The 92,624-nt window shown below is 46.3% G+C and carries 74 protein-coding genes, 2 pseudogenes and 1 CRISPR repeat array; of the genes and pseudogenes, 66 read left to right on the top strand and 10 right to left on the bottom strand.

Going from position 1 to position 92,624, the window contains the following annotated elements; all coding sequences use genetic code 11:
• From ACSR9A_RS19695 to ACSR9A_RS19625, 15 genes and pseudogenes are all read left to right on the top strand, one after another.
• The coding region (locus ACSR9A_RS19695) for an S-layer homology domain-containing protein (protein ID WP_473759046.1) at positions 1-2,455 on the top strand (2,455 nt) is incomplete at its 5' end.
• 272 nt (positions 2,456-2,727) lie between these two features.
• Entirely contained in the window at positions 2,728-3,693 is a 966-nt protein-coding gene (locus tag ACSR9A_RS19690; RefSeq protein ID WP_473759045.1) for a helix-turn-helix transcriptional regulator, read from the top strand.
• Positions 3,694-3,807: 114 nt separating this feature from the next.
• Positions 3,808-4,434, top strand: a complete 627-nt coding sequence (locus tag ACSR9A_RS19685) for a type 1 glutamine amidotransferase family protein (RefSeq protein ID WP_473759044.1) — start codon at positions 3,808-3,810, stop codon at positions 4,432-4,434.
• A 4-nt stretch (positions 4,435-4,438) separates the two neighbouring features.
• Positions 4,439-4,843 carry a DUF3224 domain-containing protein gene (locus tag ACSR9A_RS19680; RefSeq protein ID WP_473759043.1) on the top strand — a complete coding sequence of 135 codons (405 nt, stop codon included), beginning with the start codon at positions 4,439-4,441 and terminating at the stop codon, positions 4,841-4,843.
• 108 nt (positions 4,844-4,951) lie between these two features.
• The gene (locus ACSR9A_RS19675; RefSeq protein ID WP_473759042.1) at positions 4,952-5,707 is read left to right on the top strand and encodes a DUF7832 domain-containing protein; all 756 of its coding nucleotides are present in this window, start codon (positions 4,952-4,954) and stop codon (positions 5,705-5,707) included.
• 336 nt (positions 5,708-6,043) lie between these two features.
• Entirely contained in the window at positions 6,044-6,685 is a 642-nt protein-coding gene (locus ACSR9A_RS19670) for a glycoside hydrolase family 11 protein (protein WP_473759041.1), read from the top strand.
• A 193-nt stretch (positions 6,686-6,878) separates the two neighbouring features.
• Positions 6,879-7,796 carry a formylglycine-generating enzyme family protein gene (locus tag ACSR9A_RS19665; protein WP_473759040.1) on the top strand — a complete coding sequence of 306 codons (918 nt, stop codon included), beginning with the start codon at positions 6,879-6,881 and terminating at the stop codon, positions 7,794-7,796.
• 320 nt (positions 7,797-8,116) lie between these two features.
• On the top strand, positions 8,117-9,004 hold the full coding sequence (locus ACSR9A_RS19660) for a carbohydrate ABC transporter permease (RefSeq protein WP_473759039.1): 888 nt from the start codon (positions 8,117-8,119) through the stop codon (positions 9,002-9,004).
• Positions 9,005-9,019: 15 nt separating this feature from the next.
• Positions 9,020-9,853, top strand: coding sequence for a carbohydrate ABC transporter permease (locus ACSR9A_RS19655; protein WP_473759038.1), 834 nt, complete (start codon positions 9,020-9,022; stop codon positions 9,851-9,853).
• Between the two features lie 6 nt (positions 9,854-9,859).
• Positions 9,860-11,635 (top strand): cache domain-containing sensor histidine kinase, encoded by a 1,776-nt coding sequence (locus tag ACSR9A_RS19650; RefSeq protein WP_473759036.1) that lies wholly within the window; start codon positions 9,860-9,862, stop codon positions 11,633-11,635.
• Positions 11,632-13,248, top strand: a complete 1,617-nt coding sequence (locus tag ACSR9A_RS19645; RefSeq protein WP_473759035.1) for a helix-turn-helix domain-containing protein — start codon at positions 11,632-11,634, stop codon at positions 13,246-13,248. The genes ACSR9A_RS19650 and ACSR9A_RS19645 overlap by 4 nt, the downstream gene beginning before the upstream one ends.
• A 116-nt stretch (positions 13,249-13,364) precedes the next feature.
• The gene (locus ACSR9A_RS19640) at positions 13,365-14,786 is read left to right on the top strand and encodes an ABC transporter substrate-binding protein (RefSeq protein ID WP_473759033.1); all 1,422 of its coding nucleotides are present in this window, start codon (positions 13,365-13,367) and stop codon (positions 14,784-14,786) included.
• Between the two features lie 181 nt (positions 14,787-14,967).
• Positions 14,968-16,905 (top strand): alginate lyase family protein, encoded by a 1,938-nt coding sequence (locus ACSR9A_RS19635; protein WP_473759031.1) that lies wholly within the window; start codon positions 14,968-14,970, stop codon positions 16,903-16,905.
• Positions 16,906-17,077: 172 nt separating this feature from the next.
• Positions 17,078-17,326 (top strand): annotated as a pseudogene (locus ACSR9A_RS19630) (nuclease-related domain-containing protein); the annotation flags it as partial.
• Positions 17,327-17,686: 360 nt separating this feature from the next.
• A complete protein-coding gene (locus ACSR9A_RS19625; RefSeq protein ID WP_473759029.1) occupies positions 17,687-18,079 on the top strand; it encodes a hypothetical protein in 393 nt (130 codons plus the stop codon).
• A 137-nt stretch (positions 18,080-18,216) separates the two neighbouring features.
• Here the strand turns inward: ACSR9A_RS19625 and ACSR9A_RS19620 are convergent, their stop codons facing one another.
• Complete coding sequence (locus ACSR9A_RS19620; RefSeq protein WP_473759028.1) at positions 18,217-18,612, bottom strand: hypothetical protein; 396 nt, start codon at positions 18,610-18,612, stop codon at positions 18,217-18,219.
• Positions 18,613-18,655: 43 nt separating this feature from the next.
• Entirely contained in the window at positions 18,656-19,051 is a 396-nt protein-coding gene (locus ACSR9A_RS19615; protein WP_473759027.1) for a hypothetical protein, read from the bottom strand.
• Between the two features lie 279 nt (positions 19,052-19,330).
• Here ACSR9A_RS19615 and ACSR9A_RS19610 point away from each other — a divergent pair, with 279 nt between their 5' ends.
• From ACSR9A_RS19610 to ACSR9A_RS19550, 13 genes are all read left to right on the top strand, one after another.
• On the top strand, positions 19,331-20,491 hold the full coding sequence (locus ACSR9A_RS19610) for a leucine-rich repeat domain-containing protein (RefSeq protein WP_473759026.1): 1,161 nt from the start codon (positions 19,331-19,333) through the stop codon (positions 20,489-20,491).
• 278 nt (positions 20,492-20,769) lie between these two features.
• Positions 20,770-21,012, top strand: coding sequence for a hypothetical protein (locus ACSR9A_RS19605; protein WP_473759025.1), 243 nt, complete (start codon positions 20,770-20,772; stop codon positions 21,010-21,012).
• Between the two features lie 102 nt (positions 21,013-21,114).
• Positions 21,115-21,516 carry an IS200/IS605 family transposase gene (tnpA, locus tag ACSR9A_RS19600; protein ID WP_473759024.1) on the top strand — a complete coding sequence of 134 codons (402 nt, stop codon included), beginning with the start codon at positions 21,115-21,117 and terminating at the stop codon, positions 21,514-21,516.
• Positions 21,517-21,522: 6 nt separating this feature from the next.
• A complete protein-coding gene (tnpB, locus tag ACSR9A_RS19595) occupies positions 21,523-22,596 on the top strand; it encodes an IS200/IS605 family element RNA-guided endonuclease TnpB (RefSeq protein ID WP_473759023.1) in 1,074 nt (357 codons plus the stop codon).
• A gap of 112 nt (positions 22,597-22,708) precedes the next feature.
• Positions 22,709-23,842, top strand: coding sequence for a glycosyltransferase family 39 protein (locus ACSR9A_RS19590; protein WP_473759048.1), 1,134 nt, complete (start codon positions 22,709-22,711; stop codon positions 23,840-23,842).
• Positions 23,843-23,849: 7 nt separating this feature from the next.
• Positions 23,850-24,017, top strand: coding sequence for a hypothetical protein (locus ACSR9A_RS19585; RefSeq protein WP_341281169.1), 168 nt, complete (start codon positions 23,850-23,852; stop codon positions 24,015-24,017).
• A 519-nt stretch (positions 24,018-24,536) separates the two neighbouring features.
• On the top strand, positions 24,537-26,084 hold the full coding sequence (locus ACSR9A_RS19580; protein WP_473759021.1) for a response regulator transcription factor: 1,548 nt from the start codon (positions 24,537-24,539) through the stop codon (positions 26,082-26,084).
• Positions 26,085-26,103: 19 nt separating this feature from the next.
• A complete protein-coding gene (locus ACSR9A_RS19575) occupies positions 26,104-27,942 on the top strand; it encodes a cache domain-containing sensor histidine kinase (protein WP_473759020.1) in 1,839 nt (612 codons plus the stop codon).
• Entirely contained in the window at positions 27,932-29,473 is a 1,542-nt protein-coding gene (locus ACSR9A_RS19570) for a response regulator transcription factor (RefSeq protein WP_473759019.1), read from the top strand. The genes ACSR9A_RS19575 and ACSR9A_RS19570 overlap by 11 nt, the downstream gene beginning before the upstream one ends.
• 123 nt (positions 29,474-29,596) lie before the next feature.
• Positions 29,597-31,288, top strand: a complete 1,692-nt coding sequence (locus ACSR9A_RS19565; RefSeq protein WP_473759017.1) for an extracellular solute-binding protein — start codon at positions 29,597-29,599, stop codon at positions 31,286-31,288.
• Between the two features lie 90 nt (positions 31,289-31,378).
• The gene (locus ACSR9A_RS19560) at positions 31,379-32,344 is read left to right on the top strand and encodes an ABC transporter permease (RefSeq protein WP_341281175.1); all 966 of its coding nucleotides are present in this window, start codon (positions 31,379-31,381) and stop codon (positions 32,342-32,344) included.
• 2 nt (positions 32,345-32,346) lie between these two features.
• On the top strand, positions 32,347-33,303 hold the full coding sequence (locus ACSR9A_RS19555) for a carbohydrate ABC transporter permease (RefSeq protein WP_341281176.1): 957 nt from the start codon (positions 32,347-32,349) through the stop codon (positions 33,301-33,303).
• A 226-nt stretch (positions 33,304-33,529) separates the two neighbouring features.
• Complete coding sequence (locus ACSR9A_RS19550; protein WP_473759015.1) at positions 33,530-38,044, top strand: S-layer homology domain-containing protein; 4,515 nt, start codon at positions 33,530-33,532, stop codon at positions 38,042-38,044.
• Between the two features lie 153 nt (positions 38,045-38,197).
• On the opposite strand, the gene ACSR9A_RS19545 is transcribed toward ACSR9A_RS19550, so the two are convergent.
• The 3 genes from ACSR9A_RS19545 to ACSR9A_RS19535 form a co-directional block, all read right to left on the bottom strand.
• Complete coding sequence (locus ACSR9A_RS19545; protein ID WP_473759013.1) at positions 38,198-40,264, bottom strand: serine hydrolase domain-containing protein; 2,067 nt, start codon at positions 40,262-40,264, stop codon at positions 38,198-38,200.
• 141 nt (positions 40,265-40,405) lie between these two features.
• Positions 40,406-41,689, bottom strand: a complete 1,284-nt coding sequence (locus ACSR9A_RS19540) for a GHKL domain-containing protein (protein ID WP_341281179.1) — start codon at positions 41,687-41,689, stop codon at positions 40,406-40,408.
• Positions 41,676-42,431, bottom strand: a complete 756-nt coding sequence (locus ACSR9A_RS19535; protein WP_341281180.1) for a LytR/AlgR family response regulator transcription factor — start codon at positions 42,429-42,431, stop codon at positions 41,676-41,678. Before ACSR9A_RS19535 ends, ACSR9A_RS19540 begins: the two co-directional genes overlap by 14 nt.
• A 303-nt stretch (positions 42,432-42,734) precedes the next feature.
• Here ACSR9A_RS19535 and ACSR9A_RS19530 point away from each other — a divergent pair, with 303 nt between their 5' ends.
• The 8 genes from ACSR9A_RS19530 (at position 42,735) to ACSR9A_RS19495 (ending at position 52,178) form a co-directional block, all read left to right on the top strand.
• Positions 42,735-43,439: a response regulator transcription factor gene (locus ACSR9A_RS19530; protein WP_473759011.1), complete on the top strand. Its 705-nt coding sequence runs from the start codon at positions 42,735-42,737 to the stop codon at positions 43,437-43,439.
• The gene (locus ACSR9A_RS19525) at positions 43,436-44,797 is read left to right on the top strand and encodes a sensor histidine kinase (protein ID WP_473759009.1); all 1,362 of its coding nucleotides are present in this window, start codon (positions 43,436-43,438) and stop codon (positions 44,795-44,797) included. Before ACSR9A_RS19530 ends, ACSR9A_RS19525 begins: the two co-directional genes overlap by 4 nt.
• Positions 44,798-44,978: 181 nt before the next feature.
• Positions 44,979-46,043 carry a D-alanine--D-serine ligase VanG gene (gene vanG, locus ACSR9A_RS19520; RefSeq protein ID WP_473759007.1) on the top strand — a complete coding sequence of 355 codons (1,065 nt, stop codon included), beginning with the start codon at positions 44,979-44,981 and terminating at the stop codon, positions 46,041-46,043.
• Positions 46,040-46,906, top strand: coding sequence for a D-alanyl-D-alanine carboxypeptidase family protein (locus tag ACSR9A_RS19515; RefSeq protein ID WP_473759005.1), 867 nt, complete (start codon positions 46,040-46,042; stop codon positions 46,904-46,906). Before vanG ends, ACSR9A_RS19515 begins: the two co-directional genes overlap by 4 nt.
• Positions 46,899-48,146 carry a serine racemase VanT catalytic subunit gene (gene vanT / locus ACSR9A_RS19510; RefSeq protein WP_473759003.1) on the top strand — a complete coding sequence of 416 codons (1,248 nt, stop codon included), beginning with the start codon at positions 46,899-46,901 and terminating at the stop codon, positions 48,144-48,146. The genes ACSR9A_RS19515 and vanT overlap by 8 nt, the downstream gene beginning before the upstream one ends.
• 188 nt (positions 48,147-48,334) lie before the next feature.
• Positions 48,335-50,713: a GH36-type glycosyl hydrolase domain-containing protein gene (locus ACSR9A_RS19505; protein ID WP_473759001.1), complete on the top strand. Its 2,379-nt coding sequence runs from the start codon at positions 48,335-48,337 to the stop codon at positions 50,711-50,713.
• Between the two features lie 660 nt (positions 50,714-51,373).
• The gene (locus ACSR9A_RS19500) at positions 51,374-51,556 is read left to right on the top strand and encodes a DUF3934 family protein (protein ID WP_341281187.1); all 183 of its coding nucleotides are present in this window, start codon (positions 51,374-51,376) and stop codon (positions 51,554-51,556) included.
• Positions 51,557-51,887: 331 nt separating this feature from the next.
• On the top strand, positions 51,888-52,178 hold the full coding sequence (locus tag ACSR9A_RS19495; protein ID WP_341281188.1) for a hypothetical protein: 291 nt from the start codon (positions 51,888-51,890) through the stop codon (positions 52,176-52,178).
• 88 nt (positions 52,179-52,266) lie between these two features.
• Here the strand turns inward: ACSR9A_RS19495 and ACSR9A_RS19490 are convergent.
• Together ACSR9A_RS19490 and ACSR9A_RS19485 are read right to left on the bottom strand one after the other, a co-directional pair.
• Positions 52,267-52,402: pseudogene (locus ACSR9A_RS19490) on the bottom strand (formylglycine-generating enzyme family protein); the annotation flags it as partial.
• Positions 52,403-52,433: 31 nt separating this feature from the next.
• A complete protein-coding gene (locus tag ACSR9A_RS19485; RefSeq protein WP_473758999.1) occupies positions 52,434-53,192 on the bottom strand; it encodes a helix-turn-helix domain-containing protein in 759 nt (252 codons plus the stop codon).
• A gap of 249 nt (positions 53,193-53,441) precedes the next feature.
• On the opposite strand from ACSR9A_RS19485, the gene ACSR9A_RS19480 reads away from it, so the two are divergent.
• From ACSR9A_RS19480 to ACSR9A_RS19435, 10 genes are all read left to right on the top strand, one after another.
• Positions 53,442-54,566 (top strand): BMP family ABC transporter substrate-binding protein, encoded by a 1,125-nt coding sequence (locus ACSR9A_RS19480; protein WP_473758997.1) that lies wholly within the window; start codon positions 53,442-53,444, stop codon positions 54,564-54,566.
• A gap of 105 nt (positions 54,567-54,671) precedes the next feature.
• On the top strand, positions 54,672-56,228 hold the full coding sequence (locus ACSR9A_RS19475) for an ABC transporter ATP-binding protein (protein WP_473758995.1): 1,557 nt from the start codon (positions 54,672-54,674) through the stop codon (positions 56,226-56,228).
• The gene (locus ACSR9A_RS19470) at positions 56,225-57,271 is read left to right on the top strand and encodes an ABC transporter permease (RefSeq protein ID WP_473758994.1); all 1,047 of its coding nucleotides are present in this window, start codon (positions 56,225-56,227) and stop codon (positions 57,269-57,271) included. Before ACSR9A_RS19475 ends, ACSR9A_RS19470 begins: the two co-directional genes overlap by 4 nt.
• The gene (locus tag ACSR9A_RS19465) at positions 57,264-58,202 is read left to right on the top strand and encodes an ABC transporter permease (RefSeq protein ID WP_473758992.1); all 939 of its coding nucleotides are present in this window, start codon (positions 57,264-57,266) and stop codon (positions 58,200-58,202) included. The genes ACSR9A_RS19470 and ACSR9A_RS19465 overlap by 8 nt, the downstream gene beginning before the upstream one ends.
• Before the next feature lie 8 nt (positions 58,203-58,210).
• A complete protein-coding gene (locus ACSR9A_RS19460; RefSeq protein ID WP_473758990.1) occupies positions 58,211-59,167 on the top strand; it encodes a nucleoside hydrolase in 957 nt (318 codons plus the stop codon).
• Between the two features lie 2 nt (positions 59,168-59,169).
• Positions 59,170-60,564 carry an ADP-ribosylglycohydrolase family protein gene (locus tag ACSR9A_RS19455; RefSeq protein ID WP_473758988.1) on the top strand — a complete coding sequence of 465 codons (1,395 nt, stop codon included), beginning with the start codon at positions 59,170-59,172 and terminating at the stop codon, positions 60,562-60,564.
• A 266-nt stretch (positions 60,565-60,830) separates the two neighbouring features.
• Positions 60,831-61,862 (top strand): hypothetical protein, encoded by a 1,032-nt coding sequence (locus ACSR9A_RS19450; RefSeq protein WP_473758987.1) that lies wholly within the window; start codon positions 60,831-60,833, stop codon positions 61,860-61,862.
• Positions 61,863-61,923: 61 nt separating this feature from the next.
• Entirely contained in the window at positions 61,924-62,388 is a 465-nt protein-coding gene (locus ACSR9A_RS19445) for an OsmC family protein (RefSeq protein ID WP_473758985.1), read from the top strand.
• A 692-nt stretch (positions 62,389-63,080) separates the two neighbouring features.
• On the top strand, positions 63,081-63,470 hold the full coding sequence (locus tag ACSR9A_RS19440) for an iron chaperone (protein ID WP_473758983.1): 390 nt from the start codon (positions 63,081-63,083) through the stop codon (positions 63,468-63,470).
• Positions 63,471-63,507: 37 nt separating this feature from the next.
• The gene (locus tag ACSR9A_RS19435) at positions 63,508-63,987 is read left to right on the top strand and encodes an SMI1/KNR4 family protein (RefSeq protein ID WP_473758981.1); all 480 of its coding nucleotides are present in this window, start codon (positions 63,508-63,510) and stop codon (positions 63,985-63,987) included.
• Positions 63,988-64,129: 142 nt separating this feature from the next.
• Here the strand turns inward: ACSR9A_RS19435 and ACSR9A_RS19430 are convergent, their stop codons facing one another.
• A complete protein-coding gene (locus ACSR9A_RS19430; RefSeq protein ID WP_473758980.1) occupies positions 64,130-64,357 on the bottom strand; it encodes a helix-hairpin-helix domain-containing protein in 228 nt (75 codons plus the stop codon).
• A gap of 215 nt (positions 64,358-64,572) precedes the next feature.
• Between ACSR9A_RS19430 and ACSR9A_RS19425 the strand changes: the two genes are divergently transcribed.
• From ACSR9A_RS19425 to cas2, 12 genes are all read left to right on the top strand, one after another.
• On the top strand, positions 64,573-66,537 hold the full coding sequence (locus ACSR9A_RS19425; RefSeq protein WP_473758978.1) for an ABC transporter substrate-binding protein: 1,965 nt from the start codon (positions 64,573-64,575) through the stop codon (positions 66,535-66,537).
• Positions 66,538-66,619: 82 nt separating this feature from the next.
• Complete coding sequence (locus tag ACSR9A_RS19420; protein WP_473758976.1) at positions 66,620-67,630, top strand: FecCD family ABC transporter permease; 1,011 nt, start codon at positions 66,620-66,622, stop codon at positions 67,628-67,630.
• Positions 67,623-68,624: a FecCD family ABC transporter permease gene (locus ACSR9A_RS19415; RefSeq protein ID WP_473758975.1), complete on the top strand. Its 1,002-nt coding sequence runs from the start codon at positions 67,623-67,625 to the stop codon at positions 68,622-68,624. The genes ACSR9A_RS19420 and ACSR9A_RS19415 overlap by 8 nt, the downstream gene beginning before the upstream one ends.
• 373 nt (positions 68,625-68,997) lie before the next feature.
• A complete protein-coding gene (locus ACSR9A_RS19410; protein WP_473758974.1) occupies positions 68,998-69,522 on the top strand; it encodes a DUF6933 domain-containing protein in 525 nt (174 codons plus the stop codon).
• A gap of 218 nt (positions 69,523-69,740) precedes the next feature.
• Positions 69,741-70,466, top strand: coding sequence for a CRISPR-associated endonuclease Cas3'' (locus tag ACSR9A_RS19405; RefSeq protein ID WP_473758973.1), 726 nt, complete (start codon positions 69,741-69,743; stop codon positions 70,464-70,466).
• On the top strand, positions 70,466-72,214 hold the full coding sequence (cas3, locus tag ACSR9A_RS19400; protein ID WP_473758972.1) for a CRISPR-associated helicase Cas3': 1,749 nt from the start codon (positions 70,466-70,468) through the stop codon (positions 72,212-72,214). Before ACSR9A_RS19405 ends, cas3 begins: the two co-directional genes overlap by 1 nt.
• Positions 72,215-73,035: 821 nt before the next feature.
• Positions 73,036-73,758 carry a type I-C CRISPR-associated protein Cas5c gene (gene cas5c / locus ACSR9A_RS19395; protein ID WP_473758971.1) on the top strand — a complete coding sequence of 241 codons (723 nt, stop codon included), beginning with the start codon at positions 73,036-73,038 and terminating at the stop codon, positions 73,756-73,758.
• Positions 73,755-75,695, top strand: coding sequence for a type I-C CRISPR-associated protein Cas8c/Csd1 (gene cas8c, locus ACSR9A_RS19390; protein WP_473758970.1), 1,941 nt, complete (start codon positions 73,755-73,757; stop codon positions 75,693-75,695). The genes cas5c and cas8c overlap by 4 nt, the downstream gene beginning before the upstream one ends.
• Positions 75,696-75,749: 54 nt before the next feature.
• The gene (cas7c, locus tag ACSR9A_RS19385; protein ID WP_473758969.1) at positions 75,750-76,631 is read left to right on the top strand and encodes a type I-C CRISPR-associated protein Cas7/Csd2; all 882 of its coding nucleotides are present in this window, start codon (positions 75,750-75,752) and stop codon (positions 76,629-76,631) included.
• Positions 76,618-77,277, top strand: coding sequence for a CRISPR-associated protein Cas4 (gene cas4 / locus ACSR9A_RS19380; RefSeq protein WP_473758968.1), 660 nt, complete (start codon positions 76,618-76,620; stop codon positions 77,275-77,277). Before cas7c ends, cas4 begins: the two co-directional genes overlap by 14 nt.
• A complete protein-coding gene (gene cas1c / locus ACSR9A_RS19375) occupies positions 77,274-78,305 on the top strand; it encodes a type I-C CRISPR-associated endonuclease Cas1c (protein WP_473758967.1) in 1,032 nt (343 codons plus the stop codon). Before cas4 ends, cas1c begins: the two co-directional genes overlap by 4 nt.
• A gap of 8 nt (positions 78,306-78,313) precedes the next feature.
• Entirely contained in the window at positions 78,314-78,604 is a 291-nt protein-coding gene (gene cas2 / locus ACSR9A_RS19370) for a CRISPR-associated endonuclease Cas2 (protein WP_056034675.1), read from the top strand.
• Between the two features lie 206 nt (positions 78,605-78,810).
• A CRISPR array of direct repeats spans positions 78,811-82,000; the repeat unit is 33 nt; unit sequence GTCGCACTCCGTACGGAGTGCGTGGATTGAAAC.
• A 444-nt stretch (positions 82,001-82,444) separates the two neighbouring features.
• On the opposite strand, the gene ACSR9A_RS19365 is transcribed toward cas2, so the two are convergent.
• Positions 82,445-82,969, bottom strand: coding sequence for a DUF4825 domain-containing protein (locus ACSR9A_RS19365; RefSeq protein ID WP_473758966.1), 525 nt, complete (start codon positions 82,967-82,969; stop codon positions 82,445-82,447).
• A gap of 376 nt (positions 82,970-83,345) precedes the next feature.
• On the opposite strand from ACSR9A_RS19365, the gene ACSR9A_RS19360 reads away from it, so the two are divergent.
• The 5 genes from ACSR9A_RS19360 to ACSR9A_RS19340 all read left to right on the top strand — a co-directional run bounded on the left by ACSR9A_RS19360 (position 83,346) and on the right by ACSR9A_RS19340 (position 88,176).
• Positions 83,346-83,873 carry a hypothetical protein gene (locus ACSR9A_RS19360; RefSeq protein ID WP_473758965.1) on the top strand — a complete coding sequence of 176 codons (528 nt, stop codon included), beginning with the start codon at positions 83,346-83,348 and terminating at the stop codon, positions 83,871-83,873.
• Positions 83,874-83,973: 100 nt separating this feature from the next.
• A complete protein-coding gene (locus tag ACSR9A_RS19355) occupies positions 83,974-84,894 on the top strand; it encodes a hypothetical protein (protein WP_473758964.1) in 921 nt (306 codons plus the stop codon).
• 19 nt (positions 84,895-84,913) lie between these two features.
• Positions 84,914-85,534 (top strand): ATP-binding cassette domain-containing protein, encoded by a 621-nt coding sequence (locus ACSR9A_RS19350; RefSeq protein WP_473758963.1) that lies wholly within the window; start codon positions 84,914-84,916, stop codon positions 85,532-85,534.
• Positions 85,527-86,753, top strand: coding sequence for a hypothetical protein (locus ACSR9A_RS19345; RefSeq protein ID WP_473758962.1), 1,227 nt, complete (start codon positions 85,527-85,529; stop codon positions 86,751-86,753). Before ACSR9A_RS19350 ends, ACSR9A_RS19345 begins: the two co-directional genes overlap by 8 nt.
• A 25-nt stretch (positions 86,754-86,778) precedes the next feature.
• The gene (locus ACSR9A_RS19340; RefSeq protein ID WP_473758961.1) at positions 86,779-88,176 is read left to right on the top strand and encodes an ABC transporter substrate-binding protein; all 1,398 of its coding nucleotides are present in this window, start codon (positions 86,779-86,781) and stop codon (positions 88,174-88,176) included.
• Positions 88,177-88,534: 358 nt separating this feature from the next.
• Here ACSR9A_RS19340 and ACSR9A_RS19335 read toward each other — a convergent pair whose 3' ends face one another.
• Positions 88,535-88,786 carry a hypothetical protein gene (locus ACSR9A_RS19335; protein ID WP_473758959.1) on the bottom strand — a complete coding sequence of 84 codons (252 nt, stop codon included), beginning with the start codon at positions 88,784-88,786 and terminating at the stop codon, positions 88,535-88,537.
• 170 nt (positions 88,787-88,956) lie between these two features.
• On the opposite strand from ACSR9A_RS19335, the gene ACSR9A_RS19330 reads away from it, so the two are divergent.
• The 3 genes from ACSR9A_RS19330 to ACSR9A_RS19320 form a co-directional block, all read left to right on the top strand.
• Positions 88,957-89,706: a class I SAM-dependent methyltransferase gene (locus ACSR9A_RS19330; protein ID WP_473758957.1), complete on the top strand. Its 750-nt coding sequence runs from the start codon at positions 88,957-88,959 to the stop codon at positions 89,704-89,706.
• 17 nt (positions 89,707-89,723) lie between these two features.
• Positions 89,724-90,536 carry an AAC(3) family N-acetyltransferase gene (locus ACSR9A_RS19325; protein WP_473758955.1) on the top strand — a complete coding sequence of 271 codons (813 nt, stop codon included), beginning with the start codon at positions 89,724-89,726 and terminating at the stop codon, positions 90,534-90,536.
• Positions 90,537-91,369: 833 nt separating this feature from the next.
• Positions 91,370-92,624, top strand: a 1,255-nt coding sequence (locus tag ACSR9A_RS19320) for an MBG domain-containing protein (RefSeq protein ID WP_473758953.1), incomplete at its 3' end; no start/stop codon positions are given.

Below are 92,624 nucleotides of genomic sequence, written 5' to 3'. Positions count from 1 at the left end.
GATGGAGTACAAGAAGGCAACGGCTATTAATTGGACGGATGTGCCCGGTACGAGTGTAACGGGTCTGGCACCGGATACGTATTCCGTGCGGGTCAAAGCGACGTCTACGGCATTTGCGTCTGTTGCGCAGACGGTGACGATCGCTGCATTCATTGCGACGCCGGAAGCTACGCCGACGGCGGGAATCGATTACGCGGCGGAGCAACTGACGGGACTGGAGCCCGATGGCGCCTACGCCATCAACGGAACGGCGGTAACGGCGGAGGGCAATGGTAAGGTGGCGATCGACGGCAATTGGTTGGGCGCAACCGTGAACGTCGTGAAGAAGGGCAATGGCACGACAAAGACTGACAGCGCGGCGCAGACGTTGAGTCTGCCAGCCCGTCCGGCAGCTCCAGTCGATATAACCGTGACGGATATCACTTATAACGGAGCTAATGACGGTTCAATTCTCAACGTGAATGTTACGATGGATTTCAAAAAAGGAAATACGGAAATATGGACGAATATAACCGGGACGTCGGTTGCCGGGCTGGAACCGGGCATCTATTACGTGCGAGTAACCGCATCGGAATCGGCATTTGCTTCCATTCCAGCTCAAGTTACCATCCATGACTCGGATGCAACCATTCCAGCGGCACCGAATGTGAGTGCCGACGACTTGAACAACGTGATTATTGGTCTGGATACGACAATGGAATTCTCGGTTGACAGCGGAGCTTACTTCCGATACGACGGAACCAATATGCCGCAGTTGAGCGGTGAACACACGGTTCAGGTGCGGGTGGCGGCCAGCGGCTCCGTTCCGGCTGGACCGTCTGCAACGCTGATCTTCACGACGAATGCTTCCGTTCAGGCTGGAGGCTTGACGGTGATAGCAAGTGATCCGGCTGGCGCGGCGAACGACGGCAGAACTCAGATTACGGTAACGCCTGCCGCCGACGGCGATTACAGGCTGGTCTACTTCAACTTCGGTAGCGGCACTGTAGACGTACCGAATGTTGGCGACACGCTTACGGGATACCTAACCGTACCAGGCGACCGCATGATCCCTGCGGCGAACGGCGACAAGATCGGCGTAGCCGAGGTAGACGCGCAAGGTCAAGTCGTGAAGTTTGGCCAAACGGCGGCGATAGTGATTGCCGAGCAATCGCCTCCTCAACCTACGAACGGAGCATCGAGTGGAACGGTCAGTTCGAACGAAGAGTCGGTCGATGTACTTGTTAACGGCAAGATTGAAAATGCAGGAAAAGCGACAACGACTGATTCAGGCGGCGTTAAGATAACGACAGTCGTCATCGATCCGGTAAAGCTGCAGACGAAGCTGGATGCGGAGGGCGTGAATGCAGTCGTCACCATTCCGGTTAAGTCTGCGTCAAATGTCATTGTTGGTGAACTGAACGGTCAGATGGTTAAAAATATGGAGGACCTCTCAGCGACGCTCACTCTGCAGACGAACAGGGGAACCTATACGTTGCCGGCCAAGGAAATCAACATTGACGAATTAGCAGGGAAGCTCGGCACTAACGTGAAGCTGGAGGACATTCAGTTAAAAATTACGGTTGCGCAAACGCCGGACACGATGGGGAAGGTGCTCGAGAATGCGGCGGCGAAGGGCGAGTTCTCCGTTGTCGTGCCCGCGCTGGACTTCACGGTTACGGGCACCTATGGCGGGAAAACAGTGGAAGTCACGACATTCAACATCTATGTTGAACGCATAGTGGCTTTGCCGGATGGCATTGATCCGAACCGAATTACAACGGGGATCGTAGTTGATGCGGGCGGAACAGTGCGGCACGTACCGACTAAAATCGTAACGATCGATGGCAAGTCTTACGCTCAGATCAACAGTTTAACCAATAGTACGTACACGGTCGTCTGGCACCCGCTCGAATTCTCTGACGTCGCGGACCACTGGGCGAAGGATGCCGTTAACGACATGGGATCGCGGATGGTCATTGAGGGTACGGGCGGCGGACTGTTCAGTCCCGATCGCGATATTACCCGAGCTGAGTTTGCAGCCATTCTTGTACGCGGATTAGGGTTGAAACCGCAAAACGCGTCAACGGCTTTCGCTGACGTGAAGACGTCGGACTGGTACAACAGTGCGATCAGCACGGCATGGGCGTATCAACTGATTAGCGGGTTTGGGGACGGCACGTTCCGACCGAACGACAAGATTACTCGAGAACAAGCGATGACTATTCTCTCAAGAGCGATGACGATTACCGGACTGACGACCAAGCTGTTCGCTCAATCAGAAGAGGTAACACTCCGTCCGTTTGAAGATGCGTCAACCGTATCCGGTTGGGCGTACGGCAGCGTTGCAGATAGCTTTCAGGCTGGCCTAGTATCTGGACGAAGCGCCACGGTGCTTGCACCGAAGGCGTCTATTACAAGGGCTGAGGTTGCAACTCTTATTCAAAGACTTTTGCAAACATCTGACCTGATTTAAGCAGCACGTAAGAGATGATTCCTGTATTGCACGAGGCCACTGAAAAAGTCCCCTAACTGAAGAAGGTACTGTTCCTCTATTTAGGAAGCAGTACCTTCTTTGCTGTATAATTAAAATATTACAGTGAAAGGCGGGAAGTTCATTGTTGCAGCCTCAAATCATATTATAAATCATAATGCTAACTAACGCTCTTGTCATTGGAGCTTGGAAATTCAATAATAGAGATGGATTTTCTAATACTACGTTTTATATAGAAGCTGAGGGTGCGTACGATGCCAAAAAACGATAATATGCTGGCCATTCTCTGGATGCTGAATTCGGGCATGAAAATGACTGCAAAACAAATAGCTGAAAAGCTGGAAATAAATATAAGGACTGTTTATCGGTATATAGATGCACTATGTGCCAGTGGGGTGCCAATTATCTCCGACACAGGTCATAATGGTGGGTATCGCTTGCTGAATCATTTTATCAGATCCCCTCTGCTATTTGATATGGAAGAGAAGAAGGCACTCCTTCACGCTGCTGCTTTTGCAAAAGAGGCTGGATACCCTTTGAGTGAGGCATTAGACAGTGCCACATCCAAATTGAAAATGTATTCAAATCAGGAGCAGGAAAATGTGCTTAGCCGTCATTTAGCTGGTTTTGAAGTGATAAACCGCAGTGGCTACCCTTCTGTTCAGCCAGTATTGGCGGAATTGGAGCAGGCTGTAGCAAACGAATTTTCTGTCGAAATGGATTACCGGACAAGCCATGAAGAACAACCCAAGAACAGGGTGATCGACCCCTATGGAATGGTTAACTGGAACAATAAATGGTATACGGTTGGATTTTGCCACCTAAGGAAGGAGATCCGCAGTTTTCGGGCAGAACGGATTGTACAAATCAAGCGGACTCCAATGCTCTTTAAGCGTCCTGAAGCTTTTTCGGCCCGTGAATTTTTTATGCAAAATCTATTGCCTGATTTAGCGGGCAAGGATGGGTTAATTTCTTTAATGATCGAAGGCAGATCAGAGGCATTGGATGACTTATGCTTGCATTGGTTTTTGGGGCATTATCTGAAAGAGCGGACAGCCAATCAAGCCGTTTTTTTACTTGAGGAAGCCTCTATGCTTACACATGTTCCTTATTTTCTACTTCCCTATGCGAAATCTATTCAAGTCATCGAACCGTGGAGCTTGAAGGAAAAATTAGTTGCTGTTGCATCGGAGTTAATGGAATATTATCGGCTTCAATAGCTTCACTGACAGCAGCTGTCAGTGAAGCTATTTTATAATGAAGATAATCATGGATGGCCGATGCAAGGATGGTTGGTATCCTTTGATGACTTGTAAAATAAGGAGAGCTTGCAAATGACGAATACGGTCTATCTTTATGTGTTTGACACGATGTCAGACTGGGAAATCGGCTACTTAACTGCCGAGCTGAACTCGGGAAGATATTTTAAAAAGGGGCTGTCCCCAGCCAAAATCGTTACCGTGGGCAATGAAAAGACGCCTGTAACGACAATGGGCGGATTGAAAATACTGCCGGATATCAGACTGGATGAATGCAGCATCGAAAGCACAGATGCATTGATTTTACCCGGTGGAGATACATGGACGGAAGCCATTCACCAACCCATTTTAAAAATAGCAGAGAGATGTTTAAAGGAAGAGATAGGGATTGCAGCGATTTGTGGTGCGACAATGGGACTTGCCCAGACCGGATTGCTAAACTCGCGCCAGCATACAAGCAATGATCTGGAATACCTTAAAATGGTTTGTCCCACTTATACGGGAGAAAAATATTACAAAATGGAGCCAGCTGTAACGGATGGAAAACTGATTACTGCATCGGGTATAGCTCCGTTGGAATTTACTGTACACGTCTTGAAAGCGTTGGATGTGTTTTCATCAGAAACATTAGATGCTTGGTATAGTCTAAATAAGACGCAGGAATCCAAATATTTCTATGAATTAATGAATGCCATTGAGTGATGATATGGAAACAGCCATTTTTACTGTAACAAAGTGGGAGGAACAGCCCATTGAAAACAGTCTTAGCAACTTTCCCATTAATACTGCAAAAGTGGAATATGAAATTAAAGGTGTTTTGGAAGGGAAAGCAACTTTAGAATACTTGCTGTATTACTTAGATAGTAATATTGAAGATGCTGAAAAGGCCAAATCCAAAATTGCGGGCTTCCTGCACTTTGAAGGTCACTATGATGGAAAATATGGAACTTTTACAGCTTGTGAAAACGGCATGTTTGATAACGGTACTCTTGATAGCCCCGCTCAAATCATTTACGGTACAGGAGAGCTGGAAAAATTAATCGGAAGCTATAACTATCATTTTCTCGGTCACACGAGTGAATTGGTATTAGATTTCAAATTAATGAAATAACATGTTTACAGACGGGGAACTTCCTGAATAGGAGGTTCTTTTCTCTATATTTATAGACTGATCCATTTGCTAATATTAATATAAGTAGAGTAAATAAGGTTGAGTATTTTGCAAGCAGGAAAATTTTTCGCAATATGGCGAGGTGATAGAATGAGCAAGATAGAGCTGGTATTGACCAAACAGGGAAAAAGGTTTAAAGACTATCGGCATTTAGTGATTACGGAAGGAACAGAGGTTTGTATCCTTAATGTTATTAAAGGCCGACTATATCCCGATAAGAAGACGATGAATCCGACATACGAGCCGTATGCCGTTAAGCAGGAAGCGATCAATCGGTTGCAGCAGCTGGCTGATGAACTGAAAAATAAAGGTTTTGTGGAAGAACAGCGAGATATCTTATTTCAGATCGTGGAAAAAGAAAAATACGTCTACGACAAAGCGAAGTGGCACTACGAAGGCGATTTTCCGCAAGAGCTGGATCGCCTCCAAGCCTATGTTCCGTCAGGCATGTTCATAGCTTGGGTGATCAAAAATGATCTGCTCAGCAAACGAAGCCGCCAAGAGGATGCAGCGGAAATTGAGCTTGTCAAAAAAGGCGAAATGACCGGCGCTCAATTTTATCGTAAAAACTGGGATGGGGTGCTAAGCTCAAACGAATTGTCGGATGAGGCAGATGCGTTTGCTCGTGAATATCTCAATATCCAAAACGACATCTATACGGCTGTTGATTTCACGAATATATTAGCAGACGGTTTGCCGACCATCTACCATGTACAAGATTCAATTGAAAGCTATCGCATCATCGAGCCAGTGATTGAACAGCGTTATCAGGACTGGAAACGTAGTGAAAAATCGGAAACTTAGAATCGTTTATCGAGCTGGAGCAACTGAGAATCTCATGAAGATAAGGATGCAAAAGGAGGGCATGAAAGTGCCGGCTCCTTTTTTTGTATCCAAACGCATATTGCCATGACGGCCGTGAAAAGCAAGGCAATGGGCATGAGGATGAGGATGCATCATGGAAAAACCTATAATTTACAATGTATTAATGTATGCGCTTACTTGCTATAATTTACCTAAAGAAGGAGGTGATAGTAAGATGATGGTGAGACATGACACAGGATAAGTGTTGTGCGGCAATGAGAAGAAACCACACTATATAGGTAGGCAGATAACGACAAAAAATTAGGAGGTATTTTTATGTTTAAATTAAAGCTTAATAAGAAAATTTTAACGGTATGCCTTGCAGCTTCAATGAGTTTGGGCATGTTCTCAGCAACCTCAAGTGCAGCGACAGATTATTGGCAAAATTGGACCGATGGCGGCGGAACAGTAAATGCTGTCAATGGGTCCGGCGGCAATTATAGTGTGACATGGTCAAATGTCGGGAATTTTGTTGTTGGTAAGGGCTGGAATTTTGGATCGCCAAACCGGGTAGTTAACTACAATGCCGGTCTTTGGGCGCCGTCTGGCAATGGATATTTGACTTTTTACGGATGGACAAGAAACTCACTTATTGAATATTACGTCGTTGACAGCTGGGGCACGTATCGGCCTACCGGAACGTTTAAAGGAACCGTATCCAGCGATGGAGGCACATATGACATTTATACGACTATGAGATACAACGCGCCATCCATTGACGGCACACAAACGTTCCCTCAGTATTGGAGTGTCCGCCAGTCGAAAAGGGCAACTGGGGTCAACTCCGCGATCACGTTCAGCAACCACGTTAATGCATGGAAAAGTAAAGGAATGAATCTGGGCAGCAGCTGGACTTACCAGGTGTTTGCGACAGAGGGGTATCAAAGCAGCGGTAGCTCTAACGTAACGGTGTGGTAAGAATTGTCGTAACAGGCCAACTGCAAGTAGGGTAGCAGACAGGCGCTAGACCGTTTTCGGAATAATGAGAAAGTTATTTAATTATGAATAAGGCTTGCTAAGGCCTGCCGGCCTCACAGCCGGCGGCCTTATATTTTTCAATAAAAGATAGCTGCCTGCATCCTTTTTCTATCCGCTTAAAGGAGAAATATGAATGAGAAAACGATTTATTTTCCTTTTACCAGTAATCATATTGGTTGTTGCCGCTTGCTCACAACAAATGCCTGAGAAGACCGAAAAGGCAATAAAGACCGAGAAGACCGAAAAGACCGAAAAGACGGAAAAGACCGAAAATAATAAAAATAATGATAGCCTTGTCTTTGTAAAAGGTGGGGCCTTTGTGAATACAAAGTCCAACTTTTATGGGGAAAGTGCAACTATATCAAGCTTTTATATCGACAAATATGAGATAACTCAAAAAGAGTGGGTTGAGGTTATGGGAAGCAACCCCTCCGGATTCAAGGGCGACGATTTACCAGTAGAAATGGTTAGCTGGTATGATGTTGTTGAATACTGTAATAAACGAAGTATAAAAGAGGGCCTGAAGCCGTATTACGAGATAGACAAAAATAAAAAAGACCCTAGTAATAAGAGTGAGCACGACACTCTAAAATGGACCGTAACGATCAATGAGGGAGCGAATGGTTATCGATTGCCGACAGAAGCGGAGTGGGAATACGCTGCAGGCGGAGGTCAAATGAGTAATAGCTACACCTACAGCGGAAGCAATAATGTAGATGAAGTGGCCTGGTATTGGAAAAACGCTGGAGACAAACCATTATCAGGAGAATGGAACTGGACCATGATAGAAAGCAACAAAAATAAAACAAAAACTGTCGGTGTCCAGAAGCCTAATGAGCTAGGACTTTACGATATGTCAGGCAATGTAAGGGAATGGTGTTGGAACTGGTATGAAGACGGAGATTTGGATAGCGATAGTGGTTCTTTAAGGGTTGTAAAGGGTGGCGGCTGGATTGGCGACATTAGAAACAACGAGATATCTTATAGGGGCAAGTTCGAGGCGAGCGGCTTTGGCCCGGATCAAGGCTTTCGTGTGAGCCGCGCCGAGTAAATTGGAACAATGCCTCCGATGGTGTTCTGCCAAGCAGCAGCTAATGACATAGGGATTTATGGAAGAAGATCGTAAAGAGGGGTGTCAAACCTCTCTTTTTTTTGTTTCCAATTGAGTCTGCCCCAGAAATAGAAATCGTATTTTTTACAAGTGCTTGAAATTTATCGAGCTTCAATGTTATGTTTTCTTACATTTCTTTACGAAAACGCAATGGATAGTTAGATTATCCTACACTAGAAAGTTGAATCGCCTCTCTCCTGCCGAATCATCCCTCCGTTATACTTGTTTTCAACAGAGGAGAAAAAGGGGGAAGGCTTTAAATGAACAAAAGGACGGCGTATTTATTTATTTTTCCAAGTCTGCTGCTGACGCTGGTGCTAGGCGTGTATCCTCTGCTGTGGGCACTTCGGTTTATGTTTTATAACTATCAAGGTTATGGTGAGGCAATCTTTGTGGGCTTCGGTAATTTTGCCCGTTTGATGCGAGATCAGAATTTCTGGAACTCGGTCGTAAATACAGGTATCTACGCAGTCGGCAAGCTGATTGTGACCATTCCGCTATCGTTGATCTTCGCCTTTATTTTAAATCGGAAAATAAAGGGCCGTACGCTGCTTCGGGCCGTTTATTATTTGCCAACTGTATTCAGCGCCTCTGTCATGTCTATCGTCTTTTTCATCATCTTCAATTCTTATAATGGAGTATTAAACCAATTTCTAATGAAATACCATATCATCAGCGAGCCAATCAGCTGGCTAGGACCAAATTATGCAATGCTTACTACTATCATGATCGCTATATGGGGGGCGGTCGGCAATTATATGCTGCTCTTTCTCGCCGGACTTCAAGGTATTCCCGAGGATCTATACGAAGCGGCTTCCCTGGATGGAGCAAGCGAGGTGCGCAAGTTCTGGAGCATCACGATTCCCTTGCTCGGACCTGTCATGCAGATGATCATTATGCTGGCAATTACAATCTCCCTTAAGGGATATGAGAGCATCATGGTTCTGACCGAAGGGGGACCTTACGGGAAGACCGAGGTCATGTATTTGTATCTCTTCAAGTTGTTGTTCCCGATTTCTCCTGATGCTCAAGTTCAGCAGCAGCTCGGCTATGGAAGTGCTGTTGGTTTCGTAACAGCTGTCATTGTTGGTATTATAACCCTCATCTACTTCTATTTATCCAAGAAGCTGAACAAGTTGTATGAATAATAGGAGGAATGGTCAATGATAACAAAAATCGCAGGGAAGACCCTTCTGTGGTCATTTCTCCTTATCAGTGCAGCTATCACTTTGTTTCCGATAGTTGTCGTTCTCTTCGGTTCCTTTATGACAAATATGGAATTGACTGCGGGAGCTAAAATTTTACCTGATGTGTGGCAATTCGACAACTATGTAACGGCGTGGAATAAAGCGAATTTCTCTCGCTTTACGTTGAACAGTATCTTTGTCAGCTCGATGACGACCATAGGCACGCTGCTGGTAGCGGCTATGGCGGCCTATGCGGTAGACCGGACGGAGTTTCAAGGCAAGAAAGCATATACAGGACTACTTGCCAGTACACTGTTTATCTCAATCGGTGCGGTTGTATTACGGCCTCAATTTGATCTAATGGTTATGATTGGCTTGCAAAAATCGCTCTGGGGAGTCATTCTTATTCTTATCAGTGCCCACGCGGCAACTTATTTTATATTAATCGGCTTCCTGAGGGGGATTCCGCGTGAATTGGATGAAGCAGCATGGATAGACGGCTGCAGCCCTGCTGCGGTATTCTGGAAAATTATTATGCCGCTGCTGCGCCCTGCGCTTGCGGTAGCCGGACTAAGCGTATTCCAGAATTCATGGAATGAGTATATACTGCCGCTGGTATTTACTCTGAGCAACAAGTCGTTGCAGACACTCCCAGTGGGACTGGCCAATTTACGCTATGGTATTGGCGCGGCGTCTGAGTCTCAACTGATGCTGGCGGGAGCCTGCATCTCGATTCTGCCTCTGCTGGTCGTCTATCTGTTTACGAATAAATCCTTCATGCAAGTGACCCTCGGAGCTGTAAAAGGATGATGAGCTATGAAATGGAGCTTTTACAAGCTTTCGCTCAAAAACCGAATTCAGATTTTATATGTTTTGTTAGCCTTTCTCTGCATTAGCGCTACTGGCGGATTAGCTTATAATTTTGCTGCCAAGGTTATTGAGGAGAATGCGCTGAAGCTGAAGCAGACGATGTTGAACAAGACGGTCCAGGCACTCGATGAGAGCATGAGGCATATGATTGTTTCATCGTATTCCCTGATGATGAGCGAGACGTACAGCCGAGTGATGGACGATGTGCGTTATGGCAACAGCACACGTTTCTACCAAAACCTCTCGCTCATGCAAACACCGTTTGCACAGCTCAAGCTGGTGGAGCCAGCAGTCGAATCAGTGCTGCTCTCCACGCCAATCGGCGAATTTTATTCAACCAAGGATACAATAGCAGTAAAGGTGGAATTCACGGAGCTTTATAAGGAGGAGATACAGGATTATTCTTGGAATGTACGCTGGGATTCGGGACATGAGGACAAGCTATTACAGGGGGGAAAGCAGGTGGTAACGCTCATGGTGCGTCCTCTGCGCAACTCTGTGAACAACAATGATAATCTGCCCGGCGTGTATCTCATTGTCAATTTTAGAGAAGAATATTTCCGCAATGTTATTGAGCAGAGTCTGATTGACGATCAGATTAGGCTTTTTTTGCTAACGGGAGACGGTTACAGCGTACTGCCTTCGGCAAGTCCGCCGCTCGAAGATTTCCGCAGCGCTTCTTTTCTTAATCGGTTTGCCGAAGAGGGGGAAGGGGCTTTTTCCTATACGAATAATCAGGACGAGCAGCTTGTCAATTACTCCAGGCTTGGTATTAACGGCGATTGGGTACTTGCCAGCGTTCAGGCAAAGGGAGATTTGCTCGGACCCATGCGACAGATCCGCTGGCTGATTTTGAGTATTATGCTGGTCTGTATGGTGATTGCATTGATGTTCTCTAATTTCTTGGCCCGTCGTCTGTTGCAACCGCTCCACAAGCTCTATCGTCTGATTCAACGAGTGGAAAATAATGATTTGGAGGCTCGCTTCGAGAGTAAATATGAGGACGAGGTAGCTGTAATCGGCTATCGCTTTAACAGGATGCTCATTCAGATTGAGAATTTAATTGAAGAGAATAAGTTTACGGAGCAGGAGAAGCTGAAATTCGAGATTAATGCGCTTCAGGCCCAGATTAATCCCCATTTTCTGTACAATACGCTGAATACGATACTTTGGAAAAGCCAGGTAGGCCGCAGCGAGCAGGTGGGAGAGATGATTGTTTCCTTGTCATTGCTATTTAGACTGGGGCTAAATAACGGTCAGGAGATGATCACACTTCGTCAGGAACTGGAGCATGTAGAGCAGTATATGCTGCTGCAGCAGCAGTGCTATGAGGGATTGTTTACGTATATCTTGGAGGTTCCAGATGAATCGGTGCTGGATATGCTTCTGCCCAAAATTTTACTGCAGCCGCTTGTGGAAAATTCCATTTTACATGGCTTCAAAGATTTCGACATAGTGGGTGTGATAACCATTCGTGCGCAGCAAACAGAGGGACAACTTGAGCTGCAGGTGACCGATAACGGACGGGGGTTGGACGCCGAGCTGCTGAATTTTCAGGTGCTGCGACAGTTCCAGGGTCATACAAGCTATGCGCTATACAATATCTACAGTCGCCTGCAGCTGAATTATGGCGCACAGGCGTCCATGTATTTTGAGAGTGTTCCCTATGAAGAGACATCGGTTGTAATCACCATTCCATTCCACGGGAGGGATAGTCTATGAGTATGCTGACGATGTGCGTAATGGATGATATAAAGATGGTCGTAAGCGGTATAGCCTATCAGATTCCTTGGGAGGAGCATGGCATCAAAATTGTTGGAACGGCTGAAGACGGCCAGAAGGGGCTGGAAATAATCCGTGAGCTGCGGCCCGATATCGTACTGACGGATATTTGCATGCCGAAATTGGGCGGTTGTGAGATGATTCGCGCCGTTGTGGAGGAGCGTCTGCCGAGCAAGGTAATTTTCATGAGTGGATTTAATGATTTTGCCTACGCTCAAGAGGCTGTGCGGCTTGGAGCTTCTGATTATTTGCTGAAGCCGTTCACCCCTGCTCAGGTGGTGAAGAGCGTGCTGAAGGTCCGTGAGGCGATTGAACAAGAGCAGGAGAGGTCGGACAAAATGCGACTGCTGGAGCAGGAGGTAATCAGAAACAGGCTGCACCAGCGTGAGGAGTATCTACGCAGTCTGCTCCATCAGCCCCAGACAGCCAAAGGGGGGCTGGAGTGGCAGGAATGGGAGCTGGATCAGCGACTGCCCTCTTATCAGGTGCTGCTGCTTGATAGCGGGCAGCCTGCACAGCCGGAGCATTCCGTGGATATGGGGGAGGCAATGCTTATGCTACTTCGAGAGCTGCTGGAGGAGCAGGGGCAGGGGCAGGGGATTTTGCTCCAGGAGAGCGGTCAGCGGCTAGTCGTACTCTTGCAGAGCAAGGATTGTGCTGAAGCGGATAAAAAGTGGTCGGAGGCTAAGGCTCGACTTGAGGAGAGCCTCATGGGTCCGGTGTCGGTGGGAATCAGTCTTGTCCATGAAGGACCGGAAGAAATTTCCATTGCGTATAAGGAGGCCGCGAAGGCGTTGAATCATCGTTTCTATAGTGTAACTCCGGGCAGTTATAGCTATAGCTATGTTAAGTTGCAGGAATATACCATGACGCCTCGCTACGCGCCGGAGAAAGAGAAGGGTCTGCTATATGCTTTGCGAAGCGGCAGCAAGGTGAAGACAGAGCATATGCTGGATGAGCTGTTCCTTGACTGGATATTGCAGAGTCGTTATCCAGACCCTGAAATGATGGTTCAGCAGTTTAAATCGCTCAGTGTGACTGTCTACCGCACGATGCTGGAGATATTGAGCGGGGATTTGACCCCTGAACTAGTGGAGCGAATGTCTCATATTCAGGCGCTGCCACTACTAAACTTCGCGGAATGGATGCGCGAGATGGTTCAATTCTGCGCCTTATGCTGCGACTGTTTGCAGAGCAGGCAACATACGGAGCACTCCAAAGTAATCAATCAGGTGAAGCTATATATACAAGAGCATCTGGATGCCAATCTGACCGTGAACAGCTGCGCCAAAGCGGTGCATTTGAGTCCAAGCTATTTGGCGAATTTGTTCAAGCGCGAGACCTCTCTGACCCTTGCGAGCTACATCGCTAATGTGCGGATTGAGAAGGCAAAGGAGTGGCTGCTAGAGGGGATGCAGGTACAGCAGATTTCCTCACGGCTCGGCTATGAGGATCGCCCGTACTTCAGCGAGATGTTTAAAAAGCATTGCGGAATGACGCCTTCGACCTATCGGCAGCATTATTTTGAACAGCAAGATCTGAAGAAAAGATGAAATTCCCCCCTTACCGCAGTTGAGATACCGTACTCACATGTCAGATCATACTCGTTATTCTTAATAGTAAGGAGTGACGAACTCATTCCGGAAAACATAATTCGGGGGGAAAGCAAATGCAGAAGAAGTGGTTGCTAGTACTAGTAAGTTCACTGCTTATTATGGCCTTGGCCGCCTGCTCGTCCAACACGGGAAACACAGCAACCGGGGACAGCGGCAAATCAGGAAATTCTTCAAGCCCGTCAAGCTCTTCAGGTTCCTCAGGCACAAAGACAAAGATTGTCTACTGGACTCCCGATCGCCATGATGCTGAGTTTATGAAAGGTAAGGTTGATCAATTCAACAAGACCAACTCTGACAACATTGAAGTTGAGATGAGCGTTATGGGCGACAATTATCCGCAAGCTGTGGATATTGCTTTCGCCAGCCAGCAAGCGCCGGATGTGCTGCAAATTGATGATTTTGAAACTTATGTTAAAAAAGGCTACCTTGCTCCGATTAACGATTACATGAGCGATGAAATGAAGAAGACGTTCGAGAGCGTTATTATCGAACACAAAAACGAGATTGATGGAAAAATTTACACGCTGCCAAATACCGGACAGACTTGGCGTTTGATCTACAATGTCGATCTGTTCAAGCGTGCAGGTATTGCTAACCCTCCAACAACGCTGGACGAGCTAGTTGAGGATGCCAAACTCATTACGGATTTGGGCAAGGCGGAGGGTATTTACGGCTTCGCAAGCCCGCTCAAGGGTTCAAGCGGCTTTGGACGTCCAGGAAATACAGTTGCTCCAGCCAGCACGACGACTGGCGTTGACGGTTACAATTACGTTACTGGCGAGTTTGACTTCGGGATGTATAAGGATATCGCTTTAGCTATGCGCAAGATGGTGGAAAGCGGCTGTATGATGCCGGGTGTAGAGAGCCTCGACATTGACCCGCTTCGTGCCCAGTTCGCACAGGGTAAGATTGGAATGTATTTCAATCACTCTGGTGAGCCTGGCGTTTACAAGGGGCAGTTCCCGACAACAATCAACTGGGCGGCGGCGCAGCCCCCGACTCAAAGCGGACAAATTTCGGGTGCTTCGCAGGTTATCGGCGGATCATACATTGGCATTAACGCCAATTCCGCAAACAAGGATGCAGCCTGGAAATTCATGAATTACATCTACAGCGTAGATCTGCAGACTGAATATTTTGAGCAAGGTTATGGCGTATCGTTGATTCCGACAGTACTCGCTAATGCCAAGAAGCCGGAAATTCCAGGGATTGCAGGGTTTCTGCCGAAAAAATATGATGCGATTTACCCGGCTAACCCGCTGTCAGCAACGGAGAGTCAGGTTGAGGGGTCAAAGTGGGCAGAATCATTCGTGAAGTTTGTAATGGTTGGTGGAGATGTAGGACAGACAATAACTGATCTGAACACTCGCTACAATACCGCGCTCAAGCAAGCCAGAGATGCCGGACTGACAACAATTGAAGCAGACCCAAGCTTTAATTCGTTGAACTTGCAGGGCAAGCTGTCAAACGAGTAGCGGCATAACGGATTAACATTAGAGTAGGTTTAGGAAAGAACTGCCCCGTAAATGAGCGTTATGTTTATGGGGCAGTTCCTTTTTCGTCATGCAGACGATGATTTGATTTGCATCGGTCGGTATCAGGGAGTCGAGCTTGCCCTTGTGCGACACTACCCAAAGAAATAAACAGGAGGCTGCTATGAGCACCTATTATTACCTTACTAGAGCGGAGCTGGAGCAAGCCGCCCAGCGATATGGCGAGTATTACCCGGACCATGCCGCCGCCTCGATCCAGATTGCTGACCATGCCTGCCGGAACGAACTCATGATTCCATATACAAATGATCTCACCACCTGGATACAGATGGGCGAGCGGGTTGATTGGCTCTACAATCCCTCGCGTGATCCCGAGTTCACTTGGGGAGTAAACCGTCATTGGCATATGCTGGACCTTGGCAAAGCCTATTTAATGACCAAGGAAGAAAAATATGTACAAGTCTTTAAGGAGCATTTCCGCAGCTGGCGGGAGCAAAATCCGCCCCCATCTCCGCGGCCGCCTTATGAGGATGCTGTTTTCTTCCAGCTGCCGGGGCCGTGGCGGCTGCTGGAAACTGGGCTGCGCGTCCAGTCCTGGATATCGGCTTATGCCTACATGCAGAGCAGTCGCCTGCTGGATGAGGAATTTTTCACCGGGCTGCTGGAGGCTCTGGAGCAGCATGCAGATTACCTCAGCACCTACTTAGGGGATACCAATATCAACCATGCGATTATGCATATGCAAGGGCTGTTCATGATCGGCGTGTTTCTTGCTGAACATCCAAAGGCACCTTATTGGCGCCAACTAGCGATGGAACGGCTGCAGCTGTGCCAGTATCATCAAATTGGGCCGGAGGGCATCCAGACTGAACTGACCACCCACTATCATGATGGCAGCATTGAGATGTTTGGCACGCCATATTTGTTGGGGCGTCTAGCAGGGCATCCATTTCCAGAAGCATATGGACAGCAGCTCCACAGGATGACCTCCTTCACACTGGCGATGATTAGGCCCGATAACCGCTCTACGGCTATCGGCGACTCGGAATGGGTCAGCAATGGACGTGCCAGAGTCGCCATTCTGGGCGGAATACTGGACGACGAGGAGTTAAGCATGCTTGGAGAGGTCAGCCCGGATTTTCTGTGGATGCTTGGAGCTGAAGCATTCCAGCGATTGGTCGAGCGGCAGGAGCACGGATATTCACCTGTGACAGGGAAAGACTTCCCGCAGACGGGATATTACATTATGAAAAATGTCGACCAGCACCTGTTCTTCGATGCCGCGCCGATGGGGGGAGCCCACGGTCATGCCGATGCACTTAATCTGGAGTGGTACTGGCGGCGGCAGCTAATCTTTGCTGATCCCGGCCGCTATACTTACGAGGAGGGGGAGTGGCGGCATTATTTCAAAAGCACCGCTGCTCACAATACGGTGCTCATTGATGGTATGGACCAGACACCCTATGTTTCAACTCAAGCCTGGGGCGAGCCTTTGGCTGAATGCACGACTCACCGCCGCGAAAGCACAGCTGCTTATGAGTTCGTCGACGCCTCGCATAACGGGTATTTGCGGCTGAGTAATCCGCTGCTGCACCGACGTTGGCTGTTAATGGGTAAAGAGGTACCGCTGCTGCTGCTGGTTGATTGGCTGGACGGTGAAGGCGGACATCAGGCGGAGCAGCGCTTTCACCTTCATCCGGATGCTGCTGCGGTAGTAATTGAAGCAGAACCGTGTCCGGGGGTTCAAATCGACTATTCACTATCAAGCATCGGCGTGCAGATGTATTGGACCGCTGATGCTGCCGCTACAGCGACTGAGCTTAAACCGGAAATCGTTATCGGGCAGGGCTGGGTATCGGAGATTTACGGGTCCAAAGAGGAGACGTCCATAATTGCAGCCAAGCTTATAACGAGCGGTTCCGCTGGACTTAGTACGGTTGTGCTGCCCCATGATCTAGACGGGGCAGCAGAGGAGCCTTGGCTGGTGAAGGAATTTACAATAGAGCAGACGGAACGGCAGCTGAGTCTACTGCTACAGCGGGCAAAGCAGCGGCTGTGGATTCGGATCGAAAGCGGCAGTGTGTTTTGGGAGCTGGAATAAAATATTAAATAATTAAACGAATAAAGACGTTCTGGGGACTTCACCCTGGAGCGTCTTTGCTTTATCTATTGATGAGATTTTCAGATTAGCCACTTATAATGCTTCTATTTAATTACAAATAAATCCTGTTGGTATGGGGAGATGATATAATACATGTGTGACACCACCACAGCGAAAAAAGGTAGAAGCGACTCGTATTGGTGAATTAGGCGAGCATAAAATAAATATTCAATTGGACCAGCTGCCAAAAGACTGCAAGTATTTAAGTGATTTGCTTATCTCTAATCTTAAGTCACGCTCGGGTTATTCTCAGGTGGACCATCTCGTTATTTCTCCCTATGGACTATTCGTCATTGAAACGAAAAATTATAACGGAGAGATCAAGGGCGGGAGGAATGACACGCACTGGAGCGTGATTAATGGGCTTTAATAAAAAAGGCAGGAGAAAGATGGTATGTATTCGTTTCAGATGATAAAAAATGTATCGTTGCATATGAAGTCGGTCAGTCGAAAAATCCCCAAATGCCATATATCGTTATTCAGGGACGGGAATTTGAAGGTTTAGATAGAGCTGGTTGGCAAGGGTGGGTGAGGATGCAGACTCCGATCTGGGAGGATACGATTATCATACCAGGATTAGTATAAATAATAGAGTTGAGTCCAGGCGATATGGGCAGCATTTAAAAAGGAGAGATTCGATATAGCTCTAGTGCATGACTTCATACTTATTTCCAATCAAGATTGGGAACAAGATTCCATTTTTATTGGCGTTTCAAAGTACATGGAAAAGCACCCGCAAAACGTTGTCCATTTACATGATGACATGTTTGGTTATATGCAAGATTCATTAAAATGGATTGAAACGTACAATCCTGATAAAAATAAGAGCGAGCTTGGATTCAACTATTTTGGTTACTCGATAATCGAAAAAAAAGGCGCGGCAATCTTTTTGAATATATTGGAAGCATGGCTCTTACTATTTTCTCAAGCACCTGATGAGATTGAATTGACTGGCTGGTATACATGGACAGACGATGAAGACCCGAAACAATCCGGCTATTACGATAAATGGTCATTTAGCAAAAAAGAGCTTCTTGATACGCTAAGTAAGTTGATTGAGTTCGCGAAACAGGTCGAAGCAGAAAATTATAAGATTCTTTACTGTGGTATTTAACGGTTATGAATTTAGGCGTGGAAAATGTGGCGTTATACGCGCAGTGGAAGGTTGAGCCAGCAACTTCAAGCACTATGAAAAATAACCACTCCCGCCGATTTGGATCAGTGGGAGTGGTTATTCGATGTCCGATCCTATTAATTGAAAGTAATGGAGTAATAAACGGAAGGAAAAGCAGTCGTCGATCCTGGAACGCGCTCTACTACTGTAATCAGAGTGCCAGGGCTGTAGTAGCCCGAGCCGCCATTGTAATTTGTGCTGTTAACGATGGATGTGCCAAGATCCTGTATTGTATTGTTGTAGCTCCAGTAGTAATGCAGTTGAATGGCATTTGCTGCCGTTGCCGTTACCTTAACGCTTGAACCAGATGTTTTAGCATTAGGGAGAATGTAGGTATAGCTTTGACCAGCTGTGAGCGTATAGGAATTGGTAATTCCATAGGCTACAATAGTAGGGTTGGCCGATGCCGTCATGCTGAACATAAGAGACATGGCCAAAACAAGTACGAATAATTTTGCGCTTCTTTTTTTCATAAATGATCCGTCCTCTCAAAAAATGGATGGTTAACTTATGCGATTAACTGAAAGTAATGGAGTAAGATACGGAAGGTAAAGGAGTCGTCGATCCTGGAACGCGCTCTACTAGTGTAGTCAAAGTGCCAGGGCTGTAGTAGGCCGCACCGCCAGTGTAATTTGTGCTGTTTACGACGTATGTGCCAAGGTCCAGTGTTGTATTGTTGTAGGTCCAGTAGTAATGCAGTTGAATGGTATTTGCTGCACTTGCCGTAACCTTAACGGTTGTACCAGTCGTTTTAGCATTAGAAAGAAAATAGGCGGAGGTTTGCCCAGCTGTGAGCGTATCGGAATAGGTAATTCCATAGGTTACTGTATGAGCACTGGCCGATGCCGTCATGCTGAACATAAGAGACATTGCCAAAACAAGTACGAATAATTTTGCGCTTAATTTTTTCATAAATGGTCTGTCCTCTCAAAAATGGATTTTTATAAAGCTAAACTAAATACAAACTAAAAGCCTTTCGAAACAGGCCGCATCATTCCCTTCTCACTAAATGTTAGCGCTAACATTTCTAACCATTTCAATATATCTTATTAAAATACAGTTGTAAATGGTAGAGAAGAAGGAGCAAATGACGAGTTTTGTCGAGTGATAGGAATGAAAATATCCAAATTTATGCTATGATAAATTTAGTTTGTCTACATTCATTAGGGACTTGCCCCAAGGAGGAGCGCTATGAATATTACAGAAGATTTTAGAGATGAACGATTCAAAACATATATTTTAGAAAATTATTGTGAAAAACGCGAATGGATTCAGACGAGCGATGTGGAGCAAATCGTATCGTTGCAGCTAGCAAGCCAAAAATATTCAAGTTTGAAGGGCATTGAACATTTTACGTCGCTTGAAGAGCTGGATTGCTCCTACAATAACCTGATGGAGCTAGATATTAGCCGCAATATAAACCTGAAAAAGCTTAACTGCAACAAAAACGAGATTCATGCCCTGAATTTGACGAACAATAGGAAGCTGGAAGCACTGGATTGCGGGTTCAACCGAATTCAGAAGCTGGATGTCAGTCACAACGCCATGCTCGTCAAGCTGGACTGCTATTGGAACATCCTTGCGGAATTGCAAGTGGAACACAACACGAATTTAGAGCAATTCAACTGCGGCTACAATGCCCTATTTAATTTAAATTTGGATCAAAATAAACAGCTTTCCCGTCTGGATTGCGGAAACAATTATTTAATAGCCTTGAACGTAAAGGAATGTCCGAGCCTGCTTGAAATTCGCTGCAACAACAATCATCTTACGGAATTGGACGTAACGCGCAATTCAGCCCTGCAAAGCTTAAGATGCTTCAATAATCATATTAAAAGCCTGGACATCAGCCATAATGTGTTTTTAGAAGAGCTTTATTGTTCAGAAAATAAAATTTCGAAGCTGGACATAAGCCATAATCCAAAGCTTGCGCGGGTAGATTATTCGAGCAATCTCATTGTCGAGCCTAATCATACGATCAAAGGGGTCGGAACCTTTGTATACGATGTCGCTCTTTCATCCTATTCCACCACGCTTCAATATAGGGAGAAAGAGCTTGCCGCAAGTGTGGCTGTCGCCACCAAAGCGGACATGAAACGGCTGTCGCCCATTATAAAAAAAATGTGGGAGCACTTTGACGAGCTATGCGAAAGCGCGCTGACTCTGATTGCCAGCATGCATCCTGATGAGGATGTGAATGAGCTCGTTTTGTCCGGACTGGAGTTTGCTGGAGACCGCACTTTTCGATTAGGCTATGATGCTGGCGACAGTCCAGCGGGGCAGCTTTACATTTACGCAGCCTTTAATCATAAGCTTGAAATGGACAGTGAGCTAATTTATGAAACGTATTAATCACTATGATTCGGTACACAAATTAAATGCCATACAGAAACCAAACAAGACGCTCCGGGACCTCAGCCTAGAGCGTCTTTATTTTGCCTATTCATGAGATTTTCAGATTAGGGTCTTATAATGCTTCTATACTGAGGCGGTAAGGAGGTTGTCCATGGTTAAGGGCATTCAAAAAAATATGGTATATCATGCTTGCATGCTTTATAGGGCTTTTTATCGCGTCGTCATTTTTTGTGAGGGCGGAATATCATTTTTACGAATACGGCGACACCCCACACTTGGGAAAGCAGCAGCTGGTTTTATTTATTTTAATCATAGGGGCAGTCCTCGCGTTAAGCATCTTTCTATACAAAATTTGCTTGAAGCTGAACAAATACAGCTGGAAAATCGTTATCCCGGCCACGCTGCTGTTCTCGTGTACGCTCCAAATCGCGATTATTTTCCTGTTTCCCCGCCTGCCGACGGATGATTCCGAAACGGTGCTTTCTCTGGCGATGAATATGCTGTATCAAAAGGATTAAAGTGGGGGATAAATGGCAACGGTCTGATTTACATTGACCCTTACAACTTAAAATACTATAATTGTATTATTCAGTCGTATACCATAAAAGGTTGTGTTATCAATGAAGTTAGACTCCAATAACCATTCAGTGTTCTTTCTCCATTATCACCTGATTCTAGCCATCAAGTATCGTAGGGAAGTCATTACCGATGAAATATCCGAACGTCTAAAGGAGATATTTGAAAACATTCAGCCTACTTACCATGTGACTTTGCAGGAATGGAAGCCTGACAAGGATCATGTCCACGCTCTCATGAAGACGCATCCCAATACCGACATTTCCAAATTTCTCAACGCTTATAAGAGTGCATCCTCCAGGCTGATCAAGAAGGAATTTCCTATCCTCCGAGAATCGCTATGGAAAGAGCATTTTTGGTCACGTTCCTATTGCTTGCTTACAACAGGTGGAGCGCCAATAGATGTCATCAACACATACATTGAAAATCAAGGCATGAAGGGATGATCGGAATTGCTGAGAGCCTACAAATACCGTATCTACCCTAATCAAGATCAACAACAATATTTAGCTAAAGTATTCGGCTGTGTCCGCTTTATTTACAACAGAATGCTCGCAGATAAGATTGAACATTACAAGCAAACGGAAACGATGCTCAAAAATACACCAGCACAATACAAGCAAGAATTCGACTGGCTGAAAGAAGTAGACAGCCTAGCACTCGCGAATGCACAAATGAATCTTGAGAAAGCCTATAAGCATTTCTTTCGTGATAAGAAAGTGGGATTTCCTAAATTCAAGAGCAAGAAGACAAATCACCATAGCTTCACAACCAATAACCAAAATGGAACCGTTACCATTGAAGAGGGAACTATCAAGCTTCCAAAGCTAAAAACGAAAATCAAAATCAAGCTGCATCGGCCATTTGTGGGACTTATCAAATCATGCACGATTTCCAAAACACCAACGGGAAACTATTATGCTTCCGTATTGGTTGAAACGGAGATCGCCCAGTTGCCCAAATTGGATACGAAGGTTGGCGTTGATCTTGGACTGAAAGATTTTGCGATTACGTCACACGGCGAAATCATTACCAATCCCAAATACTTGCGTAAGTCTGAACAGCGATTAGCTAAGCTGCAAAAGGACTTATCGCGCAAGAAGAAGGGAAGCCATAACCGTCATAAGGCTAGGCTGAAAGTGGCCAAGCTACATGAAAAGATTAGTCATCAGCGTAGAGACTTCTTGCACAAAACGTCTGCCAAAATGATAAACGATAACCAAGTCATCGTGATGGAAGACTTATGTGTGAAGAACATGATGCAAAATCACAAGCTAGCAAAGGCAATAAGTGAAGTAGCTTGGAGCATGTTCCGTTCGATGCTTGCATACAAGTCTGCATGGTATGGCAGAGAATTGATTATTGCACCAAAGAACTATGCAAGTAGTCAGTTGTGTTCATGTTGCGGTTACAAACATGCAGAGGTGAAAAATCTTGCCTTGCGTGAATGGACATGTCCAAACTGTCAAACGCATCATGATAGAGACGTAAACGCTGCTCAAAACCTTCTGAAACTAGCCATGTAAATGGCATCTATTGGGTTAGGAATCTAGCCTGTAAGCTTGGGTAAACTTGGAGCAGTAGCTTCATTGACCAAGAAGCCGCCACCTCTTAGGTGGTCGGTAGTTCACCTTTTCCATCGTTCTATACTTAAAAACGCTGCTGCAGCTATTTCCCGATAATTATTTGGTCATCAAAATCTTCAATATTGTATTTACGCTCGTTACTACACTAATGATTTATTTGCTCTATAGAGAGCTGAATAGCAAGTCCATGGAAAATGACTATGGCGTTTTAGTGTTTGGCGCAACCTATATTCCTGCGCTGTTTATGAGCAATTTTATTTATAACGATGTGATTGCTACCGCTTTTCTGACCAGTGCTTTATATTTCTCTGTGAGGTTTATCCGAACAAGATCGATTAAGACGATGATCCTCGCTGCGATTTTGCTGGCCATCGGCAACTATTTCAGAAGCATCGGCGTCATTTTTCTGATTGCTGTGCTGCTCAGCATTATTTTCAATATAAGGAAAATTGGAGTGAAAAAGGCCGTGGCCTCGTTAATCCTAATGGCGGCGTTGTTTAATGTTCCGGCCTGGACGCAGAACGCGGTTCTGCAGGCCACGAATGTCGTAGATGAATCGGTCAATGATAATTCTGCGCCTGTCTATATGTGGCTGAATATGGGCATCAACCTGAATACGTTTGGGTTTTGGGACAGCAGGCAAAGCTACAATATTTATCAAAGAGATGCGGGCTATAATAAGGCGGACAGTGTAGAGCTGTTTAAGGAGTCGATCAGCAATAAGCTTTCTGAGGCGAGTGCAGGCGATTTAGCGGAAATGTATTTTAAAAAGCTCATCTGGACGTGGACGGAAGGAACGTATCAGATGGAGAGGTACGGCATGGGTAACGATGGCTCCTCCGATACAGGGGGGAGAAGAAGCTTTAACCTGGAGCGGTACAGCTATACGACGTGGGCTACAGACTTATTCAAGGCCGATTCGAATTATAGAAGCGGACTGCTCTGGGTGCTGTATGTGATGAGCTTCCTGATGTATGTCGGCATTCTCATTCGTTTAATTGGTGGCATTAGAGCCAAACGATTCGAAGAAACCTCTTTAATTTTGGTCATTTTAGGTTTTATCGCCTTTTATCTGCTATGGGAAATCAAGTCCCGCTATATCTACCCGGTGTATCCATTGCTGATTGTGTTATCCTACATGGGCTTTAAGGATTTTTATGAGTATGTATGGAAAAGAAAGAGGTGAGCTAAAGATGCGCAGTAAAAGATATGGCTTTATTTTAATTATCGTGATGCTCAGCTGCTCCTTGGTGCTTGCCTCATGTGAGGCCATTACCGCTCAAGCGATAACCCAGTCGGACGCCAGCTCAAGGGGAAATGGCGGAGCGGATATGAACAGAGGGCCGGGCAGTAGAAGATGAGTATATTGAGGTTAGAGTAGAGACATTATTTGAGGTCCTGGGAAGCGCCAATCATAAAATATCCCTCATTAAACAAAAACCGCGAAGGCTCAGTGCTGTGCGGTTTTGTTTTTTAATTTTATCCCTAAATTCCTTTATTAATCTTTTATTGGATATTAATATAATTCTATTAATAATGGTGGGGTGGAGGCCTATATACCGACCAAGGTCAAGAAGAGTGAAGGAATGAATATAGAATACATAATATAGGGGATTAAGCCTATAATTTATCATGTTGTATTGTAATCGCTTACATTTTATAATTATCTAGAAAGGAGGCGGCAATCAGAAGCTCATGGATGATAAATATTTTCATACCTCTCAAGCCCCTAAAATGAGTTCTAAGTCTAGTTTACTTAACATAGTAACCTAGATGAAGAATGAATGGAGGGGTTTTTTTATGCAACGGAGACGAAATATCTTACTTTTATTCTGATTACATCAAACCGAATAAATGCGCTCTTAGATAGGGGTGAGGTTATGTGGAACGTACTTTTGGTTGATGATGAACCAGGGGTTCTAGAAGGGCTGAAAATGATGATTGATTGGGAAAGCTATGGCTTTCAAGTCTGCGGAGAAGCATTAAACGGACCGGATGCGTTGAGGCTTATTAAGGAGCTGCGTCCCGAGTTGGTCTTTACGGATATCCGGATGCCGGTGATCAACGGTTTGGAGTTGATTGAGAAGACGAATCGGATGCTTTCCCATCCTCCTAAATTTATTATTTTAAGCGGCTATGATGATTTTCAATATGCGCTCGCGGCAACACGTCAACGGGTAGCGGAGTATTTGCTTAAACCAATTGATGATGAGGAGATCGAGGCATTATTGGTCAAGCTTAACCAACATTTACAGGAGAAGGAAGCAGATGAGAAAAATCGCTTGAAACAGCATTATTTTGCCTTCAACCATATGGTTAACCGTCTCATTCAAGGTGAATATAATACGGATTTAGAGCAGCAGGTCCGTCTTTCGTTACAGCTTCAAGAAAAGCCTGGGGAGTTAAGGTGTATCTTGTTTGACACGCTCTCGTTCTCTGTCGATTTGAGACATCAGGTGGGAGATTTTTTTTCACAGGATATCGCTTGTTCCTTCCAAGACAGCATTGGAAGAACGGGGCTGCTCATTGAATCTTCTTCGAATGCAGACGGAAAGCTTCAGGAAAAGGCCCTTCTGCTGCAAACGAATTTGGTGATTAAGCTGGGGCAACCTGTCATTATAGCTATCAGTGATAGAGGGGAAGGGATCCGGGCAATACGAGCGTTATATTTGCAAGCGCTGCAAGTTTGGAAGCAGAAGCGAACCCAAGGCAAAAGCGGAGTGTTTTATTTTCACGAGGTTGAGAAGAGAAACCAGCAGCATGTCGTGTCCAAGCTCAAATTCAGACAGCTGCCGGAGATTGTGGCCGAGGGAAGCTTCGCAGCCATCGAAAGCTGCGTAGAAGAGGCATTCGATTCGATTGCTGCTGGCGATCTGCCGGATATCGAGGTGGCTAGGGCCTATGCAGCCGATCTGGAATTGACGATATGCAGGCTTCTGGCCGAAAAAAATGGAAACCCAGATACGTTTATGATGGGGATGGAAAGAGAACACGGCAGCCTGGGTGGCAAGGAGGATTATCCCGCTCTGAAGGGCTATGTTCGCTGCCTATGCTTGGAGACTGCTAACGTTCTGCATGCGTTAAACCAGCAAAATGAGAATAACACGATATTTCATATGATCCAGTATGTGGACCGTGAGTATCGAAACAAGCTGCAACTGCATGATTTGGCAAAGCATTTTCATATGAATTCAGCGTACTTAGGGCAATTGTTCAAAAAGCATACGGGGAAATCGTTCAACGTGTATTTGAATGAGAAGCGGATTGAGGAAGCTATGCGGCTATTAAAGCGAACCCAGATGAAAATATCCGATGTGGCGCAGCAGGTCGGATATCCAAAGGTAGATTATTTTATAAATAAATTTAAAATGCACACTGGGGTTTTGCCTTCGGTATTTAAAACGGATTTCGAAAACAGGAAGCGTTAGCGGCAGGGATGGTGTACAAATGAGGGGAAGAAGATTCAGATTCGGTACAATTGTGAACGATATTCCTTTAAATTACAAGTTTCTTCTTATTTTTTTCGTAGGCATTCTTCTGCCGATTATCGTCATTAATCTGCTGTTTATGGACCGGATGGCTGACTTGATCAAGTCGCGCGAGGAGCAGAATGTTGAAATATCGCTGGAGCGGGCGAGAAAGGATATTGACGATTATATAAACGGCGGGGTGGCTGTCAGCCATGCCTTGTACACCGATAAGACGTTGTATGAAATGCTGGACCGTACCTATGAAAATCAGGCCGATTTCTATGAAGCGTTCGATGAGCAGCTTCGAAACCGGGTGAATAGTTATATACCGGTCAATAATCAAATTTCACGCATCAGTATTTTTACAGACAATCAATCGGTTGTGTCGGGAGGCAACTACCACAAGATCAATGATAATGTGCTGAAAAGCGAATGGTACAAACAGTGGGAGAAGGCGACCGATCCGGTAATCGTTTCAGCATACCGCGCAGCTGGAGTGAATGATATGGTTTCAACTGTCCCCTATTTCAGCATCATCGAACGTATGAACTACTATGATTCCTACAATAAGTATGACAAGCTGCTTCGAATCGATATCGACCTTAGTAAAATTTACGATGTAATCATGCGGGAAGAAGATTATTTGAATTTGTTTTTGGTCAATGATCATAATCAAATTATTATGTCTGCCCAAAGCGGCTATCAGAGGGGGAATATCGAGGATGCTTACCCTGTATTTAAGCTGCCAGAGTCATACAAGCAAGAAAGTATCCATGAGATAGCAATCGGCAGGGCCAAATATGTGAAGGGATGGCGTTTGATCGGGCTTCCACAAGGGACTCAGGTTTCGAATGCTATGCTGGATATGCGGCTGTTTGTAGCGATTTCGGCTGCAGTGGTCAGCTTGATCGCATCCATATTCATCTATGTCATGCTCAGATCATACAATTACCGGGTGAAGCGGCTGTCCCGGCATATGCAGAAGGTGACGAACGAGAAGTTTGAACTCATTCATATGGATGAGGGCCACGATGAAATCGGCGGCTTGATTCAAAATTTCAACTTGATGACAGCTAGAATCAACTCGCTGATCAACAACGTGTATAAGCTGGAGATTCAGAAAAAAAGCTTGGAGATGGAGCGGGTACAGGCCGAGTTGAATTTTTTACAAAGCCAGATGAATCCTCATTTTCTTTTTAATACGTTAAACGCTATTCTTGTTGCATGCACCAAGCACAACTACGCAGACGTGACGGATATTATTAAAAGCTTGTCCAAGCTGCTCCGACGATTACTGAGCTGGAAAGAGGACATCGTTTCGCTTAAGGAAGAAATGATGTTTATTGAGATGTACCTTAAAATCGAAAAATTTCGTTTTAGAGACAAGTTTGAATTCAAATTCGATATCGATAAGGAAGCGCTGCGCTACAAAATTCCAAAGATGAGCATACAGCCGCTTGTTGAAAATGCTTGCAAGCATGGCATACAAGCTTTATACGGGCTGGGAACGGTTAAAATCAGTGCTTCAGTTAATCATCATCGGCTCCGGGTCGTGATCACTGATAATGGAATAGGTATTGAGCCTGACAAGCTGAAGGAAATAATGATATCTATCCGCAATGAAAGCTCGCCCGATATGAGTATCGGCATTCGAAATGTGTATCGCAGACTGGAGCTTTATTATAACGAACTGGTGATTTTCAATATTGTGAGTGAGCCGAATGAGGAGACGAAAGTATCTTTTGAAATTCCAATAAAGCTGCTCCAGCAGCTAGACAACTTTGACGAAGGAAAGAGTATAACACATGACCTATAAAGTACTGTTAATTGATGATGAGCCGGGAGCTCTGGAAGGCATGCAGCTGTGGATTGATTGGAATAAACTGGGATTCGAGGTTTGTGGAACGTGCAGCAACGGGTTAGAAGGCTTACAGCAAATCCAAGAGCAGCTGCCAGATTTGGTCGTGACGGATGTTAATATGCCGATAATGGACGGGCTTGAAATGATCGCCGCCTGGCGGCAGCGCCATTCGAAAAAAGTTAGTTTTATGATCGTGAGCGGGTACAGCGATTTTGAATATGCACAGCGCGCGATGCGGTATGGAATCAATCATTATTTGCTGAAGCCTATCATTCAGGAAGAGGCTGAAATAGAAATTGTAGGTATTCGCCGAGAGCTGATGCAGGAGGGTGAAAAGCAAAGCTTTGACCAGATTGCTACATACGAAGAAACGGTTGCATTGATCAAAGAATTGTTGACGGAGCAGTCGATGTCGAAGGAGCCCGTCCTGTCAATGCCGCTCATAACGCTATCTGTCAAAAGGGAAAAATGGAATTTCTATCTCGTTCAAGCTGATGCTTTCATGATCGCTGAATTGAGAGAGACGGCCGTAGCGCTGCTGGCCCCAGAGCCGTTTATGTTTCTGATTGACTTGGAGGAGAACAGCTTTGGCATCGTTTATGGATATTCAATCGAAACGGTTGATGAGGACAGAGCTTGCCTTGTCATCGACGAGCTGATGCGTCGGTATGCGGGCCGGCGTTTATTTGTGGCAGCTGGTATGGAAGAGTCGTCCTTACTCAGCATAGGCAGATGCTTGCAAACAGCGAAGCAAGCGATCGCATATCTCTTTTACAGAACGGACTACAATGAAGTTGTTTATTATAGCGATATCCGGGATAAGCCCTTTCATTATCACTATGACATTCATCTCATGGACGGTATGCTGGGGGCGATTGAGCTGCTTCACAAATCAAGCTTTCAGGAAGCTGTGCATTCAGCAGCAAGCAGCTTCCGAGAGACGCTTATTGCTCCCGATATCGTAAAAAAAATCGTCATTCACCTCTTGTATAGAATAATCGAGTATGTACGGGAGACTATCGATACTCCAGCCGAAGCCATGCTCGGAAAATACAGCATTCCGGAAATATCCGGCTCTGTGCTTCATCTCAATGATCTTTTAAGTCGGCTCTTAGTATGCGGCGAAGAGAGCATAGAGCTCCTATTAAAGGAGCAGACGCGAAAATCGCAGGGTATTGTGCAGAAAATCAACGGCTATATACAAGAGCATTTTCGCGAAAATCTTACAATCAAGAAGCTAGGGGAAGTTTTTTATTTGAATCCGGTTTATTTGGGTCAGCTGCTGATGAAGAAGAATGGACTTGGCTTTAATGAATCGGTCCATGACCTTCGGATCGCTGAGGCGGTAAGTCTCCTTGAGCATAATAAGCTGAAAAACTGCGAAATCGCGGAACTTGTTGGTTACAGCAATTACAGTCATTTTTTGAAGGAGTTTGAAAAAAGGCTGGGGATGTCTCCGAATAAGTATAAAAGCAATAAGTTATAAAGTTTTTAGGGTTAAAACTATAATTAAGCAATAGTTGAATAATGAAAGCGCTTTTATAATGTAGAGAGGTTACATGCAAGAATTGGTATTTCATGTAGCTAAAATTAGATGGAGGTGCTTTACATGGGGGGCAAGTCCAAACCGCTGTTTAGGCTCAGTATGGTTATGCTGTTGTCGCTTAGCGTGGTTCTGTCGGGATGCAGCGGAAATAATAATACAAACACCGGCAAAAACAACAACTCTTCAACATCGGCAGCAGGCGGAGATGGAACGGCAAAAGTGGAGCCGTTTGAAATTAGTTTCTATATCGGGGAAGCCGGCCAGCAGCCGACACCTGATAACAAGGTGTATAAGAAGATCAAAGATGAATTGGGAGCAACACTTAATTTTGAATTTCTCGCTGGTGATAGTGAGCAAAAACTCGGCGTAATGATTGCAGGCTCAGATTTTCCAGATGTAATGACCTCCAATACGAAGCTGGTTACTGCAGGGGCCCTTATTCCGCTTGAGGATCTCATCGAACAGCATGCTCCTAATCTTAAGGCGCATTATGCAGATTTCTGGAACATGATGAAGGATCCTACCGACGGACATATTTATACTTTGCCGAACTATGGCGTATATAACGGGAAAGTAAACAGTACATGGTACTCAGGGCCTGCATTCTGGATACAGAAGGAAGTATTGAAGGAATTCAATTATCCGAAAGTCAAAACGCTTGATGAGTATTTTGATTTGATTGCCAAATATAAAGAGAAATACCCGACGATTGACGGCAGTCCGACCATCGGGTTCGAGATTTTGAACAGCGATTGGAGAAACTGGGGCTTGTTCAACGCTCCGCAGCATTTAATCGGGCACCCGAACGATGGCGGAGTTGTTGTAAAGGATGGAGTAGCGGAAATATTCTCGAATAAAGATTTTTCCAAAAAGTATTACCAAAAGCTTAATGAAATAAATAGCCTTGGACTTCTTGATAAAGAGACTTTCACACAAAACTATGATCAGTACATGGCTAAATTGTCAAGCGGCACGGTTCTGGGGATGTTTGATCAGCACTGGAATTTCCAAGCGGCAGAGGACTCCTTGACTACCCAAGGAAAAGACAATAGAACTTATGTAGGCTTGCCTTTGGTTTACGATGCGAGCATTAAAGATTATTATCGTGACCTTGGTCCGCTTAATTTAAATAATGGCTTCGGTATTACCGTTAATGCCAAGAACCCAGAAAGAATTATTAAATTCCTGGATGCTCTTATGACAGAGGATTGGCAAAAAACGTTCTCATGGGGCTTTGTCGAAGAAGACTACATCGTCAATGAGAATGGTCGATTCATGAAGACGCAAGAGCAGCGTGATAAATTCTCAGATGCAACTTGGAAATTAGCAAATAAAGCGGATACCTTATTTAAGTTTTTGCCTAAGACTGAAGGCAGCTTCAGCGACGGCAACTCTACGGATGGGGCAGCTCAACCTGAGGAATATCAAGCAGGTCTGAAGGACTTCGACAAAGAGGTACTAGCAGCTTACGGCTTTAACAGCTATGTGGACTTCTTCAGCGAACCGCCAGCAAACCAGATTTATTATCCGGCTTGGAGCATCGATTTAGTGGATGGCTCAGATGCCAAAATCGCAAATACGAAGTTGAATGAACTATCTTCCAAATTCCTTCCAAAAGCTATTTTGGCAAAACCGGCCGATTTTGAGCAGGTCTGGAACGATTATACCGCTGAGATTGGTAACACCAATGTTAAGGCTTATGAAGATCGAATCAATACAATCATTCAGCAAAGAATTAAGGATTGGAGCAAATAAGACATTCGTTTGAGAATCAGCAAGAGGTAAGGCATTAATCATGCCTTCCTCTCTTTCTGAAATTAAGGCTTGTGGGGAGAGCGGGAATGAATGGATGAGACTTTATTGGAGAAGAAAGCCGTCCGGAATGCTAAAAAAGGAATAAAACAACGAATGAACTGGAACGTCATTAAAGGTCAGAAACAACTCATTTTTATGTCTGTTCCACTCATGCTTTATATCATTTTGTTTTCTTATGTTCCCATATGGGGTTGGACGATGGCTTTTCAAGACTATAAGCCAGCGCGTGATTTTAGCCAGCAGAAGTGGGTTGGCTTTAAGCATTTCGAATTTTTATTTAGCGATGATCGTTTTTGGCGCGTATTACGCAATACGCTCGGGATGAGTCTGATTAACCTGGTGCTTGGCTTTGCCACCGCGATTATATTGGCATTGCTATTAAACGAAATAAAAAAAGTATTGTGGAAAAGAATGGTCCAGACGATTTCTTATTTGCCTCACTTTTTGTCTTGGGTTATTGTGACCGGGATTGTAGCCACCTCGCTGGCATCCGACGGGATCATTAATGATGTGCTGATGAGGCTGCATTTGATTAATGAGCCGATCCTATGGCTAAGCAAGGGAGAGTATTTCTGGGGAGTCGTTGGTGCATCACATATATGGAAAGAGGTCGGCTGGAGCACGATTATTTATTTGGCCGCTCTGGCTTCAATTGATCCTGCGCTGTATGAAGCAGCTGAAATTGATGGCGCAAACCGCTACAGGAAGATGCTCAATGTGACCCTGCCGGGTATGAAATCGACCATTGTCATTTTGTTGATTATGTCGATCGGACATATCATGGACGCCGGATTTGAAGTGCAGTATTTGCTTGGAAACGGCCTAGTTGTCGACTGGTCAGAAACGATAGATATTTTTGTTTTAAAATACGGGATCGCTCAAGGCAATTACTCGCTCGCTACCGCTGGCGGCATTTTCAAAACAGTTGTTAGCATAACGATGCTGCTGCTCGCGAACTGGACAGCTAAACGACTCGGGGAAGAGAGGCTGTTATAGATATGGAAAATCAACCAATCAGTCGAAAAAAAGCTTCAGGCCGATCGCTGAGCAGAGGCTTGGGTACTTCCGGAATGGAACCGATTCTTTTTAACACATTTAATACCATTTTCATGCTGATTCTGGTAGTCGTTACGTTATATCCTTTTCTGAATACGATCGCCGTTTCCTTAAATGTAGGGAATGATACGATTCGCGGCGGTATCTATTTGTGGCCGAGGGAATGGACTTTGCAAAACTACAAGGCGGTTTTTGTTTCGGGGACGATATACAACGCCTTTTGGGTTTCGGTGGCGAGGACGGTTCTTTCTACCGTACTGAACATTTTTCTAACGACGATGCTCGCTTATACGTTAAGTCGACGGGAATTTGTTTTCCGCAAACCGATTACCCTTGTCTTTATTTTGACCATGTATTTCAGCGCTGGCTTGATCCCAGGATATTTTCTAATCAAGGACTTGCATTTGCTGAACAGCTTCTGGGTTTACATTATTCCTTCGATGCTTAGCGCGTTCAACATGATTGTAATAAGAACTTACATTGGAACGCTTCCTGAAAGTCTTGTAGAGTCCGCACGAATTGACGGGGCGGGAGATTTCAAAATCTTCATGCAAATTATTTTCCCGCTGTGTAAGCCAGTATTGGCTACCATAGCTCTGTTTGTAGCTGTAGGGGCATGGAATTCCTGGTTCGATGCGTTTCTATACACGTCCTCAAGACAAGAGCTAAGCACCTTGCAATACGAGCTGATGAAGCTTTTATCCTCGACGATGAATTCCAATAGTAACCCTTCCGTGGCGAATGGAGCAGGGGCGACGAAGGATTCGATTTCAATGGTAACGCCATTATCGATTCGTGCTGCGGTTACAGTGGTCGCAGCGGTGCCGATTCTCCTTGTATATCCGTTCCTCCAGAAGTACTTTGTGGTGGGATTGAACGTAGGCAGTGTAAAGGAATAGTATAATGAGCCGATAAGCGCCAATAATAAAATATTACTCCTTAAACAAAAACCGCGAAAGCCCAGTGCTCCGCGGTTTTTCGCATTTTATCCCTAAATTCTTTTATTATTCTTTTATTGGATCTTAGTATAATCATATTGATACGCTAAGGCGTCGCTATTAAGAGGCTGATTCCTTGGCGTTCTTTAATAAGCAGGAGAAAGAAAGCAATCGGGAGGCCAGAATAATGGATAAAAGAGTGTGGAATAGAGCGACCGCTATGCTTATTGTCATCAGTATGATTGCAAGCATGTTCGCTGTGGGGATGCCCCAAGCGGTGTATGCGGCTGAAGATACGGTGAATTTCTCAGGAGGAGACGGCACGCTTGCGAATCCCTATAAAGTATCAAGCGCGGCGGAATTAAGCAACGTCAATATTCCGGGAGCGGGAGCTTATTTTCAGCAGACAGGGGATATTCACTTGACGGGCAATTGGACGCCGCTCGGGGCCTTTCGCGGTATTTACGACGGCAATGGTTTTGGTATTTATAATCTGAATATGGATTCAGCAGATTACTTTGTGGGCTTGTTTTCAGAATTAAGTAGCGGGGCTGTACTGAAAAATATGACGCTGGCTGATTTTAATATTACAGCTACAGGAAATAATGCGCATGTCGGAGGTTTGGTCGGCTACACCGCATCGAATGCAACCGTTACGGATAGCAAGGGAAGCGGTCTCATTTCTTTCACGGACCCTACCTCGGTAGGGGGTTTGGTTGGTAATAACGCAGGGACGATCAGCAACAGCTCAAGCAACAGCGTAATTACGAGTGGCGCTGATAACTTTTATGCGGGCGGCCTGGTCGGTGTGAATGTTGGAACGATCATGGGCAGCAGCAGTGGCGGCTCTGTAAATACGAATAATGTTCAGGTTTATGCTGGCGGTCTTGCTGGCATGAACGAGGGAACCGTTAGCGATAGCGAAAGCAGCAGTACGGTAACGACGGGAGATGCATCATCAGCGGGCGGTCTGATTGGCTCCAATTCATCAAGCGGAACCATTAATAACAGCTTTGGTTCCGGTAATGCCAGCGGCAAAAATAGCTCGGTTGTCGGGGGGCTAGTCGGCAGAAATGCAGGCAATATCAACGGCAGCTACAGTACAGGCAATACAGACGCCGATGCAGATGGAATGGCCGGTGGTTTGGTTGGCTATAAGACAGGTGGATCGATTAACAATAGCTACAGCACAGGAAGTGCCAGCGGCGATAATTCTATCTTTGTAGGCGGACTCATTGGGATGAATATGGGAGATGTCAGCAACAGCTACAGCGTGGGAATGGCAAGTGGCGGAAGGGATGCCAATGGCGGTCTGATTGGCTACAATCCTAGCGGTAATGTCACAAACAGCTATTACTATCATTTAAGTGCTGCTACATCGGCCGCAGGCTCAGCTAAAAATGACGCAGAGCTTATGCAGCAGGCGACCTACTCCACGTGGGACTTTAACAATGTATGGAGAGTTGTGGAAGGGTACACGTATCCTTCTCTCCAGTGGCAGTCCTATACGCCGAAAGAATCTACAGCTTTGGATTATGTGAATTTAACCTGGGATTCGATCAAGGGAACGAACAGCTCAGAAAATGATGTAACGGCAAATCTAATTCTTCCGGCAAATGGCGCAGCAGGCTCAACCATAATATGGAGCGCATCGGTGAGCGGACTCATTGATCCAAGCACAGGCCAAGTGACAAGGGCAACGGATGATGATCATGCCGTTGCTTTGACAGCTACAATCAGCAGATCTGGAGGGCAAACCCGGACAAAGCTATTTAACTTGACGGTTATAGAAGCGCCTAACAACAAGCCTAATCGCAAGGCGGATGTAAATGCGACGGACACTGCCAAAGTAACGCTAAACACGCCTTATACGATTGATCTCTCCACAATCTTTGAAGATGCGGACAGCGACCCGCTAAGCTATAACGTAGCGGTGAACGGCGCAGCAGCACTAGCAGCAAGCACAGCTTACTCCTACACGCCAAATACGGCAGCTCCAGTAACGCTTGTTTTCACGGCTATTGATGGGGAAGATATTTCGGACGATTCGTATACGATCGAGCTGACGGTGAATCAAGCGCCTGTTCGGCAGGCGGCAGTAGCTGCAACGACAACTGCGACTGTATCGTTAAACACAGCGTACACGCTGGATCTAGCCACCATTTTTGAAGATGCAGACGCAGATGCATTAACCTACAAGGTATCCATAGATGGCGCTGCGGCAGCAGCAGCTTCAGAAAATTATACGTATACGCCTGCAGCAGCAGGCCAAGCAACGCTCGTCTTTACCGCTAACGATGGAATGACCGATTCATCGGACACGTATACGGTAGAGCTTGCGGTGAACACGCTGCCTGTCCGCCAGCCGGATAAGGATGCGACAGTTGAAGCGACGGTGACGGTGAACACGCCGTATACGCTGGATCTAGCCACTATTTTTGCAGATGCAGACGGAAATGGCTTGACGTACAAGGTTTCCATAGATGGGGTAGCAGCTGTTGCTGCAACGGAAAGTTATACGTACACACCGACAACAGCAGGCCAAGTAACGCTTGTCTTTACAGCGAACGATGGAACGATAGATTCGGCAGACACCTACACGGTGAAGCTCACGGCTAACACGGTGCCTGTCCGCCAAGCAGATGTGGATGCAACGACAGCCGCCATTGCGACGGTGAATACACCGTATACACTTGATCTTGCCAGTATTTTTGAAGATGCAGATGGCGATGGCTTGACGTACAAGGTGTCGGTAGATGGTGCGGCAGCAGTAGCTGCGACCGAAAATTACACGTACACGCCTACAGCGACGGGCGAATACACGCTTGTTTTTACGGCGAACGACGGAGTGATAGATTCAGTAGACACCTACACGGTGGAGCTTACAGCTAATACGATGCCAGTACGTCAGTCGAACGTAGGAGCGACGTCTAATGCTGTTATAACGCTGAACGAGTCCTATACGCTCGATCTAGCCGCTATTTTCGAAGATGCGGACGGCGATGGACTAACGTACAAGGTTTCCATAGATGGGGCAGCCGCTGTTGCTGCAACGGAAAGTTATACGTACATGCCGACAACAGCAGGCCAAGCAACGCTTGTCTTTACAGCGAACGATGGAACGATAGATTCGGCAGACACCTACACGGTGAAGCTCACGGCTAACACGGTGCCTGTCCGCCAGGCAGATGTGGATGCAACGACAGCCGCCATTGTGACGGTGAATACACTGTATACACTTGATCTTGCCAGCATTTTTGAAGATGCAGATGGCGATGGCTTGACGTACAAGGTGTCGGTGGATGGTGCGGTGGCAGTAGCTGCGACCGAGAATTACACGTATACACCAACATTGGCAGGGACTGTGACACTGGTCTTCACAGCCAACGATGGATTTACAGACTCAACGGACACTTACACCGTGACATTGACGGTAAACCAACCAAGCAATGGCGGTGGCGGTAATAGTGGCAATGGTAACAGCGGAGGAAGTGGGAGTGGTGGAAGCAGTACGGTGACACCGCAATACTCTGTAACCGTTACAGGAAGCGGGGGAACGACGCTTCCAACGCTGCCGGTCAAGGTTGATATAACAGCGGGGCGCGCAATCATTTCCATTGGCGAGCTGGCGGCAAAAATATTCACTGGCAGCGAGACAACGGTTATCACGGTACCTAATATCCCTGCTATACAATTCTACACGCTTGAAGTGCCAGCAGAATCACTGTCTGGGGCGTCAGGAAGCAGTGAACTGATTTTCATTACCCGCGCAGGACGTATAGCCATTCCAGCTAACATGCTGTATGGCATTGCAGGAACGAATGGGAAAATCGCAAGCATTACGATTGGCGTAGGCGATAAGAAGGAACTGTCCGCTGAAACGTCTGAAGCAGTAGGCGGTCGCCCGCTGATTGAGCTTACACTGGGACTGAATGGCGTAACGACGCCGTGGAACAATCCAGCTGCGCCAGTTAAAATCTCTATCCCTTATGTACCAACTGCTGAGGAACTGAAAAATCCAGAGCATATCGTCATTTGGTATATAGATGGCAGCGGCAGCGTCATCTCTGTTCCAAACGGACGTTATGATACGGTGAGCGGAACGGTGACCTTTGAAACGTCGCATTTCAGCTCCTACGCAGTGGCTTACGTGCACAAAACCTTTACAGATTTAGGCAGCGTAGAATGGGCTAGACCCGCTATTGAAGTGCTGGCCTCCAAGGGGATTATCGGCGGCACCTCGGTGAAATTCTTCTCTCCGACAGCGCCAATCACACGTGCCGATTACCTTGTCCTGCTGGTGAAGACATTAGAACTGACAGCCGAGTTTAAAGAAAACTTCGCTGATGTGGATTCGGATGCCTACTATTATGAAGCACTGGGCATTGCCAAGCAGCTAGGTCTGGCAACAGGAACAGGCAGCAATGAATTCCATCCGAAGGAAAGCATCTCACGGCAGGAAATGATGGTATTGACGGCCCGTGCGCTGGAAAAATTCAAAGGAATTGGCGCTGCACAAAATCTCACCGCACTGGAATCCTATAGTGACAAAGAGGATATTGCCGCTTATGCGGAATCGAGCCTCATGCTTCTTGTGGAGGAAGGTCTAATCTCCGGTTCTGGAAATAAGCTTAATCCCCGGGCGCTAACAACCCGAGCGGAAGCAGCCGTATTCCTGTATCGGATTTATAGCCAGTACTAATGTGTGGCTTTAGCAATCCGCTTGGTTTATAGCAACTAATATTGATTGTAAAGAACAAAAACCGTGAAAGCTAAATGCTTTACGGTTTTTGTTCTTTAAGGAATAGTCTTTATGATGCATTAGCAGCTTTAACGTCAATACTGCATGCGCTGTTTATTGCTTCTTCAAATCAATTTTAAAGCTATCCCCGGCTGTACCACCGAAAACGATTAGTCCGTCTGCTGGCAGCGTCACCGATTTTTCAAGGCTGGCAATCGAAAAGTTGACGATCATGCCCGCTGCATCATATACGGCAAAGCCGCCGCCTGCTGGCACATCAACGGTTATTCGTTTATTTGCTGATTTCTTATCCACTTTATACCATACGGCATGACCGCTCGGTGGTATCGTGCTCACCGACGATTTTCCGCTGAAAAGAGGCTCGATTGCATCTTCACGGATAAAGGAGGAGCCGTCGATCATCAAATACTCTTTCTTTTTCAACGTGTAGAAATGGAGGTCAAAGGCATCTCTTCCGTCCATCACGGGAATTTCAGCAGCGTTGACTGCTGTATTTTCATCCACAATTTTAGTGCCTGATGCGTATCCATATTCGGTATTCACAGCTATCTTCTTCACGAAATACGGCTGCAATAAATAAAAAATAGAAGTGGTTTTTTCATTCAAAGGGTAGTAGCTTTTGCCGTTTCTAGTTTCCCAAGCCTGTTTCGTTGCCTGTGTTAGAGGGTTAGGGTCCAGCTTTTGATAGCTATAACCAACCATGAGCGTTTGGCCGATGCCAGGGAATTCCAAATAGGAGCTAAGCTTTAAATAGGTTTTGCCATTGCTTTGCTCATCAAAGCTTACCGTTATACTGCCTTTCTTGTTTTTAAATTGTCCATTGCCTGTGTATACGTATTTTTGTTCAGGTATAAATCCTCCCAATAAAGCGGGTAAAGCAAGCTCTCCGTCCTCAATCGCAATATCCATCGTTGATCCCACTGTGCCGTAAAATCCAGAATAAGCAAGCAGATCTGCCGGCATATCGACTTTCACGGAAGGCTCAAAGGTTTTATCTGGCAGGATGTCTGGAATGATGTTCTCTGCTTTTAAATATTCTAACAACACATTGGTTGCAAAAACGCTATTGAAAAGGGAGCTTCCTCCCGAGGAAAGCACGGCGATGGAAATATGGTGCTCAGGCAGCGCAATAAGAGCAGCGTGATACATCATCGTATCTCCGCCTTTAGAAAGGGCTGTTATGCCATATTCATCAAAAGGGGCCAAGCTAACGGCATCCCAGCCTAGCCCATAGTTAGTAGTATTGGACTCTTCCGGTACCCAGACGCCTTTTCTATACTCATGGCTTTGCATGGCTTTGGCCGACTGTGCGGATAAAATATCGGGATGATCGCCGATTAATACTTCAGCAAACTTACTTAACTCTTCCGCCGTTGAGTAAATGCCTCCTGTCCCAATAACATTGGCGTTTTCGACGGGCATAGCTTGCTCCATCGTAGGGAAATATGTTTTTGCCAGCCGCGTGCGATCGAAGGAATCGAGTGGTGTTTTCGTAGCGCTTAAATTCAAAGGCGTGGCTATACGCTGCTCAACGAATTCGGTATAGCTTAAACCGCTCACTCGTTCAACCAACTGCTCAAGCAGCTGAAAACTATCGTTGCTATATACCGAATATTCGCCGGGAGCAGATTTTAAACGCTCGGTTTGCAATCTGAGTAATAATTTATCATGACTGCTTGTATCATTGTCATCAAACAGCATGCTGCTCTCATAGTGGGAGCCATATAGTCCTGCTGAATGATTCATGAGCATGCGGGGTGTTATTTGCTTATAGCGCTCATCGGCCATTTTAAAATCCTTAATATATGTCGTGAGCGGCTTGTCGATATCGATTTGCTTAGCATCAGCAAGCATCATCGCTGCCGCCGTAACGTACATTTTGCTAACCGAGCCTATTCCGAGCATCGTGTCCTTCGTAATGGGCGCCTTGGTCGCTTTATCATATACCCCCGCGCTACCCGACAGGGCAACGGCCCCCTCATCCAGAATCGCATATTGCAGCCCGCTGACACCGTAATGGGATATGATCCCCGAAGCGAGCTGCTGCGCCTTTTCCTTAACCGTGTCTTGAGCCGCAACCTTATTTGCCTGAGCAAAGCTCTGAGTTACGGGGATAATGAACAGCGCAGCAGCCATTAATCCAGCAATCATTTTTTTCATTTTGTAAATCCTCCTCTTAAGTCCCTTGCCAAATTTTACTTCCTGTTTGTATGTTACAAGGAGGGAGGAGCTTATGGAGCGAATGACCCTGAAACGAAAAAAACAATCCCTAAACAACAAGATTGTTTAAGGATTGTTCATTCAAAAGGGCAGCATAACCATATTATGAAATCGCTTCGGCTTCGTCTCAATCGTCATATGACCACCATATTTATCGCATATTCTTGCGATGTTGGTTAAGCCAATGCCATGGTATTCCGGGTTCGGCTTCTGGCTGTGCAGCGAGGCGGCCTCCGTTTCCATATCATTAAGGATATGGATGAACAGCGCGGATTCATTGGCATGGATGTGAATGAGAATGAAGCGATCCTCGGCGATTCGCACCTGTTTTGAAGCTTCGATTGCATTATCCAGCATATTTCCAAGGACGACACAGAGGTCATACCGGTCAATCGTTACTTCCTGGGCATTCAGATTAAGCTTCGTATCGATTCGTATGCCATTCGCCTGGCCAATCGTCAGCGTATTCGTAACAAGTGCATCGATGACGAGATTCCCGGTATTTACCCGCTGATAGGCGTCTTCGACTTTGTTTAACGTTGTCTTAATATGCGCCATCGCTGCCGCCAGCTCATTTCGTTTAATACATTCCTCAATGTACAAAAACTGCTGGTTCGTATCATGAATGATCCTTTTAATCGATTTGAAGCTATGAACGGTTTTTTCGTAATTGGCATCCTGATAGTCCATCTGCTGCTGCAATTGGGCATTCTCATGCATAAATTGAAACTTCTCAATAATCATATCAAAAATATAAATGATCATCACATTGATGAAAAGAAACCCGAGGACCGATATGAAATAATGAATGTTCTTTTCACTATAGCTCGTCAGCACATTAAGCTGGTATAGGCTGATTACAGGGATGCTCATAATGAGTAAATAGTAGCGATAATGCAAGGAGAAGCTTCGATGCTTGGCGAATAGCCGAATCATTTGAATGACGGCAAACATGATGATGCAGGTGAGTAGAGTAGCTTTCGTGTAAGCGAGCTGATCCTGATCATTGCTGCTATTAAAGCTGCTAAATTCGAAGGAATCCAGCGTATAAAAAATGTAAAGCGAGATTGGATTGACGATGGTCATTAACACGCCATAAAGGATTGTGAAAATGATTTTGGCTTTTAACTCGACTTGGTAAGCTTGGGCCAAGCTAAAGATGACAAGCAGCGCTAAAGCCGAGGATACGACAGGCGAGATATAAAAAAATAAATACAGAGAATCCAGTACGATAAACACAATGAAATAAAGGAGGCGATGAGGCTTCCTGGTAGACTTGCCAAAAACCGAGTCGAAGAAAAAAGAGACTTGGACGCACATCACAAGAGCAATGCTTAATACAATAAACAGGTTATCTTGAATCATATTCATTAACCCTCATGATCATAAATTTCGTATAAAAATCCTTCACTTCTTTAATTTTAGAACGTCCGATCGGCAGCTCCATACCGTTGGACATGAGAACAACCCCGCTCGCAAACTTCTTCACATGGAGCAGATTAATAATAATGGATCGATGGATTTGCAAGAAGTTGCTGTCCTTCAAGGCTGAAGCATAATCGGCAAGAATGCCTTTGCTTTCATAAGTTCCATGTGTGGTCATAAAATTCAGCTTGCTCTTTACGCTTAAGCTTTTGGCCGCCTCGATGCCAATGATGTCATCATATTTTAAAACGACCTCATCATAGGCTGACTTGATGACCAGAAATTTTTTGTGAAGCGCTTGAAAGTATTGGCATAGCTTCATTATTTTTTCCTCAAGGATCGCAGGGGCTACCGGCTTCAATAAATATTGAAAGGTCATGACGTCAAAGCTTTCGACCATATATTCCGGGTAGCTTGTCAGAAAGACAATTTGCTCATCAAGGCGATTGAGCCCTCTTATTTTCCGAGCGGTTTGAATGCCGTTCAGTCCATTCATTTCAATATCCAGAATTAAAATATGGAAGGGCGTTTCTTCCCTCTCATAATGAGACAGGAGCTGCTCTCCCGAGCTGAATAATACGATTTCAAATTCGATATTGGACTTGATCGACAAAGCAATCAGCATGCTTCTGACGAGCTCTCTCTGCTGCTCCTCGTCCTCACAAATCGCTACTCTATACATAAAGGATACCTCCCCAAGTTCCATTTGCGTCATTGTACAACGATATCTAAACATCATACAATTTTTTGGCCTGAGATAAACAGCTTTTGGATGAAAGGCATATTTGAATCCTTCAAATGGCGTGAATAGGTAATATTCGTTAATTTGGGCAGCTTATAGTGTGATGTCCGCACATCGTTAAGAAAAAATTAAACCATTCATAAGTATTGAGGTCCTTGTTGTTAAACAGTTTCCTTCATAATGTAGGGAGGGTAAACTGTAGGGAACGAGGCAAGGGTGCTTTTGGAGGAAAGGGGAAACGTAATGGCTGCTGCAACGATATTAATGGTTGATGATGAAAAAGAAATATTGAAGCTGATTGAAATCTATTTGCTGAATGAAGGCTATCAACTGCTGCAGGCGTCGAACGGATTGGAGGCGCTGGAGCTGCTAAGCAAAAATAGCGTTGATCTCATCATTCTTGATGTGATGATGCCGAAGATGGACGGGCTGGAAGCATGCATGAAAATTCGAGAGGATCATAACATCCCGATTATTATGTTGTCAGCGAAGACGCAGGATATCGATAAAATTGCCGGTCTTAGCATCGGGGCCGACGAATATGTGTCCAAGCCGTTCAGTCCGCTTGTGCTCGTCGCACGTATTAAGTCCCATTTGCGCCGTTATAATCGGTTGAGTGCTCAGAAGTTGGAGCCGAGCAGCGACCAGCAAATTGTAATCGATGATCTGATCATTAATATTGATGCCCATACCGTTACCGTTGATCGGCAAGAGGTAAAGCTGACGCCACGTGAATTCGCTGTGCTGGAGCTGTTAGCTATTAATCGGGGAATCGTTCTGAGTACGGAGCGAATTTACGAGGTAGCATGGAATGAGCCGTTCATGGAATCGAAAAATACGGTCATGGTGCATATTCGGAAAATTCGCGAGAAAATCGAGAAGGACCCCCAGCATCCGAAGTTTATTAAAACGGTATGGGGCATCGGCTACAAAATGGAGGCGCTATGAGCAGTGAGCAAATGAAACGCCTTATCTTTACTACATTGGGCAGCTTCGTCATTACGTTAATCGGATTGTTTGTCGCCTATGGGCTCTCGGCTAATTTGCTCATGAATTTTGGGCCCTTCCGCGAAACCGTAAGAGGGCTGCAAAATATTGTAGGGACGTTACCGCTTGTTATATTTGCGGCTTTGCTTTTGTTTAGCCTCTGTTTAATCTTCTTCTACAGTCGGGAGACGAATACGGCAAAGGCTAGTTATCTTGGAAGCATTGCAGCCTTTGGAACGGGAAGCTGGCTGTTTCGAACGATTCGCTGGAAGCTCGTATTCGGGTTTATAATAAGCCTCGTGATCAGCTTTATTTTATTTGTTTTACTTTATTTTGTGGTCGTATTGCTTGCAGATATAGCACCGTTAGGAGAGCTCATAAGTGGCATTGTTAGAACGATAGGGCGTTTGCCGCTTATTATCGCCACCTGCTTTTTTCTCTTCTTGGTCGTATTTTTCCTGATCAGCAATCAAACCATTCGGTATTTAAAGGAAATCACATTCGGTGTCCAGCAGATTGCGAATGGGAATCTGAGCTACGAGATTGCGGTGAAATCCTCGGATGAATTGGGGGAAGTGGCTTATAACATCAATCAAATGGGCCACAAGCTGAACATGTTAATGGAAGAGGAGCGCAGGGCGGAGAAGACGAAAAATGATTTAATTACAGGCGTATCTCATGATCTGCGCACGCCTTTGACCTCCATTCTCGGCTTTCTGGAGCTGATTGAAAATGATCGATATAAAGATGAGGTGGAGCTTCGTTATTACATTGGCATTGCTTACGAAAAGTCGTTAAGCTTGAAAAAGCTAATTGATGATTTATTCGAATTTACGCGAGTCAATAACGGCATGCCTTTGGAAAAGCTCGAATTAGATTTGAACGGTTTTATCCAGCAGCTGCTAGAGGAGTTCGTTCCGAATTTGGAAGCAGCGGGGATGAGGGGGCGTGTCTTCCCGTACGCTGCTCCGCTCAAAATTAAGGCCGATGGCGACCGGCTGGTCAGAGCATTTGAAAATTTGGTCATGAATGCGATTCAATACGGACAGGATGGCGGGTATGTTGATGTCCGTTTGCGGCAGGAGCACGGTTATGCTGTAGTGGAGGTCGTCAATTATGGCGAGGCGATTCCGGAAAAATATTTGCCTTATTTATTTGAACGCTTCTATCGTGGAGACCAATCCAGATCACAGCAGACTGGCGGGACGGGACTTGGGCTTTCGATTGCGAAGAGCATAGTGGAGCTGCATGATGGAACAATTGCGGTAAAAAGTCGGCGAGGCGAGACGGTATTTGAAACGCGATTCCCTTTATATTAATAAAGAAAACACAATTTCCTAAAGCAAGGGGATTGTGTTTTTTGTTTTTGCTAAACAAATGTTAAGAAAGGTTAAGAAATGATAAGCAAATGTTTTGATTCTACTAAGCTTACGGTTATAGGCTCATAAGAGAAGCCCACTATGATAGGTTTATACACCTGATAGGGGGATAAATGAGAAGATGAATAAAATACGAGTGGGCGTATTGTTCGGCGGCTGTTCTACGGAATATGAGGTGTCGTTATCCTCAGCGGCTGCTGTCTTGGAGCATTTGAATCAAGAAAAATATGAGGTCATCATGATCGGTATTACGAGAGACGGATGCTGGTATAGATATAACGGTGAAATAAAGGATATTCGTGAGAATCGCTGGAGCGGCCAGAACGCCAAGTGCATCCCGGCCCTTCTTTCACCGAGTAAAGAAAAGAATGGACTGATTGAGCTTATTCATACGGAATTTCACATCACAGCTTTAGATGTCGTCTTCCCGGTTTTGCATGGTAAAAATGGCGAGGATGGCACCGTGCAGGGGCTGCTGGAGCTTTCGGGTTTGCCATTCGTAGGCTGCGGCACATTGTCCTCTGCCATCTGTATGGATAAAGCGGTGGCCAAAAATGTAGTCCAAGCTGCTGGGATGGAGGTTCCGCCTTCGATTACCGTCTTGGCTGGCGATTCCATTGCCGAAGCGGTGGAGGTGTCTGCGAAGCTGGGCTTTCCGCTTTATGTGAAGCCCTCCAGATCGGGCTCCTCTATCGGGATAACGAAAGCTTATACGGAGCAAGAACTGATAAGCGGCATCGAGGATGCCTTTACCCATGATGAGAAAATCGTAATCGAGCAGCATGTGAATGGCTTTGAGGTGGGCTGCGCTATACTTGGCGATGCCCTGCAGCCAATAATCGGCGAAATCGATGAAATTGCGCTGACGGGCGAGTTTTTTGACCATGAAGAAAAGTATTCGCTTGGCACAGCGGCTATTCATCTGCCTGCCCGCATCCATCAGGATATTGCGGACAAAGTGAAGGAAATGGCGCTGCGGATTTATAAAGTGCTGGGCTGCAAAGGACTCGCAAGAGTTGATTTATTTTATACGAGCGATGGGCGGCTTTTATTTAATGAAGTCAACACACTGCCTGGCTTCACGGCGCACAGCAGGTACCCGAATATGATGAAGCATGTGGGCATTTCCTTCCCTGAGCTGCTTGACCGTCTCATTGAGCTGGAGACAGCAAAGGTGGCATTATGATGGAAGTAATAAGCATAAACCGCAAGCCCAGTGGGTGGAAGCATGAAAGGCAGTTGGATAGACAGCATGAAAGCCGTATACAGGTGAGCAGAGACGACGTGCATAAAGGCAGCTTAATTCTAGTGAATCAGGAAAATCCGGTGAAACAGATTGTGCCCAGCCTCAGATCGTTGCCTGCAGGTATACGTCAGGCCAGCCATGTGGAGGAGCAGCGGATCATGCTGGATAAAATGTGCATTCAGCCATTGTCTGCGCTCTTGGAGGCGTGCCAGGGGGAGGACGATATTGCCGCAGTTAGCGGTTACCGTTCAAGAGAAGCGCAAGCGAAGATATATGCGGCTTCGCTAGAGGAGAGTGGGGCTGCTTTTACAGCGAGATATGTGGCCATTCCGGGTGCAAGCGAGCACCAAACGGGGCTTGCTGTAGACGTAGGGCTGTGCAAGGGCGATATCGATTATATACGTCCATCGTTTCCTGATGATGGCGCCAGCCGCAGATTCAAAGCGCTTGCGGCAGAGTACGGTTTTATCCAAAGATATGAGGAAAGCAAGGAAGGGATTACGGGCATCGCTTGCGAGCCGTGGCATTATCGTTACGTGGGCTATCCGCATTCCATGCTTATGAAGCAGCTAGATTTGTGCTTGGAGGAGTACACGGCGTATATTCAGAGCTTCTCCTATCACCATGAGCATCTTTATGTGGAGGCGCCTTCGGCCTCCGCCCAAATCTATTATGTGGAAGCGGAGGAACAGGTAACAACGGTGCCTATTATAAGTGGAGATAGCTATCAACTATCCGGCAATAATCAGGACGGTTTTGTAGTGACGGTATTTCATCGGAAAGGCGATGGGAGCTGTGAGTAAATTTGGCTATGGCGGTGTGGACTATTTCAAGCTAGCTGCCGCGACTCGGAAACCCGCCATGCATCGAGCATGGGCAGAAATAAATCTGGACCATTTAGAGCATAATCTCAAGCAATTTAAAAAGATTACACGAGCAGGCACTCAAATAATGGCGGTCGTCAAAGCAGATGCATACGGTCATGGGAGCGTCCCGATCTCAAGGAGGCTTAATGAGGCAGGCGTTCGTTCCTTCGCAGTCGCGGAGATTGATGAAGGCATAGCCTTGCGTAAAAAAGGAATCAAAGGCGATATCCTCATTCTAGGCTATACACCGTTACATCGACTTCAGGAGCTGCGCCGCTACCAGCTTGCACAGACCGTTATTAATGCAGATGATGCGGAGCGGCTTCAAGCGTTTGGTAAAAAGATAAAGGTGCATATTAAAATCAATACGGGTATGAATCGACTAGGTGAACATTATAATGACATGGAGCGTATACGTTCGATGTATAAGCATAAAAATTTGCAGGTTATGGGCACATTCAGCCATCTCACGTCTGCGGAAAGCCATCGCAAGGAGGATGTGGATTTTACGAGGCTTCAGCTAGATCGATTCGACAGTGTGGTCGAACAGCTTACCGCCGAAGGCATCGAGCCCGGGATAACCCATATCCAGAGCAGCTATGGTATTTTAAATTATCCGGAACAGCGTTATGGAATCATAAGGCCGGGCATTGCCCTATATGGCATACTGAGCCAGGATAACGATCACGTGCATGCTAACGTCGAACTGCGTCCGGTGTTAGCACTGAAAGCGACCGTCACGTTGGTAAAGGACATTCATGCAGGCGAGCCCGTCGGATACAATGGCTGCTACACGCCTTCACGAGATAGCAAAATTGCAACGGTATCGATTGGCTATGCAGACGGCATTCCACGCGAGCTGTCCCAAAATGGAGGCTGCGTACTCATACACGGCCAGCGGGCTTTAATAGTAGGGAAGATCTGTATGGATCAGTTGATGGTCGATGTTACGGCAATTGCTGAGGTTCGTCAAGGAGATACGGCAACCCTGATCGGACAAGATGGCAATGAGAGTATTACAGCTGGAGAAATCGCCCAGCGAGTAGGAACGATTACGAATGAAGTGGTTAGCGCACTCGGCAGCAGAGTCGAAAATGTATATCTTACTAATGCAGCAGAAGCGGTAAGGGCTAGAACATACGCGCAAATAAAGGGAAAAACAAAGCTGCTTTATTAAACGTTGATGGACTGTTCACAAGGAGCAGTCTATTTTTTGTTTTTCCAAAATAGGGAATGATATAATCGTTATAAAACTCGGGGAAAGTCCGTGACTATAGAGGCTCCAATGCTATAATGATAGAAGATATTTACAATCTTCTAATTAGGCGTGCTTTTTATTTCAGCTATTGAAAGAGAGGTTCAGTAATGATTAGAGCAACGGATAACAATGAATATTATGAGCTGACCAGCCCGACGAGTCTTCCTAAGGCATCAGGATTTCTCTGGAACGAGAAAATGATGATTCATATGAATTGCCGCGGTTACGCTGTTGCCCAATTTATGCAGCCCGAGCCGGCGAAATATTCGTATGCCCCGAATTTGGAAGCGAAAACGTTTATGCAGCCGGAGCAGCCGTATTATGCTCATCACCCTGGACGTTTTGTTTATATTAAAGATGAAGAGAGCGGAGAGATTTTCTCTGCTCCCTATGAGCCGGTACGGAAATTAGCGGATAGCTATACGTTTGCAGTGGGCAAGCACGATATTCGCTGGACCATTGAAAGCGATGAGCTTTCCATTGAGATGAGCCTGCGACTGCCTAAAGCCGATGCCTTGGAGCTATGGCGCATGAAGGTCACCAATCGGTCGCAAAAGCAACGCAAAATCAGCATCTACCCTTATTTTACGGTAGGCTATATGTCGTGGATGAATCAATCTGGTGCTTACGTAGAGGACCTGCAAGGCATTGTCTGCTCAGCGGTCACGCCGTACCAGAAGTATCAGGATTACAGTAAAATAAAAACCTACAGAGACAAGACCTTTTTGCTTGCTGATCACAAGCCTGCTGCTTGGGAAGTGAATCATGAAAGCTTTGAAGGCGAAGGCGGACTTCACTCGCCATCCGCACTTCAAGGGGAAACCCTTTCGGGCGGAGATGCGCGTTATGAAACGCCAGTGTGCGCGCTTCAATACAGATTGGAGCTGGAAGCAGGGGCTGAGCAGGATTACCGGTTTGTTTTTGGCCCGGCTTTTGATGAAGCGGAGATTGAACAATTCCGCCAGCATTATTTTGTAAAGCGCAATGCCGCAGGGCAGGATGGATTCACCGCCGCTGAACAGGAATATGCAGCTTATGTCGCCGAAGGACAAGGCAATATTCAAATTCAAACACCGGATGCCGGATTGGACAACTTCGTCAATCACTGGCTGACGCGCCAAATGTATTATCACGGCAAAACGAACCGTCTGACGACAGATCCACAGACACGCAATTATTTGCAGGATAATATGGGCATGAGCTATATTCAGCCGCAAATTGCCAGAGACGCCTTCTTGACGGCGCTGTCGCAGCAGCATGCAAGCGGAGCGATGCCGGACGGCATTATTTTACACCCGGATGCTGAGCTTAAATACATTAACCAGGTGCCGCATACGGACCACTGCGTCTGGCTGCCCGTATGTATGAGCACTTATCTGGATGAAACGAATGATTACAGCATTTTGGAGGAGCAGGTTGCTTACTCAGACGATGCAAGGACGGCATCTGTGCTGGAGCATATGAACCGCGCTATGAAGTGGCTCATGCATGACCGGGATGAGCGCGGGCTCAACTACATCAATCAAGGAGATTGGTGTGACCCGATGAACATGGTGGGCTATAAAGGCAAAGGCGTGTCGGGGTGGCTTACGATTGCGACCGCTTATGCGTTCAAAGTATGGGCCGACATTTGTGAGCAGGGCGGACATGCCGCCATTGCCGCAGAGTTCAGGCAAGCAGCTGATACGACCAACGCTGTAGCAAATGAGTATTTGTGGGATGGCGATTGGTACGCCCGCGGCATTACAGATGATAATGTCGTGTTTGGGATCAGCGAAGATCAGGAAGGCCGGATTTTTATTAATCCTCAAGGCTGGGCCTTGATGAGCGGAGCTGCTGATGCGGACAAGCAGGAGCGATTGATTCGGTCAGTTCAGGAACAGCTGGAGACGCCTTACGGCGTTGAGAAGCTGGCACCGTCCTTTACCGCGATGCGGGAAGATGTAGGCCGGGTTACGCAGAAGCATCCGGGCAGTGCCGAGAATGGCGCGGTGTATAACCATGCCGCTGCTTTTTACATCTACGCTTTGTATTTGGTGGGGGAGAAAGAGAATGCTTACCGACTGCTGCGAAAAATGATTCCTGGACCCGATTCCGAGGACATCCTCAGACGGGGCCAGCTGCCTGTATTTATTCCGAATTATTATCGCGGTGCGTATAAACAGTTTCCGCGAACGGCAGGACGCTCGAGCCATCTGTTCAATACCGGGACGGTTCCGTGGGTATATCGCTGCTTGATTGACGGGCTATTCGGCTTACAAGGCCACGCGCAAGGGCTTCAGGTGCGTCCGCAATTGCCTGCCGATTGGAACGAGGCTAGTGTGACGAGGTTATTCCGCGGAGCGGAGCTGCAGGTAAGCATGAAGCGGGATGCATCCGTTAATGGCGTAGAGGTATATGTAAATGGTGACTTAATTGAAGGAGACGTCATTAAGGATGTGCAAGCCGGAGCGAAATACGAAGTGCTGGTGAAGCTGCCGTTATAAAAATGAATAGTTTATCTTCGATTTTGGCGTATTTGCAAAAGTGTCAAAGGACAGCTTCATTTTCTTCGTCTTGGTGGACACAGCAGCCGCTATTTCAACAGAATCTGGGATTTAGCACGGGTTGCGGACTCAGAGGCCGCTAATGCGCCGTAAAGGTCATTTTGTAGGGATGATGAGGGTATTAGCGGATTTCTTGTCCGCTTAAGGCCTGAAATTGGATAAAAATCCAGAATAGCGGAACCTCAGTCCTCACAAAATGATGTGAGCATCACGAATAGCGTGGTCGCAGCAGCAATCGCAGGCTGGGACACCAAGTCTTAAATCGTCTGAAGATGCTTTTTTACTTTCTTTATCGGGCTTTCGCCATAAAGAGCTATCATTTCTAATGGCTAGCTCTGGCAAATCATGCGTTTCATTGTTATACTGAGTCTGCATCTGTCTATTCCATTGGCTGCACAGCAGGTCTGTCAGCTAATGCAGGCGTAGGAGATGCTTTTTCATTTTTTAAAATATAGGAAAGCATATGATTTCGCCATACTTTCTCTATATTTCTCGGAATGAAACGCGCCGCCAGAGGACGGCGAGAGCCGTTTCACCTTAGCTGGTTTTAGGCAGCAAGCAACGGTCTCGATTTTGAGCCAACCATAAAGGAGTGATTTTTTGAGCAAGGCGAAGGGCAAGGGTGGAACAGGCAGGGGAACGGACAAGAAGGGCTGGAATCGGTGGCAGGCTAGTGCCAATAAAGCCAAAAACGCGCCTAAGCCTTATAAAAGCAAAGGGACTAAAAACCAGGATGGAGCCGCTGCTTCAGGTACTCAAAAAGGCGAGAAACCCAGCGTTTAGTCCAAAAATAAAAAACTTAAACGTTCCATATATTAACGCATAGCATGAATAATGATATTATAGAAGTAACTGAAATCTTGGGCAGCATGAAGCAGCGCTTTCCAGAAGGTTTTTTTTGAAAATATAAGCCTTTATAGGTTTCACCCTTATAAATGGACTTATATTCCACCTGCGAAACGGAAGTCTTGCCGCCAAAGGATGGCTTCAGCCGTTTACGCTTGAATGTTTAAAAGGTTTTTAAAAAGATCAGACTCCATGTATAAGGAATTTGCATGGGCCTGGAGTCGATCGCACAAATTGAAGGAGTGGTAATCTGAGAAAGCAAAAACCAATGTCATTTGACGACCTGTTGAAGGAATTGCAGGGACAGAAAACAAACCAGGAAGATCCGAACGAGGTATCATTACAGGAGCTGTTTAATGATGCATTTATGAGCAAGCATTCCAGCAGCAGCAGCTTTGGGCAGTTTTTGGAGAAAGGCAACTTTCAAGCAGAGACGCATGAGGAGATCGACAACATTCCTGATGAGCTTTTTGATCGCCATGTTGCACGTGAGACCGAGTTTGCGGATTGGAAATCCATGCTCGATACAGCCACGAAAACTTACAAAGGCAAGGCATAAGCATCAACATGAAATAGGCTGCTAATGGATAGATGAGATGAACCCACACGCCATGCTTGGTGAGTTCGTCTCATTAATTTGGCCTATGCTATGGTGCAACAGAGCGGGCAAGGCGAAAGCCAAGATCGTCGATGCAAAAGGACGGATGACCGCGACGTCTGCACGTAGCCCCACCCCCGGGCCTCTTCAGCCCAACTGCCACCTCGAGAAATACGGTACGGTCCCTACCAAGCAATTTGATCAAGCTCCCCATCCTCACTCATCGAATAATATTCCTTTCCTATAGGCACGAGGTGTACAGCCAATCTCCCGTTTAAACATGCTGCAAAATTGCGCATCATTGGCAAAGCCTGCATCTGCGGCAATTTCAGAAATGTGCATCTGCGTGCTTTTAAGCAGCGATTTTGCATATTCCAGACGTTTTAGCAAAATATATTGTAGAGGCGCGATGTTGTAGCGTTCCTTAAAAAGATGGCGGAAGCGGTCATAGCTGTAACCAGACATGCCAGCTAGCAGCTCAACGGTGAGCTTCTGTTTAAAATGATCCTCCATATATTGCAGAACATATTTGACCCGGTCTTCTGACGGATGGGGTGTTTTTCGGTTTCCAAAAATTTGCTGAAGCGGCGGAAGCAGCTCATTGAGGAGCATATTCAGCGGTTCGCTGTCGGTTCTCGGGCGGATGAAAAACTCCTCTTTGATGCGCCATAAAAGCTTTAAAATCGTATGGTTCGCATCGTCGTCATAAATGCCGCTTAATCCTTTTAGCTCCGCTTCAGGCGCATTAAAACCAATAAACAGCACCTCACCCTCCAGCTCATGAATCTCGCTATGAATATGCCGAGGGGCGATGAGGGCAATCGTATGGTCTTTAAAGCGATATTTCCGTCCTGCAATTACGGCGGGACCCGTACCGCGAATATAATAAACAAGCTCATAGCATTCATGCTGATGAGGAGGGATGTTAGTATTTCTCTCATGTATGTCATTTGCCAAATACAATAATCGATTCATAACAGCCCTCCTTCGCGTGTTTGTAGCCGAATCGTATAAAAAGTTGACCGAATCGAGATAATTATTTGATTTCGAATTTGTTATGATCGTATCATCCCGAACAAGCTATTCAGAAAGCGTACCTTTATTATAACCTATTTATTTTCTACATTACACTTGGGGTAAGCATTCTTTTCAGGACAGCAAGCGCGGGCGGCTGGTTTCAAAGTGAACACGTCTTTTAATCGACAGAGAGTGGGGGAACAGAGAATGAAGAAAAATGTGATGGCATTACTCATGGTTTCGGTTCTATTGGTGCTGGCAGCTTGTGGTGGAGGAAATACGGGTACGAGCAGTGGCAATTCAGCAGGCTCAGGCAATACAGGTGGAGATAAGAAGCTGAAGGTTGTTCTGCTCATACCGGGCACACTCGGCGACAAATCCTTCTTTGATGCAGCGAACAAGGGCTTGACGCTTGTTAAATCCGAATTGGGCGCCGACACGAAGGTGATTGAAATGGGAACAGACAAAACGAAGTGGGAACCTACTTACCAAGATATAGCTGCACAGGACTGGGATATTGTTATCTCCGGCGGCTCTGAAATTACCGAGATATTTAATGCAACCGCAGAAACGTATCCGGACAAAAAATTCATCAACTACGACACGGATATTGAAGAGACACCAGCTAACGTGTATGCGATGTCTTACGCAACGAACGAGGTTTCCTTCCTTGCTGGCGCAGTAGCTGCGATTGCAACGAAATCCGATATTCCGAATGCGAACAAGGATAATGTGATTGGCTTTGTTGGCGGCATGGATATTCCCGGCATTAATGCATTCTTGGTCGGTTATATCCAAGGCGCACAATACGTCGATCCTGCCATTAAAGTAGCGGTTTCCTATGCGGGCGATTTCGTTAACCCGGCGAAAGGCAAGGAGCTGTCGCTGATCCAGTACAATTCCGGTGTTGACGTTATTTTCAACGTGGCTGGCGCTACGGGCCTAGGCATCTTCGATGCAGCGAAAGACAAGAAGCGTTACGCGATTGGTGTTGACTCTGACCAAGGCTCCCTGCTTCAGGAAACGGATAAAGAAAAAGCGGATCTGATTGTAACGTCTGCTATCAAAAAAATCGACACCGCTATTCTTGGCGCAGTGAAGAAAACACAAGATGGCACGCTCGAATATGGACAACGCCAAGTGCTCAGCTTTGATCAAGATGGCGTAGGCATTGCTGAAAATGACATTTACAAATCCATCTTCACAGCGGATATGCAGAAGCAAGTGGAAGACATTAAGCAAAAGCTGGCTAAACAAGAAATTAAAGTAGACAATGCGATGGGCATGGAAACTTCGCAAATCGAAGCCATCCGCAATGCGGTTAAACCATAATAACGATAAGCAAGGTTTAGTGCAGTTGGTCATTCTTCTCTTTCCATTAGGAAGAAGGCCAGCTGCCTCTTTATAATGACCTCCGAAAGGTAAAGGGGTTTTACGATGATGCCGAATCAGCTGCTCGAAATGAAAAATATTACGAAGGTTTATCCGAACGGGGTTGTCGCCAACCAGAACGTGCAGTTTTCGCTGGCTGAGGGCGAGATTCACGCAATTGTTGGTGAAAATGGTGCTGGCAAATCCACGCTGATGAAAATGATGTTCGGCATGGAAGAGCCGAGCGAAGGCGAAATCATTCTTCGAGGCAAGCAGGTATTGCTCGCTTCGCCACAGGATGCGATAGACCATGGCATCGGCATGGTCCATCAGCATTTTATGCTGGTGCCGTCGTTCACCGTCGCGGAAAATATGGTGCTGGGCATGGAGCCGAAGAAGGGCGTCAGCATTAATTACAACGAAGCGGTGCGAATGACAGAAGAGATGAGCAAAAAGTACAATCTGCTCGTTAATCCGAAGGCGAAGGTCGAGGATCTTAGTGTCGGCATGAAGCAGAAGGTCGAAATTTTGAAAGCTCTGCTGCGTGGCGCCGAAATTCTTATTCTCGATGAGCCGACTGCCGTATTGACACCGCAGGAAACCGAGGAGCTGTTCCGCGAGCTGACGCAGCTTAAGCAGCAGGGGCATACGATTGTGTTTATTTCCCATAAGCTGAAGGAAGTTAAAGCGATCTGCGATCGGATTACGATTATGCGCGCGGGCAAAAGCGAAGGTGTTTTTTGGACGAAGGACGTTACCGAGCAGGAAATTTCCAAGCTGATGGTCGGCCGTGACGTCGTGCTGAGGTATGACAAGGAGAAGAAGCCTTACGGGGCGCCGATTCTGTCTGTTACTGATTTTTCATTGGCGGATGAAACGGGCAAGGCGCTGCTGGACAAGGTAGCCTTCAAGGTTCGCGGAGGCGAAATCGTTGGCATCGCCGGCGTCGAGGGCAATGGGCAGACCCAGCTCGTTGAAGCGTTAACGGGCAGTTTAGCTGTGCGCGGCGGAAATGTGGCCGTTAAGGGCACGGATATTCAAGGCTATGATATTCGCAAAATTCGCTCGCTCGGCGTTTCCTATATTCCGGAGGATCGCATGCGTCAAGGCGCAGCCAAGGATGCGAGCATTTCTGATAATTTAATTTCTACGCAGTACAATACGAAAGCGATGAACAATGGCCTCTTTTTGAAAAGTAAAAAAATAGCGAAGCTTGCCGCCACTCTCATTGAAGAGTTCCGCGTGCGCTGCTCAGGCCCGAATCAGCCGATAGGCATGCTTTCAGGCGGCAATATGCAGAAGGTCGTCGTCGCTCGTGAATGCTCGACAGCGCCGGATTTGCTCATTGCCGAGCAGCCGACACGCGGCGTCGATATCGGGGCAGCCCAATTTATTCATCAGAAGCTGATTGAGCTTCGGGATGGCGGCAGCGGTGTGCTGCTTATTTCCGCAGATTTGAATGAAATATTGGAGCTGAGCGACAGCCTGCTCGTTATGTATGAAGGACAAATTGTCGCTTATTTGGAAGAGCCGTCAGCGGTAAGCGAGGAAGAGCTCGGACTGTACATGCTGGGCCTTAAGCGCCAGGACGAGCAGCAAATCAGGAGGGCCGTGGAAGCATGAAGGTAAAATATTTTGAAGTCATCCGTACAACAGCGGTCATTCTGATTGCGCTTGTTCTCGCTTTTATTATTATCTCTATTGTCAGCGAGCAGCCGCTGGAGAGCATTCGCATCTTCCTATGGGAGCCGCTGAATACGAAGGGGCATATCGGCAACATCATTGAAATGGCGATTCCGCTCATGTTCACAGGACTCGCGGTATCGCTGCTGTTTAAGGCGAATTTATTCAATCTCGGAGCGGAAGGGCTGTTTTATTTTTCCGGGGTCGTTGCAGCAACGCTTGCGATTCATTTGAGCCTGAACAGCTTCGTTCATCCGATTGTGGCAATATTGGCAGGGTCGCTTGTCGGCGCGCTGTTATCCGCCATACCGGGCATACTCAAGGCGAAATGGAATGTAAATGAGCTCGTCAGCTCGCTGATGTTCAACAACATTTTGTTTGGCATTGGGCTTTATATTTTGAACTATAAGCTGCGCGATGCCCAGGCCTTCGCAGCTGTATCCTTCAAGTTTGAGAAAACAGCTATGCTCACCAAGCTGATACCAGGCACGCGTATTCATACGGGACTGATTATCGTGCTCATGCTGATCGTGGCGGCGCATTATTTTCTGTACAAAACCAAATGGGGCTATGAGCTGAGAATGACGGGGGCCAATCGCGAATTTGCGGGCTACTCCGGCATGAAGACGGCCAAGGTCATCATTATCGTACATTTAATTGCTGGCTTTATTGCGGGCATGGGCGGTTCGGTCGAGGTGCTGGGCATGTACAATCGCTTCCAGTGGTCGTCGCTGCCGGGCTACGGTCTTGATGGTGCTCTTGTAGCGATGCTGGCGAAAAACAATCCGTTATCGGTCATCGGCGCAGCGCTCTTCCTCGCTTATATTCGAATTGGAGCCGACCAGATGGCGCGTTTCTCCGATGTGCCTGCGGAAATGATTTCAATTGTGCAGGCCATTATTATTTTGCTGATTTCGGCAGAGCAGTTTTTGAAGTTCTGGAAAAATCGGATGCTGCTCAAGGAGGCACAGCGTAATGTCTAGTTTGTTTGATGTCATTTTTACGACTGAATTTGCGTTTTCTGTCCTCCGGGTAACAACTCCGATTTTGTTCGCGGCATTAGGAGCACTCATTTCCAACCGTGCAGGTATTATCAATATCGGGCTTGAGGGCATTATGCTGGTGGCGGCCCTTTCAGGCGTAGTGGTCAGCGCTTATACAGGCAGCTCATGGGTTGGGCTGATGGGTGCCGTAATGGCGGGTACGCTGATTTCTGGCATATTGGCTTTTTTCACCCTGCACTTCAAAACGCATATTATTCTCGGCGGGGTAGCGATCAATATGTTCGCCTCTGGGGGAACCGTATTTATTTTGTATTTGCTCAGTGGTGACAAAGGCTCCTCGACCTCGCTTCCGAGCAAGGTGCTCCCTAGCGTGGACATTCCGCTGCTTAAGGATATTCCGGTGCTGGGACCGATTTTCTCGGGTCATAATGTATTGACCTATATGTCGATCCTTGCTGTTTTTGTTGTGTATTACATGCTGAAAAGAACACCGCTCGGCCTGCGCATTCGTTCAGTAGGCGAAAATCCGCAGGCGGCCCAGTCCGTTGGGGTCAGCGTAGTGAAGGTGCAGTATACGGCGCTGCTGCTGAGCGGCTTTTTCGCAGGACTTGGCGGCGCTTATATGTCGATGGGCTACCTCTCGCTGTTCACACGGGATATGACCGCTGGTCGGGGCTGGATTGCGATTGCCGCGGAGTCGATGGGGCGCAGCACGACGGTCGGCACGACGCTGACATCCCTATTATTCGGCGCGGCGGATGCGCTAGCCAATGCGCTTCAGGTACTTAAAATTCCGGCAGAGCTGATCGGCACACTCCCTTACGTCACAACCGTTATCGGTCTCGTCGTATACGCGGTCAGCGAATCCCGTAAAAGAAATAGGAAGCTTAAAGAGAAAGTGAAAGGATGATGAATACGATGGCTAGACCGATTATTATCGATTGTGATCCTGGGCATGATGATGCGATTGCGATTTTGCTCGCGCTTGCTAATCCACAGCAGTTGGAGGTAAAAGCGATTACAACGGTTGGCGGCAATCAAGTGCTGGAGAAAATTACGAACAACGCACTGAAGCTGCTCAGCTTTATAGATAAAGATATTCCGGTTGCGAAAGGCGCGCCCGGACCGCTTCTAGGCAAGCTCGTAACTGGAGAAGAGGCGCATGGCGATTCCGGTATGGACGGCCCAGACTTGCCGCCTTCCCGTTTCAAGCCGGTCAATAAACATGCGATTGAGCTGATGGTTGAGGTGATCCGTTCCTCGGAGCAGAAGGTCACGCTCGTGCCAATCGGCCCGCTGACGAATATTGCGCTGCTGCTGAAAGGTTTCCCCGATGTAAGGGAGAAAATAGAGCAGATCTCCCTTATGGGCGGAGGTATCAGCTACGGTAATGTAACGTCAACGGCTGAGTTCAACATTTACGTTGACCCTGAGGCTGCAAGAATCGTGTTCGAATCGGGCGTCCCGATTACGATGAGCGGACTGGATGTGACCGATAAGGCAGCTATTTATCAGGAGGATATTGAAGCGCTGAAGCAGCGCGGCGAGGTATCCCATATGGTGGGCGAGCTGCTGGACTTCTATTCCATCTACAGCCGCAAGCTGGGCTTTGAGGGCAGCTCGCTGCATGATCCGTGCGCGATTGCTTGGCTGCTTCACCCTGAGCTGTTCCAAAGTGAAAGCTATTACGTCTCGATTGAGACGGACGGCAGGGTGACGAGAGGCATGACTGTGGCAGACCGCCGTAAAAAAACGGATGAAACGGCGAATGTGCAGGTGCTGATGGATGTGGATCGTGAAGCTTTTATTAAGCTGATTTTTGACGCTCTTGCTGTGCATGATGAGAACGCCAAAGCTCGGAAAGGGCAGGCTTAATTATGGCAGGCTGGGATAAGCTACAGGAAATTGTCCGGTTTGAAATTATTCAGCGCGGGGAAGAAGGCTGCAACGTAGACGGCTTCGCAGAAAAGCTGGCCGCAGCGGGAGAGAACCATGAAGCGCTTATGGAGATTTATAACGAGCTGTCGGCACTGGATGTAAGCGCGGATTTCCCTTATGAGGAGCCATCCGATTTGGAGTCGATCCGCAGGCTGCGCCCGGAGGGCCCAAGAACGCTGGCAGCAGATTTGACCGATGAGCAGTGGCTGGACAAGTTTTATGGGGCTTGGCTGGGACGCAGTGTTGGCTGTGCGCTTGGCAAGCCAGTGGAGTTTTGGGATTATTTATATGGAAAAGACGGTCGTCCGGGCTGGGAAAATATTGAGCTGTGGTTCCGCGGCGCTGACGCTTGGCCGATTAAAGGCTATACGCCGGGCGAATCGACAGCAAGAGAGCAGTATGGGCTGGGGCTGAATGATTGGTCGCCTATGAGCACAAGCGAGACGATTCAGTATATGGAAAGCGATGATGATATTCGCTATACGGTACTAGGACTTTTGCTGCTGGAGCAAAAAGGTCTGGCTTTCGACTCTTGGGACATCGGCAAGCTTTGGCACAAAAACCTGACCTACAGCCAGGTTTGCACAGCAGAGACGCAGTCTTATTTGAATTTTGCCCATGAGACCTCTCATCTAAATGGGGACAAGCCTGACGATTGGGCTGATCGCCTAGAGCGAGTGCGGATGCATATGAATCCTTATAGAGAGTGGATCGGCGCACAAATTCGTGCAGACGGGCTGGCTTACGGCGTAGCCGGAAAGCCGGAGCTCGCGGCAGAGCTTGGCTGGCGCGATGCGTCCTTCTCACATGTGAAGAACGGCATTTATGGCGAAATGTTCGTCGCTGCGATGATCGCCGCTGCTTTCGTTGAGAAGGACAACAAGCGTATTGTCGAGATTGGACTCAGCGAAATTCCGGCAACGAGCAGACTTGCTTATGATGTGCGCAAAGCGGTAGCCATTGCCGAGGAGGCAAGCAGCGACCGCGAGCTGGTGAGCCGCATTTGGGAAGCATTCAGCCATTATGATGCTGTGCATACGAATAATAATGCAGCGCTGATAGCTGCGGTGCTCGTGTATGCAGGCGATGATTTCGAGAAGGCTGTAACGACGGCCGTGTATGGCGGCATGGACACCGACTGCAACGGTGCGACGGTCGGCTCGATTATGGGCGCAAAGCATGGCGCAGCGGCGCTGCCGAAGTCATGGATTAAGCCGCTGAATGATACGCTGTATGCGGAGCTGAGCGGCTTTCATCCGATTGCGATCTCCGAGGTTGCGCGGCGGAGCTATAAGGTTTTTCGAAAAATTGAGGCGGAATTAAATCATTCCTAATATAGCGAAAAAGACATTGGAGGGCGTTGTCCCTCCGATGTCTTTTTTTATGGAAAGGGCCGCCTATTAGAAACCATATTGACAGTTAAATCTTATAAATGATAGAATTCATATTAATCCCGTTTGATAACTTTGTTTTCGGAAGTTCAAACAACAACGTTGTATTAATCTTGCCAATTGACAGCGTCAAATAGGAGTGGGATAATAGCTTCGACTCTACCAATATTGGGTGATTTATACAATGTGAATAAGGGAGATATGTTTCAATGAAAATTCATCTGCCGCTAGCTGATTCACCTATTTATGGCTATTTGCACCACGCGTATTTGTTCGGTATTATTGGACATTCCGAAAGCTTCCAACCGTGGCTGCACAGCTATTACACCCAATTATTTTGTGCAAAAGATTTCGTAGAGCTAGCCTGTCCGGTGAATTTCTATCAATTGGACAATTGCCCGCTGCGGGAGACCCAGGCGATATCCCGTTCACTCCTCATTTCCTTAACGGACATCCACCGTTTTATTCACACGAGTCTTGAACAAGGCTATCATGTTCTCTCTTTCATCAATGAGTATTATATGCCCTACAGTGATTTTTTTGGCGTGAGGAATTTTACGCATGATCTGTTGATTAGCGGTTACGATAGCGAGGCGCAGAGCTATCTGGTGACTAATTTCGTAGACGGCAAATATCAGACGTTCTCCGTTTCCTATGATGATTATGAGAACGCATTCAACAATGCGGCCTTTTATGACGAATACGGCAATTACGAAGAATATAAGACACGAATTTGCCTATACCGTGCCACCGATCACAAGTATGTGTTCTCGGCAGACTCGGTTCTCTATTTTCTTGAAGATTATCTCAGCGCTACGAATCGTCTGAAAACCATGTTCCATACCGAAAGCAATCTGGCGTTTGGCATGGATGTGTACCGATACATTGCGGAGGAGCAAGTGAAGGTAACCGAAGGAACCCGGGCGCCCGATGGCCGGCCGCTGCATATTTTGTGGGAGCATAAGAAGTGCATGCGTGCCAAAATCGAATATATGCTGGCTCAAGGCTACATCAAGGATGAAACGCTGTTAGCTGGCTATGAGCCAATCGAGCGGGACGTTAAACTTCAACGGGTAGCCTTTATGAAATATAGACAGACCAGCAACCACGATATTATTTATTCCATTAACAATAATCTGAACCGGATTAAAGAGCAGGAACAAGAGGTTCTGAACCGCCTGCATGATGAAATGCTAGCTTGCAAGAGCTATTTTCCAAAAGCAGATTGGGTGCGAGTTTAGAATGGATGAGGAACGGAATTAAAATGGACTGAAAATATTTTCTACATAAGGAGACTTAACGATGGCTAATGTTCAAACGTTTAAGGCAACGGCGCATTTACAGGATGGGGTTAAAGTCAAAGCGACAGCGAGACAGTTCGAATTGACGATAGATGAGCCGAAGAGTCTCGGAGGAACGGATACGGGGATGAATCCTGTAGAAGCGTTGCTTGCCTCATTAGGCGCATGCCAGTCTATTGTTGCCCGGGTTTATGCTCCCAAGTTTGATGTAAAGCTTGACGATTTCCAAGTTGAGGTTGAAGGCGACCTGGATCTCGATGGTTTTTTCAATAAAAGCGAGGTTCGCCCGGGCTATTCCGACATCCGTTATACGTTCAAGATCAAAACAGATTCGCCTAAGGAGAAGGTAGATGCCTTCGTTCGATTTTTGGAGAGCAAATGCCCAGTAGGGGATACGATTGCTAACCCGGTTCATATGAAATTAGAACAGATTATTATTGAAAATACCGAGTCGGCTGCGTTGTAAGCTGCTTGCGCTGTTTTTGTGAAAAGCATAAAGCCCGTGGTCTCTTATGAGATCACGGGTTTTGTCTAGGCTGTGTGCAAGCCGGAGCCAGCTCGCTGCTACTTGCCTAGCGCTTATTCTAGACCAATCTCGTCTAATGATTCGAGGTTTGAGAAATGCAGCATGCGATAGCGGCTGGAAACCCTATTGCTGTGGCTGCTGCGAGTACGTTTGCTGCGAGTGCTGTTGTTGCGAGTACTGTGGCTGAGAGCACGCAGCTTTGAAGGCACCCTCCTATTTTTGAAGGACACAGATTCCGCTATTCTGGATTTTTTCCGGATTTCAGGTTGCACGCGGACAGGAAATCCGCTATTGTCCTCCTCAACCCGTCAAAATGGCTAATATCAGCGCATTAGCGTCTCCTGAGTCCTTAGCCTGTGCCATAACCATGATTCTGCTGAAATAGCGGCTGCTGTGTCCACCAAGTCTATGCTTGTACAGGGAGTACCCTCCTGAAACGAGGAGCATGAATTTAGCTCACATACATATGGACCTATGTCCCTGTTTAAGGTCTAATTGCTGATGAAAAAAATGATTTTAATAGTATAATTTATTGTATACGTATATCCATTGCAACAACAAAGCGATCCCTTTAGTACCTTCCTTGTAAATTGAACGGATTTTTGAATTAATGAATGGAAAGGAGTTTAATTATGGACGATAAGCAAACGACTTTTGAAACCATCGATGAATATATCGCGGGACATCCGCAAGAAATCCAAGAGCTGCTGCAGGCGGTGCGAATGGTTATTAAAGAGGCGGCGCCAGAAGCGACGGAGAAGATCAGCTACCAAATGCCGACGTTTGCGCTGCATGGCAATTTGGTGCATTTTGCGGCGTACAAAAACCATATCGGGTTTTATCCTGCTCCGAGAGGCATTGAAGCTTTCAAAGAGGAATTGTCCGTGTATAAAGGGGCAAAGGGCTCTGTTCAGTTTCCTTTGGACAAGCCACTTCCTTATGAACTAATCGGCAGAATCGTTGCATTTAGAGTGGCTGAGAACATCAAAAAAGCACAAGAGAAGCGGAGCAAGAAAAAATAAATGGCTGAACGCCGAAAAATCGGGGGCAAATAACGAGATGGAACTTTCACAGCAGCTATCGGACATTCATGATATTGAACAATCGCTAAAGCTTACTTTTCCAGCAGCGTATAAGGCTTTTCTGACAACGGATGAGAGGCAAGCCGCTAATCCTAATACAGAATATGACCTCGTCGATTTTAACGGCTATACGGCTTGGGGCATTCGTTTTATTAAGCTGGATGCCTCCTATCCTGAAAATCTCGAAGCGATCGCCGAGGTTGTTCTTCAGCCGCGCAAATTAATTCCATTCGCTTGGAGCATCAGCAGCGGAGACTGGCTTGTTTTTGATTATCGCGAGTCCGATGAGAATCCTGGCCTTTTATATATCGATCATGAAATGGCTCTTTGTTTAGAGGATGCGGAGTCGGAGGCGCAAAGCGAGAACATAACGGTCGAAGAAGTGATGGAAGGTAATCTATCCGTCTTGTGCGAAAATTTTGAGTCGTTTCATGCTGCGTTGAAGCTTGAGGTTTAAAGATATATCCGATATCGATCTCCTATATAACCAAGCTATTAGTTTTTTAAAATATAAGCGGAGTATAAGTTTCCCCCTTATACTGCGCTTATATTTCACCGCGAAACGTTAGCTTTACCGCCAGAGGACGGCTATCGGCCGTTTACGCTTGTTCAGCGAAGGATTGTCCTTTGGCGGCGAGAGCTTCCCGGATGATCCTTATTGCTTTAGGTCCTACCCCGTGAAGCTTCAGCACCTCTGCCTCGGTAAGTTTAGTGAATTGCTCCAGCTGCAAGTATCCTGCTGCGGTGAATGCGCGTGTTGCAGGTTTACCGACATTGGGCAAATCGCTTGCTTTCTCTTGATCAGGAAACAGATTGGATGATTCCACGTAGATCACTCCTTATAAAATGTAGGCTTTCCTTGATACCTATCATTCGGGAAAGCCTTTATGATTTCCTCCCTTCCGATGAGCCATTCGTACGATTTCACAATCAACCATTGTATGCGAGAATCATTATCACTTATAATAGAAGGACAAGAACAATCGATGTGGATCGACATGGGTGCATACTAGCAGCATGAGGAAAGGAAGGATAGGGCACGGTGAATCAGAGTGAGCATATATTGCTGTGGAACCAGGCCTCCATTCGCGTGATGGACGTGCGGCATACGATGATGGAGCGAGGAGAGGAGCTGCGTTCTTATCGTCTGCCGGCGAGCGCTTTTCTGTACACGACTCGTGGAAATGCTGAAGTGCGGCTGGATGGCAAGACGGTGCTGGTGGAGCGTTTTCATGTGCTGCATGGCGGGAAAGGTATGTGTCTGGACATTGTACCAGATGATTTGTTGGAATATTACTTGATTTTGTACAAAGCGGTTCTGCCGCAGCCGAGCCGTCAGGAGCTGGTTCAACTGATGGAGCAGCATAATCCCTTTCAGCTGCAATACAGCTTTGTTTCCCGTCAGCCCATTGCTTTGCTTGATAAAATACAACGCATGGAGCGGGAATGGCAGCATCCGAACGTGCTAGATCAACTATATATTAAGACGCTGTTTTACCAATTTATACATGAATTATTTCAGCAGCTTTCCAATCAAGACATCCATGTGCAAAAAGCGGACTACGTCTCGCAAGCCATTCGCTACATGCAGGAGCATTACGCAAAGCGCATTGCGCTCGATGAGCTCGCGGAGCTGCTGGATTGCAGCGTCAGCTATTTGTCCCGCAAGTTCAAGCAGGCGATTGGACAAAGTCCGATCGACTATTTGATTGCGCTGCGCATCGGCAAGGCGAAGGAGCTGCTGCTTGGAACGGAGGCGACGCTGCAGGAAATAGCCGAAAGCGTCGGCTTTCCGGACGACAGCTATTTTAATCGTATTTTCAAAAAGCATACCGGCATGTCGCTGGGGCAATACAAAGCGAAGGTTCAAAATAATCCTGTACCCGGTTCAAGATATGCCCTTGTCCCGCGGAGGCTCAAACGGTATAGTGAGTATGGTTATGAAAATCATTCTCACTACAAGGAAGAGGGGCCTTTATTTATGTACAGAGAATCAAAAATATCCATGATGGCAGCGGTGCTTATTTGCTTTACACTGCTGCTTAGCGCTTGCGGAGCAGGCACATCCAGCACTAACGCGACGACAAATACGAGCTCGGCTTCGCCAAGCAGCAATGCGGCAGCTTCGACGCCAGCCGCTACCGATACGGCTACAGCAGATGCTTCCCGCGTCATCAAGCATGCGATGGGCGAAGTGACCTTGACGGGAACGCCGGAGCGCGTCGTTATTTTGACGAATGAAGGAACAGAAGCGCTGCTTGCGGTAGGCATTAAGCCGGTTGGCGCGGTTCAATCGTGGGTCGGCGATCCGTGGTACGAGCATATCAAAGATGAAATGGCAGATGTGACGGTTGTAGGCGATGAATTGCAGCCGAACATCGAGCTGATTGCCAGCCTGAAGCCGGATTTAATTATCGGGAACAAGGTAAGACAAGAGAAAATTTATGAGCAGCTGAACCAGATTGCACCTACAGTATTTGCCGAGGATCTGGCTGGCGATTGGAAAATTAACTTCAAGCTGTATATTCAAGCGGTGAATAAACAGGATGAAGGCGACAAAGCGATGGAGGAATTTGATAAGCGCGTCGCTGAGGTGAAAGCGAAGGTTGGCGATAAAGCGGCAACGAAAGTGTCCGTAGCCCGCTTCTCTGCTTCCCAAGTGCGCATTTATCAGAAGCAAACATTCTCTGGTGTGCTTCTTGAACAGCTAGGCTTTGCTCGTCCAGAATCACAGGATGTGGATTCCTTTATTGAAGTGATGTCCAAAGAAAGCATTCCGAAGATGGACGGGGACGTATTGTTCTACTTCGTAACAGAAGCAGCAGGAAAGACGGATGCGGCTAAAGTAGTGGAAGAGTGGATGAATGATCCGCTGTTCAAAAACCTTGACGTAGCGAAAAATAACAAAGTCGTTCAAGTAGATGAGGCGATTTGGAATACGGCCGGAGGCTTTAAGGCGGCTAATCTGCTTCTGGATGAAATTGTAAAATATTTCGACATTCAATAAAGAGACTGAAACAAATGAGCAGGCTGACGTCATTTTTATTGGCGTCGGCTTCTTTTATTGAGGAAAGACAGGAGGAAAAGCGATGTCTAAGTGGATGGAGAGACCTGGCAGCAAGCTTGCTGTTCTCGCAGCAGGAGTTGTTATTTTGCTTATTTGCATGCTAGCGAGCGTACTATTTGGGCTCCAGCAATTTGGCTTAAAAGATTTGTGGCTCGCCTACAGCCAGTTCGATGGCTCGAATGAGCATCTAATTTTAACCCATACCCGTGTGCCTCGCACGCTTATTGCGGCGGTAGTAGGAGCGAGCCTTGCGGTGGCTGGCGCTATTATGCAGGTGCTGACGCGCAATCCGCTTGCGTCGCCATCGATTTTCGGCATTAATTCTGGTGCGGTGCTGTTTATTGTTGTTGGGCTTGCCTTGTTCGGCTCGTCGCTGACGATGAACCATATGATTGGACTTGCTTTTATAGGAGCGGCGGTCACAGCTGTGTTCGTCTATGCGCTTGGCATGCAGGGAAGAGGAGGCTTTGAGCCGATTCGGCTCACCTTGGCGGGAGCTTGTGTAGCGGCATTTGCGAGCTCGGTTACCTCGGGCCTTATTTTAATCAATAAGCAGTCGCTGGAATCGGCGTTGTTCTGGATGGTCGGCTCGGTGTCAGGAAGGGAGCTGAACCATCTTGTGATGGTGCTGCCGTACATAATCGCCGGGCTGCTGCTCGCGTTCCTGCTCTCGGGCTCCTTGAATGTGATGGCACTCGGAGACGATAATGCGAAGGGGCTCGGGCAGCGTCTGATGCTGATCCGCCTTCTGTGCACGGTAGCTGTCGTGCTGCTTGCCGGCAGTGCCGTTTCTGCTGCGGGGCCGATTGCTTTCATCGGGCTGGTGATTCCTCATTTATGCCGGGCGCTGGTTGGAAATGATCACCGCTGGCTGCTTCCCTACTGTGCAGTGGCAGGAGCATTGCTGCTGGTGGCGGCCGATCTGCTGTCCCGATTCGTGCTCCTGCCGAAGGAGGTTCCAGTAGGCGTTGCAACGGCGCTTATTGGCGTGCCGTTCCTGATTCATGTGGCGAGGAGGAAGAAATATGCCTAAGCAGCGCACAGGGAAAAATATTTTGATTTTGCTTACGTTAAGCCTCATTCTCGTTGGTTTAAGTATTTTATGCTTATCGCTGGGCAGCGTCGCTATTCCGGTTAAAGAAGTGCTGCTGTCGCTGCTGGGCCGCAATACGGAGGACAGCGATTTAATTATTATGCAGTTTCGATTGCCTCGCATTTTAGCCGCCTTGCTCATTGGTGCAGCGTTAGCGGTAGCAGGCTCCTTGCTGCAAGGCGTCATTCGCAATTCGCTGGCATCGCCGGATTTGCTTGGCGTAACGGGCGGCGCGTCTGTCGCGGTCGTTGGCTTTATGACCTTGTTCACCGGCTACAGCATCCACTTCGTTCCGGTTATTGCGATTTTGGGAGCTTTTGTGGCGGCGGCTCTGAACTACGGTTTGGCCTGGAAAAAAGGCGTCTCCACGCTGCGGCTCGTGCTGATCGGCATCGGCATATCGACGGCGATGAGCGCCCTTACGATGTTTCTGCTCATTAGCGGTCCCGCTTATTTGGCGGCTCAGGTGCTGAACTGGATGACGGGCAGCATTTATGGCACGAACTGGTCGTATATTAAAGCGCTGTGGCCGTGGGTCGTTGTGTTTATTCCATTGGCGCTGCTTTTTGCCAAGGAATTGAATGTGCAAGCCTTGGGCGAGGACGTCGCGCGCGGTTTGGGAAGCCGGCTACAGCTAAGCCGCTTGCTGCTGCTGTTCTTTAGTGTGGCTCTTGCCGGCGCAGCTGTTGGCATTGCCGGAACGATTTCTTTTATCGGGCTGCTTGCGCCTCATATGGCTAGGAGACTTGCGGGGCATTCGTATGCAATGGTCATCCCGGTGTCTGCGCTGCTGGGCGCGATTGTTCTGCTGCTTGCCGATTTGGCAGGGCGCATGCTGTTTATGCCGCTGGATATTCCCGCTGGGGTGTTTACCGCAGGAGTCGGGGCTCCGTTTTTTATGTATTTGCTGTTTAAACGCAAGGCTGGTGTTTAGCCATCCGGATGACATTGTCATGCAATGGCATTTGAGCACCGAAAGGCAGCTTCGGGCCTGGCATTTTGCCGGACACAGGAGCCGCTAGTCTAACCAAAGCATGGGTTATCGTATTGGCCGCGGACTCAGGAGACGTTAATGCGCTGCACAATGCTATTCTGACAGGTGGATGAAGGTGATAACGGCTTTCCTGTCCGCTTATGCCCTGAAATGGGCTCAAAAACCAGCATAGCGGAACCTCAGTCCTTCAAAAAAATCAGCAACTGGAACGGCCTGTTTTCACTTTCAGATTCAACTAGCTTCGAGGCAGCTTACGCTTTTTTGGCTGCGGGGCTATGCTGAATTTAAAGATTTGTATCAGGGAGATGAAGCAATGCTGACGTTGCAATGTACGAAAAAGCTCGAGAGCGAGCTTGGAATGATGGATTTTGTGGCAGTGCCGACGGAGGGAGACCCGCTATTTGGCTGGCATGCTCATCTGTTTTTGCTGAATCGTCGAAAATGCGTGATCGTTATGAATAATGAAACAAGGTACAATTTTGTGCTGCATGGCTTGAAAAAGCAGGATTTCAAACGATTCCATGAGCTTGTAGTCGAGAGCATCGCTGAAAATTTGCTTGCTGATAAAGCGGACAAGCAGGTTATAGAACGCTATATGCAAAGCGCTGATGCGTTCAGCTTTACGAAAACGAGTGACCGCAGCATCATTAGTCAAATAAATGAAATGATCCTGATCATCAAGCATATGCACCAGTATGATATGGAGGAACAGGGAGAGATACATGACCGGTGGTTCTACGAATTGAACCGCGAAATCAACAAAATTCCTATGTTGAAATTGCCCTTGGCTTATTCGGGTGAAACGATGCTGGCAGCGTTGGATAGTCGGCAGCTGTAGGTTTTTAATGAGGATTTGCAAATTTCCTATTTTTTGGAACAGAAGGCCACCCCTCAAGGGGTGGTCTTCTTGCGTGAAAAAGAAAGAAAATGATCTATTTTACACGAAACTTAAATGGAAATGAAGGAATATGTTGGATGTTGTCGAATGTACGTTCTATGATTTTATACCCTGTATTGAGTGTTGAATAGGCATTTAAATCTAGTTCAGGAGGCGCTATGTCATATATTGCACATATTCGGGAAAAAGACGGCAAAATTCAAACGGTCAAAGACCATTTGAAGGAAGTAAAGGAAGGCTGCGAGCAGCTTGGAGGCAAGATTGGAGCCAGTCATCTGGCGGGACTGGCGGGCTGGCTTCATGACCTAGGTAAAAATACGACTGCCTTTAAAAATTATATCCAGCTTGCAGTAGCGGCGGCGAAGGATGAGGATGCGAGGGCGCCGAAAAGAGGCTCTGTCGATCATTCGTCTGCGGGCGGAAGACTGGTCTATCGCAGGTACCATAAGAAAAGCACGAAAAATACGGAGAAAATGGCGGCAGAATGGATCGCTAACTGTATTATTTCCCATCATCAAGGGCTTCGGGATTTTATTGATCCGAGTAAAACATCACCCTTTCTAAAAAGAGTGGATGAGCAGAAGGACGCGGAAATTGAACAGGGCTATGAGCAAGCGAGTGCGGTGTTTTTCGGGCAGTATACCGAAGCCGAGCTGGATGCATATTTTGCCAAGGCGGCCGCCGAGCTTGAACAGCTTATAAAGGTTATGCAGTCATATAAATTGCCGAGAATTACCTGCTCGCTGCTAATCAAGTATATTTTCAGCTGCCTGATTGACGCAGATCGGACCAATTCGCGGCAGTTTGAAGAGGAGGAAGCAGCGGAGCCAGCGGAGGATCATGGGATCATGGTCCATTTTTCAAGAGAAGCTATGAGGCTTTAATGAGGAAGCTGGACGAAATGGACGAAGCGGAGGACGCCGACCATCCGATTAACCGCCTGAGACGGGAAATGTCGCTGCAATGTGATGCTTTCGCGCTTCGTCCGTCAGGCATCTATACATTGTCGATTCCTACAGGGGGCGGCAAGACGCTGGCGAGCCTGCGTTACGCGCTAAAGCACGCGATAGAAACAGGCAAGCAGCGAATTATCTACATCGTTCCATATACAACGATTATTGAGCAGAATGCACAGGAAATCAGGGATATTTTGCAGGAGCACGATATGATTTTGGAGCATCATTCGAATGTCATTGAGGAGCCTGATCCGCCTGAAAATCCAGCCGAGGCCTATGATGTCCGGCGCAAGAAAATCAAGCTGGCGAAAGATACGTGGGATCGCCCGATTATTTTTACAACGATGGTTCAGTTTCTGAATACGTTTTATGCGAAGGGCACGCGGAATGTACGGAGGCTGCATCAGCTTACGAATGCGGTCATTATTTTCGATGAGGTGCAGTCTGTACCGATTAAGTGTATTTCTTTGTTTAACGCAGCATTGAATTTTCTACATGCATTTGGACGCTCGAGCCTGCTGCTTTGTACGGCGACGCAGCCTGCTCTGGATGGGGTGAAGCATCGGCTGGCTTTGAAGGAAGATGCTGAAATGATCGGAAATCTGGATGAAGTGGGCCGGAGCTTTAAGCGTGTGGAGGTAGTGGATCAAACAACTCCGAGCGGCTGGAAGGCAGATGAACTGGCGGATTTTGTGCTGGATCGGATGGATGAGGTCGACAGCACGCTGGTCATTTTGAATACGAAGTCGGCTGTGCGCAAGCTGTTCGCTGAGCTGGAGGAGCGTCAGAAGTCAGGAGACTGTGATGCACGGCTGTTTCATCTAAGCACGAATATGTGCGCGACGCATCGGAAGGACGTGCTTGAAAAGCTGATAAAAGCACTCGCTGCGGAAGAAAAGGAACGGGTCATTTGCGTCAGCACGCAGCTTATTGAAGCAGGAGTGAACATTAGCTTTGAATGTGTTGTTCGCTCCCTTGCAGGACTGGACTCTATTGCGCAAGCAGCGGGTAGATGCAATCGACATGGGAAGGATGCTGTTCGGAGCGTTTATATAATTAAGTCTGCGGATGAGGTGCTGACGCATTTGAAGGAAATTAGCATCGGTGCGGAGCAGACACAGCGCATATTGGACGATATGAAGGAAGATCCGAATAAGTATGGAGGAGAGCTGCTGTCGAAGGCGGCGATGCAGGCTTATTTTAAATACTACTATGACTTAATTGAAAATAAGATGCAGTACCCTGTAGAGAAGCTTGGTGAAAATATTTTTGAGCTGCTGGAGCAAAACAAAAATTATGCAGCTGGCTACAAAGGGAAGCATGGGAAGCTGCCTGAGTTGATTAGCTTTTCAGCGTTGGCTACGGCGGAGCAATATTTTGAAGTGATTAGCAATACGGCGAGAACGGTGCTGGTTCCTTTTGAAGAGGAAGGGAAGAAGCTGATTCTTGACTTGAACGGCGATCTGAGGGCAGGTGAGCTTGGCGTGTTGCTGCGTAAGCTTCAGCCGTATGTTGTAAATATTTACGAGAATGAGTTTAGGAAGCTTGATAAAAATGGTGATATTCAGCCCCTGCTGCATGGCGAGGTGCTAGCTTTAAGTGAAACGGCTTATTCTAGGCAGTTTGGTGTGGAGACAGATGGCGAGGGGGAATGGTCATCAGCGATAATTGGGTGAAAAGTGAAAGACCCACCTACATTTATGGGTGGGTTTTCATATACACCTGTATTATTTTCAATCCACGCTTTTCAGCGACAAACCGAGTTTATCACATGCGGCTAACTCAATCAAATCTATAAATTAAATAAGGCTCTAATAAAATAAGCAAATGACGTGCACGGAATTGCATATTGATGCTAATGGATATTTATTCTCTTATTTATCAAAACGTTAGAGAACAAATGTTTGCAATTTATTCCGGGGGACTGTTATCTGTAGGGCAGTCTTTGACGAGAAGCACGAATAATAACTGAGCTTTGGAGTGATTTTGAATTACTTGAATTTTTTGGAACTTATATTATTCTAAGGGAGGAAATTTATTATATATATCCTTTATTAGAAACTTAAATGGGGTGAGAGGAGATCGAAGCAGAAATTTGGGCTTTTCGCGAGAAACTAAGGATCGTGTTAGAAACCGCCTTATTTAATGAAGACGAGTTATTTGGTTATTGTTTTGCTACTGGGTATAGCGTTGGTGCTATTAAGGCGTGGAGGAGAGATTATGATCAGGCTAATGGTGGACTGATTAAAGAGAATATGGAACTTCGGAGAGCGCTATCTCAGGCAATCTAGACAACCAAAGGCAAGAATTTAATTCTGTAATTCTTAGAGGATTGCCTAGAGTTGATTGATTTTCAAAAATACTACCCAAAATTGGATATTCAATGCGACGTGAGAGGCTTGTTTAAGATAGTTGTATTCAAGCCTTTTACAAAGCAATGAATTTCACCATACATGTATTCGACACTTGTTTTTAACTAGCGGAAAGGAGGATAACTATGCGAAATCAAATTGAATTTCAAGTTGAGGGCAAATACGCGCTTTTTACAGACCCGTTGACCAAAATCGGAGGAGAGAAGTTCAGCTACCAGGTTCCTACTTATCAAGCTCTGAAAGGGATTGTGGAATCGATATATTGGAAGCCTACAATTATTTGGTACATCCACGAGGTTCGTATCATGAACGTCATTCAGACAGAATCGAAGGGCATTCGCCCTATTGAATATAATGGCGGTAATACGCTGGCGTATTATACCTATTTGAAGGATGTGAGGTATCAGGTACGTGCCTATTTTGAGTTTAATCCTCATCGGGAGGATCTCGTCTATGACCGCAACGAAAATAAGCATCATAATATCGCCAAACGTTCGGTTCAGGCGGGAGGGCGCAGAGATATTTTTCTCGGGACGCGTGAATGCCAGGGCTATGTGGAGCCTTGCGATTTTAACGAAGGCAAGGGCTTTTATGACGAGGTGCCAGAAGTAGACTTTGGTCATATGGTGCATGGCATCAGCTATCCAGATGAAACAGGCAGGCCGGAGAGGGAGACAAGGCTGTGGCCAGTCAAGATGGAGCGCGGCATTATCCGCTTCATTCGCCCAGAAGCTTGTGAACTGACTCGCAAAACAGGCGAAGGTGTTGCAAAAGTTTTCGGCTCCGAAAATATGGAGTCTGTCGACCAACTGCATGAAGAGCTATTTGCAGAGGGGGAGAAGGCATGAGCTGGCTCGCAAATTTGAGCAAAACCTATGATAACCATACGGATGCGATAGGGAATTTTGAGAAGAAAAGAAATGGCCGTGAATATGCGCTTATCCCGATTTCACATACGACACAAAGTGCGCATATTGAGGTGATTTTGAATGGGAAGGGCGAATTTTTAAGAGCGAAGGTGATTGAGAAGGAAGAAGGAAGCACGATCATTCCTTGCACCGAGGCTGCGGCAAGCCGGACAAGCGCACCCGTTCCCTATCCGTTGTTCGATAAGCTTATGTATGTTGCTGGCGATTATGAGCAATATGTTGGCGAAGTGAAGAAGCATACGCCACATGCAGATTATTTGGAACAGCTGCGTGCATGGTGTACATCTGCTTATTCCAATCGCAAGGTGGAAAGTGTTTATCAATATTTGCAGAAAGGCACGCTGATAGCGGATTTAGTAGAGTATAAGGTGCTATGGACAGACATGCAAGGCAAGCTGCTGGATAAATGGGTGCAGGAGGAAGGCGATGAGAGCAAGGAGAAGCCAGCTATTTTCAAAGTGATTGCCTCTGATCAAAGCTCGGCTTTTGTGCGATTCGCTGTACAGATTCCGGGAGATACCGAGCCAAGGCTATGGCGGGATCGGGAAGTTCAGCAGTCCTTTATTGATTTTTATAATGAGCAGCTTGCAGAGACGGACTTATGTTATGTGACAGGCGAGCAGCTTCCTTATGCGGACAAGCATGCTTCGCGTATTCGTAACTCTGGTGATAAAACGAAGCTGATTTCAGCCAATGACTCAAGTGGCTTCACGTTTCGTGGTCGGTTTCGGACGAGTCGGGATGCGGCCTCCGTCAGCTACGAGGTATCGCAGAAGGCGCATAATGCGCTGAAATGGCTGATTGATCGGCAATCCTTCCCCCTCGACGGCAAAGTGTTTCTCGTATGGGGAACAGATCGGCTTGAGGTGCCAGACCCTGCGGAGGATTTGTTTGACTATCTGAAGGAGGAAGAGGACGATTCGTCGGCTGGAGATATGGCGCATCGGGAGCATGCTCTTGAGGTAAGAAAGGCGCTCAGCGGCTTCCGTTACGATGGCGAATATAAATCAAATGTCGTTATTATGACGCTTGATGCGGCGACGCCAGGACGGCTGTCGATTGTCTATTACCGAGATATGAACCGCGAGCTGTTCATGAATCAATTGCAGCATTGGCATGAAACCTGCTTTTGGCGCCATAGGTATCGCAAAAATGAAAATGACAAATATGTAGCTTTTACAGGAGCGCCAGCGACAAAGGATATTGCTTTTGCCGCTTATGGGTCGCGGGCAAGTGACAAAGTGGTGAAAGGGCTGCTGGAGCGAATGCTGCCCTGCATCGTAGATGGTCGTCCAATCCCAATAGATATTGTTCGAAGTGCGATTAGTCGAGCTTCCAATCCGGTAGGCATGGAGCCATGGGAATGGGAGAAAACGCTAAGCATCGCCTGTGCGCTGGTCAACAAATCAAAAGAGAAGGAGGGCTTCCGAGTGAGCCTGAATAAACAATTGGATGATCGAAATTATCTGTTCGGCAGAATGCTGGCGATTGCCGACGTGCTGGAGAGACGTGCATTAGGAAGAGAAGAGAAGCGGGCAACGAATGCAGTCCGATATATGAACGCTTTTGCCCAGCGTCCGGGACGTACATGGAGTATTATTCAGTCCAATCTACAGCCCTATCAGGCGCGTATGGGGACGGATGCGAGATATTACAATGGTCTGCTCGATGAGGTGGGCTCGATGCTGAAGCCTGAGGAGTTTACGGATGCTCCGCTTAGCGGGCTGTATCTGCTTGGTTTTTACAGCCAGCGTCATGACCTGTATACGAAAAAAGATAAAGGCGACACAACGCAGGGGCAAGACAGCGAGCAAGATAACGATCAGGACAGCGATCAGGACGATACAGAGGAATAGCTAAGTCTAGCAAGCTATGAGTCTACTAAATAAACCTATTAGGGAGAGATTAAAATGAGCGTACTTGACCATAAAATTGATTTTGCCGTTATTCTGTCCGTCCGTAATGCCAATCCGAATGGCGACCCATTGAATGGCAATCGTCCAAGACAAACCTATGAAGGACTTGGCGAGATTTCTGATGTGTGCCTAAAGCGCAAAATCCGCAACAGGCTGCAAGACATGGGAGAAGCGATTCTCGTCCAGTCGGATGAGCGCCGTGACGATGGGTACCGCAGCATTAAAGAACGTGTAGATGCGAATGCCGATGTTCAAGAGTATGCTAAGGGAAAAAAGCAAAATAATGAGCTATACGCACAGGCGGCCTGCAAGACATGGGTTGATGTGCGCAGCTTCGGCCAGGTGTTTGCCTTTAGCGGCGGGGCGGATGCGTCATCGGGTGTATCCGTGGGCGTTCGCGGGCCTGTCTCGATTCATACAGCGCTTAGCGTCGAGCCGATTGCCATTACAAGCACGCAAATTACGAAAAGCGTCAATTCGGTGACGGGTAAGGACCCGAACAAGAAGGGTTCCGATACGATGGGGATGAAGCATAGGGTGGATTTTGGCGTGTATGTCATCTATGGCAGCATCAATACACAATTGGCGGAGAAAACTGGCTTTACGAAGGACGATGCGGAGAAGATTAGACAAGCCCTTATTTCTCTTTTTGAAAATGACACCTCATCCGCGCGCCCAGACGGCAGCATGGAAGTCCATAATCTTTTCTGGTGGAAGCACCAGTCCAAGCTTGGGCAATATTCTTCAGCGAAGGTGCATCGCTCCTTGAAAATTAAATTGAACGATGACGTAGTCGAAGGGAAATCCATCGACGACTACACTTGGACAATTGAGCCGCTTGAGGGCTTGGAGCCCCTAAGATATGTGGGACAATAATGAAGAAGATTTTCTAATGCTTTCTGGCATTCAGCATTTCAACTTTTGCCGAAGGCAATGGGCGCTTATTCATATTGAGCAGCAATGGGAAGAGAATGTCCGCACCGTTGAAGGGGCGCATTTGCACCGCAAAGCCGATCAGCCCATGCTGCGGGAGAAACGCGGGGACAAGCTCATTGTCCGTGCGCTTCCCGTACAGTCGCGGCGTCTGGGCATTTCCGGCATATGCGATGTCGTAGAGTTTATACGAGATAACTCAGGAGTTCCACTGGCGGGAGAGGAAGGGTTATACCTTCCGTATCCCGTGGAATACAAACGCGGCAAGCCGAAGCGGAATGATTCTGACCGTTCGCAATTAGTGGCTCAGCTCATGTGTTTGGAAGAGATGTTAATGTGCGAGCTGTCGATGGGCTATCTCTATTATGATGAAACGAAGCATCGGGTGGAGGTGCCTGTCTCCGAAGCGGACAAAGCCAAGGTCAAGCAAAGTTTGGACGAGATGCGCCACTACTATGAGCGGAACCATACGCCGCGGGCGAAGACGGGGCCGCATTGTCAGAGCTGCTCTTTGAACGTCGTTTGTTTGCCGGAAATGCTGGAGCGAAAACCCGTTTCAAGCTTTATCGAAAGCAGGTTATATGAATGAAAAAGCTGCTGAATACACTATTTGTTACGATGCCGGATACGTATTTATCGCTCGATGGCGAGAATATTGTTATAAAGCGGGACGACGAAATTGTCGGACGCTACCCGCTGCATAATTTGGAGGGAGTCTGTACCTTTGGTTATGCGGGAGTCAGTCCAGCTCTTATGGGGAAATGCGCAGAGAATAACATCGGACTGACCTTTATGACTCGCAATGGTCGATTTTTAGCACGGGTCGTCGGTGAGGATAAAGGGAATGTTGTACTGCGCAAGGAGCAGTACCGTATTTCCGATGATGAGCGGCGAAGCGCTATTTTTGCCCGAAATATGATTTTGGGAAAAGTGTATAACAGTAAGTGGGTGGTTGAACGAGCCTTGCGGGATCATGCCCTCCGTATGGATATCGAGCGAATGAAGCAGGTCAGTGCTTCGCTATCGGAGACGATGAAGCTTATTCGCGGCGTGGAGCAGCTGGATATTTTGCGCGGGCTGGAAGGGTCGGCTGCTGTGCAATACAACTCGGTGTTTGACCAGTTGATTTTGCAGCAAAAGGAACAGTTCTTTTTCCATGGGCGAAATAAGCGTCCTCCGCTGGACAATGTCAATGCTTTGCTTTCTTTCACTTATTCTCTGCTTGCGAAGGATGTGACAGCCGCGCTGGAGTCTGTGGGACTGGACGCTTACGTCGGTTTTCTGCATCGGGATCGCCCGGGGCGAGACTCGCTTGCGCTGGATATGATGGAGGAACTGCGGAGCGTGTATGCTGACCGTATGGTGCTGTATCTAATCAACAAGAAGGTTGTTAACGACAGCGGCTTCGTGAAAAAAGAAAATGGAGCCGTCATCATGGACGATGACACTAGGAAAGCGGTGCTCAAGGCATGGCAAGAACGCAAGCAAGAGAAGATTATGCACCCCTATTTGAACGAAAAGATAGCTTGGGGGCTTGTTCCTTACGCCCAGGCCTTATTGCTTGCGAGGCATATTCGTGGTGATTTGGACGAATACCCGCCATTTTTCTGGAAGTAGGTGTTCATATGCTCGTATTAATAACGTATGATGTGAGTACATCAAGCAAGGAAGGGCGTAGACGGCTCTCCCGAGTAGCGAAAACCTGTCTGAATTACGGCCAGCGGGTGCAGAACTCCGTATTTGAATGTATTGTAGATGCGACGAAGTTTCGCCAATTGAAGTATGAATTAGAGGAGCTCATTGATAAGCAGACGGATAGCCTGCGCTTCTACAATTTGGGTGATAATCACAAAAGCAAGGTAGAGCACATCGGTGCAAAAGAAGCCTATGATATGGAAGCACCGCTTATTCTATAAACGAAAATTTTTTTGCGGATTCATGGTGCGAATGTGAAGCTCCCATAAAAACCCTAGGGGATTCGCACCTCAGAAATTGTGGAAATTTGTCGAATTTGAGTTGTTTCAAGAAAAGTCAAGGTTTGATCTAGATTTTTTTAGTATTATATTTATTGAAAAATGGGGTGATTGATGCCATGATGGGATCAATCACTTGTATTTTCGCTGTCGCACTCCGTACGGAGTGCGTGGATTGAAACCTTTTCTCCGGCAGTTTTGAACGGGCGGTCAACCGCGTCGCACTCCGTACGGAGTGCGTGGATTGAAACGAAAATGGGGCGAGCGCTCGAAGGGTAGGAAGATCGTCGCACTCCGTACGGAGTGCGTGGATTGAAACTTTTGGAAAGGAGCGGGGATATGGCGACAGCAGCAAGTCGCACTCCGTACGGAGTGCGTGGATTGAAACACGAACCCGATGGCGGAAGCGCAACTTACGGGGCGTCGCACTCCGTACGGAGTGCGTGGATTGAAACAATAGTTTGAGCCAGCGCGGGAGAAAAGTATTTGTCGCACTCCGTACGGAGTGCGTGGATTGAAACATGCTGTCCCAAGCTGCACTGAATTGCTCAGTTGGTCGCACTCCGTACGGAGTGCGTGGATTGAAACACGAACCCGATGGCGGAAGCGCAACTTACGGGGGTCGCACTCCGTACGGAGTGCGTGGATTGAAACTGGGAAAAACATGGAATGGATAAAGAACGTCCTGGTCGCACTCCGTACGGAGTGCGTGGATTGAAACTAAGTATTCTTTTAGCATCAGTATTGACGGATGGTCGCACTCCGTACGGAGTGCGTGGATTGAAACGCCGGAACGGCCGAGGACAGCTATGTCAAAGATGTCGCACTCCGTACGGAGTGCGTGGATTGAAACAACCGTATTTGCCAAAAGAGACGCAAAATTATGGTCGCACTCCGTACGGAGTGCGTGGATTGAAACCATAAGTCGATCAAACGTAACCGTTGGATGTTTGTCGCACTCCGTACGGAGTGCGTGGATTGAAACAGAGAGATCGAAGCGCAGAAGTCAGGAGCCTGAGTCGCACTCCGTACGGAGTGCGTGGATTGAAACATACTATCGCTCACCGGCTTAACTGGCCGAGGCGTGTCGCACTCCGTACGGAGTGCGTGGATTGAAACATTCCGTTCGTATCGAAGAAGCGCCGTAAATCCGTCGCACTCCGTACGGAGTGCGTGGATTGAAACGTTCTGCTGGAAGGTGAGATTTTGAAAGGGTTTAGGGTCGCACTCCGTACGGAGTGCGTGGATTGAAACTCCACTAATGGAGAAAGCTGATACTAATCAATCATAGTCGCACTCCGTACGGAGTGCGTGGATTGAAACCATGACCGCCATAGTCACACTAGGACTCGGAAACAGGTCGCACTCCGTACGGAGTGCGTGGATTGAAACTCGTTCTGGCATAGATTGTCCTATAATCAATCTAGTCGCACTCCGTACGGAGTGCGTGGATTGAAACCTACTCTGGATCAAATTCAAACCGAATGGACAATCGTCGCACTCCGTACGGAGTGCGTGGATTGAAACAAACCGAATGGACAATCTCAGAAACTAATCAATGTCGCACTCCGTACGGAGTGCGTGGATTGAAACAAGAAAATGGAGCGTCAGAAGGACATTGGATTAAGTCGCACTCCGTACGGAGTGCGTGGATTGAAACGCTCTATGGATGGATTCGCGATGGCTGAAGGTTGTCGCACTCCGTACGGAGTGCGTGGATTGAAACTAAATCTTCACGGTGTACGGCGTGATGCCTGCATGTCGCACTCCGTACGGAGTGCGTGGATTGAAACAAATCCTGATTTGTTGTTAACCTTGGAATCATTTGTCGCACTCCGTACGGAGTGCGTGGATTGAAACATGCATCTTCTCACACCGCCTTAATGAAGTTTAGTCGCACTCCGTACGGAGTGCGTGGATTGAAACTGTCGAGCGAGCAGGAACATTCCCACCCGACATCGTCGCACTCCGTACGGAGTGCGTGGATTGAAACGAAAATAGCTGTCAAGCTCAAGCGCTGGGACAATGTCGCACTCCGTACGGAGTGCGTGGATTGAAACCCCGGCCTCAAGAATACGTTTCAAGGCAAGCTCCGCAGGTCGCACTCCGTACGGAGTGCGTGGATTGAAACACCGCCATGAAGCGCCTGTAATATTACTGTAATAGTCGCACTCCGTACGGAGTGCGTGGATTGAAACCCCTCGCTGCACGCGAGCTGAGATAGCGGCGATGTCGCACTCCGTACGGAGTGCGTGGATTGAAACTTTTGATCGACAATATAACTGACGTAATTGACCGTCGCACTCCGTACGGAGTGCGTGGATTGAAACTACCCCTCCGTAACGTTACTATTAGTTTGTTTTGTCGCACTCCGTACGGAGTGCGTGGATTGAAACACCTTCTTAGTTTCAAACACAAACGAGATTTTCATGTCGCACTCCGTACGGAGTGCGTGGATTGAAACTACTCGGAAGTCCTTGCACATCTCGCTTATCCGGCGTCGCACTCCGTACGGAGTGCGTGGATTGAAACTAACTGACTCATGATTGACCCCGTTTTTGTGCCGGTCGCACTCCGTACGGAGTGCGTGGATTGAAACGGATAGTGCCTCTAGACGCTCGCGGCTAGCGTTAAGGTCGCACTCCGTACGGAGTGCGTGGATTGAAACGAGATAAACTTGTTGCGGATGCAGAATCTATATTCGTCGCACTCCGTACGGAGTGCGTGGATTGAAACATCATCCGCGAATACAGCGGGAAAGTAAGTGAGAGTCGCACTCCGTACGGAGTGCGTGGATTGAAACTCTCCCGCCTCCACCCTCGAATATCGAAAAACCCGTCGCACTCCGTACGGAGTGCGTGGATTGAAACGTCAAGACAAATGATACTACTAGGCTGCTCTGCAGTCGCACTCCGTACGGAGTGCGTGGATTGAAACGTCACGTTGCAACGGGGCATCAGTAGCTAAAGGGTCGCACTCCGTACGGAGTGCGTGGATTGAAACATTGTCCTCATAATCTGTATCCATAGCGATTTGGTCGCACTCCGTACGGAGTGCGTGGATTGAAACTATTGATGTACAGTCAGCGGCGCAATTTCAAGCAGTCGCACTCCGTACGGAGTGCGTGGATTGAAACGACGTTGTCATTGTCGTGTATAAAGCGAAGATGCTGTCGCACTCCGTACGGAGTGCGTGGATTGAAACGATATTGATAACGTAGAGGACGCGCCGGACTTCCGTCGCACTCCGTACGGAGTGCGTGGATTGAAACATTATTAGGGGATCGTTGGGAAAAGTAAATGACATGTCGCACTCCGTACGGAGTGCGTGGATTGAAATACTGACGAGGATAACCTGGTCAGCCTCAGTAAGGTCGCACTCCTTACGGAGCGGATGAAACGACTACCTAGCCATAAGTAGTAGGTCGGAAGAAAACGCACGGACTCTTCGTAAGAACGAAGGCCAAAGGGCAGACAGATGACATTTGAATTTCTATACATAAATTACCAAATGATCAAAGCTATCTTTAAGGGGCGTTCGACCTTTTGAATTTCGAACATAGAATCTATTTTCTGAATATTATAATTAGCTGTAGTAATCAGCACAATATTCAACTAGAAAAGTCACGATGGATTTAATCGGGACTTTTCTGTATTAAGGGGGCAAATGATGATTTGAACAATTGGGGAAGGTATTCGTACAGTCAGAAAATCAAAGAGGCTCAGTCAAGTTAAGTTTACTAACATGGTTAGTTGGAGCAAGATAAGTATAAACTTAGAGAAGTTATTGCCGGTTTGCTACTACTTTAAATAGCTGATCCACTTTTTGTTGGTCTGAGATATATTTCCCGATAAATTCCTTTAAATCATCTGTAGATTCAAATTCCACAAGAACGTGACCATCATACCATTTCTGGAGAAACTCACGGTGGATAACATATGTCTTTTCCTCCACAGTAAACGTTATTCGGTCTACATTTGGAATCAGGGCGAAAATAAAAGAGGCATTGTAGACAATCGTTTGCTCCAAATCGTCAGGGGAGAGCGGATTATTGTCATTTTTATAAATTAAGGAAAGGCCATACGGTTCTTGTTCAGTTTCAAGCATCATCTTGTCTAATTTATCGTTTGCAGGCAACTGATGAACAATTTGTCCCACAGCACTGTTACTGCCAATAAGTGTATTCTTAAACTTAAATAAATCCTCATCAGAATCCGGAACCTTGTTAGTTGAATTGCACGCGACCAACGTAAGCATCATTAACATCATAATTATAAGAAATTTATAATCCTTCCCAAAAAATTTCATGATTCACCTCTCTATTTCAAATTGCTTCCACATTTTAATGTATTAACCATACCATAGGTTTTGAGAAAAGTTCAAGTTTGTTTCCCATACGTGTCCCGAGATGTGCTGTTCTTCACTAGAGGTTCCTGCAAGACGTCAAACTCTTTTCTTGTAGTAATTCTTGAATTTGAGAGAGGACAAACATAAAATATCCCTCGCTAATGAGAATGTCTAAAAAGTTACAATATTTTGATAAAATTGTAATTGGTATTATCAAATTGGAAATTATATGCTATCATTCTATGTGTTAGATAAGTGTGTAAGATATGGGCGAACGGTGTTTTGAAGAGCTGGCCAGCTTTCAAATAAAAACTTATTTTCATATGGAGGTTAAGCAATGACATTTAATCTTAAGAAAACCTGTGCAACTCTTTTATCTGTCCCTATTTTAAGTCTTTCTTTGTTTGCCGGAATTTCATTTGCCAGTACCCAAGCAAAACAACTGACCATACCATCCAGTCAAGGTACTTTAACCTCTAATGTTTGGAGAGCTACGGTCGCGACAAGCTCCGGAAATACGCTTCAATGGGATTGGCAGGTATCTGCCGTTTATAGCGGTACCAAAACAGTATCGTCCATTAGGACTTCATGGAGCAGCACAGCCTCTTTGAGAAACTCCGCAAATATTTCCATGGGCGTTGCGGCTGACGGCGTAAGCGCTGGGGGCGGTTCCGCATGGGCGAGTACGACAACGGTTCTGAAGTTTTGGGAGAATGCCAATGGATCCAAATCGTCGGATTGGCGTTCAAACATCGTTATCGGACCGAGCACCGACTATAGAAGTGGAACGATTGTTACAACAAACACCGCTAAAGTAAAGCTTTCGAGCGACCCTAAGTATTACGAAATTAGCGCAGGCGTTTAATTTGCAAAACTGAAGAAGATAACAAGTAAAGAATCGACCGTGTATGCGGCTGATTCTTTACCTGTCGTTTACTATCTTTCATGATCGATATGGGGGGCAAATGAAGAAATTCGTCTTGATGTTGCTTATTGTTCAACTCGCGCTAGCAGGTTGTAGTCGGCAAAGTGACGTACAGCCAGGCGGTGGGATGGTGAATAATGTTGAACTGCCTAAATGCAGTGAAGAGGGCCAATGTATGTATCTAATCAATCGGTATTCTCAAAAGCTACTCACTTATAATGAGAAGACAAAGTCCATCGAAGAACAACAGGATATTCCAAATTATATTTACTATGAATTTAATACCATCAGCCCATACTTTACGGTTGGCAACAGCCTTACAAATGGTTTCTCGATATTAAGAATCGACAAGGATAACGTTACGGAAAGCGTACTATTGAAAGATAGAAAAAACGAAGCCATTTTTCCTTTGGCAACAAATGGTGAGCGTTATTTTTTTATTCATTCCTATTATGATGACAGTGGGAAGGAAACGAAACGTACGATTGCAGAGTTAATTCAAGATAGCACGAAAGATCTTCCTAATGTATCGGCACTTGTGTCATACGGGGCGATCGTTAAAGATAAGCTTTACTATACGGTTTATGACGAAGCTTCAAATTCTTTTCATTTACAATCCTTGTTAATGAACAATTTAGATGCAGAACCAAGGATTGAAGCGGATAATCTCGAAACGGGGGAGTTATATAGTACAAATGGAGAATTGCTAACTTCCAGCAATGAATTGATATTTAATGATCGAATACAATTCGAGAAAAAAACGTTGAATTACATAGACGATAAACATGGACTTCTTATTCAAATCTATCCTAATGAACAAGCAGATCTTGTGCTGGATGTTATTGATATTGCATCTAAGAAACAAATAGGAAGTGTTTCAGGCGTCATTGACTTTTCAGTCGATAATCAAGTGATTACTGTTTATTGCGAAGCATACATTAAGCAAATCAATATTCCATAACTGTAGATAAGAGGGGAACATGAAGACATTAAAATTGGTGGGTTTGACCAAAAGGTTCGGTGATAAGGATATTCTTAATCGTGTCGATTTTGAATTTCATAGTCCAAACCGTTATATCATTCATGGGCAAAGCGGCTCCGGGAAGACAACGTTGCTCAATTTAATAGCAGGTTATGATAACCCGGATAGCGGTCATGTAGAGGGGGAGGGCTCTTTAAATATTGGGTATTTATTCCAGGATGAAATGCTCTTCTCAAATTTAACGGTCAGAGAAAATTTATTCATTAAGTATGCTTCTTTTTCGCCTAATCACCATGCTGATTCACAGTTTGAAGCGCTAATCGTGGAAACATTGAGCAACTTTAATATTCTTGATCTAAAAGAAAGAAAAGTATCGATGCTTTCCGGCGGTGAGAAACAACGTGTCCAGTTAGCGTCCATTCTTATCTCTGAACCGGATATCGTTCTGATGGACGAGCCGACCTCAAAACTTGACACAAAAAACAAAGAACAGATTATCAAGACCATTGAAAATGTTTTTAAAAACAAGTTGATTATTGTGGTTAGTCATGAAAGCAACCTTCTATTAAAGGGTGGGATGGACCTGAGACTGGAGAACGGGAGATTATATCATGAATAAAGTTAAGAACACGCCTGTTATATCCCGTTTAATTCTTAAAAAATCAAATTCATATCTACGAATTTCAATTTTGCTTTTCATCTTTTCTCTAGTATTGATTGCGAGCTCTGCCGTGTATTTTATTAATCAATATCTCCAAGTAGATAAAGATTTTCTCTCCAATGATAATACGCATATCATTGAAATTACGACCTCGCGAGGCAATGCCATGCATGCTCAATCTTTGAAATACGAGGATGAAACGACCATTCGTGAAGAGATTGAAAAAGAGTACCCCGATACAAGCTATAAGGTCTTTAAGGAGTATCAGTTTAACTTTGGGATTCAAGATGCAAAGGGAGGTACTCATTTTATTTATGGCCTCGATGAGGCAGGAGGCAAATATTTAGGAAGCTGTGACTTGGAAATAAGAAAAGCTTGCGGAAAGATGGATTTAGATCAGGTGCTAACCTTGCAACTCCCAATTGTCAAAGTCCATGAAGACGGGCTGAGCAGCAGCGAGATCGTCGATTATCCGATGAACTATCAGTTAGGAGTATCAGATAAAAACCCTTTTTCCCTTTATAACGATGAACAATTAGAAACTATTTATATAGGTAGCCAAACGTATAAAGAAATGATCGAAAAAACATATTTGATTCAATGGGACCAATTCGTCAAGGAATATGATAGTCATAATCCGTTCGGTATTCAATCCTTGAGGAAGATATATGTCTACGTCGACGCATTATCTCAGGTGGAAGGAATTGCAGAACTGGTCAATGATAAAGGATATAATACAAATTATACGTTTAAAGCATTTGATAATTTTGATGTGTCCATGAAAAATACGGTAGTATTGTCATTGGCCTTAGGGGTTCTAATTCTGATGATAACGGCCGCGCATGTGATATTGTCGTTTAATTCTTATCTTAAAGTACAGCAAAAGGATATGGGAATTTTAAAACAACTGGGGTACAACCAAACAACAATTAATCAGATATACTCACGGAATATTAATGCAATCTTCTTTTTCACTGCCGTGGGGATAACGCTTTACACCGTGGTAGTAAGTGCTATTTTCATTGGTGAAAATGTATATTTATTCACATCATCCATTCTAGTATTGATAATCTTAATTCTTCTCACAATTAATCGTATCATTATTTTATGGATCCTACGGCAATATTCAAAGAAGAATATACTCACGCTCCTTAAGACAAACAAAGAATTCGAATAAGTGCAATTTTTTGGAGGCTCCTAGCATGCAACGTAAAGTTAAGAACATAGTAAGTGCAGCTATTGTGATAATGGTATTCATGATAACCTTAATAGGTTGTACTTCTAGTCCAACCGAAAACGATGATGCGAATAGCGTATTGCTGCGGATCGCAACTACATACGGTGAGTCTGAAAACAACCTGCTTAGACAACAGTACGCCGAGATTTATGAGTTTACTCATCCGAACGTCACAATAGAATTTATCCCTGTTATGACGGATGGTGAGCAGGAGCAGAGTCCATTGGAGCAATTAAAGACAACATTATTGGATTCAAGTAAAGCTGATCTTGTTCTGGTTGATTACCAAAGCTTGTGGAGACTGATTGATGAGAATCTGTTGATGAATCTAGATCCCTTAATAAAAGAAAGTCAGATTGAAACGGGTGAGCTAGCCGCGCCAGTTAATAATACGTTGTCCATGATAGGTAATGGCAGTACATATGGTCTCTCACCAACGTTTTCAACCACAGCCCTCTTTTATAATAAAACGATCTTTGAGAGGCAGGAAGTTCCATTCCCTCGCGATGGGATGACCTGGGATGATTTAATTCAGTTGGCAGGGCGCCTTCATCTAGGAGACGGGAAATTATTGCATGGATTTACTTTCAACAGTTTCTCTTCGGATGTGTTTTACGATATGTTGAGTTATGCGTCTCCGCTTCAAACCATGATTTTTAACGAAAAGGAACGTAAAATGACGGTTGATACGGACAGTTGGGAGCGGATCTGGACGGACTTTATTAATTTGGCTCGCCAAGCAAAGCTTCCACTGCCTGATGATGAGAACAAAAATGCTTCTGAAGCAAGCAATGACATGATGAATCCCTATTCTAACGATTACTTTCTATCGGGACAAACGGCTATGACAATTGCTTCGTACAATTACGTCAATCAGATAATGGACGCGAATCTGAATGCGCCACAAATTCAGGGAATGGAACAGATTGAATGGGATGTGGTAACCCTGCCCATCCATGCTGAACAGCCCGGCATAGGCGGGAGCATTACAATTAACAATGCAATGGGAATAGCTGCAAATGCGCAGAACAAAAAGGAGGCTTGGGAATTTATTAAGTTTATCAATAGCAAGGAATGGGCAAATACGAAATCGCGCAGCAATAACAACGATTTGTTCACCTATGTTAAATCAAACAAGCCGCAGAGCAATCTGAATTACAACCTAGATGCTTTTTTCAGTCTAGTGCCTGCCCCCTATCAGATTAGACTCGGACGCATGCTGGATGAGAAGCCAGACCTGTACCAAGTGTTGGACATCGGGCGTAATAAATTAAATGAAGTGCTTATCGGGGATAAAGAGGTTCGTCAGGCTCTGAGAGAGTGGGAGATAGAAGGGAATATTGAACTTCAGAAAATTCTTTAACAACACCTGGGATTCTTGCTTTATAACTTGACACTTGCAAGATTAATAATCTGAGGTTAAACCAAACAGACTGGTAGCGTTAGTGATTTGATGAGAGTACTCTATTGTAGAGTTTACTAAAAGAATAGTAAAAAGACGCCTCAAGTTATATTGAAAACTTGAGGCGTCTTTTAAATTTAGTACAGAACAAAAAGATAAACGCTGTCGCACTCCGTACATGGTAGTGAATTAAAAACACATTCAGCATGATTCCTGATTGGGGTTACTACAAGCGCATTTGTTTAAATTGAAAAAATAGGCTGCTTCCGTGTCGTATCATCTACGGGGAAGCAGCCTATTTTCCAATGATCTTCTCTACTCACTTATTGTGATTGTTTTTGTTCTTATAATAGGCCTTTCTGCGGACATAGACGATATGGGCTAGATTCAGAACACCCGTCACGATGGCTAGAATAGAGGGCAGTATTTGAAGTAAGGTTGGAAATGTAACTCCGTTTCCAACAGGACCCGTTCTCGGCTGCAAGGCTTCCCAATAACCAAAAAGAATGGCGCTTAAGCTGAAAAAAATTAAAAATAGAGACAGCACAAGAACCAATTTTTCGTTTCTCATCGCAAATTCCCCCGATACAAGGATTACCCTGCAAAAGCGAGTAACAGCATTTTATATACACTTTATTACGAAAACGCCACCTAAAATGTTACAATTTACAAAGCAGCTGTCTTTTAGACTATTGTGCGCGCACGGGATATTCTGGATTTTTAAGGAAAGGCTGAATCATAATGAATCAAATCGACTACGAGGCTTTTTATAATGAGGTTGGAGCAAGCAATGGCTGGGATTTCAGCAGGCTGAAGTGTATTTCGGAGGAAGCGAAGTGGGACTTGTATCAGGAGGTCGTCAAGCTAAGCCGAAAATCCGATCTGCTGCTCGATATTGGCACGGGCGGCGGGGAAGCTATTTTATCAATTGCGGACTGTGCCCTGCTGCTGGTGGGGATTGATTTATCTACAAGCATGGTCAATACCGCTATGAAAAATATTACGTTAGCCGAACGCAGCAATGTTCGCGTACTGCCAATGAATGCGGACAAGCTGGATTTTCCAGACCGCTTCTTTCAAATCGTTTCCTGCAGGCACTCGGCCTTCCATGCACAGGAGGTAGCCCGGGTGCTGGAGCATGGCGGCACCTTCCTGACGCAGCAAGTGAGCGAGAACGATAAGCTGAATCTCAAGCAGGCGTTCGGAAGAGGGCAAGCCTACGGGGAGAAGCCAGGCTCGCTCAAGGAGAGGCATATAGCAGAGCTGACGGAAGCTGGCTTTACGAAGATTGAGGTTATGGAGTGGAATGTCGCGGAGTTTTATGAGACAGCGGAGGATTTGATTTTTCTGCTTAAGCATACGCCGATTATTCCGAATTTTGGGCAGCAGCCGGAAGATTTTGGGCGATTAGAAGCCTTCATTAAGGATAATAAGTCGGAAAGAGGCATCAAGGCGTTCGCAGAGCGGTTTATGATTAAGGCACAAAGGTAGAAGCAGGGGGAACAAATGTGAGAGAACAGCAGCTGATTAACAGTCAGAAAAGACCGATTACGATAAACGACATCGTGAAGGATTTGCGAAGATTAGGCGTTCGAGAGGGCGATGCGGTGCTGGTGCACGCCTCCTTGTCGCGCTTGGGCTGGGTATGCGGCGGGCCGCAGGCTATGGTGCAGGCGCTTATGCAGGCGGTCGGAGATGAGGGCACGTTAATTATGCCTGCGCAAACCGGGGATTGGAGCGATCCAGCCGAGTGGGGGAATCCTCCGGTTCCAGAGGAGTGGTATGAGACAATTTATCGGGAGCTTCCGGCCTTCGATCCAGCTTTATCACCCACGCGGGGAATGGGTCGTATTGCGGAGCTGTTCCGAACGTTTCCGGGGACGGTGCGCTCAACGCATCCGCAGGTTTCTTTTTGCGCCAATGGCAAGTATGCGGAGCTTATCACATCCGAGCATATGCTAAGCCCACAATTCGGCATGGCGTCGCCACTCGGGAAGCTGTACGGCTTGGGCGCCAAGGTGCTGATGCTGGGGACGGGGTATGAATCTTGTACAAGCTTTCATCTGGCTGAAGCGATGAGTGAGCGTCTGCCGACTAAGCAGCTGGGAACAGCTATTTATGAAGGGGACGAGCGAGTATGGAAATGGTTTACGGATTTCGCTTATGATTCGGAAGATTTTGGCCGGATTGGGCAGTTCTACGATCATGAGGGCTCTGTGCAAAAGGGTGCGGTAGGCAGCGCCGAGTCTCGGCTTTTTGATCTGAAAGAAGCGGTCGATTTTGCCAAGCAGTGGCTGATGATCCATCGTCCTATGGAGTGAAAAAAGGTTATGTCCATGCAGGTGCGAATGGGAAGCTCACATAAAAACCCTAGGGGATTCGCACCTTAAAATTTGTCGAATCATGACGAAAATCAAGAACTTGGGGAAAAGTCAATACTTCATTTAGATTTTGTTTATATGGATGATCTTGAAAATATATGCAATTGATACCATGATGTAATCAATTGTATGTATTTTCGCTGTCGCACTCCGTATGGAGTGCGTGGATTGAAACATCCGGGGCGGTGAGGCTGGTTGGAAGGGCGTAAACGTCGCACTCCGTATGGAGTGCGTGGATTGAAACATCTAATTGAAAGAACGCGCAGCGACGATTAGCGTCGCACTCCGTATGGAGTGCGTGGATTGAAACATCTAATTGAAAGAACGCGCAGCGACGATTAGCGTCGCACTCCGTATGGAGTGCGTGGATTGAAACACGAACACATCCGCTATCATGTTTTCATCGTAAGCGTCAAACAGCCCCCACCAAATTGTGTCACTGGACCACATCTCCTTCGAAGGATGCGTAACATTGTCGGTTCTTTTCTAAACAATCATATTCGGGCAAGAGGATACAAATGTGAGTGACAGTACCCATTTTTCAACATTAAATAAGGTAATTGAACGGTAAAGATACTCTCAATCCGAAGAAGGGTAAGGGTTAATTACAGCTATTTTTAAGGTCATTTTGAATTTTTTTTTATATAGATTAATCCTAGTAGCGAAAAGGTTATGGTGTATAATAATGTTAATAGTTAGTTGCGTTAATTAATTTTCAAGATAAGAGCATTCATATTACATACTAATAAAGAACGGAAGGAAGCGTTGCAACCATGTTACATGCAAGACAGATGAACCTTTTTAGAAAAGGGGTTCTTATAGTAATTGGTATTTTATTGATTGCCTTCGCAATGCCGGAATCTAGCCAAGCGTCATTCGTTGATCCAATTGATCAAACATCGGATACAGATAATACGATCCCGAATTCGCAAGGCGGATCAAAGGGTGTAGGACAAAGCTTTACTGCAGGCAAAACGGGATGGATGTACGATGTCGATGTATTTCTTGGTCAATCTTCAGCTACTGAGCGAGAGATAAGCTTGACGATTCACGAAGGCGCCGATATTAATGGGACAGTACTAGGCGTAGCGAAGGTAAGCAGTAGTATTGTGCCTGTTTTTCCGGGAGGATGGGTTCGGTTTAATTTTAACGAAGGGATTTATGTGGAGTCTAACAAGATTTATGGCATGATGATGGAGACAACCAACAATGAACCAAGTCAAGTGAACCAAGTCACTTGGAGAATATACAATCCTAGCGCATATACCGGCGGTACACCGTATTATTTTGAATCTTGGGATAATTTCAATTTTGATTTTGCATTCAGGACGTATGTAGCTTCTCAGCAGAGGGACTATTCGACTTCTTTGCAGTTGGACCAGCTTACAACAACTTATGGTGATACTGAGGAGATCAGAGCTACATTGCTGGATGTTGAAAATCAGGCAGTATCGAATAAAAGAGTCACATTTTCTCTGGATGGGAACGTTCTTGGTTCATCTAATACGAATGGAAATGGTGAAGCAATATTCAGCTATTCGGTTAACACGGCAATAGGGAATCATACACTTACAGCGGAATTCGCAGGAGACCCTACCCATCTTACTTCGAATGATTCTGTTACGATGAGGGTCGATAAGAGGCCTCTTGCAGTAACCGCAGATGATGCGACTCGTGAATATGGAATGAGCAATCCGGTATTCACAGGAACGGTCTCAGGCGGTTTATCGTCAGATGGGATTACAGCAACTTATGCTACGAGTGCTGACCAAGCAAGTCATGTAGGGAGCTATGCGATCGAAGCAGCACTGGTTGATCCGAATAATAAGCTAGGAAATTACGAAGTAACCAAAACCTCAGGCAGTCTATCCATTACGAAAGCGTCACTTTCGGTAACCGCAGACGATGCGACGCGTGAATACGGAATGAGCAATCCGGTATTCACAGGAACGATAGTGGGCGGTTTATCGTCAGATGGGATTACAGCAACGTACGCAACGAGTGCTGACCAAGCAAGTCATGTAGGGA

Source organism: Paenibacillus sp. R-74696 (genome assembly GCF_055814915.1).
Note: the sequence above shows the minus strand (reverse complement) of the source record. Positions and strands in the feature narration are given on the sequence as shown.

What these genes read in the sequence shown, in the direction of transcription:
- ACSR9A_RS19655 (WP_473759038.1), top strand. Translation starts at nt 9,020, where the DNA reads ATGATAACAAAAATCGCAGGGAAGACCCTTCTGTGGTCATTTCTCCTT.
- ACSR9A_RS19535 (WP_341281180.1), bottom strand. Translation starts at nt 42,431, where the DNA reads ATGTATAGAGTAGCGATTTGTGAGGACGAGGAGCAGCAGAGAGAGCTC.
- ACSR9A_RS19415 (WP_473758975.1), top strand. Translation starts at nt 67,623, where the DNA reads ATGCCTAAGCAGCGCACAGGGAAAAATATTTTGATTTTGCTTACGTTA.
- ACSR9A_RS19620 (WP_473759028.1), bottom strand. Translation starts at nt 18,612, where the DNA reads ATGAAAAAAAGAAGCGCAAAATTATTCGTACTTGTTTTGGCCATGTCT.
- ACSR9A_RS19580 (WP_473759021.1), top strand. Translation starts at nt 24,537, where the DNA reads ATGTGGAACGTACTTTTGGTTGATGATGAACCAGGGGTTCTAGAAGGG.
- ACSR9A_RS19570 (WP_473759019.1), top strand. Translation starts at nt 27,932, where the DNA reads ATGACCTATAAAGTACTGTTAATTGATGATGAGCCGGGAGCTCTGGAA.
- cas4 (WP_473758968.1), top strand. Translation starts at nt 76,618, where the DNA reads ATGTGGGACAATAATGAAGAAGATTTTCTAATGCTTTCTGGCATTCAG.
- ACSR9A_RS19525 (WP_473759009.1), top strand. Translation starts at nt 43,436, where the DNA reads ATGAGCAGTGAGCAAATGAAACGCCTTATCTTTACTACATTGGGCAGC.
- ACSR9A_RS19465 (WP_473758992.1), top strand. Translation starts at nt 57,264, where the DNA reads ATGTCTAGTTTGTTTGATGTCATTTTTACGACTGAATTTGCGTTTTCT.
- cas3 (WP_473758972.1), top strand. Translation starts at nt 70,466, where the DNA reads ATGAGGAAGCTGGACGAAATGGACGAAGCGGAGGACGCCGACCATCCG.
- ACSR9A_RS19340 (WP_473758961.1), top strand. Translation starts at nt 86,779, where the DNA reads ATGCAACGTAAAGTTAAGAACATAGTAAGTGCAGCTATTGTGATAATG.
- ACSR9A_RS19440 (WP_473758983.1), top strand. Translation starts at nt 63,081, where the DNA reads ATGGACGATAAGCAAACGACTTTTGAAACCATCGATGAATATATCGCG.
- ACSR9A_RS19445 (WP_473758985.1), top strand. Translation starts at nt 61,924, where the DNA reads ATGGCTAATGTTCAAACGTTTAAGGCAACGGCGCATTTACAGGATGGG.
- ACSR9A_RS19505 (WP_473759001.1), top strand. Translation starts at nt 48,335, where the DNA reads ATGATTAGAGCAACGGATAACAATGAATATTATGAGCTGACCAGCCCG.
- ACSR9A_RS19335 (WP_473758959.1), bottom strand. Translation starts at nt 88,786, where the DNA reads ATGAGAAACGAAAAATTGGTTCTTGTGCTGTCTCTATTTTTAATTTTT.
- ACSR9A_RS19625 (WP_473759029.1), top strand. Translation starts at nt 17,687, where the DNA reads ATGGAAAAGCACCCGCAAAACGTTGTCCATTTACATGATGACATGTTT.
- cas2 (WP_056034675.1), top strand. Translation starts at nt 78,314, where the DNA reads ATGCTCGTATTAATAACGTATGATGTGAGTACATCAAGCAAGGAAGGG.
- ACSR9A_RS19685 (WP_473759044.1), top strand. Translation starts at nt 3,808, where the DNA reads ATGACGAATACGGTCTATCTTTATGTGTTTGACACGATGTCAGACTGG.
- ACSR9A_RS19470 (WP_473758994.1), top strand. Translation starts at nt 56,225, where the DNA reads ATGAAGGTAAAATATTTTGAAGTCATCCGTACAACAGCGGTCATTCTG.
- ACSR9A_RS19345 (WP_473758962.1), top strand. Translation starts at nt 85,527, where the DNA reads ATGAATAAAGTTAAGAACACGCCTGTTATATCCCGTTTAATTCTTAAA.
- ACSR9A_RS19680 (WP_473759043.1), top strand. Translation starts at nt 4,439, where the DNA reads ATGGAAACAGCCATTTTTACTGTAACAAAGTGGGAGGAACAGCCCATT.
- ACSR9A_RS19635 (WP_473759031.1), top strand. Translation starts at nt 14,968, where the DNA reads ATGAGCACCTATTATTACCTTACTAGAGCGGAGCTGGAGCAAGCCGCC.
- ACSR9A_RS19660 (WP_473759039.1), top strand. Translation starts at nt 8,117, where the DNA reads ATGAACAAAAGGACGGCGTATTTATTTATTTTTCCAAGTCTGCTGCTG.
- ACSR9A_RS19485 (WP_473758999.1), bottom strand. Translation starts at nt 53,192, where the DNA reads ATGAATCGATTATTGTATTTGGCAAATGACATACATGAGAGAAATACT.
- cas7c (WP_473758969.1), top strand. Translation starts at nt 75,750, where the DNA reads ATGAGCGTACTTGACCATAAAATTGATTTTGCCGTTATTCTGTCCGTC.
- ACSR9A_RS19355 (WP_473758964.1), top strand. Translation starts at nt 83,974, where the DNA reads ATGAAGAAATTCGTCTTGATGTTGCTTATTGTTCAACTCGCGCTAGCA.
- ACSR9A_RS19350 (WP_473758963.1), top strand. Translation starts at nt 84,914, where the DNA reads ATGAAGACATTAAAATTGGTGGGTTTGACCAAAAGGTTCGGTGATAAG.
- ACSR9A_RS19530 (WP_473759011.1), top strand. Translation starts at nt 42,735, where the DNA reads ATGGCTGCTGCAACGATATTAATGGTTGATGATGAAAAAGAAATATTG.
- ACSR9A_RS19670 (WP_473759041.1), top strand. Translation starts at nt 6,044, where the DNA reads ATGTTTAAATTAAAGCTTAATAAGAAAATTTTAACGGTATGCCTTGCA.
- ACSR9A_RS19330 (WP_473758957.1), top strand. Translation starts at nt 88,957, where the DNA reads ATGAATCAAATCGACTACGAGGCTTTTTATAATGAGGTTGGAGCAAGC.
- cas8c (WP_473758970.1), top strand. Translation starts at nt 73,755, where the DNA reads ATGAGCTGGCTCGCAAATTTGAGCAAAACCTATGATAACCATACGGAT.
- ACSR9A_RS19405 (WP_473758973.1), top strand. Translation starts at nt 69,741, where the DNA reads ATGTCATATATTGCACATATTCGGGAAAAAGACGGCAAAATTCAAACG.
- ACSR9A_RS19410 (WP_473758974.1), top strand. Translation starts at nt 68,998, where the DNA reads ATGCTGACGTTGCAATGTACGAAAAAGCTCGAGAGCGAGCTTGGAATG.
- ACSR9A_RS19420 (WP_473758976.1), top strand. Translation starts at nt 66,620, where the DNA reads ATGTCTAAGTGGATGGAGAGACCTGGCAGCAAGCTTGCTGTTCTCGCA.
- ACSR9A_RS19545 (WP_473759013.1), bottom strand. Translation starts at nt 40,264, where the DNA reads ATGAAAAAAATGATTGCTGGATTAATGGCTGCTGCGCTGTTCATTATC.
- ACSR9A_RS19690 (WP_473759045.1), top strand. Translation starts at nt 2,728, where the DNA reads ATGCCAAAAAACGATAATATGCTGGCCATTCTCTGGATGCTGAATTCG.
- ACSR9A_RS19575 (WP_473759020.1), top strand. Translation starts at nt 26,104, where the DNA reads ATGAGGGGAAGAAGATTCAGATTCGGTACAATTGTGAACGATATTCCT.
- ACSR9A_RS19650 (WP_473759036.1), top strand. Translation starts at nt 9,860, where the DNA reads ATGAAATGGAGCTTTTACAAGCTTTCGCTCAAAAACCGAATTCAGATT.
- ACSR9A_RS19610 (WP_473759026.1), top strand. Translation starts at nt 19,331, where the DNA reads ATGAATATTACAGAAGATTTTAGAGATGAACGATTCAAAACATATATT.
- vanG (WP_473759007.1), top strand. Translation starts at nt 44,979, where the DNA reads ATGAATAAAATACGAGTGGGCGTATTGTTCGGCGGCTGTTCTACGGAA.
- tnpA (WP_473759024.1), top strand. Translation starts at nt 21,115, where the DNA reads ATGAAGTTAGACTCCAATAACCATTCAGTGTTCTTTCTCCATTATCAC.
- ACSR9A_RS19435 (WP_473758981.1), top strand. Translation starts at nt 63,508, where the DNA reads ATGGAACTTTCACAGCAGCTATCGGACATTCATGATATTGAACAATCG.
- ACSR9A_RS19475 (WP_473758995.1), top strand. Translation starts at nt 54,672, where the DNA reads ATGATGCCGAATCAGCTGCTCGAAATGAAAAATATTACGAAGGTTTAT.
- ACSR9A_RS19665 (WP_473759040.1), top strand. Translation starts at nt 6,879, where the DNA reads ATGAGAAAACGATTTATTTTCCTTTTACCAGTAATCATATTGGTTGTT.
- ACSR9A_RS19360 (WP_473758965.1), top strand. Translation starts at nt 83,346, where the DNA reads ATGACATTTAATCTTAAGAAAACCTGTGCAACTCTTTTATCTGTCCCT.
- ACSR9A_RS19565 (WP_473759017.1), top strand. Translation starts at nt 29,597, where the DNA reads ATGGGGGGCAAGTCCAAACCGCTGTTTAGGCTCAGTATGGTTATGCTG.
- ACSR9A_RS19515 (WP_473759005.1), top strand. Translation starts at nt 46,040, where the DNA reads ATGATGGAAGTAATAAGCATAAACCGCAAGCCCAGTGGGTGGAAGCAT.
- ACSR9A_RS19555 (WP_341281176.1), top strand. Translation starts at nt 32,347, where the DNA reads ATGGAAAATCAACCAATCAGTCGAAAAAAAGCTTCAGGCCGATCGCTG.
- ACSR9A_RS19615 (WP_473759027.1), bottom strand. Translation starts at nt 19,051, where the DNA reads ATGAAAAAATTAAGCGCAAAATTATTCGTACTTGTTTTGGCAATGTCT.
- ACSR9A_RS19550 (WP_473759015.1), top strand. Translation starts at nt 33,530, where the DNA reads ATGGATAAAAGAGTGTGGAATAGAGCGACCGCTATGCTTATTGTCATC.
- ACSR9A_RS19495 (WP_341281188.1), top strand. Translation starts at nt 51,888, where the DNA reads ATGTCATTTGACGACCTGTTGAAGGAATTGCAGGGACAGAAAACAAAC.
- ACSR9A_RS19585 (WP_341281169.1), top strand. Translation starts at nt 23,850, where the DNA reads ATGCGCAGTAAAAGATATGGCTTTATTTTAATTATCGTGATGCTCAGC.
- cas5c (WP_473758971.1), top strand. Translation starts at nt 73,036, where the DNA reads ATGCGAAATCAAATTGAATTTCAAGTTGAGGGCAAATACGCGCTTTTT.
- cas1c (WP_473758967.1), top strand. Translation starts at nt 77,274, where the DNA reads ATGAAAAAGCTGCTGAATACACTATTTGTTACGATGCCGGATACGTAT.
- ACSR9A_RS19560 (WP_341281175.1), top strand. Translation starts at nt 31,379, where the DNA reads ATGGATGAGACTTTATTGGAGAAGAAAGCCGTCCGGAATGCTAAAAAA.
- ACSR9A_RS19645 (WP_473759035.1), top strand. Translation starts at nt 11,632, where the DNA reads ATGAGTATGCTGACGATGTGCGTAATGGATGATATAAAGATGGTCGTA.
- ACSR9A_RS19540 (WP_341281179.1), bottom strand. Translation starts at nt 41,689, where the DNA reads ATGATTCAAGATAACCTGTTTATTGTATTAAGCATTGCTCTTGTGATG.
- ACSR9A_RS19450 (WP_473758987.1), top strand. Translation starts at nt 60,831, where the DNA reads ATGAAAATTCATCTGCCGCTAGCTGATTCACCTATTTATGGCTATTTG.
- ACSR9A_RS19365 (WP_473758966.1), bottom strand. Translation starts at nt 82,969, where the DNA reads ATGAAATTTTTTGGGAAGGATTATAAATTTCTTATAATTATGATGTTA.
- ACSR9A_RS19455 (WP_473758988.1), top strand. Translation starts at nt 59,170, where the DNA reads ATGGCAGGCTGGGATAAGCTACAGGAAATTGTCCGGTTTGAAATTATT.
- ACSR9A_RS19480 (WP_473758997.1), top strand. Translation starts at nt 53,442, where the DNA reads ATGAAGAAAAATGTGATGGCATTACTCATGGTTTCGGTTCTATTGGTG.
- ACSR9A_RS19640 (WP_473759033.1), top strand. Translation starts at nt 13,365, where the DNA reads ATGCAGAAGAAGTGGTTGCTAGTACTAGTAAGTTCACTGCTTATTATG.
- ACSR9A_RS19460 (WP_473758990.1), top strand. Translation starts at nt 58,211, where the DNA reads ATGGCTAGACCGATTATTATCGATTGTGATCCTGGGCATGATGATGCG.